The sequence below is a fragment of the Streptomyces sp. NPDC107471 genome (assembly GCF_055582845.1).
The window spans coordinates 1-115,343 of sequence record NZ_JBVJPC010000011.1; the positions used below are offsets into that span (position 1 = coordinate 1).

Genomic DNA, 115,343 nt, shown 5'->3' on the forward strand with positions numbered 1-115,343 from the left:
ACACCTCCCTCAACGGCGCGGGAGCCTTGGGCGTTGCGGTCCTCATCCCGACTCGGCCTGGGTCACTCGATCAGTGGCCACTCTGAAAGAGCTCATTGACTTAAATCTCACCGAATTGGATTGTCAGGAAATTCTGACCGGACCATGAATTACACTGACCGTCTGATCAAAGCCGCCAATACAAGCTCCATAGCCTCGTCCACGAGAACGATCGCACCTAGCTCGCCAGCTCTCACAGATAGCAAGCCTACCCGACCATCCGAGTCTTCGAGGACAGGAAAGAAAAGCTCCCACCCGATTCTAGAATCCCGGACTTCGTCGATCGAGTCATATCTGTGCCTATACACATCAAGCACCTCCTTGGCCGGCGGGAAGGTGACTTCGACGACACCGTCAGACTCGGAGGCCAGCGCGGCCACCAACCGATCGACGTGCTCCACGAGACCCGCAGGCCGGAATGCAGAGAGTAGCTCCGCAATGTTCCCAACTCTCACCTGCTTCACTGCATTCCTCTCCATGCCGGATATGCATCTCCTGTCATCGTTCCCTCGATTTGAACCTCGAACTCGCCTCTGAATTCTACCCAAGGCTCGTCATTGCTGTGTACATGCGGCCGTCCGGCAGGTATCTTCGATTTGATAACCACGCCGACGCCGGTCGGCCCCTTAGTTGCTGCCCGACGTGCCACTGTCTCACTTGTCGACCAACTGGTGAATGGACTATCGGTGTCACCATAGTGATGCGACTCCGCCGAAGCAGGTCCTCCACGGGGGACGGCCACGCCATCCACCGCCGCATCGAAGCCAGGGTGTCCCTCCGGGACACCGCGATAGACGGTCGTCCCACCCTCGCAGTTGTGAACGAGGATCGGAGTGGCCCCTGCCAACACGTAGTACGTGTGCAGGGTGCCGACCGTCAGGTCGTACGTGGTCTCCTGCTGGTGGAAATTGCGGACCCCCACCACCGTGACCGTGGCTCCGGACGCTGTGCGGAGCTTCGTGCCCGGCGTCAGCTTGTGCGCGTCGGTCCAGCGGTGGTGCGTTACGTCCCAGAAGGGGTGGTGCCAGGTGGTGGTGAGTCTCTGGTGGGGTGCAGCCTGAGGTTTCTGAGGCGGACCGCGGGTCGGGGCCGTGTCCAGGGTCAGGGTTGTGAAGTTCTTGTCGGTCTTCGTGACGATGACCTGCTGGACCTTCTCCGGGGCCGTCACGCCCGTCTGCGGGTCTGTCGCCAGGACCGTGTCACCGGTCTTGATCTTGTTGATCGCTCTCGACGTGCCGTCCGCCATCTCGACCCCTGTACCGGGGACGAAACTGTGCAGGCAACCCACTCCCTCGACCGCGTCGGCCCCGGCATGCTCGGCCTCTGCGAATGCCTTCTCCGCCCGCACCGCGTCCTCGGCGATTCGCGCGGCTTCCTCCGCGTCCTTCACCGCCGTATAGGCACGGTCCAGGGCCCGCCAGATCTTGAAGGCCTCGACGCCGACCTTGATGGCCTTGAAGACCTTGCCCCACGGGACCGCGGTCAGGGCTGTGTTGACGCAGCCCATCACGTCGCCCTTGGTGAAGCAGTTGTAGGCGTCGGTCAGACCGATGATGTCCGCGACCAGGCTCAACAACTGGTGTTTGAGGCCGGACACCTGCTTCTTCGCCGCTGCGGCGGCCGCGTTCGCGGTGGCCTTGGCCCGCTGCGCCGCCTTCACCTCGGCCTGACGGTCGTATGTCTTGTTGTTGATGTTCCCGCCGCCCGCGCCCGTTCCTTCGCCGAGCTTGTGGCCGTCGGTGCAGTTGCCGTGGTGGCAGTACGCGGTGTTGCTTCCGCCCGGATCGACCGGGCCGGTCGTGACGTACCGGGTCGGGTTGCTCTTGCTGCCGCCCGTACCGCCGATCGGGTAGCCGACGCCGCACTGGTCGGCCATGCACAGGCCGGAGGGGTCGGACTCGGTGACCGGGGAGTCGCCGGCGTAGTCGTAGGCGTTCCAGGTCTGGGGGGAGCCGGGGTCCAGGAGGGGGTCGGGGCTGAGGAAGCGGCCGATGGTGGGGTCGTACTCGCGGGCGCCGAGGTGGGTTAGGCCCGTGTCGGCATCCTGGGTGCCGCCGACGTATCCCTGTTGCCCGATCCAGGTGCCGGACTGGTCGCGGGTTTCGCCGAAGGGCTTGTACTGGCGGCGGACGACCTGCTGGGTCTGCGAGTCGATCTGGAGGGTACCGGTGCCCTGACGGTCCGGAATCAGGTAGGAGAACGTGCCGTCGGAGGAGTGGGTGGCCACCGTCTCGCCCGCCAGGGAGATATAGCGCACCCCGTCGGCGCCGGCGGCACCGGACTTGAGGGTGATCTCCTCGTCGCCCGTGTAGAGGGTGGTGGCGCCGGGGCTGCGGCGCAGCAGCAGGGTGCCGTCGGCGTCGTACAGGTACTTCGTGTCGCCCGCCGAGCCCGTCGAGGACAGCGCGGACAGGTCGCCCTCGTCGTCGTACGTCAGGGTGTCGGTGCCCGCTCGGGTGGTGCGGGTGAGGACGTTGCCGTCGTCGTCGTAGGTGTAGGCGTTGGTGGTGTTCGCCGTCGCGTCACCCGGCACGACCGTGTCCACCTGGGACACAGCGTGGGCCGGGCCCGCGCCCGCCGCGACGGGGGTGTAGGTGGCTGTTGCGTCCTTCGTGGTGGCGCCGGTCGTGTCGTGGTCGACCTGGGTGGCGCGGGCGCCGGTGGCGTCGTAGGTCCAGGACTGCCAGTACGGTGACGGGCCGCCCACCGTCGAGGAGTTGCCCGTCGCCGGGGTGGCCGCGCAGGCGTCGGTCGCCGTCCATGCGGACTTCAGGCGCTGTGCCCAGTCGTAGGCGAAGCACTGGGTGTCGGTCTGGCCGGTCTCGAGCTTGTCGCTGATCTTCGTGACGTTGCCGGACGGCTGGTAGGCGTATGTCGTCTTGTCAGCGATTGCCGCGCCCGACTGAGTGATCGTGGTGGAGTCGGTCAGGCGGTGGGTCTGGTCGTCGTAGTTCAGGGTCTGCTGGGCGAAGTTGCCCGAGGTGCCGTAGGTGAACTGGTACGGCTCGTCGAACTCCGTGTAGGAGAGCTTGTCGACGTAGGACCAACTGTTCGTGGTGCCGCCGACGGCCGTGGGCCGGTCAAAGGCGTCGTAGGAGTAGAAGACGGTTTCCGAAGGCAGCTTGACGGCTGAAGGGTCCTGGTCGGTGTAATTCCTCAGGGTGCCGGTGAGGTTGTACGTGTTCTGGTGGATGTAGTTGCCGGCCAGCGCGCCCTCGGCTGCCGGAACGACGAGCTCGGTGGCCTGTGCCCAGCCGTGGCTGTCGTAGCCGAGGACCTTCTCGGTGTACGCCGTCCCGCTCGTGCCGCCCACGTAGCGGGTGGACGCGGTGGGCCTGCCCTTCTTCAGGGTGTCGTACGTCCAGGCCGCGAGTTCGTTGCCGGTCGACTGGGCGGCACCGCCCGTGGTGTCGAACTCGGCTGTCTTGCGGCCTAGTTCGTCGTACTTGTAGCTGATGGTCTTGCCGCGGGCGTCGGTCGTGGTGAGTAGTTGGCCCGCGTTGTCGTAGGTGGAGGACGAGCTGCCGGTGTCGGGGTCGGTCTGTGAGGTGCGGCGGCCGAGGAGGTCGTAGTGGCTGCTCCAGGTGTGGCCCTGGCCGTCGTCCTGGCCGATCTGGTGGCCGGCGGCGTCGTAGGAGTAGGTGACGGTGTCGGCGGTGCCGGTGGGGGTGGTGCCGTGGTAGCGAAGGAGCTTGATGAGTTGGCCGCGGGCGTCGGTGTATGTCGTGGTGGGGGTCGCGCCCGCGGGCGGGGTGACGTCGACGCGGTCCGAGCCGGGGTAGGCGGTGGTGGTGCGCCAGGTCTCGGACGCGAAGTGGTAGGCGATCGAGGCGGTGGCGCGGCCGGCGCCGTCGTAGAGCGTGCCGGTCTGGGACGGCGTCTGGTTGTCGGGCGCGTCGACCAGGTCACCTGAGGGGGCGCCGGTGTTGTAGTACGCGTCGGAGGAGCTCACCGGCCAGCCGTGGCTGTCGTACACGGTGTCGGTGATGGTGCGACCGCCGTCGACCGTCGCCGTCTGCGTCTCGCGGGGGCGCAGCATCGCGTCGTAGATCGAGATGGAGGTGCGGTAGGCGTTGTTGTCGGTCAGGGTCTGGGTGGTGACCGTGGACGGCACCGAGGGCGAGAGGTTGTAACTGAACTTAGTGTTGGGGTTGTTGTCGGTGGGGAAGCCCGGATTCCATACGGCGGTCAGCCGGCCCAGCGCGTCGTAGGTGCTGGTGGTGGAGTAGCCCGCCGCGTCGGTGGTCTTCAGGTCCAGGCCGCGGGCCGGGTCCAGGGTGGTCGTGGTGGTGAAGGCCGTGGTCTGTCCGGTGACCTTCGGCTGGGTGACCGACACGGAGGTCGGGGCGCTGCCGGTGGTCGGGGTGTAGGTCGTGGTGGTGGTCCGGCCGTCGGCGTCGGTCTCGGTGAGCTCGCGGCCGTAGGTGTCGTAGGTGTTCTTCAGGGCCGTGACGTGGTGGATGGTGCCGTCTGCGGCGACCGAGTCAGCCTTCTGGACCATCGTCACGTCGCCCTTGGTGGGCACTGCGGTGTTGTCCGTGGAGTTGTCGAAGAACGTCAGGTCGTCGCTGACCAGGTCCTTCGTGTAGTCGGGGGTGGCGGAGCAGGAGACGGAGAGGTCCTGGACCCGGCGCGGGACCGGCAGGTTCGCGCCTGAGGAGTCCTGGACGTACCAGGTGCGGGTGCACTTGTCGTCGGTGGACGTCGAGGTGTCACCCTGGTCGTCCACGGCGGTGGGCAGACCCGTCGCGGGGTCGATCGTGTAGTCGACCTCGGTGGTCTGCTTGGTGCCGTCCGCCTTGGTGGTGACTGTGCGGGCTCGCTTGATGTTGGTGGTGTGCGCGACCAGCGGGTCCAGGCCGGCGATCGTACGGTTCTGGGTGGCGGTCGCCGCCGAGCTCCACGGGTCGGTGACGCCGTCGGACAGCAGGGCGCCGCCGTCGCCGTTGTACGACTGGGCCTCGAAGCCCTGGCCGGCCAGCCAGTCGGAGTCCTTCTGCGGATCGTCGTTCGCGGAGTCGTCGAGGGTGACGCTGCGGGTGCCGGAGGAGGTTTTGTCGCCGTCCATGCCGCGGAAGAAGGTCTCCCGGGAGAGGGTGATGGTAGCGGGCGACGTTCCGGTGCGGGTCTCGACGGTGCCGTAGCCGCGCCACTGGTTCCAGGTGCGGTACTTGGCCTGGGTCATCGGGTCGTCGTTGAAGTGCCAGGCCGGGTCGCCGATGTACTTGTACGAGGTCTGGACAGGAAGCCCGCCGCCGGTGGGGTCCTGCGCCGTGACGGAGTTGACGACGAACTTGTTGAACCAGTCGAGCTGCGGGGAAGTCTGGCCGGCCGGGGTCCAGTACTGCGGGTAGCAGCGGAGGTTGTTGCCGTCCTGGCTGGACGGCAGCACTGCGGTGCCCGTGCGGTGACACTGCGGCCCGGTGTAGTTGACGGTGATCACCTCCCCGGACTCGGTGGTGACCGTGGTGATCCGGTAGCGGGTGATCGGCTGGTAGCCGTCCAGGCCGTCGACCCGGTTGGCCAGCGCCTGCCCGGCGAACTTCACCGGCGGCAGGTCGAGGCTGCCGCCGTCCTTGCCGGTGTGCACGATCTGGCTCAGCCAGAGCGAGGGGGTGGTGGTGTCACCGGTGGCGGGGAGGGTGTGGCTGAGCGTCCAGGCGTCGACGTCCTTGTAGGCGGTACCGACCAGGACCTGGGTACGGATACCCGTCAGGCGCCGGTTGGTGAAGAAGGCCGGACCGTGGTTGTTGCAGGTGCCCGAGGACGGGCAGATCTGGTCGACGGGGACGTCCGGCCAGTGAGAGGCGTTGACCGTCGTCATCTTTGAGGACGCGCAGTCGAAACTGGAGTCGGCCAGGCAGCGTTCGGAGGTGTCGAAGAAGACCTGCGCGGCAGCCGGCGTGGTGCTGTCGTAGACCTTGTCGGCGAGCTGCCCGTACTGGATCTTGGAGAGGTAGCCGTCCCGGGTGTACGGCGTCGGGGTCGTGGAGTTGTCCCGGCCGTAGTAGCCGGTGGTCGGTGTGTACCAGTAGCTGACGGCGTTGCCGTGCGGGTCGACGGTGTAGTCGAGGTTCCACCGGTAGCCCTGCTGGCACCACGAGTCGGCGAAGGTGGACGCGTGGCACGGCTCGCCCGTGTCGTTGCCGTAGACCGGCGTCGTGAAGACCGAGTTGGTGGTCGCGGCCCCGGTCGTCCAGCCGGGCAGGCGGTTCAGGCCGAAGTAGTACTTGGTTCCGTCGGCTGTGGTGACGACGAAGTACTCGTTGTCGTTGTCGCCGTTGACCGTGTCGGTTTTGAACTCGATCTTCTCGCCGTTGTCGCCCTGCGGGTGCCAGGTGCCGGTCTTGCCGTCGTGGACGAGCGTGTTGGACGAGCCGTTCAGGGACAGGGTCAGTGTGTCGACTTCGTCCGACCAGCACTCGTCCGAGGTCTTCGGTGATCCGTTGGCGGTGTCGTCGGAGCAGGAGGCGTAGCCGCGCTCGACGAAGCCGGGCGAGTAGTCCCAGCCGTCGCCGATCCAGGAGGACTGGGCGTTGGTGGAGGAGGTGCGGCCGTCAACGCTCTGCGAGTTGTAGTCCAGGGAGACACTCGGGGTGAGGCTGCCGGGGACGTCGGGTACGGAAATCGGGTACGAGTACGTGAAGGCGCCGCTCGAACCGCCGGCCGACCACTGGCCGGACGGGGCCAGGGAAGTGGCCGCGTAGGTTCCGCCGCCGCCCGATGCGGTCGCCTCCGCCGCGAGGATCATGGGCTGCGAGGTGCTGACCTGGGCGGAGACCGTCTGAGCCTTGGTGTCGTTGGTGGAGGTCAGCGGGGTCTGCTTGCGGCACTCGACGGCTTGCGGGGTGGTCAGCGCGCAGGCGGGAAGCTGGACCAGGCGCAGGCGACCGGCCCAGTCACCGCCATATGCGTCCTTGAACCGTGCGTAGTCGAGGCCGACCTGGGCCGTGCCTTCGTTGGTGGCCCGGTCCGGGCGGACAGTGAGGACCACGCCGTCCAAACCGAGTTTCCGCGCCGCTGTCTGCCCGGGCAGCGACACCGTCAGGCGGGTGCCCGCGGCGGCCCGGTGCGCTCCCTTCGCCGGCGCGACGATGACCGGAACACCGTCGGGCCTCGCCAAAGCGGCACCCTGGGCCGGAACCGCCACCTCGGCCGTTCCCTGGGCGGGCCAGGACCGGCGCGCCTCGCCGGCGTTCCAGCGCGCCATGGACGGCACCTTGACCGCTTTTCCCTTGACCGGGGAAACCGGCACCGGATGTGCTTTCTCGGCCTTGACGAGGTAATCCGCGTGGTGCACGGAAGCGGCCGCGTCCGTCGGCGAGAGCATTCCGACGAGCAGACCGAGAGCCCCCACCGCGGCGACCCGTCTGTAAATCCGCAACCGAGTATTCCGACGCACGCGACCCCCCAATTCAGCACGGTTTCCAAGGAGTATTGGAACAGACCGAACCGACGTACTCACAGCCCGTGAAGATGTGCATCAGGTATAGAAATCACCATGGGTCACCCCTCGTTCGACCAAAGATGGCGGGCGAATACGTCAACTCCCCCACGAACACGGTCGATTGCTCAACAACATCCCCATCTAGGCCATGCAGCGGCAAACTTGCACACTGCATCCATACGGTTGTCTCCTTGCCCTCATTACGGGTAACCTCCCTCGCGCTCGTAGGCGCATTTCGCTCGGACTCGAATTGGGGGGCAGATGTCCGACCTTTTCCGTCGGCTTTCACTCGGCAGTTCACTCAGAAGGAACACGCGAATTCCCGGCAGATTTCTGGTGCTGGCCACAGTCGGCGCGGTCTGCCTGACCCCACTCGCCGTCCAGCCGGCGTCAGCCGACACCACAGCTGCTTCACCACCGGGCGCCATCACGGACGTGCACACAGAGCCGCCCACTCTGGCTCCGGCACCGACGCAGGACACAGACCCGCCGAAGCCGACCGGCTCACTGCGTCCACCCGGGGACGGTGACCTGACGGACGGCGAGGAGTCGGCCCTGGCTGCCGCCCAGAAGCAGGCCGTGGCGACTGGTGCGCAGGTCCGGGTCGACGCCCTGACGACCGAGACGACGACCACGACGGCCAATCCGTCCGGCACCCTCACCTACAACTCCAGCCTGCTGCCCGTTCGGGTCCGCAAAGCGCACCGGTGGATTCCGGTCGACGCGACGCTCCAGCACAACGCGGACGGCACCTGGAGTCCGAAGGCCGCGGCCGAGCCCCTCGCGTTCTCCGGCGGCGGCACCGCCCCACTCGCCACCATGACCAAGGGAGCGGCCTTCCTCGCTCTCTCCTGGCCGCACGCTCTCCCCGCCCCCCACGCCTCCGGCGCCAGCCTGACCTACCCCGACGTGCTACCCGACGTCGACCTCAGGGTCACCGCCGACACCCAGGGCGGCTGGTCCGAGGTCCTGGTCGTCAACAGCGCACAGGCCGCCGCCGACCCCTCACTCACCGAACTCACCCTCACCACCCACGCCAAGGGCGTCACCGTCACCGACGACGGCCACGGCAACCTCGCCGCAACCACCGCCGGCGGGCAGGTACTCTTCAGCGCCCCGCAGCCAGCGATGTGGGACTCCACCGGAACCGACGCGGAGACCGGCCCCTCGCCCACTGCTCATGTCGCCCGCGTACAGGGCCACTTGCACGGCGACACCCTCTCCCTGTCCCCTGACGCCCGGCTGCTCAAGAACGCACACACCAAGTTCCCGGTCTACATCGACCCCACCTGGAACCCCCACTACGCCAGCGGCGCCAAACAGCACTACGTCGAGACCCAGCAGGGCTGCCCCACGGCGAAGAACTACGACTCCACCCAGTACGGCGATCCCGGCGTCGGCTACAACAGCTGGTCAGGCTGCATCGGCGGCGAGCGCTCATACTTCCAACTCGCCGTGCCCTCCGCCGTCTACGACTCCCACATCGTCTCGGCGACGGTCGACGCCAAGGAGAACTACTCCGCGAGCTGCAGTCTGTCCTCTGACGTCTACCTCTACTGGTCCGGCGCGATCAGCTCCTCCACCACCTGGAACACCAAGCCCTCGCTGACCAGCAAGCTGGCCACCAAGAGCTTCGGCCCGGCCTGCACGAGCGAGCCCTCCGGCGGCTTCTCGGTGACCTCGACGATCGCCAAGGGTGCCGCCGCACACTGGAAGAGCTGGACCTTCGCCCTGGTCAACAGCCAGAGCGGCAGTGGTGACGGCAACTACTTCAAGCGGTTCGACAACAACCCGTCGATGTCCATCGAGTACAACCACGTCCCCAACAAGCCCGGCACGCTGGCCACCAAGATCGGCTCCACCTCACTCGGCTGCGGCACCGCCACCCCCTACCCGATCGTCGGCAAGACCCTCGCCACCACCCCACCCACACTCAACGCCACGGTCAGCGACACCGACAAGGACGCCCTGGCCGCCACCTACTCCTATTGGGTCGGCAGCGGCTCGGCCACCACGACCACCAGCGCCACCGTCGCCAGCGGTGCCAACGCGCCCAAACAGTTGCCCTCCACGTTCATGAGCGGGCTGGCCGACGGCAGCCTGGTGAGCTGGAAGGCCACCTCCAGCGACGGCAAGGACACCTCCGCCACCTCGGCGACCTGCCACTTCACCGTCGACCTGCACAGCCCCGCCCAGCCCACCGTGACCAGCGCGGACAGCCTCTACCCGGAGGACCAGCCCGGCATCACCGCGGCCGGCACCGCGGGCAGCTTCACCGTCTCGGTGAACCCGGGCACCAACGGCAACAACGCCGCCAAGTTCCTCTACGGCCTCGACGCCGCTCCGCCCACGTCCAACACCCCGGCCGCGCAGACCAAGACGGCGGTCAGCAACAAAGCCACCGTCACGGTGACCCCGGCGGCCCCCGGCACCCACACCCTCTACGTCTACGCGGTCGACTCCGCGGGCAACGTCTCCTCCCAGCAACAGTACGAGTTCACCGCGCTCGGCCACACCACCAAGAGCTACGCCAGCTTGCAGGCCGCCTACAACAACACGGCCACGACCGACGACAGCAACCGCACCACCGCCGACGCGGACGGGGTGGGTGACAGCCTGTCCCTCCAGACGCTCAAGGCGGCCGGGTGGCAACCCGGCGGGAAGATCACCGTCGACGGTGCCACCTTCACCCTGCCCAACTGGGGTTCCAGCGGCGGCGACAACGTGATGGCCGCCAACCAGACCATCCAGATGAACGGAGCCACCGGCCAGGCCCTGGTCTTCCTCGGCTTCTCCACCTACGGATCCGTCGGCTCCCAGCACCAAGACAGCGACACCACCAACCCCGTCGTACCCGACAGCACCAACACCTCCGCCACCAACTGCAGCCTGGGCAACGGAACCTACGAGGACTGCACCACGCCGAAGGGATCCATTACCTACGGCGACGGCACCTCACAGCCCTACTACCTGACCATGCCCGACTGGGTGGACGGCCCCAACACCCTGGCCGCCGTCACCCTCCCGTACCGCAACATCCCCAGCAACCCGGTGCCCCACAGCACCAACATCTACGCGTTCGCAGTCCCGCTGAAGACCGGCGCCACCGTCAGCTCGGTCAATCTGCCCGACGTGGCCGACGCCGCGCACAAGTACGTGCCTGGGATGCACATCATCGGCATGTCCGTCCGCGACACCACCACCGCGGACAACGGTGACACGTGGACCGGAAGTTGGAGCGCACCGACCGAGGAGCGCTTCCAGTTCTCCTCGATGGGCGCCTTCGGCAACCAGACCTTCCGCGAAGTCAGCCAGATAAGCGCCGGCGGCGACCACGTGCGGCTGCGCCTGTCCGATGCCCTGGGCAGCGACCCACTGACCCTCGACCACGTCACCGTCGCCCCGTACAGCAGCGGTGCCGCGGTGACGTCCACACCAGTGGACGTGACCTTCAGCGGAGCCAAGTCCGTCGTCATCCCAGAGGGCGGCGAACTCTACAGCGACCCGATCCCCATGACGGTCGCCCCGGGCGGAGTGATCACCACCAGCATCCACCTGGTGAACCAGGTGAGCTACCTCGTCATGCACCCCTGGGCAGCCACCGACTCCGTCGGCTACGTCAGCGCCGTCGGCAGCGGCGACCACACCACAGACACAGCCAACACGGCGTTCACCGGCACCGGCACGATCGCAGGCCGCTCCACCGACATTCTCACCGAAGTCGACGTCACCACCACCGACCACCAGTCCACAGTCTCCGTACTCGGCGACGGCCTCATCAACACCCGCACCACGGGAAATACGGCCGGCTACACCACACCCCGCTTCAATCAGTATCTGGCGAATCGTCTGATCACCAACACCGACGGCGTACCGATCTACGGCGTCACGGCCTCCGGCATCGAGAACAACTACCTCGGCACCGACCAGGGCGCAGGCGCAGGCGGACGCGCCGCACTGACACGCCTGGACCGTGACGTTCTGTCCGTCCCCAGCATCAAGACGGTCGTGGTCACCCAGGGCCTGGAGGACATCGTCGCCGGCCACGACGACGTCGACATCGACAGCGCCCTAGGTCTCCTGCGGGACCAACTCAAGGGCTGGGGCATCAAGGTCATCCTCACCACCCTCACCCCCTGCGACGGCTACAGCGCCTGCGCAGCGGCCGTTGACCAAAACCGCATCGATACCAACACCTGGATCACCGACCAGCTCGACTTCACCACGCCCACGGTGAGCTACGCCGACGCAGAAGCGGTCGTGGCGGTCACCGACACGGCCAGCACGGCCGACCCGCAGGCCCTGAAGCTGGGCAGCGATGCGGCACCCGCCGACTTCGACTCCGGTGATCACGTCAATCTGACGCCGGACGGTTACAGCGCCATCAGCCAAGCCTACGACCTCGCCTCACTCGGCCCGGACGCGTAGACCTCGCAACAAAGCCGAGGGCGGACACCCCGAGGGGTGACCGCCCTCCCGCGTCAGCCAGATCAGTCGTCCGCCAGACCGCCGACCCCGCCCGCCAGTCAGCCCAGCTCAGGTTCCAGCCGATGAGGCCGTGGTCCATGCCCACTCTCCTGTAGCCGGTGCTCTGCACGGCCACCCGCTGAAGAAACTGCAGGCGGCGAAGAAGCCCGACTCGTCGCGGTCGGTGATCGATTCCTCGCACCTCCGGGCAGCCCACACGGGCCCAAAAATGCCCTAGCGCGGTCGACCGCGCACGCTCAGGCAACCAGCACCACGCATCACCGACAACCAGAGCACCCCGCTTCCGGCGTCGCTGACCGGCGGCAACCGCAACGACGTCCGCGTTCGAGGCCGTGGTGGCCAGGCCGGACGGTGCCCGGTGGGATGCCACGTGCGGTGAGGGCGTCGTCGACGGCCTGGAGATAGAGCCAGCCAGTGCAGAATTGCCTGGGGTGCGCCGCGTAATCCTGGCGGGTCCAGCAGCACGACTACCTCCAGCGGGAGCAGGTCGGGGGTGGGTCATGAGGCGCGGCGGAAGACGGCGGCAGGCCCGATGACACCGGGGCCGAACTTGTCGCGGATGCGGTCGATGGCGGTCTCTGCGGCGAGGCGGTTTTCGCGGGCGTCATCAAGGGAGAGCTGCCAGGCGACCAGGTCGGCGTCGATGAGGTCCTCGCCCTTGAAGACCAGGACGGTCAGGCGGCCGCGTTGCAGACCTACTGCGTCCATCGACTGGTAGGCGAGCTGGCGTAGAACGTCCGCGTACGCGGAAAGGGCCGTCATGCGGCGGGTCTTGTCCCACGTCCCGCCGCCTGCGAACTGCAGGGTCAGGGCGTGGGCCGCTTGGTCGCAGCCCCGCAGCCGGGCCACCAGCTCGAGCAGGGCAGCGCGGACGACGGCGCCGTCCAGGGCGTGCTCATCGAAGCGGTAGCGCTCGCTCGCCGTGGCCGGAAGTGCTCGGGGGACGACCGGGCAGGCGTCGATGCCGCGGGCCCGGTCTGCGGCCAGGCGGCCGGCCCTTCCGCCCAGCAGGCGCCGCACGGTCGCGGGCGGCACTGCGGCGAGCAAGCCCCCGCAGTCCACGCCGTAGTCCCGTAGCGCCGCCGCCTGCCGCGGGCCGATCCCGTGTAGCGCGTCGACGGGCAGCGGCCCGAGCCAGCCCGCAACCTCCTCGGGGGTGATCGCGAGAACCCCGCCCGACCGGGGAATCCGACCGGAAGCGGTGGCGGCGACGGTGATGGTGGGGCCGATGCCGACGCGGACGTCGACGCCCAGGTGGGAGATCGTCCTGATCCGCAGCACCTCTCCCAGCCGGCCGGCGTCGACGCCGTAATACGGCAGGGCGCCGCGCAGGTCCACCAGGGCAGCGGTCGGCGGCAGCGCCTGCACCACCGGTGACAGACCGGCCAACTCCTCCAGGACCTGCCGGTAGGTCTCCTCCGGCAGCCGGTCCGGGCAGCGCACATGCATCACCACACCCCGCCTACCTGCCGTCACCTGCGTACTCATCGTGCTCACCTCCCCCATCACGTTATCGAGCATGCAATCGAACGCGCGGGGGACGTGACGTGATCATGGGCATAGAATCAAAAATGTGTTCGATGATCCGCCGCCCGACCTGGACCGACTGCACACCCTGCGGGTGTGGCACGCCCTGTGGCTGCACCGCATCGACGCGAAAATCGCCCGGCTGGAACGCCGCAAGGCCGAGGAGGAACACGGGCGGAAGAACCGGCCGAAGCCGGCCGAGTGGGTCGTCGAAATCGGCATCGGCACCCGCAAGCCGCCCGTCCAGGTCCACGCCGGCCACTGCCACATGATCGGCTCCCGGCGCCGCCCCATCAGCCGCGACGAAGCCCGCCGCCTCCTCGCCGACGGCCTGCGCGCCTGCACCCACTGCCAACCCGACACCCAACTCCACATCATCGACTTAGCCGCCGGCCCGCACCGCCCATGACCCGCGCCCTGAGCGCGGCTTCCCCTGCGGGCCGGCACCCCCTCGAAGGCACCCAGGCCGGCGGGCGCGGCTCGAACCTCAGCGCCAAGGCTCTGCATACTCTGAAACCTGGCCGGCTCTTATGCGCCGCCCGGAACAGGAACCACCATGACCACTCCCCACCGATCACCGAACCCGACCCCTCCGCACTGATCTGCCCCGGCGACAAGATCGGCCCCTGCGCCGCCTGCCAGCGCAAGACCCACAAGTACGGCAGCGGCGGCATCCCCCTGTGCAAGTGGTGCATGGAATCAGCGAAGGCCGACTGGGGGTCGACCGTGCGCTTCGTCAGCACACGCCCGTAGGAAAGACGGCGTGCGCTGCCGTGACTGGCCACCTCCGCAGGACCAGTGGAAACCGGGCCCAGGGGACTGCGCTGGAGACGGGACGGCAATGGCACCCCTGTCCGTGCGGGTATCCGCGAAGTGCCCGGCCGATTGGGCCGGGCACCTTCGTCGGCGTACGCGTCAGGCGGGTGCCTGCCTGGGGCCTGGGCGACATGAGGCCGGGGACGTCCGGATGTCCTGGTCAGACCAGTGAGGGCAGGTGATCCGGGAGGCCCGGGGGATTATTCCGCCGCCGGTCGTGCGTCCGGGCAGCGGGTCAGGTTTCCCGGAGCACAGGACCGAGACCACGTGTGCGGTGTCGAGTGCTTTTTCCCAGCGGGCGGCGACGAGGGTGGCGACCGCGGCGTTCTCTGGCGAGTCCGAACGGCCGATGGATACGGTCTCTTCATGTCCACCTCAGCCGACGCCATCAGCAAACGCAATGCCGAAGTCGTCCGCCGCTATCTTCGGGTTTTCGAGACGAAGGACGTCGCCGAGTTCGAAGAGCTGGTCGCCGAGGACGTCCTCGTTCACGGCGCGGGCTTTCACGGCCAGGGCCGGCACCATCCCGAGGGGGCAGTGCTGACGCCCGGGCTGTCCAACTGCCGCGTGCAGGTGGACGACCTCTTTGCCGCCGGCGACCGAGTGACCGTGGCTTTCATGCTCACCTACACACACGACCGCAGCGGCCGGGATCTCACAATGACGGGAATCAAGTCCTACCGGCTCCGCGAAGGACGGATCGTCGAGTTCTGGGGCGAGACCGACCTGTACGGCCTCCTCCGCCAGGCCGGACTCGTACCCGAACAGATGCCGCCCTTCTAGCCGACCAGAGCTGACCGCCCCCGACCACAACAGTCACGGAACAGGGCGAACCTTGCCTGATGCGCCACTAGCAAGCAGAGGCAGACTCGGCACGGGGGGAACCGAGCCTGCCCCTGCATGTCGGCGCCCGCGAGCCTCCCCCCGGAGTGCAGGCGCCCTGACCCCGCCCGGGGGTCATACTGTCCAGCGCTGCGTCAGCTCGAGATGTCACTGCTGATCACTGAAGGCTGCAAGATCAACACTCCCATGGACAGTCCCATGCGCTGGCGTTCGCCCGGCACGGATCACGACTGAACCACCCGCACACGACAGGCCACAGCCCGCGCCCCGTCTGCGCAGGCGGCAACTGTGACTAATGTTCGGGGGATCACTCGTTTGCCGGGCCTGTGGCCGCGATTTCAGGACAAACGGTGTAGGTCAGGTGAAGACACTCAGGGTGCAAGGCGGGTCGCATGGTGCAGGCTGAAGAGGACGAGGGACACGAGTCCCTGGTCAGCAGCCCAATATCCGTTTCGGCCGCGTACGAAGCCACGGCGGAGATCGCCGAGGCCCGGGACCTGGCCCGTTCGTTCCTGACCGAGGTGCAGGCAGTGCACGGGCTTCCCGTGTCGGCCCGGGCGATGGGCATGGTCCAGTTGGTAGTGAGCGAACTGGTCACCAACGCCCGCAAATACGCTCCCGGCCCCTGCCTGCTGACGCTGGAGATCAGCGACGGGGCCGTGGAAGTGACGGTGTGGGACAGCGACCCGGTCCTGCCGATCGCCAAAGCCGCCGATCCCGACCGGGTGGGCCAGCACGGCCTGGAAATCGTCATGGCCGTCTGCCGCAGCATCGAAGTACACCGGGAACCGGTGGGCAAGCGGATCAAAGCCGCAGTGGTGCTGGCCGACGACCCCGGCGGCGACGTCACCGGCCGCCTGGTCTAAGAAGCGCGGGCCGACCCGGACGACGGTGACCTCGGGGTGCATTGGCCCCCGGCCGGAGACGCCCCTCCCCCCACAGCTTGGGGCCGTCAGAGGCCAAGTGCAGGTGAAGGCACTGGTGTGCCAGGATCGCCGGCATGACTGGGGACAAGATGCCAGACACCGAACAAACTCCGCCGCCAGGCCGCCTGGAGATCGTGGACACGCGCAGCGAGGGCATCCGCATCCTCACGCTCTCCGGTGAGATCGACAACGACACCGGCGAAACGCTGCGCCAGAAGCTGGCGGATGCCCCCGTCTGCCCGCCACCACGTGTCGTGATCGACATGCGGCAGGTCACCTTCATGGACTCCACCGCCATCAACATCCTCATCCACGCCCACCACAACGCCACCAACGCCGGCGGCTGGCTACGTCTGGCCGCACCCACCAGCCCCGTAATGCGAACCATCCAGATCGTCGGCATCGACACCCTCATCAACTGCCACCCCACCCTCAGCGAAGCCCTCAACACCTAAGCCGGTTGCGGCCGTGAGTGATCAGCGCGAGAAGTGCCTCACAGCCAGCCCTGCCGGGCTGCCTGCAGTCCAAGCTGGAAGCGGGTCTGCGCGCCGAGTCGTTCCTGCAGTCTGCTGATGCGTCGGGCGATGGTGCGTTCGCTGACGCCGAGTTCGCGGGCGATGGCTTCATCGGTCAGGCCGGCGCTGAGGTAGGTCAGCAGTTGCTTGGTCTGATCCGGGGTGTCCTGCCCGGTTGCTGTGCCTGCGTTGATGGGTACGGCGGTGCGCCAGAGGGCGTCGAAGACGCCGACCAGTCCGGTGAGGAAGGGAGAGGAGTGCACGATGACGGCGGAAATGCTCGATTTGCCAGCCAGTGGTGCACGCGCCGCAACGAGGGCCCAGAGGTCATCGACGATGGTGATGTTCATCGGCACGTGCGCGTACACCCTGGCTTCTTCTCCGGCATCGACGCACTGCTGAACCATGCGCAGGGCGGCAGGGTCGTGGAGGACGTGTGCGCCGTAGATGACTCGGTACTCCACGCCACGGGCGAGCGCGTCGAAGAGCCCGTCGACGATCTTGTGTCCCTCGGTGGAGAGGTTGCCCAGGGTCATCGCCCGCACTCGCTCCCGTGCCAAGTGCTGGATGCTGTCGAGGACCTGGCGGCCGGCCCGGTGAGAGGGAAGCAGCTCGAAGTCGGTGCGGCGCCCGAAGCTGCGGTTCCACAACTGGGAGAGGGTATCGGCGCTGTCGCGGGCCAGCGCGGCCTCCCGTGAGCGGCGTTCGGCGAGGAGGTCCATGGCCAGCCGCGGTGGAACGGGGACGACGTTGTCGCCCTCCCCGTGCTCGATGAGCCCGAGTTGTTGCAACTCCTGCAAGGGGTCAGTGAGGTCCTGCTTGGTTGTCTGGGTGCGGGAGGCCAGTTCTCCGATGGCGCCTTCGCCGAACTCTATGAGGTCGAGGTAGATGCGCTCGGCGGCCGGCGAGAGGCCGAGAGCTTGCAGGGGCTCCATGGGGAAGGTTCTACCACCGCAGCTCTCGGCCATCTCGGTGCGGGCGGGCAGGAGCGACCCTTGATGCCGGCTGTTCCTGCTGCCCGTGAGCATGGTCAGGCGTCGGGTGCGACGAGCGCGGGGAGCTCCTGCTCGAACCGGCCTGCGAAGGTCAGCGACGGGAGGATGTGGCCTTGGTCGGAGGCGCTTTGCGCTACGCCGTAGCCCCATTGCACCGCGTGCAGTCGCTGGGCCGGGGTGCCGTGGTGGGTGCCGGAGGCGAACGAGCAGTCGCCGAGCTGGAAGAAGACCTGGGAGAACTGCTGTATCCGCTTCCACTGAAGCGAGGCGCCACGGGCGTGAGTGAGGTAGTACGAGCCGAAGGCGTCTGCCATCAGCTCTGTACGCCTGCTCGCCTCGGCGCCGGTCAGGGTGCTGGCGAAGAGGTTGCGCTGGTACTGCACGTGGTGGCCGTACTCGTGAGCCAGGATCGCCTTCGGGGCCACGTCGTCCAGGCCTATGGCGCCGAATCCTTCCAGGACGCCGTCACCGACAACGATCTCGGGCGGGACGGTCCCGATGCCTGGCAGGTCCAGGCCGTTGATCGCGAAGGCGTTGAAGGTGAAGAAGGGGTGGCGGCCGTGGTCGAAGGCATCCGTGTCGACGCGGGCAGCCGCCTCTGCGCCGAGCTGTGCGGAGGTGTTCGCGTCGAAACCGAAGCCGACCTCGAAGACTCTCGCTACGCGTGCCTGGTCGAGCAGCATGTCGGAGTGCATGGGAACGACACGGACCCGGCTGCCGTCGATGTCCCAGAAGGACCGCAGGTCGCGGGCTGTGTGCGTCACCTGCGTGGTGTCAGCTCCATCGGGCCCGAAGGCGGTGCCCGCGTCATCGGGGAAGAGAACGGTGTCGAGCAGGACGACCTGCTGGAAGAGGCTCGCGAGTCCGCGATCCGTCGGGGTCCAGTCAGCGGTGGCGGCGGCCATCCAGTCACGTACAGGGGTGTCGGTCGTGCACCGGTAGTCGGCCGGGTCGATCGCCGGGCCGGGCAGCAGGTCGTCGATGCCGAGTCGGCCCAGCAGTTGGTCGGCTCTCGCCGCGGCGGTCGGTGAAAGTGCGGCGAGCTGCGTGTCCAGCACGCTTTCCTGTGTCGTGTCAGGGGTGGCGGCCTGCGCCTGCGCCGGCAGGGCGACCAAGCTGACCGCGAGACTCACGGAGGCAGCCACCGACCGCCAAGTGATACGTGTGTTCATCGTTCTCCTCGAACCAGGGAAGCGGAGCGCGACAACTATCGGCAGACGACGATCGGGGAAGCGAGAGGCGTGGGTTGGCAGAAAACGGCATGACGGGAATACGACGCCGTCGAGAGGCGGACACCCTGGCACAACAAGCCGCAAAACTCTCCCTCCTGCACCAGGACAGCCGGGGCCGGGGCTCGGTGATGCCAAAGGCATGATCAAGGTGCTCGGCGCGGAGCCGGGTGGGTGCGCTCGACATGCGTCCGTTCTGGGGAGGGGCGTCCTGAAGTGCTGGTGGAAGGGCGCTGGCCCCGGCGCCGAGTGGTGCGCGGCAGGGCCAGCGCGGGAGCGGACCGTACGACGGACGCGAGCCGTTCGTGCGACCCGGTCAAGCCGTACGGCCCGCGGTCCGGGCGTGCGGGCTGCGGTCCGGGCGTGCGGCCGGCCGGGCGGCAGTTCGTGCGGAACTTGGGCCCGGCTGCGGTTCGCCTGCATGCCCGACACATGCGGGGCGCACCCGGGGGAACTGGGAACAAGAACATCCAGGCGAACGGCTGCCGTTCAGGGCAGGGTGGCGGTGACGTCCACATCCGCGATGGCGGCGTCGGGTTTCCGCATGCCCGTGAGTACCGGGTCCTGCCCGATGTCCCCCATGAGGTAGCGGCGGAAGAAGGCACCGACGTAGGTGACGGCGACGTGGCGCTGCTGCGATTCGGTCAGCCGCCTGGCCGACTCTGCACCGTCACGATCGGTGCATTGTGCGGGGCGTCCTTCCACCGGCGTGGCATCGTCATAGGCCGCGACCTGGCCGCTCTGAGGTGACCACTGCGTGTTGAAGTAGTTGTGGTTCGCGCCGGGGACGGCGAACCGGTAGAAGCCGCGCCGGTTTCCCTTTGCCGCGTCGGCCGCGAACGAGAACGCCTCACCGCCGACCTGTCCGTCGCATGTCCCCCGCAGGACGGCAAATGGAGTCCTGGTGATTGCGTAGTCGGACATGTTCTCCGTCATCACGTTGTAAGCAGGCGCCAGCGCCGTCACCGCCTTGACATCGACACCCTTGGGCCATTCCTGTCGATGGCTGTCAGCCGCCTGCCATGTAACCCCGGCCCCCGCCCTGGAGTGCCCCATGACACCGACGTTGCCCATGTCGACGTGGTGGGCGAAGCCGACACGATGTGGCGCTCCGGTCTCCGGGTCGACGAACTTCCCGGCGAGGTCGCCCTTGCCCCCGGCGCTGAGGTCCCGCCACATCCGCAAATGCCGGTTGATGAGATCCGCCCGCGCGGCAGCGTTGTCATCCCCTGACACGGAAGAGGCGTTGATGCCGTTGGCACCAACCGAAACCACGACAAAGCCCTGTCCGGCCAGCGTCTTGCCCAGGTAGTCATACCCGCGCTCGCTGGGCAGCGTGGGCGTTCCCGGCGCGCACGGCCAGGCGAACAGCTTGGCGCTGGCAGCTTCGTACGCGGCGTCGTCCCCGCTGCTTTCAGCGGCCGCGCGCGCGGCGTCGGCATCTCGGTCGGCGCAGGTCTCGTGCCACCCGTGCAGCATCACGATCAGCGGATGCCGTCCCTTGGTCAGGTCAGCGGGGTAGTACACCACCCCGGTCAACTCACCCGGTTCTCCCGTCTGCGGCAGATGCCAGGCCTCAGCACCGAGGTCGTAACGGACCGTCCCCGTGGTCCCGGACGAAGACCCCCGTGTCTGGTCCGCTGCGTCGTCCGCTCCCGCCGTAGCCGTATACGTGAATGTGGCCGCGGCAACGCACAGCACCGCAGCCGACAGGCCCAGCAGACGAACCGAAACCCTCGTGCGCTTGTGTCGCTTCAACATGTCTCCATTCGTGAGTACAGGGGCCCAGGCCCCCGTTGCCCGCTCATCGCCGTCGCCCCGGGGCGAACGTGGCTCTCTCCTTCAACGGGAGGCGGCGTAGGAATCCACCACGAACCTGATGACCCGGTCCTCCAACGCGACCCCTGAGGCACCGGTCCGCTTGATCATGTCTGTTCCGTGGAAGCCGCTCTTGTTGACGACGAGTTCCTTCTTGTGGGCAGCGGAGGCCGCGTAGACCTCACGGACCTGCTTCTCCACCGCGCCCTGCATGTCGCCGGGAGACACCACCAGAAGCGTCGGAACGCTCAGCTTCCGCTTCCTCACCGCAGACACGGCATCCACTCCGCCGCACCGCGCAGGCGAGGACATCATCAACAGACCCACCACGCGCAAAGGTGTGTCAACACCTGCGACAGCCGCGGTGGTGCCGCCGCACGACGCCCCTGCCAGGAACACCCTCTTCGCACCGGTACGGCGTAGTTCAGCGAGCCCGGCGCGGGCATCGCGGTCAACGTGCTCGTTGTCGGCCGATTCCTCGGACGCACCGTGATTGCGGTACTCCGGGATCACCACGTGATAGCCGCGCTCCGCCAGTTGTCGCCCAATATCGACGAAGGAGCAGATGTTGTACCCCTGCTCGTGATCCAGCAGGACACCGTCGGGCCCATCTCCCAGGACCAGCGCCGACAGATGCACCTTGTCGCTGGTTGTCAGCGTCGTCGCCTTGCTCCTCAGATTCTTGGGCACGCAGGCGTTGACGAGATGCCCCTGTGCCGTGCGCACGGTGCGGTCAGGCCAGCTCGGCTTGTACGAGACCGGTGCGTGATCCGGTGGGGCTGAGGGAACACGGCTTCGCGCTCCGGGGTGCACCGGCACGGTAGACACGGCAGCCCCCGCCTCCGCGTGACGTGCCGGCTTCTCAGCAGCGGGAGGTCCTCGTCCTCAGGTACTGGTCCAGCATGTCCGAAGCGGACATCGCCGCGACGTTGGGCCTGTCCCGCGGTGCGGTGAAATCCACAGCAAGCCGAGCACTCGCGGCCCTGGCCAGAAAACTCAAGGAGACGCCATGACAGCCGTCGAAGACCGCCTTCGCGCCGCGCTCCACGCCCGGGCCGCTCAAGTCACCCAGCTTCGACCGCCCCGCCCTCCATCGACCGGCGCGCGGATAGTCATCCGCCCCGGACTGCGCAGGGCCGCGGTAGTCCTCCTGGCCGCGGTAATAACGGCCGTCCTCCTCATACTGCCGCAGATGCTCTCCCGTAACGACCCGCAGGCACCAGCCGACACACCCCCACCAGCTAGTCCGAGCAGCAGCGCGCCGCCCTCGCCTGCCCCCTCCACTTCGAAGGAGGCGCCTATGCCGGTCGCGCCCTAGGGTCCGCCTTCAAAGATCATCGGTGGTGGCTCATGGTGGTGTGATATGCCGCCATGAACTCCGCGACCAGGAAAGGGAGTTACCCAGCTCCCCTCATACCGCGAGCTGCAACAGGCCGTCCGCGCACGTGGAGGACCCGCGCGCTGCTTGCCGACTGCTTCGCCACGACGCCGTCTGCCGGAAACCCGCCGAGCCCGCTGCCGCGATGCTTGAAGCGGCATGTACGGCGGCGGCAGGGTTCGCCCACCGGCGCCTGGTGCCCGCCCGGAGGAGGTGGTGGGGGCGAACGTGCGGTGGTTTCCGGCTACCAACGACGCGCAAGCAGCCCCCGATCCCCCGAGGCGCGCCACCCCGTCCCCACCCATGGCTTCTTCTCCTGTTCTTCTCGTCTAGGGAAATGTGGGGGTGCAGAGGGGATGTCAGCCTGGCGACCATACTCATAGGGTGACCTGCTGATATGTCGTCACCGGCAGTTCGGGCGGGGGCCGTTGTGGGAGGGGTTGTCAGCGGGGGTGTGGTCGGGGTTGCTGGCCAGGTGCCGGTCTCCCAGCGTTTCAGAACGACTCCGAGCGGCGTCGCGCGTCCTCAACGTCCTCGACCAACTCTCCAGCTACGGGCAATCGGGGGCAGACCCGAATGCCAGACGCACACGCAATGCGTGTTCCCGAGACCTTCCCTCCGCAGATCCGTCCTTCTATTACGCGCCCATGACCCGGTTCGGTTCCGGCACTGAAGATTGCCGAGCCACAGGAGCGGTCACATACATCGACGCTTACGACCTGCGGCCGTGGCGCCTGGACCCGCCCAGGAATTGGAAGCCTGCTGGGTTCTATCAACTTCCTGCAAGCAACCGAGCAGCCTTGCATTTGATCGGAAACCAAACGGGGGGGCAAATAACACGTAGCTGGATACCAGACTCCTGCAAATTCCCCCCACATGCGCTCCCTGGAAGACGAAATAACCCGAACTGTGAAGGCGGGGCAGCAAGTGGCCCTTGGTGCTCTGACTGTGCATGGCGGAAGCAATCAAGCTGTTCCCACCCGGATTGAGATGCATGCAGTAGGAGACGAGGGCTACTGCCTGAGCTGCACCACCTATAATCAGCCCTCTGGTGGTTACTCGTGCACTGAAAGGTCATCTGGTGGAAATCTATCGATTCCATGAACTCCTGGGACAGCCGTTGCTCAACGGTGACGTACAGCGGGACTGGCGGGCGCTGGAAGAGAACTTCACGGTCTCGTTGCCGGACGACTACAAGAAGTTCGTTACAGCCTATGGTCCCGGCTGCGTGAATGACCAACTCTACCTGTTTCATCCACGAGCGGCGGGCGGAGAGGAGGGACTGCGCCTCGAAACGTTGTGGGAGCAAGCCTCCCATGCCTTTTCAGAACTGCGCCGAAGCGCGCCAGATATGTATCCTTATCCAGTGCACCCGGAACCCGGAGGTCTCGTTCCAATCGCCCGTTCGACCTCTGGAAACCATGTGTTCATCGCACCCCCACAGCAGGGCGAAGGTGATTGGTTCGTTATCCTCGACATGGGCCAGTGGATTCCAATTCAGATGCCTTTCACGGAATTCATGTGGGCGGCACTCCGGGGAGAACTCGATATTCCGATAATTGAAGGTGAACCGACTTTCGAGCCGATCGGCACGGTCGAGCCATAGCTATTTCGGCATTCTCAGATTCTGACACCGGCCGTATCCGAAGTAGTCCACCCCGTCCACCGAGATGAACACATCGACCGTCAGTGTCTGCATCTGGATCATCCGTCCCTTCGACCAGCTTTCACAGGGACGTCAGAGCCGCGCGCGGATCCTCGACATGCGCGCCGAGACACCTGCGAAACGGTCAGGTGGACCACGTCACGGTCGTACCGTCCATGATGACCACCTTGCCATCCGTGCGCAGGATCAGCTTCGCACCCGGGTGGCCCCATACGTCCGCTCCCCAGATGGGCCGGTCGTCGCCGTTGTGGATGACGAGGTTGCCGTCCGTCTGGAAGCGGGCCGTGTGGTTCGCACCGAAGGTCATCGAGGCCCAGGTGGCCTTGCCCTTCTCGTTGTAGACGACGAGGTTGCCGTCGGCCTGCATGACCATCTTGATGCGGTTGGTGCTCCAGGACTCACCGACGGACAGCGTGCTCGGTGCCGTGACGGACGTGCTGGTCCACACCGGAGCCTTGGGCTTGGTCGTCTTCGCGGAGGGGGCGGCGCTCGGCGTCGGCTTGGTCTTGGGCTTGGTCTCCGCGGCGTTGTTCACCGCTGCCGTGGACTTGGTCGGGCTCGGCTTCGCGGACTTCGTGGCCGCCTTCTTGGTCGGGGTGGCGGAGGGGGTCTGGGTGGCGTAGTCGTCCGGGGCCTCCTGTGCCGCGTTCGCCCCCAGCAGCGTGTCGCTGTCCTCCTGCCCGACGGAGCTCGCCGTCTTCTGCTGCGAGTCGTCGTCCTGTCCGCCCATCAGCAGGAAGGGAACGGCGACCAGGACGGCACCGACGATGCCCGCCGCGGCCAGCATCGGCTTCTTGGGCCGACCGCCACGGGAGTCCCCCGCGTCGGGGTCACCGGAGGGGGCGTCGGCAGCCGTCGCGACCGGCACCGCCGCGGTCGTCGCCTCGTCCGCCTCGCTCCGCGCGTCAGGCTGCACGATGCCCTCCGCCTCGGTTCGGTCGGGCTCGCCGGCTACGGACGCCTCCTCGGCTTCCCGGGTGACCGCTTTGCCCGACAGCGTTGTCGTCTGGCCGACGCCTTCTTCCGAATCCTGCGCAGGGGCCGGTACGGCCGCACTCGTCCCGTGTTCCGCCGCTTCACCCGTCGTCATGTCGGGGGCGGCGGCCGCGGTCCGGGCCGGGGTGAGGACACCCTCGGGCGGCTCCGAGGACGCGGGCAAGGCGACCGCGACGCGTATCTGCGGGGCACCTTGGGCGGTGCCGGGGGATGTGCCTTCTCCCGCGTTTCGTGCGGCACTCATACGGGTGTTCTCCGGTGGGGTGTCGGTGTCCGTCGTGGGGTGTCGGTCAAGGATGGCGTCGGTGTTCTGCCGGTGACGGCCTGGGCGTGGGTCAGACGATCCAGCGGTCCGCGGAGCCGCATCCGCCGATCTCCAGGTGCGCGTCGTTGCGTGCGGACGCGCCCCCTTCGAGTCCCAGGCAGAGGTTGTCGCTCGAGTAGCTGCGGATCCAGTACGAGCCGTCCGAGCGGGGGTCGAGCCACCACATCTGGTTGTCTGAGGTCGCGCGGCAGTAGTACTCGGTGACGTTGGTGCCCCCGGCGGCCGCGCCGTAGTAGGGCAGGTCCATGCAGTAGCCGTCCTTGCTGTTCTTGATGAGGAACAGAGAAGCCCCCTGGGGTCCGCCCTTGGCCTGCGCGACCTCCAGGTTCCACAGTTGGTTGTCGGCGGTGGTGCCGTCGCAGGGGTACTGGTTGACCGGGCCGTCGACCTTGCCGTTCCCGTAGTTGGGGACGTCGGCGCACAGACCCGTCGTGGAGTTCCTGAGCAGGGTGTTGGTGGCGCTGGATGCCGCGTTGGCCTTCTGGCGGAGCTTCTCGGCGGAACTGACAGTGCCTCCCTTGTCCGTCTTGGGCTTCGCGGACCGGGTCGCCTTCGGAGTCTCCTTCTCCTGGTTGGCGACCGGTACGGCCTTCTCGTCCTCGGCCCGCTTCTCCTCGGGGGACTCGCTGGGCGAGGGGGACGTGGAGGGGGACGGCGAAGGCGATTGGGTCCCGTAGCTCTCCGAGGGGTGCGGCATCCGGTCGGTGTCCAGGACCGTGCCGGCCGCGTTGTCGGTCCGGTCCGAGGCCTTCTCGTCCTTGTCGCCCTGTCCCGCCACGAGGAACGGGACCCCTATCAGGATCGCCCCGACGATGGCCGCCGCGGCCAGCATCGGCTTCTTCGGCCTCGCATGGGCCTCGCCGGCGGCCGTGGGGCCCGCGCCACCGTTGCCGGATGCCACGACGACGGTGTCCGCATCCGGCTCGCTTACGGCGGTGTCGGGCGCGGTCTTCGCGGCGCCGGGCTCGGCGGGCGCAACGTCGGGCTCAGCGGGCACAGCACCGGCCTCGGCGGGGGCGGCGACGGGGTCGCCCGTGGTGGCCGTGGGCCTGGCTACGGCCTGCACTTCCGGCGCCCCCGAAGTCGCCTCGGCACCCTCGGCCTCCGCCTCGCCTTCACCCGCGTTCCCGGTCCGAACGGGCTCGCCTGACATGCCCTCCGACGCGACGGGCGCGGGCGCCACCTCAGAGGCGGCGGAGGCACCCGGCGCTACGGCGGGCACCGGGGCGGTCGACTCTGCGCTCGCCTTTCCTGAACGGCCCGCACCCGGTGCCAGCGCCGTACCGGGGTCCTGTGCCGTCCCCTGGAGGGGCACCGCCCGGCGGATCGTCACCGGGGACGAACGGGACGCTTCCGACTGCCCTACGGCCCGCGAGTTGCCCGGCGCTCCGGACGCGGCCGACGGCGTCTCACCGGCCGGATCGGTCCGACGAGTCATACGACTCCCCCTCGTGTCAGTGGTTCGCGGTGGTTTCCGACTTCGCGGCGCCGAAGGGCCCGGAGCAGCGCTTCGGCCACTGATCGGCGCTCGCCGGGGCGGAGCGTCCGCGCACGGCCTCGTCCAGCCGGGCGAGTGCGGCGCGGTCACCTTCGGGGTCGGGTCGGACCGGCCCGTGCGGGCCGGGCAGTTCACGCAGGAAGATCTGCCGGGCGGTGTCCTGTCCGGCTCGGCGGACGTCCAGAACCCTGAAAAGGGCCCCCGGGGGGAACACCACTTCCTCCGGCCCCTCGCCGGGGTCCGAGACCTGCCGTACCCGGCGTGCGCCGACGGACCAGACGACGTAACTGGCGCCCGTCGTCATCGACGGACGGACCGGGTCGAGCGGGGTGGCGCTCACCGGGGCGGCGTCGCGCAGCAGTGTCCCGGGGCGCGGTACGTCGCTCTCGGAGACGACTCCGGTGGAGCGCAGCACCACCCCTCGGTACGAGGGCAGTCGGTTCAGCGCCGATGCCAGACACGCCAAGTACGGGAGGAGACCTCCGTCGTGACCGTGCAGCGCGCCGGTCAATGCCTGGTGGCTCAACGGCCCCTCGGTGTCGTGCAGATACAGCCGCAGCGCTATCAGGTCGGCGCGCGCGGCCTCCTGCTCCTTGCCGCGCAGGGCGGGCATCCGGGCGAGGGCTCTGGCGACGGCGGTACCGTGCCGGTCCCACTCGGCGTCCGCCAGCGTACGGAAGACGGTGCGTTCGTCTTCGGTGCTGCGGTGACCTGGGCTGAAGGGGACCGGGGGGAGAGGAGCGCTCTGCGGCGGCGAGGCGTGAGGGACGCGGGGCGCTTCGGTGGCGGAGGCCTCCGGGCCTGTCTCGGCAGCCAGCAACGGAGACGGAGAGGGGGTCGGGGGCGGAGGCGATGCGTCGGAGCGCTCGCCACCGGCGACGGGTTCAGGTAAGGAACTGGTCGTGACGAGGCCACGCGGGGCGGCGGGCACAGGGCCGGGGTCGTCGGCTTCGGGGCCGGACGGCTCGGCAACGGCGGGCCGGGACTCTTCGGCGGCCGGAGCGTCGGGCTCGCTGCCGGCTTGGACGGGCGCGCTGCCGACGTCGGCGGTCTTCGGGGCCTTCGGCTCTTCCGAAGGGCTGTCCGATGCGGCCGCGGCTTCAGCCTCCGCCGCGGCTTCAGCCTCAACTTCGGCCTCCGCGCGTCGCACTGTCTCGATGATCGACACGCGCTCGGGCAGAGCCCTCTCAGTAGCGGCAGGCACATTCGACCTGGACGCACGTGTCATCGGCGCGTCCGGCCCCGGCACGTCCCGCTTCGGCGCATGTGAGTCGGGCGAGCCCGTGCCAACCGCGGCCCCGCTGGCCGCCCCCGCGACCGCGGCGCCCTCGGATGCCACCCCCTCCCCCGCTGAACCGATCGAGCGGGGCCGCTCGCCCGTCTGCGCCCCCGTGATCTTCCGGGGCGAGCGCGTCGGCGCGGCGCCTGCCGTGGCCGTAGCAGCCGCGCTCTGGCCCAGCTCCAGGGACGGCGCGGGCGCCGAGGCCGGAGTCGGGTGCTCGGTGCGGCCCGGCTCGGACGTCGTGCGCGGCCTGCTGCTCGCCTGCGACGGTTGCGTCTTCTCCCGTGGCGTGGGTGCCGGAGCACTGAACGAGGCGAATCGAATGGTCCGCAGGCCATGGTGTGCCGCGAGACGGCGCAGCTCGCGACCGCCGTCGTGGGGGTTTCCGTGCACATGCAGGGTCACGCTCGCGCGCAGCGCGGGTCGTAGGCCGGCGAGCAGGCGCGACAGCGCCGGCCACAGGGAGGTGTCGAGGCGCTCGCCCGGCAGACCGATCTCGATCGTCGGGCCGGACGGGCTCACCTGGCGGGCCGTGTGGGACAGGCCGGGGCCGTCGAGCGGGCCGACCCACAGACCGGCTCTGGTGACCGTGGCCTGCCAATGATCGGACAGTGCGACCACGCCGTCCGCGGGCTGGGGGGCGCCGGGCAACGGCGTCGTCCAGCGCAGCAGTCCGGGAGCGGGAGCCTGTGCGGCGCCCCGGGCCGGCCGGCACACAACGGCGTCGACGAAGGGCAGCCAGCGCGGAGCCTGGTCTGCCCCGACAAGGACCGACTGCGCGGAGTACGTCCCCAGCGGACTTCCGGCGGCGATGAGCGGCAGCCCGGTCATCAACTCCAGGTCCACGTCGAGTCGGTCGGCGACGGCCTGAGCCAGGGACAGCAGGTCGCGACGGCCACCGGGCGCGAGGCGTACGACGGCTCTGACCTGTTCCGGAAGGGCGGCGAGCACGTCGGCGACGTCGTCCGCCAGAACATCCTCGCCGTAGGGAACGCCCACCACAACCGCGAGTCGCCCGGGAGAGACCGGCACGGAGTGGTAGAGGTCGCCCGGCCTGGTCGGAGCCGCCTCGGCGGGCCGGATGAGCACTCCCGCCGGGATCTGTTCGACGACACAGCCGCCGGCCGTGCGCGCGGGTAATGCACGCAGGGCACTCTGCCAGGACGGGGCGGGGCAGCGCGGGCCCAGGGGCTTGGGGTGCGCCTGCGGGGCGAAGCGCCACCAGCCGCCGTCCGTCGCCGAGCCGAGCGGCATGGGCACGAACAGCGTCCCGCCCGGCACGAGCAGGGGCGGTCCGGCCGGGGCCTCGACCTTCAAGCCCCACGCGTCCGCGATCCGCCGTGCTGTGGCGGGCCGTTCCGCGCTGTCCTGGCCGGCCCCGGCCATGGCCAGCCGTACGGTCTCGGTGCCCGAGTCGCTGAGGGTGTCGAGCAGTTGACTCAGCCGGGGCCAGAAGGAATCGGCCGCCACGCTCTCGGTGCCCGCGATCAACGTCACTGTTCCGTCGTCCGAGCGTTGGCCCCGGGCCAGGTCACCGACGTCGGCCGGGCTCAGCGAGTCGTCCGAGGGGGAACGCAGGAGGAGCAGGCCGTCGTAGTCCTCCACCAGCACCTGATCCGCCGCGCCCGCCGCGCCGGGTCGGGGCTCGGAGCCCGCCGGCCCTGCGCCACCCGTCCCTGTCTGCCTGTCGCCACGGCGTTTGCCGAAGCCGCTCCAGCGCGTCATGCCGCACCACTGGCGATCAGCGCCATGGCCACTGAGTCGGGACCGTTGTCGTGCTCGGTCACCGGCACATCCTCCAGGACAAGACGCGATCCATCCCCTCGGCCTCTACAGCCTCTGCGAACACATTGGCTTCGATCGAACAGTCTGCGGTTGCTTCCACAACCATGCTGTTTTTGATGGTTACTTGACGGTGAACACCCGGTGCACTGTCGGCGCCAAGCGGCCATCCGCGTATCCGTCGGAGCGTCAAAATGGCGCCCCCATCAGCGAGTTGAGGCCACGGCGGGACGATAGACGCCCCCGACCCGGGCCAGGACGATAGCAGTGCCGCCTATGGGTCCGAACATGCGTACCCCACCTTCCGGTTCGATGATGATCAGTCGCACTCCCAGCTCCTCCGCGATCAGTTCGGCGACGGTCTCGGTGACAGGACCGCTGTGCGCGAGCTGCCTCAGCAGCCGGTAGCGCTGCGGCAGGGTGAGGTCGACCTCCGCCACGGGGAGTGTGGTGCCTCCGAGTTCGACGAAGACACTCTGCTCCGCGTTGAGGGTGACACCGGCTCGCGTGAGGTCCTCCGTGGACAACTCCCGGAGCTCACCGTGCCAGTCGGCTCGAGCGAGCAGCGGTGCCCTGTCCGCCGCGTCGGGGGCGGCGAGACGCTGCTCGGCCCACTGATGGAGTGCGTCGGGGCCGTCCTCGGCCGTGAGTGAGGCGATCAGCGCGCCGTCTCCCCGCGTCGGGTGCGGCAGGCCGGACCGCAGGGCGTGGATCAGCGCCTCGGTGAACCGGTCGCCGCTTCCGGCTACTTCGTGCATCTGGAGTTGTGTCCCGTCGAGGGTGAGCACGCCCTCGACGCCCCAGACGGGTGTCGGTGGCGCGGTGGCCCGGGTCTCGTCGGCGGCGCGAGTGTGTTCTGTCGTCTCCTCCGACACGGGCCGGACGTCGGACGTCCCGTCCAGTGCGCCGGTGTCCTGCGCGGCCGACCGCAGGCGCGCCAGGGTCGATGCCGTCAGTCCGCCCGTCAGGCGCCGCGCGTCTGCCTCGTCGGCGCCGTGTCGGCGCAGGAGGTCCGCGAGCCGGTCGCGTGTCGTGCGGTCCTCCGCGGACAGGGCGGGCGGCGGGGTGAGTTCGTCGTGCGGTCGCGGCCGTGGGTCCGGTGAACCGACCGAGGGGTCCGCGGGGACCGGGACGAGGGCCTCGTAGTGGTCACGGCCGTTGTAGTGGACGTACACGGTGGGGCCGGTGGCGTCCGGGGCGAGATCCATGACCGTATGGCCCCCGTTCCCGCCCGGCTGGACGAGGACGAGCCGCACCCCCAGCCAGCCGGCCAGCAGCACGGGCGCGTCGTCGTAGAACGGGGTGTGCCACAGCGCCGGGGACTCCAGGGCGCGGGTGACGAGATCGCCGTATCCGGTCGTGGTGAACGCATGCAGGGACGCCGGGATGTGGGCCCTGGCCTCCGCGGGCAGGGCCGCGCGGATCCGCTGCCAGACCGCGGCCGCCCGTGAGCCGCCCGCGGGTGCGCGCAGCAGGGTCAGCACCTCGGCGCGCAGGGTGTCGGCCTGGGCCCGCTCGGTCAGGTGGCGGGTGCGGGCCGGGTCCGCGTGCCAGGGGTCGGTGGTGGTGGGCGGCAGGAGCTGGTCGACGGCCCCGGCCGGGAAGCCGGAGAGCAGTTCGCGTTCCCGCTGGTCGGCTGCGAGGGCTTGCAGGTCGGCCTTGCGCTGGTCCTGGGCGAGTTGCCGGGTGATCCGGGTTCTCTGCTCGTCGGTGAGTTGGGGGGCCGCGCTGAGGCCCAGCAGGTCTTGAAGGTCGGCGAGGGTGGGGAACAGGTCCGCCAGCAGCGTTTCCAGGGGGTCCTGGGCTGCGTGCAGGGCTCGGACGGCAGCCGTGTCGGCGGAGTCGCCGTACCACTTGGCGAGGCCGCCGCGGAGCTCTGACAGCGCCTTGACCGGCCCCGGTGTCCGCCTGCCCGGGTGCTGGGCCGCCATGCTGTCCAGGACCGCGCGGAACAGACAGTCCCCGTCGCCCGGCACAGGTCGTACGGTGAAGGACCGGCCGTCTGCGCCGACCCGCCGCCCGGTGGGCCGTGGCGGGGCGGGCGGCGCGGGCGGAGAGACGGATGCCGGCTCGGGCTCGGTCTGTGGCTTGTTCTCCCCCTCGCCCTTCGGCGGCGCCGGGGTTCCGTCCGTCGTCTTCCCGTCCTTGACCGGTGCGGTCAGCCCTGTGGGCCGGGCCACCTGGTAGTGGCGGTCGGACAGGCTGAGGATCACCTGCGGGCGAGGGCGATCGGCGTCGTCGACCAAACCGCGGAGGCCGCGACGTGCCGTACCGGCCGTGTCGGCTCCGGATCGTGGAGTGCTGTCCGGGTCGAAGTCGTCGAAGCTGCCGTCGTCCCTGACGACGGTGATCCGGACGCCGAAGGTGCGCGCGGCGAGCATCGGCAGGAGGTCCGCGGCTGAGTGGTTCCAGCCCTTCTCCGACTCCGCGTCGCCGCGCCGCATGAGCTGGGCGACCGCGAGCCCCGCGCGGGCCTCGGGGCTCAGGTCGGCGGCGTGCGGGATCACGCCCAGGGCGTCGAACTCGCGGCGGGCCGGGGTGTCGCTGCCGAGCTCCAGGCCCGCGTCGCCTACTTCGGCCGCGGTGAACGTGTCGGCGTCGTCCGGGGTCACGAACGCCAGCAGGTCGATGTCGGCCGGGTCGGTCAGCCGGGCGGCCAGGCGCCGACGCAACTGGGGAATCGCGTCGGAGCTCGCGGAGTCGATGCCCGCCGCCGTGAGCAGCGTGGGGTCCGCGCCGTCCAGGCCCTGGAGGAGGGCGTGGAAGAAGCCCTCGCCCTCGCCCGGCACGTCGTTGAGGACGTAGGTCTGCCGGGTGGGTGAGGTGAGCACGGTGGCGGTGCCGTCGACGGTCCTGGTGTAGCGGGGGCGGTCCGGGCGCGGGGCCGGGGCCGGCTTCGGCGGCGCCTGGTAGGTCACGGCGGCCGGTTCCGGGTGGTCGCCGAGCTGCCGTCTGCCGTCCTCCGTGGCCGCCAGCCGGTGCCAGCGGGTGAGCTGGTCGGCCTCCGCACGTACCCGGTGGTACTCGGCCGCCGCGGTGTCCGCGAGGGCTCGTAGGTCGTCCAGTTCCCGGCGTCGGGTGTCGAACGCCTCGCGGGCCGCCCGCAGGCGTTCGGCTGCCGCGGCTTCGGCGCGAGCGGGTCCGTCGAGCCGGCGGGCCGCCGCCGTCTGCCGGGTCCGGGCGGCGTCGAGCCGTCGCTCTGCCGCTTCGCGCAGGGAGTCGGCGGTCCTGCGGGCCCGGGCGGGGTCGGCGGTCGGAGTGAGCGTCGTGGTCGGGTCCTGCTGCGCCTGTTCCAGCGCCGCGAGCAGACCGGCGGCCTCCGCGCGTTCGCGCCGGGCGGTCTCGACCGCGCGGTCGGCCGCCGCACGCAGTTCGTCCGCGCGGTGCCGTGCCTCGGCGAGGTCGACGGCCGCCTGCCGGAGCTGGTCGGGGTCCAGTTCGTCGCCGAGCAGCTCGACCCAGCCGGGCAGCGTGTCCAGCCTCTCCTGCGCGGCCGCGACGAGGGCCGTCCCCGTGGCGCGGTCGGCCGAGGCGGTCTCCCGCACCGTCTTCAGGCGGGCGTCGGCCTTGTCGAGCGCCTCTGCCGCCCCGGTCAGGCTCCGTGCGGTGGCACGGGCCGTGGCCGCGGTCTCCTCGGCCTCCTCCCGCGCGGTGTCGGCCGCTTCGGCGGCGTCCAGCAGTGGGTTGAGGCGGTTGCGGGCCTCCAGGGCGGCGGTCTCGGCCGTCCGCACCGCGTCCCGCAGGTGGACCGCGGTCCGGCGCTTCTTCCAGTACGCCTGGTCGGCGTCGACCCAGCCCTTGCTCGCCTTGCCGACCATGTCCCAGGACGTGCCGACGACTTCGGGGAAGTTCGTGTCCGTGATCAGCCTCAGTTGGCGGGCGATGTCCTCCCTCACCCAGGCGATGACATACGCCTCGGACTCCATCGCCTGCGGACCCGGCCGGGCGTGGCCGAACGTCCCTCGCAGGAAGTTCATGGCCTTGGCGTCCTTGAAGGTGCGGTGAACGTCACCGACACCGGTGAAGGTGGTGGGGATCGCGAACAGGAACGTCCGTCCGGTCTTCGGCTTGAGGTTTCTCGAGGTCAGGTGGTCGTCTCCGACGGGCATTCCGTCGCCGTCGAGGGCGTTGGGGCCGGGGCCGAGGAGACCGATCTGGTTGAGACCGACGCCGCTCGGCGAGTCGTACAGGAATCCGCCGCCGAAGCTGCCGCCCTGGGAATGCTCTCCGGCGGAGGAGGTGCCCGCGTTCTCGCCGTAGCGCCTGAGGACCTCCAGTTTCTTGCCGTCGGCGACGGTCAGCAGCAGTGCGCGGCTGAAGTCCGGTGCGGAGTGCAGTGCGAGTTCGCCGGTGTCGGTGCCCAGGAAGGACTTCTCGGTCAGGCCCGCGATCTGGTAGCCCCCGGGTTCGAGGGTGCGCGGGTAGAACGACGTGACCGCCATGTGGCTGGTGCCGTCCTCCAGTGCCTGCGCGGAACCGGTGCCGAGCCGGGTCAGGCCCGTGGTCCGGGTCCTGCGCAGCAGTTCCGTCAGGGTGGCGGCGTCGGGGCCGTCCGGGGACTTGAGGGCCTGGAGGGAGAAGCCGGGATCATAGGAGCGGGTGAGCAGCAGGTCGTTCGCCGTACGGACGTTGTCGACCCCGATGACGGCCCGGGGGTGGAAGCCGTTCTCCGGGAAGGTGAACGGCCGTCGGACGCCGTCGCCGTGCACGACGGTCAGTTCCCGTCCGACCGGCGGGATCGGGGTCGGCCTGGGAGCCCTGGCCAGGGCGGGGTCGTTCCTGGGATCGGGCGCGGGCAGCGTCCGGCGCGGGGCGGGCTCGGCGGCGTCGGGCTGGTCTGTGCCGGCCGCGGGCCGCTCCGGGGGTGTCGGCTCCATCAGGCTCAGCGGGACATGCTCGCGCAGGCCGCCGACGCTGTGTTCCGCGACGATGCGGTGCCTGCCGCGGAAGCGGTCCATGGCGCTGCTCGTGCCCTCGTCCGCCGTCCGGCCCGAGGGGGCACCCGAGTTGGGGGTGTCGTCCGCCTCCAGGGTGATGCGCATCGTGTACGGCGTGACGATCTCCGCGTGCGGTTCGGTGGAGGCCGCCCGGTAGATCGTGACGGTGGTGGTCGTATGACTCGACGCCACCGTCTGCTTGTGGGAGCCGCCTTCGGTGTACGAGGGTCCCGCGGCGGCGACCGACGCGTTTCCGGTGTGCGCCAACTGGCTTGTCTGGAGGGTGAGGTCGGCACCTGAGGAGGCCTCCGAGCTCTTCTGGACCGCCTCGATGGCCCGCCTGTTCTCCTCCATCTCCACGCTGTGGTCCAGTCCGTGGAACTCCGGTGTCCCGGCGATCAGTTCGACCCGTACCCGGACCCATCGGGTGCCGATGCGTACGCTGCCCCAGCCGGAGCCCTTGACCGAGACCATGGCCGACGGGCCGGTGGTCGTCATCTCCCCTCGCAGGGCGCGGGTGGCGCGAGCCGTCACGAGCTGGCGGATCTTCTCCCGGCTCGGCTCGTCCAGCCCGAGTCCGTCGATCCGCTGCTCGAAGGCGAGCAGCGCGTCGGTGGGGTCGAGCGCATTCACCACGTACGTCCCGAACGGCGCGCCGAGCAGCCACGGTTGAGGCGACCAGAGATGCTTGGTGTACCGGGGAATCTCACCGAGTCCGTCGTCGATGAGGCCCATCCGGTAGGCGCTCTTCTCCGGCAGATGGGCCAACAGACCGGCGGGGGTGGTCACTTCCGTACCCGCCGTTCCCGCCAGGCCCGACGGGACGAGCGCGCTGCCCGCGGCGGCCCGCCCGAGCCGGCCCGTGCCGAGCCGGCTGGTGGTCAGCGCGAACCAGTGCTCCACGTCGCCGGCGACCAGCATCTGGCGGGTGAACCCCTTGCGGTTCATGTCGGCGACGACGGTGCGCACCACGTTGAGGCCGCGGGTGCGGGAGCGTGAGACGGGGTTGGCGACGAGGCCGTAGACGCTCATGAGCCCGCGGCCGGGGTCGGACACGGAGTTGTAGCCCAACTGACCGCCGAAGACGAAGGTGGTGGTGTTGCTGACCTTGCCGGATGCCTGGCGGGTGCCGCCGAGGATCATCTCGGTGTCCATCGGCATCGATCCGGTGAGCAGGATCAAGCCGCTCACCGTGGTCGCGTACCGGAAGGTCCCCCACAGTTCGGCGGCGGGGCCCTTGCCGAGCAGGCCGCTGCCCGTCAGACCGAGCGGGCCGGAACTCTGGTCGAAGTGGGCCGTCAGGTACTGCGGTGTGAACGTCCGGGTGATCGCCTCCCGGGTGGGGGCGCCCTCCTTGACGAGTTGCCACGCACTGCCCGAGGCGCCGCGCAGGACCCTGTTCGCCTCCGCGACGAGCTGGGGTGACACCACCACGTTCACCGTCACGAACGGTTGCTCGCGCAGTTGGCGGAACTGATCCGTGCCACGCGCCGACAGCCGTGCCGTCCCCGGATCGCCGCCGTGGCCGTCGGACAGCATGAGGTCGCCCTTGGCCAGGGCGAGGGCGCGCCGGGTGGTCATGGTCACCGGGTCGGGTTCGTCGGTCAGATAGGGGTTGAGTGCCCCGTCCGCGTGCGGGTCGGCCTCGGGTGTGTGCTGGACGGGGACGCTGATGAGCACCTGTCCGGTCATCGGGCCGCCGCCGCGCAGCAGCCCACCGGCCGTCCGGCCGAAGAGGATGTCGGTCGGTTCGTCGAGGACCAGCAGGCCGGGCAGTCCGAAGCCGAGGCCGCGGATCAAACCGCGGGGCCGCCAGTAGCCGCCCAGGGTCGCGGTGAGTTCGAGGTCGTAGCGGTAGAGGTGCGTGGGCTGGTTGCTCACCGACATCGGTTCGTTGGTGACGGTCGATCCGAACCCGGTCTCCACCTCCCGCTGCCATCCCTGGCGTGCGCCGGCGGTCAGTCCGAGGGTGTTGCGCGGCAGCCCGGCATCGTCGACGTCGTTGTCGCGCCCCGACAGGGTGCCCTCGAATCCGAGGTCGGCACCGCGCTTGGCGCTGGTCTGGCCGTCCATCCGCTCCACGCCCTGGGCGCTGAAGCGCATGCCCTCGTTGAGGTCCTTGCCCTCGTAGCGGCGCCCGGTCAGTGTGCCGTGCACCCAGACGGTGTAGTACGTCTGCCCGACGGTCCCGGGGTCGGTGAGCCGGATGCTCAGGCCCACCGTGGTCAGTGCCTCCAGGCCGGCGGTGACGCTCTGCTGGGACAGGGCACCGAGGATCTGGAGCGTGTTCTGGAGGGCCGCGTGGTACTTCGCGGGGTCCGACCACTGCGGCGGCACGGGCAGGCTGTGGGCCGCGTCGAGCAGCCGGTCGGGGTCGCGCCGCAGCATGTCGTGGAACCGGGCGCGCCAGCCCTTGGGCAGGTTGAGCTGGTCGAGGGGGACGACCAGGCCCCGACGGCGGGCGGCGACGGCGTTCACCACGTTGTCGGCGAAGGTGTCCAGCAGGGTGCGGCCCACACCGTCGGCCGTGTCGGGCAGGACGCGGGTGCGCAGGCCGTCGTCGAAGGTGAACTCCTTCACCCGGTGCATGCCCAGGGTCCGGGGGCGGTCCACGGTCAGATAGGCCGGGGCGAACGGCACGGCCCCGTGGCGAAGGACGAGCGCGGTGCCGTCGTCCCAACCGGCCAGTCGTCGCGCCTCGGCGCTGGTCATCCGGTCCAGGCTCCAGGTCAGGAACTCGGTGGGCGGCCCGCTGTCGCCCGCCCGGCGCACCCGGACCGACTTCACGACCACGTACAGCGCCGTCCTGGGGCCCTTGACCTGGCCCGCCGACTTCAGCGCACCGGAGCCGCCGAGGCCGCCCTGACGGCTGCGTGCGAAGGAGTACTGGGCGCTCGGCCCGAACTGCAGCCGCAGGTCGAACGGCGCCAGACCCGGCTCGAAGAAATTGAAGGCGGGCCCGGCAGCGGCCTGGAGGAGCACGCTCCTGCCCTGGGCCCGGCTGCGTTCGCTGCGGACCGTGGAGGTGTTGATGTCCCGCATCTCGGCCTTGTCGGTCTCCCCGAAGAGCACGGCGGTGCGGGGGATGACCTCCTCGACTACGAAGACGCCCAGGGGGGACTTCTTCTTGTCGTCGGCGAAAAGCGGCGGAGTGGTGACCCGGCCGCGCGCCATCGTGGAGCTGTGCCGCTGGAAGCTGTCCACCGAGAAGAAGGTGTCCAGTTCGTCGTAGGCGGTGCTGCCGGGCAGGGCGCCGATCAGCCCGGCAGCCCAGTCCCGGATCACCGCGACCGGCCCGTAGCCCTCGACCCGGACGAAGCGGTACTGGGAGTTGCGGTCGAGCTGGATCGACCGCGGGATGCGGCCGGGCCTGGACACCTTGGTGACGCTGTCTGGGAGCCGCACCTGAAGACCGTTGCGGACAGCGAACTCGAAGCGGGCCGGGACGAGTTCGGCCACCTCGGCAACCGTGGCGGCGGCCTCGGCCTCATCACGGGAGGCGGGGTCCGTGTCGTGATCGCTGCCGCTCCGGGTGTCGATGTCGGTGATGACCCGGCCGGTGGCATCGGTGACCCATATCTCGTAATGGAGATCGTCCAGATAGGTCCGGGAGTCGTCGAGGGTGCGCGTCTCCATCTGGTTCTGGCGCTGATCCGTCAGCGTGTAGCCGACCTTGTTGATGAAGCCGAACCGGAAGGCCAGACGGCCGTAGCCACCGAAGGCCGCGGCACCGAGCGGGCCGAGCGGTCCACCCACCCCGTACTGGGAGTTGGCCTGCATGTTCTTGGTGAACCCGAAGACCGCGGCCGCCCGATGCATACTGTCGATCTTCGAGGCGTGACCGATGCCGTCGTCGTACGGCGACCAGTTGCCGTGATGGCGGGCCCTGATGTGCAGGATCCGCACCTTGCCGTCCTGGTTCCGGTAGGGAACAGGACGCCCGCGGTCCGTGAGGCTCTTCGGCTTCTCCGTCAGCAACTGCGTTATCTCGGACGACAGTTGGTCCTGGTCACTGGGTCGCGCGTCGGGTCGGCTCTCGAGTTCGGCTCGGATCCGGTCCACCACCTGGTCGATCCCGCGCAGGACGACCGTGCTCTGGCCGAACGTGGTCGGGTTGTCCAGGAGTTGGCGGCGCTCGGCGTCGGTCAGGTCCTCGGGGAGCAGCGCTTGGAGATCGTCGACGTACGCGGGCATGGTGCGGCCGTCGTCGAACCGGGCCGGAGTACGCCGACCGGCGGGCGGGGCCGTCATCGAGGGGTCCAGGACGGGGTCGTTGCCGATGCCGTCCGTCTTCGGCGCCGGCGGGTCGGGCGTCTCCTCGGTGGGCTGGTCCAGGGGCAGTTGGACGGCCTGCGTTGCCGTGCCGCCCTCCGGGGTGAGGTACACCCCGGAGGTCCGGTTCGCCACCAGGGTGTACGGCGCGGTGTCGGGGTCGAGTTCGCCCAGTACGGCGTGTAGGACGTCGATGTTCTCGACGCGGCCGATCCAGCCGCTGTCACCGCGCAGATAGGCGCCCGACGGCAGGTGGACGAAGTCGTCGCCGAAGCCGACCCAGCCCTCGGCGTCCAGTTCCTCTCCGTCGGGCAGCCGCACGCGGCCCGTGTCGCTGACCTCGTACCCAGGGGGCGCGGCTGCGGACGAGCCGGAGCGGACCGATGCGGAGTCGGTGGGGGCGGAGGGGTCGGAGGGTTCGCGCAGGGTGACCGGGAACCACGTCTCCTGCGGGGTGTTCTTGCCCTTGCCCTCGGGCAGGGGCACGTTCTCGACGGGTACGCGAGTCGGGCCGGGCTCGCCTTCCGCGGCGCGCCGGGGGGACATCAGGGTCACGGACCGTCCCACCGGCCAGCGTGACGCGAGCGGGTCGACTCCGTTGTCCCGGGATCCACCTCGCAGTCCGCCGCGCTGCCGGCCGCCCGATCCGGCGTTCGGGTCGAAGGCCATCGAGGGCAGGAGGAGTGGCGCCTCGGCGGCGGGGGCGCGGGGCGCGGGCGCGGTCCTGGTGGCGGGGGCGGGGGCGCTCGGGTTGAACACCGTCTGTGGCAGGAGGGGCGGGGCGGCGGAGGGGGAATCGGAGTCGTCGTCGGAGTCCGATTCATCGCCGGAGTCGGACTCGTTCTCTGACTCCTCCTCTGGTTCCTCCTCGGACTCGTCTTCGGACTCGTCGTCGGAGTCCGAGGTGTGACCGGGGTCCGCCGTGGCCTCAGCCGTCTCCGGCTGCGCCTGGTCGTCGTCGAGTTCGGGAAGGTTCTGGCGGACGACGTCCATGTCGAGCGGGTTCCCGTCGGCCGGGATGGTCGCCACGGACTCGACAGTCGCAAGGACGTGCGCGTCGAACAGGTCGTCCTCGGGGCCGAGTTCGTAGACCCGGGAGACGTACTCGGAGATCGCGTCGGGCCCGGGCAGCTCGGGGAATTGGATGCCGGCCGTGTCGCGCAGACGCTGGAACGCCCCCAGCCATCGGGCCTGTCCGGCCGGGTCGTCGCCCGGTATCCCGTCGCCGAACATCGCCCGGGCGGTCCGTACCGTGTCGACCACCCGGCGGCGCAGGTCACCCGGCGAGTCGCCCGTGAGGCCCATGTCCTGGGCCAGGCCGTCGAGCAGCCGGACGTCGCGCGGACCGCCGAACTGGTTGAAGCCGTCCCAGCGCGCCGCGCGCAGGTGCTGGTCGAACAGGGCCATGCCGTCCTTGAGATGGGCGACGATCTCCGGGACCGAGAACCCGCCGAGGAACAGCGAGTGCGAGTTCATCAGCACGGCGGGCCGGAAGCCCTGCTCCAGCAGGAACTTCTGCATCAGCGTGTGGACGTTGACGCGGCTGTTGGCGTCCGTGAAGGGCTGGAGGATCTGGAGGGCACGTGTCACCCGCGCGATGGCGCGCAGCTTGTCGTCGGGGCCGACCGCTACGGCCACCTCGTCGTAGTACCGGTCCAGCAGTTCCTGCACCGCGGCGCGGGCGTCCTCGACGGTGTAGTTGCTGGACACCCTGCCACCCAGCCAGAAGACCATCAACGGCCGGGGCCCGCCCGGCCGTTGTGCGTTGAAGTCGACGAGCAGGGGCCGGCCCAGGACGGTTTCCTCACCGACGTCGTCGGCGAGGCGTTCGACGCCCGTCCCTCGATGGGTGACCATCGCGGAGCGCGACCAGGTGGTCGACCTGTTCTGGCCGCCGTCCGTGAGGTGGCGGGTCGCGAGGTCGTGCATCTCTTCGTACGCGTGCACGTCGATGCGCGACCAGTCGCGGTCACCGCTGCCGCCGTCGAGGACCTCGGCGTACAGCTCCGTCATGCCCTTGCGGTAGCCCGGGTACTTGGTGCGGTCCAGGTGGCCGCCGATGTCCTCGGGCTTGGGCGCGAAGATCTCGTCGTGGACGTTCGGGTCGATGAACAGCCGCCACCAGGAGCCCTGGAGCAGCAGGTCCGACAGGCGCGGTACCACCGAGCGCGGCGGCCGTCCGGACGTACCGCCCTCGTAGAACTCACGGACACGCTCGCTGGGGAACCGGCCGCCGACGGCGACGTTGTCGCGCAACTCCTGCTCGCTGAGGGGTTCCAGGCTGTTGTAGCGCTCCCAGGAGTCGTCGTACGCGAAGAAGTCCAGGTCGTGGCGCTCCGGATGGGCCTCCTCCGAGGCCCACAGCTCGGTGGCCGTGAGGACTTCGTGCAGCGAGTGGTGACGGTTGGCGAGCAGGGTGCCGAGGAGCGCCAGCCGCATCAGTCCGAGGTCGAGGCCCGCGTCCCACTGCTTGTTGGCCGCCTCGACGGCGTTGAGCCAGAAGTAGGCGGTGCCGGACAGGCCGGTCATGAGCAGGGCGCCGGTGCCCTGGGCCGAGTAGTGCGGGGAGTCCTCCACGGTCAGCGGGCGCTCGTCCGTGGGCAGCGCGGCGGGCGGACGATGGGAGACGCCGGAGCGCTCCGCGCCGGTGATCCAGTCCGTGCCGTTCGCGGAGAAGTCGCGTTCGGCCTGGCTCAGCGGCGGCCGGGCGGTCTCCGGATCGCGCTCGGGCAGGCCGTCCGAGGGGGTGCCCCGCCAACGGCGGTCGGCGGCGATCACGGGCGGGTAGTTCTTCCGCGTGCCGTGGAGGGAGTCGAAGACGTGGTAGCGCAGCGCGTTCCACAGCAGCACGGTCTGCTCACGGAAGTTGCCGTTCTGCACGACCTCTTCGAGCGCGGTGAGCGACCGCCCAACCGAACCGGGAACCGAGCTGTCGAGGGAGCCGAGCATGGGCCGCATCAGCGGCGGTGTCTTCTCCCAGAGCAGGGCGACGAACCGCTTCACCTCGGCTGTGACGTGGGGATGCTCCGAGAGGAAGTCGGCGAGCCTGCTCTCGTACTGCTCCGCCTCGCTCTGGTAGCGCAGCCGCTCCAGGTCCTCGGGGCTGACCGGGGCGGGCCGGAAGTCCGACGGCGGCAAGGAGAACGCACGGTCGTCGGGCGGGATGCCGAGTGTCTCGGCGGGTATGGCGGCCACGTCGTCAGAGTCGTCAGAGTCGTCAGAGTCGTCAGAGTCGTCAGAGTCGTCGGACTGGTCGGACTCGTCGTCGGAATCCGCTTCCTCCGCCCCGGACTCCTCCTCCGACTCCGAGTCCGATTCCGATGCGTCAGCCTGCTGCACGGGCGCGGAGGACGTGGGTGGTCGCCGTGGCGGCGGGACCGCGGTCGGCTCGCCGTCGGAGTCGTTCTCGGAGTCGTCCTCCACGTCCGAATCCCCATCGGAGTCGGAGGAGTCGGACGACACGTCGTCGGAGTCCGAGCGGTCGCCACCGGGATCGGGCGGCCGCGGGCCCGGCCGGGAGGCCGAGTCCCCCGCCGTGGGCACGGCCGTCGGCGCCGCGGGCAGGCCGTCGCTCGCGCCTCCGCCCAGCCGGGCGGGCAGGTCGAGTCCGTGCCGCAGACGGTCGGCCAGGGTGGTCGCCGCGTCACGGCCACCCCCGGTCACCAGCACGTCGGCCACCTGCCGTACGGCGCTCTGGTACGACTCCAGGGCATGCCGTGAGTCGGCGAGCACCGGATGCAGCTCCAGCGGCAGCACGAGCGAGACGGCCGTGCTCCAGGCCTGTCCGGCGTTGTCCCTGACCTCGTCCGGCAGGGCGTCGGCGAAGTCGGCGTAGGCGTCCTGCCAGATGCGCCGGGTGGCGTTGGCCGCTGTCGAGTCGAGCACGGGAGACCACGGGCCCGGCTCCACCATCAGCGACTTGACCTGGTCGAGGACGGCGGGGTCGGACAGGTCGACGGAGTCACCGAGTTCGGTGGGCAGGTCGTCCACCGTGATCCGGTCGGCGATCCACTGGCGCTGCGTCTCGTCGCGCCGGACGACCGGCACGTGCTGGTTCTGCGGGTCCGGCGCGTAGGGGTCGATCCCCAACTCCCGCAGCCGTACCTCGGTTTCCGTGAGGTGGGCCTCGGCCTGCTGTACGTCGGAGGTGGCCCGCGTGAGTGCGTCGGCGTCGCGGCTGGAACCCACGCCCGTCTCGACGCGCTGCCGGATGGTGTCCGCCTTGGCGTTGGCCTCGGCGGCGGCGCGCATCGCGTCGGCGTGCTCGTCGCGGGCCTGGGTGACGACCTCCGGGGCCGGCTGGCGCGCAGGGCTGCTCGTGCCGATGCCGGGCGTGTGGGAGGGGGCCGTGGCCGTCGTCACGGGGCTCGCGGGGCTCGCGGGCGGGATGACGTCCGGGTCGGACGACGAGGTGTCCGACCACGAGGACTCCGAGTCACCGAAGCCGGTGGGCGTCCGCGTGCTGTCCTCCCCCGTCGAACCCGCGAGGTTGGGGACCGGCTTCGGCAAGGCGAGACCGGGGGCGTCACCGCTGGTCGAGGAGGTGGTGGGCAGCGGGGAGACGGGGTTGAGCACGGACTCGATGTCCGACGGAGCCGTTGACGACGTGACCGGGTGGTCCGTGAACGTGTCGGTCAGGTCCGCCCGGGACGTCGAAGTCGTCGCGCTCGACGGCGGGTCGTAGGTGCGCGAGGACGACGGGATGGACGACGTGGTGGACGTCATGGTGGACGTCGTGGGCGAGGAGGTGGGCACCGGCGTCGCGGTCGTGGGTGTCGGCGTGGGAGTGGTCGTCGAGTTCGACGTCGGGAGGTTCGACGTGAGGGACCTGGTCGACGACGGAAGCGGCCCCGGAAGCACCGCCGATGGGGGTGTCACCGTACCCGTGGAACCCGAACCACCGTATCCGCCGCTGGAGTTCACCGGACCGGACGCGGACGAGCCGCCCGCTCCCCCGCCGGACGATCCGGAGAGGTCGTTGACCTCGGTGAAGATGTGCTTGTTGTCGAAGTACTTGTTGAACGCCCACAGCCCCGCACCGCCGAGCGCGACGGAGGCGCCGAGTTCGAAGACGGCGCTGGAGCCGCTGCCGACGAACGTCTCCCACTTGAAGTCCCAGTTGCCCTCGAAGGCCCCGTTGATGACGTACTCGCCGAGTCCCTCGGCCGCGCCGGCGACGACGAAGGCGCCGACGATCTCGGGCGGGCCGTTCTTGAAGAGCTTGTAGTTCAGGTTGTTCGGGTTGAACTTGAACTTGTCGAGGACGTCGGCGTTGAAGTCCTTGAAGATCGACTTGAAGGGTTTGGCGACCCATTCGAAGACGCTGCCGAAGAGGCCGACGACCGCGCCGAACGCGGCGGCCTTGCCGACGTCGCCCCAGTCGATGCCGTCGGGCTTGCGCCGGCCGCTGTTGAGGGCGATCTGGGCCAGCCGGACCGCGAGGGTCTGAAGGGCCTCGGTGACCGCCTCGGTGAGGGTCGGCATGATGTGGGTCATCGTCAGCAGCCGGTCGATGATCATCAGGACCGCGAAACGGCTCCGGGCCCGTGCCAGGAAGATCTGCGACACGGACGCACCGCCCGTGAAGGCCATCAGCGCGGTGAGGATCGCCAGTTCGGCGATCAGCATGATGATCTCGGCGATGATCTCCCACTTGGCGCCCTGGACGTTCTGCGACAGGTCGATCTGCCGGTTCTCGAGGTCGGTGATCTGGTCGAGGACCCGCTGGACGGGGTCGTTGCCCCGGCCCTCGCCGATGAGCATGGTGAGGCCCTGGACGTACTGCTCCGCGACGGCCGGCGGCAGGGAGTCGCGGGACTTCTGGATGGTGTCGCGCGCGGTGTCCCTGAGCTTGGTCAGGTTCCTGCCGTAGTAGCTGTAGAGCTCGCGGCTGGCGTAGAGAAGGTTCTCCCTGGCCTGCAACGGCATCTCGCCGATGAGGACGAACAGCATCTTCCGGACGTCCGGCGGGAAGTTGATCTCCTCCATTCAGCAACTCCCGCCCGCTGCCAGGGCCATCGCGCTCATCCGTGTCCGCCCGCTCAGTGCTTTCCGGACCCGGAGCCGTCCCCGAGGGAGTCCAGCTTGCTGTTCTGGAGGTTGATCCCCTCCAGCGCGTCCTGCTGGGTGCCCTCGATGTTGCGCAGGTTGCCGAGCACGGCGGACCCCAGGTACGCGAAGGCGGTGCCGTACTCCCGGAACACCGACAGCAGGGTCTCGTTGGCCTCCATGTAGCCGGGGAAGTTCTGCTGGTAGAACTCGTCGTCGTAGCCGTACGCGCCCTGGTACTCAGCCTGTTGGGCGATGAAGTCGTCACCGGCCTTCTTCGCCAGGTCCGGCAGGACCCCGATCAGTTCGACGCCCTGCCGCAGACCGGCGGGGTTCGCCTCGTACCTGTCCGAGCTCATGGCTGCCGTCCTCGTCCTGGGGGCTGGTTGTCGTCCGTGTCCTCGTGGATCTCGTCGCGCAACCGGTCCCTGGCCGCTCGGCCGCGCCCGCCCGCCGTACCGTCGTCGGGTGCCGCGCCGAAGAGACGGTCCCAGTCGATGTCGATGCCGCGGATCCCCGTCGCGCCGCCGCCCTGCTGCTCGGCGAGGGGGGCGAACGTCTCCCTCACCCGGTGGGCCATCTTCGCGCGGGCCTCCTGCACGGCCTCCAGCACGGACGCGGCCAACTGCGGGCCTGGCAGGGAACGGAACCTGCCGTCGGGGAACTTGAGGCCGGTCAGCTCGCCCTGCGGGCCGACCGTGACCTCCACCGTGCGGTCACGGGAGCGAGCGGTCGCCGTGGCCTGGTGCAACTCGCTCTCGGCGCGCGCCACGGCATCCTGCACGGCCTCCAACTCGGCCATGGCCTGGGCCAGTTTCTGCTTCATGGACTCGCTCATCGGCCGATCACCGCGGGTGCGCCCCCTTCGTCCGCGCCCCAGACGTCGTCGTCCTCGGGCTCCCAGGTGTCGCGGGCCCGGTCCCCGCTCTGTGTCTCCGGGCGGTTCGGCGCTCCGGGCGTCCCGGGCACGTACGGGGTCGCGCCGGTGGTGGGACCGCCGGCGGCCACCCGCACCTCGTCCTCGGCGTAGCCGCCGTTGCCGCGGGTGTCGCCTGTGCCTGTACGGCCGCGGCGGTTGCTGATGATGTCGCTGTCGATGACGTTGCGGACCCGCTCGCCGTCGTTGTTGCCCGCGGAGCCTCCCCCGCCACCCATACCGCCCATGCCGCCCATCGGCATGCCGCCCATGGGGCTGCCGCTGCCGCCGGAGGACGCGGCGGAGGTGCCCGCCGAGCTGTCGAGGCCGCCGGTGGTGGCGAGCCCGGGGAACGCGCCGGCGTTCAGCAGTTGTCGGTTGCTCGGCGTCGCCACCTGGGGGTTCGCGCCGGAGCTGTAGTCCAGGGGCGACTGGTAGGGGGTGTCGTCGTACAGCTCCTCCTCGTAGGAGGGGTAGTCGTACGACGGCTGGTGGGTGGAGGACGAGCCGTACGTCGGCAGGTCGCCGCCGTTGAGGTAGCCGGAGGACGTCGAGCCGTCCGGGAGCGTGATGGTGGTGGAGCCGGTGTCCGGGTCGACGGTCTGGACGGTGCCGTCCGGGTACTCCGTGACCACGTGCCCGCCGGAGTCGAGGTGGGTGACGCTGCCGTCCGGATTTGTCAGCAGGTCACCGGTGTTGAGCGGGCCGGAGATGGTGGTGCCGTCGGGGCGGGTGACGGTGGAGCTGTGGGTGAGCGGGTCGATGGTCGTGGAGCTGCCGTCGGGGTAGTCGGTGACCACGCGCCCGGAGGAGTCGAGGTGGGTCTCGCCGCCGCCGGGAAGGTCCAGGGTGGCGTCGTTGACGGGGCCGCTGATGGTGGTCGGCGACAACTGTGACAGGTCGCCGTTGTTGAGGATCTCCTGGCGGGCGTCGCCGTACCGGGCGAACGCCTCCTGCTCCCGCTCGGCCGCCTCCTGCTCCAGCTTCCGCTGCTCGGCCTCGGCCTGGGCCTGCTTCTTCTCCTGTTCGGCCTGGACCTGCTCCTGCTTGGCCTCCTGCTCGGCCTGCTTCTGCTCGGCCTTCGCCTCCGCCTGGGCCTGCTTGGCTTCCTGTTCCTTCTCCTTCTGCTCCGCCTTCGCCTCGGCTTCCTTCTCCTTGGCGTCCTGCTCGGCCTTGGCCTCGGCTTCCTTCTGTTCGGCCTTCTTCTCCGCCTCGGCCTGCTTGGCCTCCTGCTCCTTCTCCTTCTGCTCCGCCTTCGCCTCGGCCTCCTTCTCCTTGGCCTCCTGCTCCGCCTCCTGCTCGGCCTGTTTGGCTTCGGCCTCCTTCTCCTTCTGTTCGGCCTTCGCCTCGGCTTCGGCCTCCTTCTGCTCCTGCTCCTTGCGCTGGCGCTCCTGTTCGGCCTTGGCCTGGGCCATCTGGGCGATCTGGAGCTGTTCCTGGCGTGCCTGCGCCTCGGCGGCCTTGGCTTCGGCCTCCTTCTCCTTCTGCTCCTGCTTCGCTTCGGCCTCGGCCTGTTTGGCTTCCTGCTCCTTCTCCTTCTGCTCGGCCTTGGCCTCGGCTTCCTTCTCCTTGGCGTCCTGCTCGGCCTTGGCCTCGGCCTCCTTCTGTTCGGCCTTCTTCTCCGCCTCGGCCTGCTTGGCCTCCTGCTCCTTCTCCTTCTGCTCCGCCTTCGCCTCGGCCTCCTTCTCCTTGGCCTCCTGTTCAGCCTTGGCGGCGGCTTCCTTGGCCTCCTGTTCGGCCTTCTCCTTGGCGGCCTTCTCCTCCGCCGCCTTCTCCTTGGCCTCCTGCTCGGCCTTGGCCTTCGCTGCCTCCGCCTCGGCCTTAGCCGCCTGGTCCTTCATCCACTGCATGTAGGCGGCCTGCTGCGCGGCGGCCTCCGCCGCCTTCTTCTCCGCTTCCTCTTCCTTGACCTCGGCCTCGTCCTTGGTGAGGCCCTCCTCCAGGGAGCTGCCGCCGCGGGATTTGATGTCGCCGAGGTCGAAGGTGGACTTGCTCCAGGCGTCCTTGACGTCCTTCAGGGCGGCGACGGCGGCCTTGTCGAGCTGGTCGACGACCGACTTCTGCCAGTCGAGGATCGCCTGGTTGCCGATCTTCGCCCAGGTGCCGAGATCCTTGAGGTCACCGAACTCACGGGCCGGCGTGTTCGCGTCGCCGGGATCCTTGGCGTTGTTGTCGAACCCGGCCTCGGCCACGTAGTTGACCGACGCGGGAGCCTCGGAGTAGCTGGGGACGATCTCGTAGGTGATCTTGGTGATGTTGTGGTCCCACACGTACTTCGTGATGCGGGACAACAGGGCGTGCAGCCAACTGAGGGGGTTGCCGTCCTTGTACTCCCAGGTCGCCCAGGTGGTGTGGAGGTCCCAGGCGGCTGCGCGCAGCGCCTTCTTGGCGTCGCGGATCTCGTTGCCCTGCCTGGAGAAGTAACTGCCGTTCGGACTCATGTCGTCGGCGTAGTCGCTGTACTGCTTGTTGAGCTTCTTGACGAGGTCCCAGAAGACACCGGCGGCCGTGCCGCGCCAGGCGTCGTTCTTCTCCAGGCCGACCCGGGTCTGCCACTCCTCGATCTTCTTCTGCTGGTCGACGAAGAACTTCGCGGCCCGGTCGAACGCCCCGGCCACCACGTCGAAGTTGTTGAGCGTGACGGACGCCGCCTCGTCGACGGACACCTCGTTCCAGGAGAACCCGTGGGTGCCTTCGGGTTTGTTCAGCAGCGCTTCCAGGGCGAGCCCGGTGCCGTAGCTGTACTGGGCCAGCGGCCGGGTGTCCCAGGTGGGTTTGCCCATGCCCAGGTGGTTGTCGTACTGGCTGCTGAAGGTGCCGCCCTCGACGTAGCCGCCGGACGGCGGGTCGTCCCCGCTCTTCTGCCCGAGCAGGGTGATGCGCGCCTTGTGCATCGTCACGTCGGAGCCCGCTCCGCCGCTGGTCCGGTAGAAGGGGATGACGAAGTCGGTGTTCTGGATGCGGTAACCGGCGTTCTCGTACAGCCAGTTGAGATCCTCGGTGTCGACGTAGTCCACCTGGGAGACGTCGGAGATCTCGACCTTCATCAGGGGGATGCCCTCGTTGCCGACCAGGGTGTCGAAGAGGGTGTCCCGCGCCGGTGCGACGTATCCGGTGAACAACTTGATGGCTTCGTGCCAGTGGTCGTTCGTCGCGGTGAGATCACCGGTGATCTTGGTGGGGTCGAGAGCCATGACGAAGGGCCTTTTCGATCAGGTGGGCCGCCGGTCGGACCGAGGGCGAAGAGGGTGAACGCAGGCGGCTGGGCGGTCAGTCGTCCTCGTCGTCTCCCGAACCCGACCCTTCGGACAGGATGCTGTCCACGTCCTCGAAGAAGTCGATGAAGTCCTCGCCCTTGATCTTGTCGAGGTTCACGTCACGGGCCTTGAAGAGCTTCTCGATGGTGTCCTCCAGGCCGTCCTGGATTTCCTCGAAGAGCTCGCCCTGCTGCTTGAGGATCGCGGTCACCTCGCCGATGAAGGCGTTCAGCGCCTTCACGACGTACTGCCCGTTGGTCCAACTGTTGTCGCCGGCCATCAGCCCGATCGCGATCGGGTTCTTGTCCTGGCCGGTGAGGAAGCCCGCGCGGCTGCCTCCCCCCTCCTCCAGATCGACGAGAGCCGGCACCGTCAGGGTGGTGTCCCCCGGCGCGGTGCCTTCCAGGCCCATCTTCCGCAGTTCGTCGGCGAACGGGATCACGTCGTTGTCGAGGAAGTTCTGCAGCCAGGCCTTGTTGAGATTGACCGTGGGGGCGCTCTCCGCCATGCCGTACTCCTTCTGCTGCTCGCCTGTCGGTCACCGCCCCTTGGCCGCTGGGGCCGAGGAGGGTGGGAGGTGGGGGGAGGTGAGGCGGTCAGCCGCCGATGCGGACGCTCTGCCAGAGCTGGGTCAGGGAGTTCTCGCTGTACTTGTAGGTCCCGGAGACATCGGTGAGCAGGGCCGAGTTCTCGGCGAGGATCCGCTTCATCGTTTCGACAGCGTTGTCCCAGGCGGCCTGCTTCTCGGTGTAGACCGCGCGGTCCTCACCTTCCCAGGTGTTGCGCAGCTCCTGGAGTTCGGCCTCCAGGTTGGTGAGGATGCTGTCGATCGCCTTGGTCTGCTGGACCATGTCGTCGGCGGCGTTCTCCATGTGGGAGTAGTCGACGTAGATGAGTCCGTCGGTGAAGTCGGGCATGGCTGTCCTCGTCTCTTGGCGGGCTTGTCGGGCAAAAGGGCGGGTCCAGGGGCGGCCCGGAGGGGCTCTCCGGGGCGACCGGAGGGGGTCAGCCCGCCAGCTCGTTGAAGATCGCTTCCGAGCGGTCGTAGGCCTCCTGGATCGACTGGACCGCCGAGCCCTGCTGCATGCCCTTGGCGCGCAGCGTCTCGTTGAGGGTGTCGATCATGCTGTTCAGGTTGACCGAAATGATCTCTGCCTGCTGGTCCCAGCGTTCCAGAAGCTGCTGGAACGCGCCGCCGTCGCTGCCGGCGTACCCCGAGGAGAGGGTGTTCTTCATGCTGTCAACGTCCTGACGGCAGCGCTGCACGCCGGAGAAGGCCTGCTCCAGCGCGGTGACGCCGTTCCGTGTCGCTTGTTCCTCTGACTGCTGCCTACCGGTGGGCGTTGTCATGGGGCCGCGCCTCCTGAGGTTCACGTTGAGTAAGTGAGCTTAGATGATGGTGAGTTGATTGATTTTTGGTCTACCTCACCCGGGTGCCGCTGTGCCAACCGAAGCGACGGGATGACGCCAAGAGTTCATCCCCGGTCCGCTTTCTCCCCGGTCGGTGCGGTGGCCGGCACCGGCACACCGGTTCCGGCCGCCGCTCGGCCGCCCGTGCCGCTCGCCGCGCCCGCCACGGTCCCGGATGCGTCTGTTCCGCAACGCGGTGCCGTCGTGGTGCTCGTCCCCAGCGCCGCCGCCTCGGGGGTGAGGTCGGGCCCGGTCGGCAGCATCGCGAGCAGTGGTGCGGGAAGCCCGCGCGCCTGACTTTCCGCGTAACCGAGCGCCGTCAGCGCCTGCGCCGACCCCACCCGGTACTTCATCCCGGTGTCGGTGACCAGGTAGACGGTGCCGCCGACCTCGCTGCCGCTCGCGCCGAGCGCCCGCACCAGGTCTCCGCCGCCCGGCGGCACCGTGATCCTGCCGACCGGCACGCAGGCCGGGGTCAGCCCTTCAGGCGGGGCCTGGGCCGCCGGACCGAGCTCACCGGACGTGACCAGGGCGACACTGATGCGCGGGCCCTTCTGCCCCGGTTGCACCCGTACACAGGCGGTCGTGCCCTCCTCGACGCCGATTACCTCCGGGGGCGAGGCGGGGCGGTCGGTCTCCTGGGCCGACGTGTCGGCGCCGGGGGCCAGATGGCCGCTCAGGGCGTCCGCGCCGAGCGTCGCGACCTGCGCCGCGTGCCCCTCGTAGACCTTCTTGCGGATGTCGGGGGCGCCGAGCAGCAGTGCCGCGCCGGTCGCCGTCAGCGGGACCAGGCCCTCGCGGCGCAGCAGGTAGTAGCGTTCCGCGGAGCCGGGCACGGTCACCCGGAACACCTCGCCGATCCGGGTGCTCCGGCCACCGAGCTCGGGCCCCGTGGCACCCAGCTCCGGTACGTCCGCCGGGGTCAGGTCGGGTCCGGAGGGCACGGAGTTCAAGAAGGCCGCCGAGACCGGCAGGCGTGGGGTGGTGCCGTAGCCCAGCGCCCCGCGGGCGTTGGTGTCCTTGTCGAGCCGCAGCTTGCTGCCCCGCCACACCAGGTAGTCGGCCTTGTCGGGCCCGGTCACCAGCAGCGCCTGCGCGGTGGGCAGGCCCGCGGCGTCGGCGTCGGCGCCGACGGCCAGGGTGGTGCCGGTGGTCCCGGTGGTGGTGCCCGAGCACACCTGCCAGGGGCCGTCGTCCAGTTCACCGCCGGCGGGCAGTGCGTCGGGGGCACCGGCGATGCCGACGGGGGTGCCGTGCGGGGTGCCGCCCAGCGAGGCCGCTCCGACGGTGGAGACCTTCATGTCGGCCCCGGCCAGCAGCCGTGCCGAGGCGTAGTTGCGCACCGGGCGCAGCCGGCCGTTCAGATAGAGGTAGCGGGAGCCGGTCGTCTTGCTGATCACGAGGGTGCCGGCCTCCTGCCAGGAGTCCTTGGCGCCCGGCTTGAGCAGGCCGAGCACGAACGCTCCGGCGGAGATCAGCACGGCGATCACCACACCGATGACCACTCCGCGGTTGGTCCGGCCCTGTGGGCTCTCGGGGGCGTCCGGGTCCGCGCGCAACATGCTGGAGGTGAGCCGCCCCATGACGAACATGTGCGCCTGGACCTGATCACGTCGGGACTGCATCGCGGTGTTCGGTGCCTTTCGGTTCGGCGTGGGTTCGGCTCGGTTCGGCCCCGGGTTCGCCCCCGACCTGGGGCGGTACGGCCTTCGGTGGCGCGCTCAGCCGTTGAGGGACCGCAGCGCGCCGTAGACGCCGAGCACCCACAGGGCGAGCGGCAGCAGGCTGATGGCCAGGGCGGAGTGCAGCAGCTCCGCCGCCCGCCCCCAGTACGGCACGAGCCGGCGTCCCGGGACGGTCCAGGACGCGATGGCCAGGGCCGCGGTCATCGCCAGCAGACCGGCGGCCACCCCCAGCCGGGAGCCCGGCGCCAGGTGCGGGGCGTCGGCGAGGACCAGCAGGAGCAGACCGGCCGCGCCCGGCAGGACCAGCGACAGCCGCTGCCATACGTTGCCCAGTCCGCGCGCGTGCAGCAGGAGCAGCAGGGACAGCACCGCCGTCGTGATCACCGCGGCGAGTCCGCCCTCCCGGGCGAGTACCGCGACACAGCCCGCGGCGACGACGCCGACCGCCGCGTACAGGGAGGTCATCCAGCCGTCGGCGAGGACGGCGCGGTCGGCGACCACCGATGCCGGATGCGGGTCGATGCCCTCCTGGAGCTGCTGGGCGTTGGTGGGCAGCGGCGGCATCCGCATGCCGGACATGCGGAAGGCCAGCGAGGGCACGAAGGCGCCGAGCGCGACCGCCACGACGGCGAGGATCCCCGCGACATGTGCGGGCGGGAGGTCGGCCGCCAGCATCAAGGCCGCGGCGACCGCCCCGAACACGGCGACCACGGCGAGCCCGAGGAACAGCGCGGCGAAGGCGGCCACGACCGCGAGAGCCAGGACGGCGCCGCCCGTCGCGGCCGCACTGGCCGACAGCAGCCGCGCGCCCAGCGCCTCGTGGGCGTGCTCTCCGCCGAGTTCACCGCCCGGCAGCAGCCAGCCCGCGAGGGCCAGATACGGCGCGACCATGAAGCCCAGCGCGGCGCCCGCCCCGGCGTCCCCGACCGCCCGGCTCGCCGCGCCCGCGCCGGCGAGCAGCAACAGCCCGGCCACGGAGGCGAACACTGCCCGGGGAAGGGCGGAGCCGCCGGGCAGCGCGACCAGCAGCAGCCCGCAGCCGAGCACCGCCACCGCGATCCCCAGCAGCAGCCGACGGCTGACCTGGGGGCTCCAGCCGTACGGGTGACGGCGCATGGTCGTGGCGATGCCGTCGACCAGGTCGTCGAGGTGCACCTCGGGCAGGGCATCGGTCCGGGGTCTGAGGAAGAGGGTCTCGCCGTCGCGCAACCCGTAGGAGTCCAGGGTGCGTTCCTCGTCCATCGGCTCGCCGCCGAGACGCTGGAGCACCCAGCCCCCGTGTTCGAGGCCGGCTTCCTCGAGGTCGTCCCCGCCGTAGCCGAGGACCGCGGGCAGCAGGTCGGCGACGGGGACGTCGGCGGGCACGGCGAGGTCCACGGTCCTGGCGGGGGCACGGACCGTCAGACGGCACAGTTCGGCGACCTGAGTGTCAGTCATGGGGCTGACTCATGCCTCTCCGGAGATGGTGCGGAACGGGAAGGTGAACGCCGGATGCACGTCGTTGAACATCGGGTCGACGCCCGCGGTGTACCCAATTCGCTTGACGGGGACGGTAGTTCACCACCGGCTCGACGATCGTAATATCAACCGACCAATGGTGGCGCCCCCGCCCCGCCCTCCTCCCCTGCCCCACAAGGAGACGGCTCTTGAGTGTGGTCCTGTTCCGCCGCCCGGCCCGGCGCCGAGGCCCGGAAATGCCCGACGGGGAGCTCAGCCTTCAGGAACCGCCGCCCCTGCCCGAAGTGGTGCCGGACTCCTCCGCCATCTGGACCTACCTCCCGATGGCCCTGATGTCCGTCTCGATGATGTTCATGTTCATGCGGCCGGGCGTGACCCGCGGCAGCGGCGGGTTCATCTATCTCGCCCTGGGCGTGATGGTCGTGGCCGCCGCCGCGATGATCGTCGGTCAGGCGATGCGCCGCAGCAGCGAACGCAAGCAGCGCCTGAAGGGCGAACGGCGGGACTACCTGCGCTATCTCGGCCAGATGCGGCGCAAGGTACGCGGCGCTGTCGCCGACCAGCAGCGCGCCCTGTCCTGGCGCCACCCGGAACCCGCGGCCCTGTCGTCGATGGTGGGCACCAGCCGGCTGTGGGAACGCAGGCCGCGGGACGAGGACTTCGGCGAGCTCCGGGTCGCGGTCGGCGACCAGAAACTTGGCCTGAGACTGACTCCGGTGTCCACGAGTCCCGTCGAGGACCTGGAACCGCTCAGCGCGCACGCGCTGCGCAGTTTCATCCGCGCCTACGGGACCGTGCCGGACCAGCCGATCGCCATCTATCTGCGGGCCTGGGCCCGGGTGCTGTTCCGCGGCGACGAGCAGCACATCCGGGCCGTCACCCGCGCCCTCCTGGCCCAACTGGCCATCTTCCACTCGCCGGACGACGTGTGGATCGCCTTCTGCGTCGCCGACGAGAGGCGCGCGGACTGGGAATGGAGCAAGTGGCTGCCGCACGCGCTGCACCCGCACGACACCGACGGCGCCGGCCCCATCCGCATGACCGTCTCCGCGCTGGGCGAGCTGGAGGACCTCCTCGGCGCCGAGTTCCAGGAGCGGCCCGCCTTCGACCCTGACGCCGTGCCCGGCCGCGAGGAACCCTTCACCGTCATCGTGGTCGACGGCGGCACCGTCCCCAGCGGCCACCGGCTCGACGGCCCCGGCTACCGCAACGCCGTCGTCCTCGACCTCTCCGGCGCACTGACCTGGCGGCCCGGACGCGTCACGCTCCGCTTCGAGGTGTCCGCGGACTCCTTCGCCCTGGTGCGCACCGACCGGGACCGCAAGGAACAGACCACCGTGCTCGGCCGCCCCGACACCTTCGGCACCACCGGCGCCGCGGCCCTGGCCCGGCGCCTCGCGCCGTACCGCATGGGCCTGGGCACCGGCCCCGACGCGGCCGAACCGCTGTCCACCAACGTCGAACTGACCACCCTGCTCGGCATCCCCGACCTGCACCGCCACGATCCGGCCGCCCTGTGGCAGCAGCACACCGGGACCGCTCGGCTGCGGGTGCCGATCGCCGTCGGCGCGGACGGCCAACCCGTCGAACTCGACATCAAGGAGTCCGCGCAGGGCGGCACCGGACCGCACGGCATGCTCATCGGCGCCACCGGCTCCGGCAAGAGCGAACTGCTGCGCACCCTCGTCCTCGCGCTCGCCCTCACCAACTCCTCCGAGACCCTCAACTTCGTCCTCGTCGACTTCAAGGGCGGCGCCACCTTCCTCGGTCTGGACGAACTCCCCCACACCTCCGCCGTGATCACCAACCTGGCCGGCGAGGCGGCTCTCGTCTCCCGCATGCAGGACGCACTGCACGGCGAGTTGATGAGGCGTCAGGAACTGCTGCGCGCCGCCGGCAACTACACCTCGGCACTGGACTACGAGAAGGCCCGCGCCTCCGGGGTCCCGCTGGAACCGCTGCCCAGCCTCTTCGTCGTCGTCGACGAGTTCAGCGAACTGCTCGCCGCGCACCGCGAGTTCATGGAGCTCTTCGTGATGATCGGCCGGCTCGGCCGCTCGCTCGGTGTGCATCTGCTGCTGGCCTCGCAGCGCCTCGACGAGGGCCGTATGCACCAACTGGAGAGCCACCTCTCCTACCGGATCGGCCTGCGCACCTTCTCCGCCATGGAGAGCCGCGGTGTCCTCGGTGTGCCGGACGCCTACCAGTTGCCGCCCGCACCGGGCAGCGGCTTCCTCAAGTCCGGTGTGGAGGCGCTGACCCGCTTCCGCGCCGCCTACGTCTCCGGCCCCTACCAGGAGCGGCGGGGTGTGGCCCACCAGGCCCGCGTGACCAGTCAGACCGTGCCGTGGACGACGGCGTACGTCATGCCCCGGCATCTGCCCGTCACGCCGGACCCCGACCCGGAGCCCGAGCTCGACGAGAACGGCGAGACGCTGCTGTCCGCCGCCGTGGCCCGGCTGCGCGACGCCGGTCCCGCGGCCCACCAGGTGTGGCTGCCGCCCCTGGACCGGCCCACCACGCTCGACCAGGTGCTGCCCCCGCTCACCCCTGATCCCGAACTGGGACTCACCGCGGTCGACTGGCCCGGCCGCGGCCGGCTCACCATCCCCATCGGCATCGTCGACCGCCCCTTCGACCAGCTCCGCGACCTGCTGACCCTCGACCTGTCCGGCGCGGGCGGGCACATCGCCGTCGCGGGCGGCCCGCAGAGCGGCAAGAGCACGATGGTCCGCACCGTCCTGACCGCACTCGCCCTCACCCACACCCCGCGCGAAGTGCAGTTCTACTGCCTGGACTTCGGCGGCGGCACCCTGTCGGGGCTGGCCGGGCTGCCCCACATGAGCGGCGTCGCGGCGCGTCTGGAGACCGAACGCGTCGGCCGTACGATCGCCGAGGTCACCTCCCTGCTCGCCGCGCGCGAACGGTTCTTCCTCGACCACGGCATCGACTCCATGGCGACCTTCCGCCGTCGCCGCAAGGCCGGGGAGTTCCCGGACGAGCGGCACGGCGACGTGTTCCTGGTCATCGACGGCTGGTCGACGGTCCGCCAGGACTTCGACCGGCACATCCAGACCTTCGGCGCGATCGCCGCCCGCGGTCTCAACTACGGCATCCACCTGATCGTCACCACCGCCCGCTGGGTGGAGCTGACCTCCTCGATCCGCGACCAGGCCGCCACCCACCTGGAGCTGCGGATGGGCGACCCCATGGACTCGGAGATCGACATGCGGCGGGCGGCGACCGTGCCCCGGTTGCCGGGCCGCGGCCTGACCCGCGACACCAAGCTGCACTACCTCACCGCGCTCCCCCGCATCGACGGCACGGAGGCGGCGGACGACCTCACCGACGGCGTCGCCGACCTCGTCGCGGCGGTCAGCGAGAGCTGGTCGGGCCCGCCCGCGCCGCCGGTGCGGATGCTGCCGACCAAGCTCCCCTACGCCGAACTCCCGGCCCCCGCACAGGCGTCGGGCCCCGAGGGCGGTTTCCGGATGCCGATCGGCCTGGAGGAGGAGGAACTCGCCCCCGTCTGGCACGACTTCACCGAGACCCCGCACATGATCGTCGTCGGCGACACCGAGAGCGGCAAGACCAACATGCTGCGGATGGCGGCCAAGGCCGTCATGGACCGGTACACGCCTGCCGAGGCCCGCATCCTGGTCGTCGACTACCGCCGTGAGCTGGTCGAGGCGATCCCCGACGAGTACCGCCTCGGTCACGCGGTTTCCATGGACGCGCTCAAGGACATGATCTCCGGCGCCGCCCGGGCGGTCACCACGCGGCTGCCCGGCCCCGAGATCACCCCGTCCCGGATGCGCAAGTGCGACTGGTGGAAGGGTCCGCGGCTGTTCATCCTGGTGGACGACTACGACCTGCTGGGCGCCGGCCCCATGAACGCACCCTTCGACCCCCTGCTCAACCACCTCGCCCTCGGCTGGGAGGTCGGCCTGCACCTCGTCGTCTCCCGGTCGGCGGCGGGCGCGGGGCGCGGCCTGAACGAGGCCCTGCTGCGCCGCCTCCAGGAGGTCAACTCCCCCACCCTGCTGCTGTCCTGCCCGCCCTCGGAAGGGTTCGTCATCGGCAGCCTCAAGGGCCGCAACCTCCCGCCGGGCCGCGCGACCCGCGTGACACGCCGCAAGTCGACACAGCTCCAGACGGCGCTGCTGGACGAGGCCATCACGCATGCGTGAGCCCGAGGGCCCTTCGGGGGGCGTCACTTGGCTTGCCGTGCGTCCGGGATGCGGTCGCCGTACCCCGGGGGCGCGGCGGGCCGGGGCGGCTCACACGGGGCCGCGACGTCTGGCGTCTCAGGCAGGGAGGGTGCGATACGGAGGCGCCGAACCGTCGGCGCCGCGGGTCTCGCGCGACACGGCAGCCCAGGTCGCACCCGACACGCCACCGCCAGCCTCAGCCAACTCCGCCCAGTGCGCCGTACGCCCATACGCGACGCGCCACCTCACCGCACCCGCGTCCCCCACACAGCCGCCCCACCCACGCTCAACTGTCCACCGCCCGCCACCCCCGCGCCCGTCCGCGCGGGATCACCACCGCCGCCGCGGCCACCAGGAGCACCACTCCGGCGCTTCCGGCGGCCACGATCAGGGCGCGGTTGCGGGGCTCGGGCGCGGCGTCCGCCGGGACCACGGCCGCCTCGGGGCGGGGCACGCCGCCGGGGGTCTCCGGCAGCACCGTGGTCAGCGCCGCGTAGGGGTCGAGGCGGGGCGGACTGGCCGGGTAGGCGGCCCGCGTCAACCGCTGGGAGACCTCCCCCGCGGACAGCTCTGGGTAGCGTGCCCGGACCTGGGCCGCCGCTCCCGCGACCAGGGCCGCGGCCAGGGACGCGCCGGAGCCGATGTAGTGCCCCTTGCCCGCCGGGCCGATGCCGACCACCGCGTCACCGGGCGCCGCGAGGTCCGCCCCGGCCACCACCGGCGCATTGGCCGGCCGGGTGCCGTCGGGTCCGAAGTCGGTCACCGCCAGCACACCGGTCGCAGCGGCGGGCCAGTACCAGGGCTCCGCCTTCGCCGGCTCGCCGGTCTGGTCCTTGGGCAGCGCGTCGGGCGCGAGCGGCGCCACCACCAGGGCGTCCTTCTTGGCCGCGTACGCGACCGCCGCCGACAGGACGGCCTTGCCCTCGGCAAGCGCACGACCGACGTAGATCACCGAGGCGCCTGCGTCTGCGGCCTCACGTATCGCGTCCGCGAGCCTCTGAGCCGTGACGCCACCGCGCTCGTCCGTGCCCCGTACGGCGAGGATGCGCGCGCGGGGCGCCAACCCGGACGGTCCCGCCGAACCCCCCGCGCCCGGTGCCGCCGCGATCAGTCCCGCCGCGAAGGTGCCGTGTCCGACGCAGTCCCTGTCCGCGCCGGCGAGCGCGGTCACCCTGCCGGACAGACCGGGCGCGCTGTCGCTCACACCGGTGTCCACGACGGCCACGGTCGTCCCGGCTCCCTCGGACAGGGTGAGCGCCCGGGACGCGCCGAGAGAGCTCAACGCCCAGGGCTCTGTGTCGACTTGCCGGGTGGAGGCCGTCGCACACGGCTCGTCCGCAGCCAACGCGGTGCGTACGGCGGGCAGTTCCACGGAGTCGGCCGCCGCGGGAGCGGCCCCGACGGCCACCAGCAGGGCGGCGACGACCGCAGACGCGGCCGAGGAGGCCTGCGGGCGGTGGGTTCGAGCAGCGCGCATGGCGCACATCCTAGGCATGGACCGGAGGGCACATCGCGCCGGTGCCCTTGCTCATCTGCCCTGCCTGTGCTGGAAGTTGGCCATCGGCGTCCCGTAGCGTTCACCGCGTGCGCACCACCGTACGACCGCGCCCCGACGAGGCCGCGCGATCACGGCGGGCGTACCACACCAAGGAGGATCACAGCGTGTCACGGCAGGTGCTCAGGGTCTGTCCAGGCCGATCGGACAGCTTCCAGAAGATCGGCGACGCCCTGGCCAAGGCACGCACGGGCGCGGTGATCCGTATCGCTCCCGGGCGCTACGACGAGAACCTCACCATCAGGACGCGCGTGACCCTCGTGGCCGACGGCGAGCCGGGCAGCGTCGAGATCTGCCCCCGCCGGGGCACGGCCCTCCTGCTCGTCGCCGACGCCGTCCTGCTCACCGACCTGACGCTGCGCGGCGGCAGCGAGGACCTGCCCGTGGTCGACGCGCCCCGCGGCCAGGTCGCCATGGACGGGTGCACCGTCATCGGCTCGGGCTGGACGGCGGTGCTGGCCCGGGAGTCCGGTTCGCTGGCCCTGCGCGGCTGCCGGATCAGCAACCCGGACGGCGCCGGCGTCGTCGACACGGCCTCCACCGGCAGCATCGTCGCCGACTCCCTCATCGAGAATCTCGGCACCTCCGGCGTCGTCATCAGCGAGGAGGCCGACACGACGGTACGCGACTGTCGTATCCGGGACGCCCGGGCCAACGGCATCCTCGCCAACGGCACGGCCCAGGGGCTGGTGGAGCGCTGCGACATCTCCGCGACCGACAAGCCTGCGATCGCCCTCGAAGGCCGCTGCGCCACCCGCGTGGTGCGCAGCGACGTCCATGACACCTCCATCGGCGTCTACGTCACCAGCGGCTCCCGGCCGGTCCTGGAGGAGGTCTCGGTCACCGACACATCGGGCCCCGGCATCCTGCTCGGCTCCGCCGCGGACCCGGAGCTGGTGGGTTGCCGTACCGCACGCACCAAGGGCAGTGGACTGGCCGTCACCGAGCGGTCGCGGGGCTCGTTCCGGGACTGCGTGTTCGACGCGGCCACCGCGCCCGCCATTCGGGTCGTCGGCTCCAGCTCGCCGTTCCTGACCGGCACCTCGGTGCGTGACTGCGCCGACAAGGACTGCGCGGTGCTGCTGGAGGACGAGTCGGCGGCGGAGTTCGACACCCTGCTGATAGCGGATCCGGCCGGCGCCGGCATCCGGATCCGCACGGCGGCCAATCCCCTGCTGCGCGGCGCCCGGATCACCTCGCCGGGCGGCCACGGCGTGGAGGTCGTCGAGGACGGGCGCGGGCGGCTGGAGCAGTGCGAGATCGACCGGGCGGGCGGCGCGGGCCTGCGGATCGCCTCGGGCGGGCGGCCCGAGATTCGCGACACGGTCGTACGCGACGCGGTCGCCGCCGGGGTGTCCGTCGCCGCGGCGGGCTTCGGGGCGCTGCGGGACTGCCGGGTCGAGTCCGGCACGGCCTCCGGTCTCGTGGTGGACAACGGCGGCGAACTCTCCGCGCTGCGCACCCATGTCACCGACTGCGGTGCCCACGGCGTCCTGGTGTCCAACGGCGGCCGGGCCGCCCTGACCGGCTGCCAGATCAGCGGCAACGTCGGCGACGGCATCCGCGTCGACAGCTCCGAGCCGGTGACCGCCACCGACTGCACCGTACGGGACAACCGCGGCGCGGGCCTGCGGCAGTCCCGGGTGAACGACCAGCTCGGCGTGCACGACTTGAACAGCACGGGCAACGGCGCTCAGGACGCCTGGGGCGACACCCTGCCCGCGAACGTCGCGGCGGCCGCACCCGGCGGCACCGAACAGGCCAAGGCGCCCCAAGGGCCCCTGGAGCAACTGGAGTCGCTCGTCGGACTGGCCGACGTCAAGCACCAGGTGCACACCCTGGTGAACCTCAACCAGCTCGCCCAGCGTCGCGTCCAACTCGGCATGCCCGTCCCGTCGATGAGCCGCCACCTGGTCTTCTCCGGACCACCCGGCACCGGCAAGACCACGGTCGCCCGCCTCTACGGCGGCATCCTCGCCGATCTGGGCGTGCTGCGGTCCGGACACCTGGTGGAGGTCTCACGCGCCGATCTCGTCGCCCAGGTCATCGGCGGTACGGCCATCAAGACCACGGAGGCGTTCAACGACGCCCTCGGCGGGGTGCTGTTCATCGACGAGGCGTACACCCTGTTGTCCGACAGCAAGGGATCCGGCGCCGACTTCGGCCGGGAGGCCGTGGACACCCTGCTGAAGCTGATGGAGGACCACCGCGACGACGTGGTCGTGATCGCGGCCGGATATACCTCCGACATGGACGCCTTCCTCTCCTCCAACGCGGGCCTGGCCTCGCGGTTCACGCGGACCATCGCGTTCGAGAACTACTCGGTGGACGAGCTGGTGACCATCACCGAGAACATGTGCGCGGCGCACCGCTACGAGCTGACCCCGGCGACGCTGGAGGCCCTCGGACGGCACTACGAACGGATGCCGCGCGACGCCGCGTTCGGCAACGGCCGTGCGGCCCGCAAGGTGTTCGAGGAGATGGTGGACCGGCAGGCCCACCGGCTCGGCGCCATGGCCAACCCGGCCGAGAGCGACCTGAGCCTGCTGCTGCCCGAGGACGTGGCCTCGGACGCCGGCGCCGCCGACACCGGACCGGGCGCCCCGGAACTCCTCGCGGAACTGCACGCGATGGTCGGTCTGGCCGCCGTCAAGAACGAGGTGACCTCGCTGGTCAACCTCCTGACCGCCACCGAGCAACGCCGGGCCGCCGGACTGCCCGTCCCCAAGATCAGCCACCATCTGGTCTTCTCGGGCCCGCCCGGCACCGGCAAGACCACGGTGGCCCGCCTCTACGCGGATCTGCTGCGCTCCCTCGGCGTCCTGCCCAAGGGCCAGCTCGTGGAGGTCGCACGCGCCGACCTGGTCGGCCGCTACGTCGGCCACACCGCGCAGCTCACCAAGGAGGCCTTCGAACGGGCCCTGGGAGGCGTGCTGTTCGTCGACGAGGCGTACACGCTCACCCCCGAGGGCGTCACCTCCGACTTCGGCCGTGAGGCGGTCGACACCCTGCTCAAGCTCATGGAGGACCACCGCGACGAGGTCGTCGTGATCGCGGCCGGCTACACCCGGGAAATGGACCGCTTCCTGGCCTCCAACCCGGGCCTGGCCTCGCGGTTCTCCCGGACCGTGGAGTTCGAGAACTACACCACCGGCGAACTCCTCGACATCCTCACCCGGGCCGCCTCGGGCTACGGCTACGACTGCTCCCCGGAGGCCCTCACCGCGCTCGGCACCTACATCGACGCCCTGCCCCGCGACCGCTCCTTCGGCAACGCGCGGACGGCCCGCCGCCTGTTGGAGACCATGATGACCCGCCAGGCGGGACGCATCGGGGCGCTGCCCGCTCCGGGTCTGGACGACCTGCGCATGCTGCTCCCGGAGGACCTGCCGCCCCAGCCCACGGGGACCAGCCCGCACTAGACCACCGACCTCACATCGGACAGCGGTCCCGGCCGGCCCCTGCGCGTCGTAGGAGCGCGGCCGACCGAAGCTCGCCCCCTAAACCGCTCGCGGACACGCTCGTAGAGGGCGGGCCCGGGCTCCTGCGTCGTCCGGCCCTGAGACCGACCGCCAACGTCAGCTCAAGGACCCGCTGCGGCGAGGCGAGGTCCGCAAACAGCTCCCGGAGTTGCGCCCTCCGGTACCGGACCGTCTGCGGACGGACGAACAACTCCGCCGCCACCTCGTCACGCCTACGTGATCGTCGGCGGCGGCGACATAGGCCCGACGGGCCGTGTGCTGATCATCCACACCGGCACAAGCTCCGGTGGGGCGAGAACGGGAGACCGCCGGGACCGGTGCGGGCCGGCCCGGCGGTCGCTGCTCCGTGGCGAAGGGGGCGCTACGGCCGGTTGAGGGTGATGGAGTTGATCGGCGTGAGGTTCTCGTACGCCCAGTCGTCCTGGAACAGGATCTCGACGCAGTTGGTGCCGCCGTAGTTCTTGCACAGGTTGGCGGTGGCGCCGCCGTACTGGTTGTTGAGGACCCAATGGTCCCCGTACTGGTTGCTCAGGTTGTGGTAGCCGTAGCTGGAGTACTGGACCGTCGGGTGCGGGTCGTTGAACGGTTCGACACCCTGGGGCCAGATGCACACGTTGCCGGACCTGCATCCGTACACCGTGGAGTCCCCGGCGGACGCGGCCTGGGCCGCGCCGCTCATCGCCACCACTGCCGTGGCCGCAGTCGCGAACGCGACGGCGGTGCTCATCACCTTGCGCATGTTTCCCCCAAGCGAGGCGGACATTTGTCTGTGCCTTGTGGTCATGCTCTACGGCCGCGGGTCAGGCGTCGTCCCAGCAGTAACCGTTCTCGACGGACAGGCCGGCGTACTTGTCACCCTTCAAGTACACAGCGCTCACCCAGTACGAGTAGCGGCTGCCCTTCTTGCCCGTGGCCACCCAGACGTCGTTCGAGTAGCCGTTGTCGGTGATGGTCTCGCCCCACTTCCAGCACAGTCCATAGACCGTGTAGTTGGCCGGGTACACGTCCTCCCAGGCGCTCTTCGAGGTCGGGTAGTCCCGTACGTTCACCCGCTCGTACGTCGTGATCATCGCGCCTTGAGCCGCTGACGCCGGGCCGGTAGCTATTGCGGAGCAGCCGGCGACCAACGCAGCGACCAGGGCCGCCTTGACGGCATGCCTCATACGTTCCCCCTGTTCATCCAACGGTCACAGCGACAGTCGCACGCACCAGCCAGGGGCGCCATGTATTCGATCCCCTTCGAAACGACTGCCTTCGCCCCTCGAACCGGCAGGTCACCACCGAGATTCCGCGCCGACTGCACGTGCGCTCCACCCGGATCACCCGTGGCGCTGCGGGTGGGCGGCCCCCTGACGCCCCTCCTGCTGCGTCACTCCAACAAGTGTTCTGCTTGGGTTGGTCCATGACTTCTGTCGGGGCATCGGACGAGACACGAGCGGGGTCCGAGCTTGCGGTCTGGTTCGGCGGGGCGTCCATTGCGTGCTGGCTCTGTTGCCCGTTCTGGATACTGGTCTGCTTCATCGCGCTGCCCCTGGCCCTTGTCGGACTCGTGCGGGCCGGTGTCGAGTACCGCGCATCGAAGTGGGGGCGAGCGAGCAGGCCGCGAGCCGTAGTGGGTGCCGTGTTGTCCCTCCTGGGGGCAACAGCGGCGATCACCTACATCATTTTTCTGGCCACCCATCCGGATCTTCCCATCCAGGGGTAGCGGTCCGCGCCACAAACTTCCCAACTGTGACGGGGCTGAATGACACCGTCTCGGCCGCGTTCACCGCCGCCTGCGGGCACCTCGGCACCATCAGCCACCCGTTCTGCCAGCACCTGCCCGGCTACTCCGGATCCGACGTCACCCGCCGCGGCGCCGACACCTGCAGGGTCTCAGAGCTCCAGGATCTCTTCGACGAATGGCTGGTGCACTTGCCACCGCCGGCCCCACGAAGGCCTGCGCCACCCTTTGATGCCGAGAACGGCCCTCCCCCCGAACCAGACGTGGGCCGCGCTCACCGCCGTCACCGCCCCCTGACCGGCAGCGACTCCCGTATGCAGAGCCAAGGCGGGGTCCAAAAGCGGTGCGGCCGGTTCAGAATCAGGCCCTCCCCCAGCTCCTCGACTTCGCGACCTCGATGAAGTCCGCGACGAGGGGGGTGCGCCGGTCGTCGTCCCAGGCCAGGGCCACCTGGCCGCCGGGGACGTCGGTGACGGGGACGTGGGCGATGTCCGCCCGGGGGAAGACGGCCGCGACCGGCCTCGGTACCAGTGCCACACCGCGCCCCGCGCTGACGTACATCATGAGTTCCTCCATGTCGTGGAAGAACGGGCCGGGCGGGGCCTTGGTGCCGTCCGGGCGAGGGTCGCCGTTCCAGACGGCCGACCAGCCCGGCTCCGCGTCGGCGTACTGCAGCAGGGGTTCGTCCAGGACCGCCGCGAGGTCCATCGCGTCCTGGACCGCCAGCGGATGACCGGCCGGCAGGACCACGCTGAGCTGTTCCCGGTAGAGCGGCAGCACGCTCAGCCGCTGCGAGCCGAGGGGCAGCCGCACGAAACCGATGTCGACGTCGCCGTCGAGGATCGCCCGCGTCTGGGTCCACCAGCGCATGCGGACCAGCTCGACGATCACGTCCGGGTGGCGTGCCGAGAACCCGTGCAGCGGGGTGGCGGCGTCGGTGCCGAGCATGAAGCCGACCGTCAGCGAGCGCACGCCGGACCCGATCCGGCGGACCCGGTCCTGGGCCGCTTCCGCGGCCGCCAGCAGGTCCTTGGCGTCGTGCAGCAACTGCCGGCCCGCGGGCGTCAGCACCACGTCCCGGCTGCTGCGGATGAGCAGGGCGGTGCCGAGGTCGTGCTCCAACTGCTGGATCTGGCGCGAGAGCGCGGGCTGGGTGACATGCAGTGCGAGCGCCGCCTGCCCGAAGTGCAGCCGTTCGGCGACCGCCACGAACGAGCGGAGCCTGCGCAAGTCCAGATCTGCCGGTCCGCCTCGCATCTCATCCGCCCGTCTCTCTGCGTCGATGCCGTGTGCTCATCGAAAGCCTCAGGAGAGGCATTGGACCCGTGCGCAGCCACGGCGGAGACTCGGAGCACGTACCGCAGAACGCCCAGGCCCCGCAGCGACACGCCCTTCCCAGCAGTCTAGGAGCCGCCACCCTCCAGGTCTCCCGGTACGGCGAAAGGTGCCGCTCGCTGCCCGGCCCCGCACCCTTGGAGTCCCTATGCGTGCTGCCGTAGCCACCGGGGTCGACGCCCCGCTCACGCTCACCGACCTCGACGTCCCCCAGCCCGGCACCGGCGAGGTCCTCGTCAAGGTGACCGCGTGCGGCGTCTGCTACTCGGACCTGAACCTGCTCCGCGGCCACTACCCCTTCGCCCGCTTCCCCGTCGTGCCCGGCCACGAGATCACCGGGGTGGTGACGGCCGTCGGCGAGGGCGTGACGTTCCCCGAGGTCGGCCACGCCGTGGGAGCCCAGTTCCTCTACGACTCCTGCGGCCACTGTGACTACTGCGTGCGCGGCGACCAGATCCTGTGTCCGCGCAAGCGGATCACCGGTGTCGTGGCCGACGGCGGCTACGCCGAGTACGCGCTGCTGAAGGCGGGCTACGTCACGCCGCTGCCGGCGGGCCTCGACCCCGTCGCCGCCGCCCCGCTGATGTGCGCGGGGATCACCGCGTTCAACGGGCTGCGGCAGGGCGGCGCCCGGCCCGGCTCCCGGATCGCCGTCATCGGCGCCGGTGGCATCGGTGCGCTCGCCATCCGCTACGCCGTCGCCATGGGCGCCCGCGTCGCCGTAATCGGCCGCTCGGCACGCGGCGAGGAGCAGGCGAAGACACTCGGTGCCGAGCGGTACGTCGCCACGTCCGAGACCGACCCGGCCGAGGCCCTGAAGGCCTGGGACGGCGGCGCGGACCTGATCCTGAACGCCGCACCGTCGACCGACGCGGCCGCGGCCACCCTCGGCGGCCTGGCCCCCGACGGCACCCTGATGCTGTGCGGCTACGGCCCGCAACCCCTGGTCCTGCCCACCCAGCCCATGGTCCTCAACCGGCTGCACGTGGCGGCCAACCCGTCCGGCTCGCCGCACGACCTGCGCGACACCCTCAGCTTCTCCGCCGCGCACGGCATCCTGCCCGACGTCACGCCGATCACCCTCGACCAGGCCCCGGCCACCCTCGACGCGATGGGCGCCGGCACCGCCCACGGCCGCAGCGTCGTCGCCTTCGCCTGACCGCCCCCGCCCCACCGCCTCAAGGAGCACGAGATGCCGTACGTCATCCTGGTCACCGGTGCCTCCAGCGGCTTCGGCGCGCTGACCGCCCGCGCCCTCGCCGACGCCGGACACACGGTCTACGCCGGCATACGCCAGACCACCGGACGCAACGCGCCGGCCGTAGCCGACGTCCGGGCATACGCCGACGAGCACGGGGTCCGGCTGCGCTCGGTAGAGCTCGACGTCTCCACTCAGGACTCCGTCGACGCCGCCGTCGCCGCCATCGGCTCCGAGGCGGGCGACATCGACGTCGTGATCCACAACGTCGGCCACATGGTCCTCGGCCCCGCCGAGTCCTTCACCCCGGAACAGATCGCCCAGATCTACGACACCAACGTCGTCTCGACCCAGCGGGTCAACCGCGCCGTACTGCCGCAGATGCGCAAGCGCCGCGACGGACTGCTGGTGTGGGTCGGCTCCTCCAGCACCTACGGCGGCACACCCCCGTACCTCGGGCCCTACTTCGCCGCCAAGGGCGCCATGGACCACCTCGCGAAGAGCTACGCCGTGGAGCTGTCCCGGTTCGGCATCGACAGCGCGATCGTCGTCCCCGGCTCGTTCACCTCGGGCACCAACCACTTCGCCCACGCCATGCACCCCGAGGACACCGCCACCGCGGAGGCGTACGAGACCTACTACGCCCACCTGATGGACGACGTCGGCAAGCGCCTCGCGGCCCTGGCGCCCCCGGACGCCGACGTGCGGGAGGTGGCCCGGGCCATCGTCACCATCGTCGACACCCCCAAGGGCAGCAGGCCCTTCCGGACCACCATCGACCCGGCCGACGACGGCTCCGAGACGGTAAGCGACATCGCCGACCGGATCCGCGCCCAGTTCTACGAACGGATCGGCTTCACCGACCTGCTCACCACACGTACGGCTGATTGACCGGCAGCCCCACCCGCGGAAACGGCCACCGCGTCCGGCCGACCGACCTGACCGTCGGCACGTACATGGCGTCCGCCGGATGAGTCCCAGGTCATCTGGCGTCGGCGCTAGCGTGGCCGGGCGCGGCAACCTCCGACGGGAGCGGGTCGGGGGTTGGGGGGGCAGGAGGCGCGGCGGATGACGGCTGCGGAGTCGATGACCTGCGGTCCGAACCTGTCGCAGGTCCGGTCGACGGCGGTCTCTGCGTCGAGGCGCTTCTCGCGGGCGTCGTCGAGGGAGAGCTGCCAGGCGACCTGGTCGGCGTCGATGAGGTCCTCGCCATTCAGGACCAGGGCGGGCAGGCGGCCGCGTTGCAGGCCTGCGGCGTCCATGACCTGGTAGGCGAGCTTGCGAACTGCAGGGTCGGCGGCGACTGGTCTTCGCCGGCCCCGACCCGCCGCACGGCTTGGTCGACAGAGCGGCGTGTCTCAACGGCCATCGGCCCCCGATGTCCGGCCGCTTTCAGACGGCGCTGATCGGCGCCGGGTTCTCGGGGAGCTGCCAGATGCCGCCGCGGTCCTCCTTCGAAAAGCGCGCGGCGAGATCGGGAACGTGCAGGAAGCAGGCCAGTGCGGTGGCGGCCTGGAAGGCGTCGATCGCACGCTGGGTCATCGGCATGCCCAGGCGCAGGAGACGCGGGTTCACCTCGCCCTGGATCTCGTCGACGAAGGGTCGCAGCACGCTGTCGTAGTTCGCCAGTGCGGTCGGCACGTCGCCCGGGTGCCGGTTGATCTCGCCGGCCAGGACGTGGGCGCCCACCAGGCCGCCGGAGATGCCCATGCCGCTGTACGGGGAAGCGCAGTGGGCGGCGTCGCCGACAAGGACCACGCGGCCCTTGGACCAGGTGTCGGTTCGGACCTGGACGATCTCCTGGGAGTAGAAGAAAGGGCTCGTCCGCATGCCGTCGATGAAGCGCGCGGTCTGCCAGCCCGCGTCGCGGAACCTGCTCGCCCAGACCTCCCGCTGGCGCTCGACGGGTTCCCGGTGGATCGCCGAGGCCTCCTCGGACTCCTCCCGCATCACGAAGTACACCTGGGTCTCGGTCGGGTTGTGGCTGCGGCGCATGATCTGGCGGCCGCCCGGGACCATGTAGGTGTCGCGGACGTTGGTGTCGGACGCGATGCGCGGGATGAACCAGTAGGCCATGTGAATGCCGACCCGCCAGTACGGATCGAAACCCTCCGGGAGGATCGCCTGCCGGATGCGTGATCCCTGCCCGTCCGCGCCGACCAGGAGGTCGTACTCGCCGGAGGACCCGTCGGAGAAGTGCGCGACGACCTTCTGTTCGTCCTGCTCGAAGCCGTCCACGCTCACGCCGAAGACGTACTCGGTGTCGTCCTTCGACGCGTCGTGCAGGATGCGTACCAGGTCACCGCGCATGATTTCGTACTCGGACGTGAGGGTCTGCCGGCCCCGGCCGGAGGTGTTGGCCATGATCGTCGCCCTGGCCCTGCCGCGCGCGTCGACGAAGGCGACACCCGCTTCGTCCACCAGCTTGCCGCGCACGGCGTCAAGAAGCCCCATCCGCTCGACGGCCTCGATGCCCTGCCCCCGGAGGTCGACCTGCGCCCCGGCGGCCCGCAGCGCCGGAAAGCGTTCGACGACCGTCACCCTGTGTCCGCCGCGCGTGAGCCAGAAAGCCAGCGCCTGGCCTGCTATCCCGCCGCCGGCAACAAGGACCCGCAGGGAGCGCGCTCCCGATCCGTTGGCCATGCCCATCACTCCAAAAAATCTATCAGTGAATGATTGCTCTTCAGAGTCATCTATCAGTGATAGATTTGTCAACGTGACCAAGGTGAACCGCGAGATCGTCGTCTCCGAAGCGCTCGACCTGCTCGACGAGGTCGGGCTGGACACGGTCAGTACCCGGCGGCTGGCGAAGCGACTGGGCGTCGAACAGCCCTCGCTCTACTGGTACTTCCGCACCAAGAAGGACCTCCTCGCCGCCATGGCTGAGGCAGCCATGGCACCGCATGCGGCCATGCCCCTGCCGACGCCCGACGACGACTGGCGCGACTGGTTCCTGGACAACACGCGAAGCTTCCGGCGCACCCTGCTGATGCGCCGGGACGGCGCACGTCTCCACGCAGGCAGCACCCCCGCCGGCGACCTCGACCGGATCCGCCGCAAGATGGACTTCCTGATCGCCTCCGGAGTGCCAGAGCGGGATGCGCAGATGGCAATGCTCGCCGCAGGCCGTTACACGGTCGGCAGTGTCCTGGAAGAACAGGCGGACGGCGGTCCCGGCGACGGCTCGGATCCACCGGCGGACATGCCTGCGATCGACCACGAATCGGCATTCGAGGCCGGCCTGACCCTCATCCTGGACGGCCTGGTGCACCGCACCGCGGCGCAAGTCGCCTCCCTGCCGGCAGACGACCGTTTGACGACAGGCGGCCGACGTGTCCAATGAGCCCGTGCATTCCGGGGGTTCGCGGCGGCGTGAACTCCATTCGGCGCGCAGCATATCCAGGACGTAGTTCGGTACCTGTCACCGCGAAGGCACCCGGCGGGCAGGGGCGTGTGGAGGACACGCCACTCACCGACCTCACCGGCATCGTGCTGCGGATCGCACCCGTCGGCTCCCGCACGACGAGGGTCGAACGCACCCGTTCCTGACCGCGCGCCACCCGGGCTCGCCCGAGGAAACCCTCGCCACCTAGGCACGGCAGCGCCCCGTGGCTTTCACGCTCTACAACTGCGGGAGCACCTCACCGGCGATGAGTTCCAGATGGTCGAGGTCATGGAAGTCGATCAACCGCAGATGGATACGGGTCGTGCCGATCGCGGCGAACTCACCGAGCCGTTCGACGAGTTGGGCCGGGGACCCGACCACCGCATCCTCCGGCGGCAACGCGCTCTTGGCGTGGAGCGGGGCGGCCCGCCGTCGCACATCCGCGTCCGTACGACCGATGGCCGCCACGACACCGGCCGACAGCACCAGTGGTGGCCGGCCGGCGTAGGCCCGCCCGGTCCGATCGCACGCCTCGGCCACCCGTCGGTACGCGCGGGCGGTCTCGGCCACCGACTTGAAAGGCATGTTGAACTCATCGGCGTACCGGGCCGCCAACTCCGGGGTGCGCTTGGGGCCGCGGCCCCCCACGATGATGGGCGGCCCCGGCACCTGCACGGGCCTCGGGAGGGCGGGCGCGTCGACGAGCTGGTAGTGGTCGCCGCGATAGCTGAAGCTCTCGCCGACCGGTGTGCGCCACAGGCCGGTGATCACCGCCAGTTGCTCCTCCAGCCGATCGAAGCGCTCCGGCGCGGGCGGGAACGGGATGCCGTACGAGGTGTGTTCCCGTTCGTACCATCCCGCACCGAGGCCCAGTTCGACCCGCCCTGCGCTCATGCGGTCCACCTGCGCCACCATCACGGCAAGCGGCCCCGGCAGCCGGAAGGTGGCCGAGGTGACCAGGGTGCCCAGCCGGATCCTGGAGGTCTCCCGGGCGAGCGCGCCGAGCGTGAGCCAGGCGTCGGTGGGGCCGGGCAGGCCGGGATCTGCACCCATCGTCTGATAGTGATCGGCCCTGAAGAAGCCTTCGAAACCGCCGGCCTCGACGAGTTGTGCGAAGCGCCGCTGATCCTCGTAGTCGGCGCCGCGGTGCGGCTCGGTGAAGACGCAGATCCGCAGGCTCATCGCTGCTCCGTTTCGTCCGTCCCGGACAGGTCGCGTTCCATCAGCAGTTCGTGCAGATCGGCGCTGCACCGGGCCACTTCGCTCAGGTGCGCGGTTCGGCCCAGCGTCCTCGGCCGAGGTATGGCGATCTCGACGATCTTGCGGATCCGGCCCGGGCGCGGGGTGAGCACCACCACCCGGTCGGCGAGCAGGACGGCCTCGTCTATCGAATGGGTGACGAAGACGACGGTGGAGGAGTTCTCGAGGTGGATGCGTTGCAGCTCCACGGCGAGGTCCGCACGGGTCAGTGCGTCGAGTGCGGAGAAGGGCTCGTCCATGAGCAGCACCCGTGGCTCGCCCATGAGTGACCGGCACAGCGCCACACGCTGCTGCATACCGCCGGACAGTTCGTGCGGCCGGTGTTTCTCGAAGCCGTTCAGTCCGGCCGTCTCCAGCAGCCGGTATGCCCGCTCGCGGTGCTTCGCCTTGTTCCAGCCGAAGATCTCCACGGGCAGCAGGACATTGTCGAGAACGGACCGCCAGGGCAGCAGGGCCGGCCGCTGGAACAGCATGGCGACATCGCGCCGGGCTCCCGTGACCCGCTCGCCGCCGACGGTGATTTCGCCCTCGGTGACCGGCAGGAGACCGGCGATCAGCCGGAGCAACGTGGACTTGCCGCACCCGGACCGGCCCACCACCGCCACGAACTCGCTCTCGGCGATGTGAAGGCCGATGTCCTGGAGCGCCGCGGTCGAGCCGGACCGGCTGGTGAAGCTCCGGGACACACCGGTGAGTCTGATCATCCGGCGGTCTCCCCATCCACGGGCAATCGTCGTGCCGGCCGGGTCATGTCGCCCGATCAGGCTACCCGCAGCAGGCTGATCGGCGGTACCTGTCGTCCGGCCGATGCAGGCACCGATGACATACATCTGGCCCACAACTACCCATCCCCCGTACGCTGTTGCCTGCACCACGTGTCATGCCCTCGGCAGCTCCGTGCCGCCGTTCCGTCTCGTCTGTCTCGACGCCCCTCCGCCATCGCGTTCGGCAGCCGGAAAGGACAACACTGTGCGCATGATCCGGTTCGCCCGTACGGTCACCGCGGCAGCCCTGACCACCGCGCTGGCGCTGACGGCGGGCTGCGGCGGCTCGGATTCCGACGCGGACACCGGTGACGACGGCAGGGCGCTGAAGAAGGTGACCTACCTGACCTCCTTCGGCAACTTCGGCCGGGACGCGTACGCCTGGGTCGCGAAGGACAAGGGGTTCTTCGAAGAGGCCGGCTTCGACGTGAGGATCAGGCCGGGGCAGGGCACCGGCGGCGTGATCCCGGCCGTCGTCAGCGACCAGGCGCAGTTCGGCCCGATCGACCTGACGGGAGGTCTGCTGCACATGGGCAACGGCCAGTCGAAGGGCTTCGTCGCGGTGGCCGCCATCCAGCAGCACACCATGGCCGCGATCGCCACCACCGAGGGCAACGGCATCGCCACACCGAAGGACCTCGAGGGCAAACGGCTAGCCGACACGCCCGGCTCCGTCGTACGCAACCTCTTCCCGACGTACGCCCGGCTGGCCGGCGTGGACGCCGGCAAGGTGACCTGGGTCAATGGCGAGGCCCAGACCCTGATGGGTACCCTCGCCGGCGGCTCGGTGGACGGTATCGGCCAGTTCGTGGTGGGCAAGCCGACCATCGAGGCGGTGACGAAGAAGAAGGCCGTGCTGCTGCCGTACAGCGACGTGATTCCCGACCTGTACGGGAACGTACTGATCACGTCCAAGAAGATCGCCGAGCAGGATCCGCAGATGGTGCGGCGGTTCACCGCCGCGCTGCTCAAGGGCCTGGAGTTCAGCCTCGCCCACTCGAAGGAAGCCTCCGAAATCCTGAGGCGGAACGTGGACACCACGAAACCGGCCGCTGCGGCAGCCGAGTTGGAATTGATGGCCGCGTACGTCACTCCGAAAGACGGTTCCGGCACGACGATCGGAACGCTGGACTCCGGGCGGGTGGCGAGGGGCATCAAGATGCTGGAGGACGCGGGCGCGCTGCCGAAGGGGATGACCCCTGAGCAGATCATCGACTTCGGCCTGGTGCCGAAGGCCTGAGTCCGTGCCAGGAGTCGGTCCACGTCGTGGGACGGGTGTCGGCGTCGGGCTGCTGCCGGTGGCCGGGCTGCTGGTCGCGCTCGGCGTGTGGTGGCTTCTCACGTCGGCACTGGAGGTGATCCACCCGGCGGTACTGCCTCCGCCGGGTGCTGTGCTCTCGGCGTTCACCGCAACCCCGGCCCGGTTCCTGGAACACACCGGCGACACCACGGTGGAGACGGTGGTCGGGTTCGTTCTGTCCAGCGCCTGCGGAGTTCTGATCGGACTGTCGCTGGCCGCCTCACGGGGGCTGGAACGCATGTTCACGCCGCTGCTGGTAGCCGTCAACGCGGTTCCGAAGATCGCGCTCGGCCCCCTGTTGGTGGGGGCGCTCGGATGGGGGCAGAAACCGGTCCTGACCATGGTCTTCCTGCTCTGCTTCTTCCCGATCGTGCTGTCCACGGCGACCGGCCTGACCTCGACCCCGGCGGACCTGGCCGAGTTGGCGCGCTCGCTGGATGCCTCTCGCTGGCAGGCATTCCGGAAGGTACGGTTTCCCGCCGCGCTGCCGCAGATCTTCGTCGGGCTGAAGGTGGCCATGCCGCTCGCCGCGATCGGCGCGGTCATCGGCGAGTTCCAGGCCGGTGAGGCTGGGCTGGGCTATCTGATCGTGCAAGCCGGCGGGGTGGGCGACACCGCCACCGCCTGGGCCGCGATCATCCTGATCGGGTTGATGAGCATCCTTCTCTACTTTGCCTTGGTGTTGTTGGAACGGTTCGCACTGCCCTGGGTCAGGGACACCACCTGGCACGACTGACGTACGAGGCCTTGACGCGGTCGAGGGCGTGGAGCTCCGCCTCGTCCGTGATGGCATCGGGCTGCTTGGCGGCAGCGTCGGAGAACGGTACTCGGGCACGGCGGCCGCACGGGTGAGGAGGCTTCAGGCGACGGCCGACCTCTGCTGGACAAGGCGTGCCAGATGCTGCTCGCACAGGTCTTCCCAGAGTGTGCTGTTCGGGGTCAGGCAGTCCGTTGGCGGCGATGTCCTCGAGGACGGCCGCGAACTGGTCGGTACCAGCCCAGGCTTGAGCCGCGACCGCGCGTACGGCATCACCCAGACCATGCAGCCGTTCTCCGAGACGTTCTCCTCAGCATCGAAGTACCGTCTGCTGGACAAGGACGAATACCGGGTGACCTTCCCCGAGTTCGCGCACTGCGACGCGTCCGCGGTGACCGTGTCGTGCACCGATCCGAAGCCGTGACCTGCCGCTAGGCCACGGCGCAGACTAAGGCGGGAGGCTGAGGCCCTCCCGCCTTGGTCGCACCCCCTAAAGCCAGGAGTAGACATTGAACGACGGGATCACCTGGCTGGCCGACGCATGGCGCGGAGACGCCCCCATCTTGTTCGTCACCTGCGCACGTGGCATCAGCCCAAGTGACCTCGTGGTCCGGCTCGGCGCCCGGCCCGGAGAAGTGCTCGACCCGATTACCTTCGCCGAGGCCGAGCGGCTGACATTCAACGACCGCGAATCAGCCCGCGTAGCCCGCTTCGGTGAATGTGCGGGCTGGTCCTACGCCGTGGAGCAAGGCTGGCACTCCAAGGCGTGGTGGGCTCACCCCGACGTGTCCGCAGGCGAGGTCGAGATCCTGCACCTGACCCCGAAGCCGGACGACCCTCCCAGAGAGTGCTGGTACTACCGCGACGGCCAGACGATCGGTCGCTTCGACATCGGTGACATCCCAGACGGGGACATGGAGTTCATGCTCCCCGCATTCGAAGAAGCCGGACTCCTCAATGATGACGTGAGCGAGGAGTTCGACTCGCTGCATGCGACCCTGACCGCCGTGCAGCAGCACTTCGGGTTGTCCCTGCCACGCGAGCAAATCCTCAATGGCCGGCTGCCCGCAGCGGTAACAGCGGCCGTACCTCCGGAAAACCTGGGTGACTAACGAGCAGGGCAACGCCTAGATGAGGCTCACCGGCCGGTGCCGCTACCGCTGCGCGCCCGATGCGGTACGCAGCGCGCGAGTCAGCATCGGGCGCTGGGCGGAACGAAGGTCTTCGACGCACGCTGGACGTCGACGAAGCCGACGACCCTCGCCATCGGCCTAGCTCTGACCGGCGCCGACTCTCGTGCAGCCGAGCCAACTTCGGCCTGCGGACGGCCCGGCAGATTACAAACGAACGATTGCAGGGTTGCGGCGCCTCGTCGTTCGCCCGGTTCGGGCGCATCACCGGCTCGGAGACTCGCCCACCCAACGTCTGTGCAGTCCTCTCGAGAAGCGAGTGCGACGTGTTCACGGAACCGGTAGATCTTCGTGTCGGTCGCGGCCCTGCGCAGAGCGGCGAGCGCCTCGATCCATTCCACGGCGTCTTCGGGCAGGGTGTAGGGCTGCCCGTTGAGCCGTTGTGCCGCGCGGGGCGCCGACGGAACCTTGTCCGGGGCTCGGAGCCGACGGTGCGCACGACCGTCTGGCTGAGGTGTCACGGAAGAGGCCGAGGAGCATGCTCTCGCCCCCTTGCTCCCCCATGTCACACCCCCCAACCCCCGCCCCGACCCGCACCAGCCCCCCATCCCTGCGGAACGTCAGCTTGGGAGATCAAACTGATCAAGGGGCTGAACCATGGACTGCGCACGAAACGGCGGAGCCTGGAAGTGCCCAGCACGCCCTTCGTCCCCGTGACGGTGGGCGACCCGCCGCCACCCTCCCTCACGCCTCCATCCGCACCGTCCGCAGATTTCGGGCCCTGCTTTCCCCGATACGGGCCAGGGCCATGCCCACCGCTAGGAGTCGGGGGAAGCGGTGTTGCGTCGGGTCTCCGCGAGGTGGATGTCGATGTACCGAGTGAGGATCAGTGCGTCCTGCGGCTCGTCCGCCTGGAAGGTGACGCGGCGCAGCAGGCTGACTCCGTCGAGCGCGACGCCCTCGCGGGCGAGGACGAAGACGAGAGCGAGGAAGGCACACCGGGCGTTGCCGTCGTCGAACGGGTGGAAGAAGCAGACGTCGAGATAGGCGCGTGCGGCCCGGACGGTAAGGGGAAGAGTCTGCTCAGCAGAGCGCGCGCTCTCGGCCAGACAGGCATCAAGGCGGGCTTGTGTATCCGAGCCGATGCCGTAGCGCTCCCTGCCCCCCTTGGCGAAGGCCGGCAGGCTACGGAATGGCGGCGGCTGCGGTGTGCCCAGGACGTGCTGCTGCCAGCGCTGGAGCAGCCCGACGTCGAGCACGGCTCCGTGCGCCGCATCGGCCCGCAGCAACTCCAGTGCGGCAAGCATGCCCCGCGCGCGGGCGGGATCCAAGGCACCATCGAAGGCGCGTATGTCGTCCGCCGCCCCGTCGCGCGACGGGACTACCGGTTCGTCCCCGCCGCTGTCCGGAGCGTCCTGCCACGGCACGCTCTTGCGCACCGTGAGCCAGCGTTCAAGGTGGTCCAGCGCGGGTGGGACGGACATGTCGCCGTCGTCCGGCCCCAGCGACAACGCGAGCCGCTCCGCGACATCATCGACCAGCACAATGTCGGGGCCGGTCCAGCTCGCGAACCGCCCGCCGATCGCCTCGTCGACCAGCTCTTGCGCGCGCTCGGGCGCGACGCTCCAGCGGCTGAGGAACCAGGTGAGCACTTGACGGCAGTGCCCGTGCCAACCGCTGCCGCAGCCGGTGCGGTCACTCACCTGCAGGATCAGGTTCCGGGCGGCGCGCTCCCACAGAATTCGCTGGTCCTCGATACCGGCCAGGTCCAGCGGGTATGCGTCGAACCATCCGGCGAGACTCTCCAGCCACTCGCGCCATTCGCACAGCGCCGCGACCACACGGGTGAGCGTCTCCTCAGGGGTGGTGATCGAGTGCCGGGGGCAGCACCAGTTCCCGACGGGTCCTCCGTCGAAGTCGCCTTCGTCGTGCGCCCAGCGCCAGCCCACCGTCCAGCGGCCGTAGTGCTCGGCGAGAGCCTGCGACATGGCGTCGGCCCAGGGCCGTCCATGGCTCCTCGGCCAGTCACTCACATCCGGGTCACCGAAGGGGACTTCCGCGCGGCTGAGCAACCCCCGAGCCGGTCCAAGCGAGCGCACCACCTGCGGCGCTGACGCACCATCGAAGAAGTGCTGGGCGGGACTCACATCGTCCCAGGTCAGGAAGCGGGGGGCCAGCTCGACAATCACCGCGCAAGCCTGCCCGTCCAACCCATTGCACTTCAAGCGGATTACCCCAGAGTCCGGCGGAATGGCATGACAGGAGCGGCCACCACTCGAGACGACCACGACCGGGCCTTCGCGGTGCGCGGCGAGGGCGTAGGCGAGCCAGGCGTCGACATCGGCCTACACGTATCCGCCCGCACGGCAGGTGAGTTCGTCGCGGACGGTTTCGTCGCCGTCGCGGGACTCGGTCTGCTCCCCCATGCCCAGCTCGCGCAGCGCCTGGAGCTCATCGGCACGGGCCGCGATCCGCGCGGCTCCGCGATGTTCGGCTTCTCGGGCAGCAGCGACCGCGGCGGCGTCGGCGGCGAACTCGGCCTGGACGACTTCGTACGCGTCCGGGTCGTAGACACTGGCCGACCTCGCGTTGGCCAACATCCGGGCGATGCACCCCACCCAGCGAGTTCCGCAGGACCGCGGACGTCGTGGGCCAGGTCTTTGTGCCTGGAAACCTGCCGCGCGTCGAACTGTGCGTCCTCTAGGCCCGCTGCGACCGCGCCGGTGTCCATCCCTCTCCCCCGACGCCGGACGACGCGGCGGCCAATGCGGACGGAATCGACCGGCTACCGGGGTACGGCGACACGTACGGCGAGCGGACTGCGCGCAGTGGGCGGCCAAGGCGTGGTCATCATCGGCCTCGCATGCGTGTGGGGATTCCGAGCGGGCCGCCGCCGCAGCGCTGGGCGGCGGCCCGCCGAATATGTGTGACTGAGCGCGCCAGTTGGCGGATGAGCGCTCTATTTGGCGGACTGAGCATGATGGTTGGCGGGGCCGGCGTTCTGCCCGTCGGGACCGGAGGTGGTCCGTCCCAGGCCCCGGCGGATCGCGATCTCCACGGGTGAGTACGCGCCGTCGGCCCGCTCCAGTTCGTACGGCGTGGCCGGCATCAGCGGCGGCTGGGCCATGAAGCGCGGCCTCACCCCGTGGTGCGGCTGTGCCGCGTGTACCAGGAACGGATGGCACAGGAAGACGTCACCCGGGGAACCGGTGGCGAGGGCGAGCGGTCGGTGAGCGGATGCCGCTACGAGATCTGGCGCGATGGCCAGGCCGCTCGCGCCCTCTTCCCCGTACGGTTCCAGCACCTTCGGCACGTCGAGGTGGGACCCGATCCGGATCCGCGTCGGGGCGTCGTCTTCCCCGACCTCGCTGAACAGGAAAAGCATCAGCAGGGCCCGGCCGCGTGAGCGGAGATTGGTGAAAGGCCAGGTCTCTCCCTCCACCGCATAGCTGCCCTCGATGTGCCAGCCCGCGTCGTCGGGCTCCTCCTCGTGCGGGAAGCGCAGCGGGAACGTGCCGAGCGAGTAGCGCGGCTCCCAGCGCCCGGCGCCGACCAACAGGTCGTACGCGCGGTGCAGGGCCGGGGAATTGGGTGCGGCGGCGAAGGGTCCCTGTGCCATCCCGCCGACCCAGTGCACGGGCTGCGTCCACGTCTCCGGGGCGTCCGGGTCGCAGCCCGTCTCCCGCCACAGCAGCCGCGCGCAGCTCTCGGCCACGCGGGGCGCGACGGCGCCCTCCAGCTTGACGAAGCCGTCGCGGAGGAAGCGGGTCACCAAGGTCGTGTCGTCCATGCCTCCATCGTGCGGCGCCGCCCGTCCCGGTCACCCGACACTTGCCGCACCGCTTTTCTCGGGTGCGGCGTGCAGGACCACGCCTGATTGAATCGATGCTCGGGATCTTGGAGGCAAGCGTGCTGGAGCGGCTCAATCAGGCCATGGAGCACATCGAGCGGCAGCTCGACAGCTCCGTCGACGTAGGCGAACTGGCGCGGGTTGCGGCCACCTCGGAGTACCACCTGCGGCGGATGTTCTCGGCGCTCGCCGGGATGCCGCTGTCGGAGTACATCAGGCGCCGACGGCTGACTGTGGCGGGCGCGGAGGTACTGGCCGGTGAGCGGACGCTGCTGGAGATCGCGGTGCGTTACGGATACGGCTCGGGCGAGGCATTCGCGCGGGCGTTCCGCGCGGTGCACGGCGTAGGGCCCGGCGAGGCGAGGCGCACCGGCGCGGCGCTCAGCTCCCAGCCTCGGATGGCCTTCCGCCTCATCGTCGACGGGGGCAGCAGCATGCGCTACCGCGTCGTGCACAAGCCGGAGTTCAGCATTGTCGGGGCGAAGGCTCGGGTGCCGCTCGTGCACTCGGGGCCGAACCAGGCGATCATCGATTTCGTCCGCGGGATCGACAACCAGGCAAAGGAGCGGTTGGAGAAGCTGTCCGATCAGGAGCCGCGCGGCATCCTCGCGGTCTGTGACGATCTCGATCCCAGCCGGGCGGAGGGCACCGACCTCGACTACTACCACGGGGTCGTCACCTCGGCGCCCCCGCCGGAGGGCATGGCCACGCTGACCGTGCCGGCCGGGATTTGGGCGGTCTTCACCGCCTCGGGGCCGGCGCCGGAAGCGATCCAGGCGCTGTGGCGGGATGTGTTCACCGAGTGGTTCCCATCGAACCCGTACCAAAGCCGCCCCGGGCCGGAAATCCTTCGTATACGGATGTCGGCGGACGGCAGCGAGGCGGATGCCGAGCTGTGGCTGCCGGTGGAACAGGAAGCCGATTGATTGGCCGATGCGGCGCAGTGGGGTCGCACCCGGACTGGACGGCGCCCCGGACCGGAACGTACTGAGCTGCAGCGGCACTAGGCCTTCGGAAGTTGGTGGCCGACGCCGAGGACCAGGAGTGCGATGGCCAGGGCCCGGACCGCCCGGTGCTGTGCGCACTGGATCGCGAGCTAGTGCCGATGGGCGCGCCGCTGCTCGATGTGAGCCGTCGGCCTCTCCGCAGGACGGCAGGGTGCGGGAGGCGTGCGGTATGCCGCGGCCGACTCGGGGATGGCCGCGGCGCCCGCGCCTGGCACGTGGCGTTGTCAATCGCAGGGGTGGTGTGCGGGGCAGTGCCTGGGCTGCCGAAGTCCCGGGCGTGTGTCGGACGTTGTGGTCAATCCCCGCTGAGCCAACCAGGGTGGTGGAGTCGGGCAGTTCAGTGTTGCTTACGAGCACGTCGGCGAGCGCTCAGCAGCACTTGTAGTGAGCCCATGACCGACGGGGATGCGGACCCGTGGAGCAGTTGAGGGCCACGCGCCAACGCCGCATCCGCGGTGAGCAGTTCAATGTCGACGACTGCCGCCATCAACACCCCGTTGGGGTTCGCGGTCAAGGCGGGCAGTGACTTGGCGGTCAGGAGCGAGGCGCGGGCCGTTTCGATCTCATGCTTCACAAGCTCCCGTACGCCCGGCGACTGGTGTCTGTCCGCGAGGTCCTTCTCGGTCACGCAGAAGCGTTCCAGTGTCTGTGTCGGGATGCCCATACGCCCCTCCGCCAGGTCCTCGGCGAGGTCGTTGACGAAGTCCAGCCGCTGGCTGCCGTCGATGAACACCCGGCATCCGGCCCGGTAGTCCCCGGCGTCGTGCTCGGGCCCCAGCAGTGAGGCGACCAGCATGAAGGCGGGCAGTGAGTAAGCGTCCACGTAGGCCTGGTAGTCGGCCTCGGTGGCGAAGCCGGCGAACTCCAACTCGGCGGTGGCCGTGGACAAGTACTCGTCCACGACCTCGCGCAGGCGCGGATAGACCGCCGTGGTGTTCAGCAGCGTACGGATCAGCGGATCGTTACTCACCCCGCTGTCCAACGCCTTACGCACCTCCTGCTCCCACGACCCCCATGCCGCGACTCGCTGGGGCTTCGGGCCGGTGTCCAACAGGTTGTCCCCGTGATGCATCACTGCCGTCGCCGCCACCACATGGGGCAGCACGGCCCTCGGCAACAGCAGGCGAGCCGCGAGGTATGAGGCACGCTTGAAGCGCGCGACGGAATCGCGCTGGGCGCCGTAGTCCCGCCGAAGGTCCGGCTCCCGAATCCCTGCGGCGTCCAAACTCTGATTCCACACGTTCATGGGCCGATCGTAGGCAGGACTGGCCGGCCGGTCAGCCGGCCTAGCCGATGTCAGGGACCTCGATCCGGCCGACGCATGGCCTGTAAGGGCCTCGAGCAACAGCGTCCGTGCCTTCCTGGCCCCCTCGCCCTCCTTCTCCCGCGGCGCCCCTGGCGTGCCGTCCACGGTTGCTCTCCGGCACGAAATTGCGCGAGAGCGAGCGAGGCGGTGTTGGTCCAAAAGACCCCCACCGAAACGCTTTTGAGGTCGTCGCCTCACTCCGGATCTGGCGAACCGGGGGTGGCTCGGGCGAAGCCGTGAGAGGTTCACGACACGAAGTGGGCAGTGATCGAACCGCTGTTGCGGAGGGTCGAGCGTTGGTCCAAAAGCCTTGTGCCAGCAGCCCGTTCGGTTCAGCCGACCTCGATCACCACCTTGCCCTGCGCGGTGCCGTTCTCGACGGCAGCGTGGGCTGCGGCGACCTCGTCGAGGGTGAAGTGCCTAGGGTCGAGCTGGGGCTTGAGCGCCCCAGCGTCGGCGAGCGCGGCCGCCTCGCGCATGATCTCGCCGTGGTGCTCCCGCCCGCGCCCGGTCAGCAGAGGCAGGAGGGTGAAGACGCCGGAGTAGGTCGCCCCTCGGAAGGACAGGGGTGCGAGGCTGTGGGTTCCCCAGCCCAGCGCGCTCACGACGTGCCCGGTGTAGGTGCGTACCGCTGTGAAGGAGTCGTCGAGGACGGGTCCGCCGACGGTATCGAAGACGATGTCGAAGCCCTCGCCGCCGGTGTGATTGGCGACGTACTCCTCCACGGTCGTATTCGTGTAGTCGATCGGGTGGGCTCCCAGATCTTCGACGGCCTTCAGGCGTGCGGGTGAGGCGGTGGCGAAGACGTCGGCGCCGCGGGCCCGGGCGATCTGTACGGCCACGTGGCCGATACCGCCGGCCCCGCCGTGGATGAGGACCTTCTGCCCCGCGTGGATTCCGGCCCGGTCGACCAGGCCCTCCCAGGCCGTGATGGTGACCAGGGGCAGGGCCGCGGCCTCCCGCATGGTGAGTGCGGCCGGCTTTCGGGCGATCAGTCGGGCGTCGACGGCCGCGTACTCGGCGAGTGAGCCCTGCACATCGCCGACGCCACCGGTCATGCCGAAGACCTCGTCGCCGGGCGCGAAGTCCTGAACGCCGGGGCCCACCTGCTCGACCACGCCGGCGAGGTCCAGGCCGAGGACGGCCGGCAGGGTGCGCTGGGCGTGGGCGGCCTTGCCGGCCCGAATCTTGGTGTCCAGCGGGTTGACGCCACTGGCCTTGATCTTCACCAGCACCTGGCCTGGACCGGCGGTGGGCTTGTCGATCTCGCCCAACACCAGCGGGGTGTCGAATTCATGGAGCACCACTGCGCGCATGACTGCGCCTCTTTCCTGACGTACTGAATCGATGTGGGGACGGCGTGGGGGCTGCACCGGAACGGAGTCAGGTGCGGGCGGACACGAGCAGGCGCGCCGCGGACTTCGCCTCCTCGACGACAACGGGGTCCTGGAGTAGGCGTCCGGAGGCCAGGGCGCCGTCGATGAGCAGGCCGATGTGCCGGGCGAGCGCGCCGGGGACGTCCGCGCCTGCCTGTTCGCACAGCTCGGTCAGCCATGCCTGACGGCGCTGTGTGTGCTGCACGGTGATGGCCCGCGCCGGCGAGTCGAGGTCGGCCTCGACTGCGGCGCTGACGAACGGGCAGCCGAAGAAGCCGTGCCGGTCGAAGGCGTCCGTGAGGGCGTCGAACAGGGCGACGAGCTGCTCTCGGGGGTCGTCCCCGCTCCGGGCGGCGGCGTCCTGCATCTGTGCCATCCAGGAGTCGTCCGTCCTGCGCAGGTATGCCGCGACGAGCTCCTCCTTGGTCCGGAAGTGCGCATAGAGCGTTGCCTTGGCGATGCCCGCCGTCGCGATGACCTGATCGACGCCTACGCCGCGCAGCCCGTTGGCGTGGAACAGCTCCGCCGCCGCGTTGAGGATCCTCTCCTCGGATTTCGTCTTCCTGGTCTGCGTCACCATCGCCGTACCTCCTTAATCAGACAGACTAGTCTGTCTGATTAAGGACTGCAAGTGAAGGCTGCGGGATGGACTGAGGGCTGCGCACAGGCCGGTCGGGCATGGCCGCCGGGCCGCGTTGCACCCTCCTGCCGGAAGACCGGGGGCCGGCTTGAGCCGGTTGACGCATCCGCCCTGCTCGGCGCCGAATCAGCGAGGGTGAGCAGAGCCGTGGCGGGTACACGCCACCAGACTTTGTCCATGTCCGCGTCCAGCTCGCGGCGCAGCACCGGGAGATCACACATGAAGGTGCGCCGATCAGCCTCCTCCACGGCGGCGGGCACGTCCCCCGAAGTCGTGGTCGGCCGATACCAGTTGGGAGCCAGGCTCGGCTCCGGCGGCGCCGCCGACGTGTACGAGGGGACCGACCTGCGCCTCAAGCGTCCGGTGGCCGTCAAGATCTTCCGGCCCGACGGCGAGCCGGCGCTGGAGCAGCGCTTCGGAGACGAGGCCGTGCTGCTGGCGAAGCTGCAACACCCGGGGCTGGTCACTGTCTACGACGCGGGCCGGCACCAGGACCGCCCCTTCCTCGTGATGGAGCTGGTGAAGGGCCTCACCCTGTCTCAGCGCATCTCGACGGGGACCATGGAGCCGGCCCGTGCGGTCATGCTCGGCAGCGCGCTCGCAGGAGCTCTCGCGCATGTGCACGCGGCCGGCATCGTGCACCGAGACGTCAAACCGTCGAATGTCCTGCTGGACACCACAGGCGTCCCGCACCTCACCGACTTCGGCATCTCACGGATGATGGACGCCACCCGGCACACGGCCTCGGGAGCGCTCCTGGGTACCGCCGCCTACCTGGCACCGGAACAAGTGCTGGGCAAGAAAGTGGGCCCGTCCGCCGACATCTACGCGCTCGGCCTGGTCCTGCTGGAATGCCTGAAGGGCGAACTCGAATACAACGGCACACCCCTGGAAGCCGCTGTGGCTCGTCTGCACCGCCCGCCCGCGCTCCCGCCCTCGGTGCCCCCGCGGCTGGCCGAGCTGCTGCGCGCTATGACAGCCCTCGAGGACACGGCACGACCGGACGCCGAGCAGTGCGCTGAGACGCTCTCCGCCCTGTCTGCTGAGCCCTTCATGCCCCCTGCGGCGAACGCTGCCGACAGCGACAAGGCAATGCACGCCAGGACAGGGGCGCGAGGTGCGACAGATCTCGCTCTCACTGCCGCCGGGCCGCGCATCCGGCCACAGGCAGCGAAGCCGCTCCGCACCCGTCGCCCGCTGCTGGCCACCGGGGCGGCCGTCCTCACCGCGCTCCTCGGCGCCACGCTAGCCATCTCAGCCGACGGAGACGCAAACAGCGACGGCCGATCCGCCGCAGGCCCGCTCGGATCCACGCCCGCACAACAGCCCTCCCCCACCGCCTCTCCATCAAGCCCGCAGACAGGGTCCGGGCAGCCGGCCGGAGCGACCCCGCCCTCACCGAAGACTCACCGCCCCACGACGTCGACTGCCTCCGGCCCGCTGGCCCGCACGTCGTCAGTCGACCCGACGAGCAACCCCGCCCCGGGAACGCCGGCGGACCGCAAACAAGCGCAGAACAACCGCCCCCGCCCGGACACCGCCCAAACCAACGACAAGAACCCGCCCGGGAAGTCAGTGAAACCGAAAGGCCCGACCGCGAAGAACGAACACCACTGACTTCCATACGACGGTGTCCGTCATTCGAGGTTTCCGCGCACGGTCTCCTCGCCGCCGCCTGATGGCCATTCGTAGCGGCGTTGGAGTCGGCGGCGTCGCCTAGCCAGCAGTCGCCGCGTTCCACCACCTTGCGGTACTGACACCCCGGGCGTTGCGCGTTGCGATGACTCGATACCCTTGCGTACACAGACGGCTCAGGATGTGTTCGCAGGACAGCCGTCGTCGGGGGTGCCGACGGTCGTTTTCTGCCGCGAGGCAGGTCGGACCTTGCTCCCCCCATCGCCAGCCCTGTGGACGAGACGAGACGTCGCAGGACATTCGTTGCATTGGAGGAGTAGGTGTCGTCGCTGCATCGATTGAGGAGTTTGCTGGGCGTCCCCGCCGTGAGCAGCGGGAGAAGTTTCGATACGGCAGAGCGCACTCTCGGCATCACATTGCCACAAGAAGTGAAGGACTTCTGTTCAATTTACGGAGATCTGTTGATTTCCGACTATTTCTTCATCTTCGGTCCGAATTTTATGGCAGAAAAGTCTGAATGGATGAGCGAGTTCGTTCGGGAAGGTCACCCAGCCATTCCCAGGCCAGTACTCCCCGATGCCGGGGGAATGCTCCATTGGGCGCATACAATCGAAGGCGACAAACTCTTCCTCGAAGACCGCGGGAATGGAAGGTGGACAGTGTCGGCCTTTCGAAGGAATTGGCACGACTGGTACGAGACGAATGAGACTCTTACCAACTGGCTACTGGATGTATTTAGCGGACGTCGCGACATGGATTGGATGCCAGAATGGCCCAAGACTCACTGGTTTGAGTAGCAGCCGCTCGTAAGCGATGTCCCATAATTGACCACGGTCGTCCTTCTGACCTGCCTGCTCTCGGTTCAGCCGGTGAGGTGAGGTGTGGCGGCGGGCGATGCCGAGCACGGCGTGGACGATGATCCACCTCCAGTGGCGGACCCCAGGGCCCAGTCTCCGCTCACCCGGGTGGGCGCCCTCCCCCGCCGCAACGCGGCCATGGGCTTCGTGAACTGTCGTGGGCTCAACCCGGTGAACGGGGCTATCCAGGGGGTTCTGGCGCAACCGGTACAGGGCCGCGACCGTCGACGACGACGGCCCAGCACGCGACCCCCAGTTCCACCGAAAAACCCGCGCATCCTCATCGGTGACCTCGGGCGTTCGCTTCGCTCGGCCGGTGCCATCGGCCCGATCCTGACACCGCATGCCCCTCAGCGTCATGAGGGAAGGGCAGCTTGCAGGCGGCGGGACGAACCCGGAGGAGGTCTTCGGTGGTCGAGGTTACGTCCGCGACCCAGCGTCGAAGAAGGCGACCCCCAGCATGATCAAGGCCGCCTCCCGTCGGACCTAGACTTCCCCTTCTGTGTCCCCCCTAGGTGGCGCTTCGTCTCGGCGTGACAGGGCGCGAGAAAGCTGCTGTCAGCGCGGTTGAACGCTGCGCGCTATGCGATCAGGCGGCTGGGACCGAGCTCATGTTGCCGTCAGCCGGTGGCGAGCATGCCTTCACGCAGTCGGGCGAGGGTGCGGGACAGGAGTCGGGAGACGTGCATCTGGGAGACGCCGAGACGTTCGCCGATCTGTGCCTGGGTGAGTTCTTCCACGAAGCGCATGTGGATGATCTGCCGGTCGCGTTCGTCGAGTGCGGCGATCATCGGAGCGAGGGCGTGGAAGTCCTCGACGAGCTCAAGCGCCCGGTCGTCGGTACCGATGAAATCGGCCAGGACGCTCTCGCCGTCCTCGCTGCCGCTGATCGTCGCGTCCAGGGAAGAGGAGTTGTACCCGTTGGAGGCAAGGCGGGCCTCCCGCACCTCTTCCTCGGGCAGGCTCATCAGCTCCGACAGCTCCTTCACCGTCGGCGTGCGCCCAAGGCGGCTGCGGAGCTCTTCGGTGGCGCGGGCGAGCTGGACGCGCGCCTCCTGAAGCCGGCGCGGCACGTGCACGGCCCAGGTGGTGTCGCGGAAGAACCGCTTGATCTCACCGACGATGTAGGGGATGGCGAAGGAGGTGAACTCCACCTCCCGAGTGAGCTCGAACCGGTCGATGGCCTTGATCAGTCCGATCATGCCGACCTGGACGATGTCCTCCATCTCCTCCGGCCCGCGGCTGCGGAAGCGGCCCGCCGCGAAGCGGACCAGGGACATGTTCATCTCGATCAGCGTGTTGCGCGCGTAGCTGTATTCGGGCGTGCCCTCCTCCAGCACCGCGATCTGGTCGAAGAACAGACGCGTCATCTGCCGGGCGTCCTTGGGCGCCACCTGAGAGGGGTCGGCGACCTCCGGCAGCTTGGCCACGTTCGTGCCCGTCCTCGCCGCAGTCACTGTCGTCATGATGCTTCCCTCCCCTAATTCTGCACGCCGCCGACCTGCCTCGGGCCGACGACCCTGCGCTTACCCCGGAGTCTGCGGGCCATGCACCCCCTTCAAAGAAGTAGCGCACGGCCTGTCGGGCACCTGCTGCCTCTGCCGCGCGGCCATCAACCCGGCACAGGCGGTGTTCCTGGGGAGCGGGCAAGGCCGCAGTTGCCACGCAGGCCGGTCCAGGGCCGGTGATACGGAGCTCTCGCCACTCAATGCGAATGCTGTGCGGCCCACAGGCGGCCGCTGCAACCACGTCGGCCCTGTCCTGGCGCTGACGTTTGCCACCCCAGCCTGGTCGCCGCTGCATCCCAATTCACCGGGTGCGCCCTACTCCGGGTCCAATGGCCAAAGACTGATTCCCGCGTCGACTCCACCACGTTGCTCGACCCGGTGAAGCTGGTATTCGGCGCGGTCGTCGAGGCTGGCGTCGCTCTGGTGGTCGCTACCGGCGGACAGTACCTCGAAGCGGACAACGCCCGCCGCGAGGTCACCCACCTGCTCACCGAGCGTCTCAACACGCCGGCTCCGCAACCGTCCACGCGGGCACGGCAGTGCGGCATAGCCATCCGGTCCCGGGACGGCACCCTCCGAGAGCGCGGCGACGGTCCCACATAATGTGGGCATGGATTTTCGCATCGAGTGGCCTGCTCCCATGGACGAGCATGATTGGCAGATGCAGGAAATGAAGGGCTGGATCGGGGAGGTCACCGTCGTATGGGACGGTGGCTCCCGGGTCTTCGAGGTCTATGACCCAGTTCGCCTTGCGCAGACCGTAGAGCTGGAAATCGAGCAGATCGGGCGCTTCACGGCTCGGAGTCTGCTGGTGATCCCAAGCGTGACACGCGAGAACATCGAAGCAGCCATATCGGAGATCGCGGACAGCGGCTTTCGCGCTTAGGTACGGCTCTGCTGTCGCGTTCGCGGAGATCGTCGTCGGCGCCGGGCAGCTTCCCGGCGCCACCGCGTTCGACGCCGTCATGTGAGCTGCGCAGGTACCTCAGGTGCTCGGTGTCTCAACCTCGCTGTCTACGGTGTCTCTCAGCCGGAGCGAGCGGACGGGGTCGTGGGACTCGGATGCGGATGCGTCTCATTGAATGCGCCGGGCGATCCCGGTCGCCCTGCCCATCAGCCCTTCGAGCGGCCCTCGCGGGAACGGACGGCACGGGCCTGGCCAGGCGGCGCAGCAGGGGGAAAGCGTCCATGGCGACCAGGCACGCGGTGATCAGCAGGGTTGCCACACCGGTGTTGCCCACTATGGACAGGGTCGCCTCGCTGTCTGGGGCGGCAGCCAGCATCCCGGCCGGGCTGTCGTCGATTCTCCAGCCCTTCCCAGTTGACTTCCGCATGCGGCCCGGCGATTCCCTCCAGGACGACGACCGGACGCTTGGCGGTCTTCCGCTGACGCTCCTTCATCCGCTTGAGGACGACGGCACGCATGGCATGGAACTCGACGGTGGTGAAGTCGTCGTCAGTAAGCCACAGTTGCTTGAGCTCATCCAACTTCGCCCGGTCCTCTCGTCAGCGAGAACGTCGACGCTCTCGCCGATGAACAGTGCGGGCGCCGCGACGAACGGCCCGGCGCGGGCTGATGGTCTCGGCACAGCCAGGTGACCGTGCCGCAGCACCCGGCGTGGCTCAGCGGGCGATCGAGATGGCGAACGGCGTGAATCCGGTGGTCCGTATCACGTGCGGGACGAACAAGATGGCGGCCTCGGTGGCGCGCGCGGTTCGGATCCCGCCGAGATCGGTGATCCACTCCGTCCGCCAGCCCAGGCTGACGAGCAGTTCACGTACGGTCTGTTTCGCCTGGGTGTCCTCGCCCGAGAGGAAGGCGTCGGGGGCGTGCGTGAGGGTGTCCGGTGCGGTCATCACCGGGAAGAGCATGGTGTTGAGGGTCTTCACGACGTGCGTTTCGGGGAGCGCGTCCTGAAGCTGCTCGGCAAGGCTCGAGCCGGGGTAGATCAGGTCGGCGGGCAGTCCGTCAGGTCCATCGGTGGTGGCGTTGGAGACATCGACGAGGATCTTGCCGCGCAGTTCCTCCCGCAGGGCGACGAGCCGGTCCAGTGAACCGGCGCCAGGCGTCGCGTTGATGACGACCCGCGCCGTGCGGGCGGCGTCCGCGGCGGCGCCCGGCGCGCGGTCGGCCACCGTCACCTCATGACCTGCCCGGGTGAGGGCGGCGGCCAGGTTGCCGCCGACGCGGCCGTTTCCGAGTACTGCGATCGTGGTCATGGTGTTCTGGTCCTCCGTGGTGCGGGCAGGCGGTGCGGGCGGGTGGTGCGCGGTCAACGGGAGAGGGTGGCGACGGCCTGGGCGTGGACGCCGGGCGCGGCGGCCAGGAAGCTTCCGCTCTGCGGGGTCCAGGGGCGGCCTTCGGCGTCCGAGATACGTCCGCCGGCCTCGGTGACGAGCAGCGCCCCGGGCAGCAGGTCGGCGCGGGCGCCGGCGAACTGCCAGAAGGCGTCGATCCGGCCGGCGGCGACGTTCACGAGGTGCAGGGTCGCGGGCACGGCGGTGCGCACGACGAGCGCGTCGAAGAGCATCGCGGTGATCGAGGAGCCGACGCGCCGCATGACGTGGTCGTCCTCGTCCGGCCTGGCCTGGCTCGTGGCCACGATGCCCAGGCCGAGGTCCGTGGTCGCGGAGACGTGCAGCGGTCGGCCGTCCAGGTGGGCGCCGCCGCCGGTGAGCGCGGTGTAGGTCTCGCCGGTCAACGGCGTGTGGACCACGGTGAGGACCGGCTGGTTCTCCCGCACGAGGGTGGCGGTCACCCCCCACTCCGGCAGGCCGTGCAGATGGTTGACGTTGCCTTCGGCCGGATCCACGACCCACCATTCGCCGGGCGGCAGCGCCCCGCCGTCCAGTTCGTCCTCCACCCAGCCGGCTTGGGGACGCAGGTGCGTGAGGCGGGGGCGCAGGATGTCGAGGGCCGTGTCGTCGTTGGTGGCGAGAGCACGCATCAACTCGTCGCGGCTCTGGTAGCGGACCACTTCGCCGAAGCGCTCGCGCAGCGCCGAGCCGGCCGCGCGCACGGCTATCGCCGTCTGGTCGAGCAGGTCGGCGTCAGCCGCGGTGACGTCCGTCGTCCGCAGTGTTTCGGGCATGGTGAACTCCCGCTCGTATAGGGATGGTTGCGTCCTCGGCGGCTGGTCCGCGTGCTCCGTCCAGCGCCCTGCATACGACGGTAGAGAGCCCAGTCATTAACTACAAATGCATGTAAAGCACGGCTAGGATTACTCTCGTGCAACTGGATCTGAACCTGCTCACCGCGCTCGACGCCCTGCTGGAAGAGGGCAGCGTCGCCGGGGCGGCCGCGCGCCTGCACGTCACCTCCCCCGCCATGAGTCGCAGTCTGGGCCGGATCCGGCGCACCACCGGGGACCAGATCCTGGTGCGCACCGGCCGCACGATGACCCCGACGCCGTACGCGATCGCCATCAGGGAACAGGTGCACGAGCTGCTGCACCAGGTCCAGGGAGTGCTGGCACCGAGCCGCGAACTCGACCTGGCGACGCTGGAGCGCACGTTCACCCTCCGCTGGCACGATTCCCTGGTCGCCTTGAGCGGCCCCGCGTTGCTCGCCGCCGTACGCGATGAGGCGCCGGGCGTACGACTGCGCTTCGTCGCGGAGTCGAGCGTCGACACCCCGGGGCTGCAACGCGGCGAGGTGGACCTGGAGGCGAACGCCAACCACCCGGGCGCACCGGACATCCGTGCCGAGAAGGTAGGCGAGTCCTCTCTCGTCATCGTCGTGCGGCAGGGGCATCCCCTCACCCGCGGCGGGACCGTCACCGCGGAGCAATACGCCGCCGCTGAACACATCACCGTCTCACGACGGGGAAACCTCGGCAATCGACTCGATGACGCCCTCGCCCAACTCGGTCTCACCCGCCGCGTGGTGGCAACCGCACCCACGCAAGCGACCGCGCTGGAGTTCGTGCGCGGCTCCGACCTCCTGATCAGCGTCCCCGAAGCAACCACGCCCTCCGGGATCGCGGACCTGGGACTGGCCGTACTCCCCCTACCGCTCGAACTACCCCTCGCAGCAATCCACTTGTCGTGGCACCAGCGCTACGACACCGACCAGGCGCACATCTGGCTGCGGGGACTGGCGCGAACGGCGCTCACCACGCGGGAGCACCGTAGCGGGCGTCGCGCACACCGCTTCGCTTCCCTGTCTACGCCCTCTGCCTCCCGGCCCGCACCGCCTGGGAGTGCCCGCGTTGACCGGTGCGTTGGACTCCCAGGCTCGTCGACCGCACGTAGCCCTGCGGCATGCGGCATGAGTGACGGCTACAAAGGGCGCGATCAGCTCAAGCAGGGCGATGCAGAGCCGCCCCGTGATCGATCTGGCCCGCGGCGGGCTGATGGGCTGGCTACGGCTGCCAGCCGCAACGGGCTTGCAAGATCCTGCTGACCGTCTCCCAGCACGCCAACACCGCACTGCGGGCGATCGCCCAGGCCGTCACCGACGCCCCGGCCGGAAAGCCCCAACCGGCGCCCCTCCAGCAGTACCTCGCCGCAGCCGTGCACACACGGCACACCGAGGGACATGAGAACGGATCATGTGGGTAGACGCACCGAGTTGTGATCGTGGGAGAGGCCGTGACACCTGGGGAGGTCGGCACGGTCCCTCCCACGCATCACTACCGCTTCCGCGCCCCGGACACGGTGCGCTGCCAGCGAAGCTGGGGCCCGGTCACCGCCCGCTGAAGTCCTCGAACAGTGCGATGCGGGCAGTGATGCGTTTGCCGACCGGCTCCCGCTGCACCGCAAACCCCTGGGCGACGGCCATCACGATCTCTAGGCCGTGCTGGCCCACCCGCCCTACGTCGGCGGCCCGGGCAACCGGCAGCACCGGATCACAGTCCCACACCACCACTTCCACTACGTCGCCGGCGATCCGCAGGTCGAGCAGGACCGGGCCCGGCGCGTACTTGAGGGAGTTGGTGACCAGCTCACTGACCACCAGCCGAGTTACGTCCATGGCACGCTGCGAAACCGGCAGACCGTACACGGCCTGCACGCGGGCCAGGAAGTCCACGGCATGACGGCGGGCATCGGCGATGGACGCGCTGTCCCCTTCCAACGCCACCGTGCTCGCTATGCCCTGATCCCCCGGCACCGGGATGTTCTCACTCACGGGAACTGACTGCATCGCGCTCCGCCTCTCCCCCGTTCACCCTCACGCGTATACCCCCAGCACCCGCTTTACGCCTTCGACGCCAAGGCATTACGCGGCCTGTCCAAGGCAGCACTGTGAGTAAGGGCGCTGGTGTGCCAGGATCACCGGCATGACTGGGGACGACATGCCGGACACCGAACAGGCTCCGCAGCCAGGCCAACTGTCGATCGTGGAGACCTCCAGCGAGGGAGTGCGCATCCTCGCTCTCGCCGGTGAGATCGACAACGACACCGGCGGCCCGCTGCGTCAGGCCCTGGACCTCTCCGCCGTCCCGCGCCCGCGCGTCGTGGTCGACATGCGGCAGGTCACCTTCATGGACTCCACCGGCATCAACATCCTCGTCGCCGCCCACCAGAGCGCCACCGACGCCGGCGGCTGGCTACGCCTGGCCACACCCACCAGCCCCGTGATGCGAACCATCCAGATCGTCGGCATCGACAGCATCATCGACTGCTATCCCACCCTCCAGGCGGCGCTCAGCCACTGAGCCGTAGCCCAGTGGCCGCGAGACGCATGGGCGGGTCGACTTCCTGGCCCGGAGGCGCCCGTCCTCGGCGCGCATCGGCCCGACATCTGCTCGCGGACGGCTGCGGCGTTGCCCATGGGGGACGGGCTCAACTTGTTCCGCCACATCGAGACCTGCTGGCCTTATCAGTGCCTGGCCCTAGCCTCCGCTGAACGTGACGGATGGACTGGGAGTCAGAACAGTCTGGCCAGGCCCGGCCGGATGACGTTGTCGCCGATCCGGGCCGACACCGAGATGCCGGCCCGGACGCGCGGGTCGAGATATGCGTCAGGGCGACGCCAGAGGATGGCGAGGGCTTCGTCGGCGCCTACGTTGATCACGGTGGTGGCTCCGCCGAGTGTCTGACGGATCCGGAGAGCGATGCGGGGGTCCGGTCGCCGGGTGTCGGGCTAGGTCACACCGATGCGGTTGCAAGGTCGCCACACCCGCAGACTGTGCCTCTCTCCGGCTCTGGTGAGAGAGGTCGGAGGTCGCGGGAATCCCCCGGGTCACCAGGGGCCGTGGTAGGCCAGACCCAGGAGCAGCGCTGCTACGGCGGTGGCGAGGAACACGATTCCGCCCACGATGTTGCGGGAGCCGACCCTCAGGTGGGCGAAGATCGCACCCACGAAGTACAGCACGAGACCGCAAGCCGCGAGGGTTCCGAGGACCGGCACGACGAGCCCCGCCAGCAGGCCCACGGTGCCCGCCGCGAGCAACAGGCCAAGCACGGGGACCCATTTGCGTGGCACGCCCTTCATGTCCGCCTGGGTCTTGGGGTATTCGTGGCCGATCAGATAGGTGACGGCCGCGGCGCCGTTGAAGACCACGCCGAGAAGGGTCACTGTGAGGTAGGCGGCGAACAAGTTGTCTCCACTTCCGTGTCCGGGCAAACGGTGCTGCTGGGCAGCCCGTTGGGGGTGCCCAGCTACCAGACGGAGGGGCCCATCGCTTTTGTGACATCGGGGAGGGACGAGTGTGCCGGTGGTCGTGAGTGCGGTAGATGGGCGTGGTTGCCGGTGGCTGCGGGCGTCGGTGCGTGGTCCTGCGGCGCTATCAGCTCTCTCGGTTCACGCTCACCCGCGCGGTTAGAGCCCCGGGGTGACCTCGGAGCACCGCGAACGGCCGTGTTGTTCATGCCCAGCCGCAGCGAACCGACCCGCGAACATTCGGCCGGTCTCCGCGTCGAATCCGGCCGCCACGGGATGGACATGTTCCGGTGGTCGGCTCTCCGCTGCCTCGCGGCGTAGAGCACTGTCACCTGGCCCTCCGCCCGGAGGGTCACGCCGCTCACACCGGCCGCCAACCGGTGCCGAGCTGGTGGGGACGACGTCCGCGAACGAGCTCGGCGAGCTTGACTGGACGACTTGGGTCTCGGTCGTCGTCTCGGGAGCGCGGGCGAACGGCGGCCGCCCGGCGAGGAACAGCCCCGCGACGACTCCGGCGCCCAGCACCCCCGTACCGGCAACCGGCAACCACCACCCTCGCCGGCCCGCCGAGGAGGCTCGCGCCGTGCCGGGGGGGGGAGGGACGTGGTGCTGCCACGCGGTCGCTGTTGAAGGGAATCGCAGTCCGGCTTCGAAAAGAAGTTCCGGAAACCCGAGCGACCGGATGTCGAGAGCCCCCGATCGGCTCCGTCCCCGGGGTGCCATCACGACGACGACCCTTGAGGACATGGCCATGCGAGCGAATGAGATCACCGAGGTCCTGAACCGGCCGACCAGCCAGGAGCTGCTGGCGCGAGACGTACTGCGGCTGGCGTACGTGGCCAAGGACGGCACGCCCCGCAACGTCCCGATCGCGTTCACCTGGAACGGCTCCGAGATCGTCCTGTGCACCACGAAGAACGCCCCCAAACTCCCCGCGCTGCGCAACAACCCGACGGTCGCCCTGACCATCGACACCGAGGTGCACCCGCCCAAGATCCTGCTCATCCGCGGCCGGGTGGAGCTCGACACCGTCGACGGGATCCCGGAGGAGTACCTCCAGATGAACGGCTCGTACAAGATGACCCCCGAGCAGCGCACCGCCTGGGAGGCCGAGGTGCGCTCCCTCTACGACGGCATGGTCCGCATCGTGGTGACGCCCACCTGGGCCAAGCTGATCGACTTCGAGACGACCCTGCCGAGCGCGGTCGAGGAGCTCGTCCGCCGACGCGCCGAACGGCAGCAGGCCGGCTGACGGAGGGAACCTGCTCTGTGCGCACCGGACGGCGATGAGGGGCCCTCAGTGAGCCACGGTCATCCTGCACCCTCTCGGCGCGGACGACCCCCGTGCGCGTGCATGCGAGGTACCGCCTGGAGTGCGATGTCGACGGTGGCGTGGAGGGCCGTCCGGGATGCTCCGGCTGCCGCGTGTACGGCGTTGCCCTCGCTGACGACCATGACGTACCGGGCCAGGACGTACGGGTCTGTCCCCGCGGGGAGGTCGCCCTCCTCGACGGCACGGGCCAGTCGCCGCGCCAGGGCGTGCTCGCCGGCCAGGCGGCTGTCGGCCAGGAACCTGGCGACGCGGCCGCTGTCGCCACCCTCGGCGAGGCCGCCCTGCACGGACAGGCATCCGGAGGGTCGGTCGGCGCGGGTGAGCGCGTCGGCGTTGGCCCGGAGGAAGGACTCGATGACCTCGTACGCGGTCGCCTCCGCCAGGGCCTCGCGGGCGTAGGCCATGTCGGCCTCGGCGTAGCGGGCGACGGCCCGGTGGAACAGCTCCTCCTTGTTGCCGAACGCGGCGTACATGCTCGTGCGGTTGATCCCCATGGCCTCGGTGAGGTCGGTGAGCGACGCGCCCTCGTACCCCTGGCGCCAGAAGACCTCCACCGCACGGTCCAGCGCGGCCTCCGTGTCGAAGCCCCGGGGTCTGCCGCGTACCGCCATGACGTCCTCCTGTGTCAGCCGTCGAAATTTTAACCGAGCGGTACGGAATAGGTCCGCCGATGCCGTGGTTCTCCACTGCTGAACGACTTGAGTACCGAACGGTACAGAAATGGAGAACCCATCATGGGACACCTGGACGGCAAGACCGCCCTCGTCACCGGCGCCACCTCCGGCATCGGTCTGGCCGCCGCCCGACGGCTCGCCGCGGAAGGCGCCCACGTCTTCCTCACCGGCCGCCGCCAGGAGACGATCGACAAGGCGGTGGCCTCCATCGGCGACCGCGCCACGGGAGTCCGCGCCGATGTCGCGAGCCTCGACGACCTCGACCGTCTCTTCGCCCAGATCGAGCAGGAGCGCGGCAGCCTCGACATCGTCTTCGCCAACGCCGGCGGCGGTGAGTTCGCGGCCCTGCCCGACATCACCTGGGACCACTACGCCGACACCTTCAACACCAACGTCGGCGGCACCCTGTTCACCGTGCAGAAGGCGCTTCCGCTGCTCTCCCCCGGCGCCTCGATCATCGTGACCAGCTCCAACATCGACACCAAGGGCGCCGCTTCCTTCAGCGTCTACGCCGCGACCAAAGCCGCGCTGCGCTCCCTGACCCGCAGTTGGGCGGCGGAACTCGTCACCCGTGGCATCCGCGTCAACAGCATCGCGCCCGGACCGATCGAGACGCCCGGCCTCAGCGGCTTGGCCGGCGGTCCCGAGGCCGCCGAGCAACTGCTCCAGGGCCTGGCCGCCGGAGTTCCCATGCAGCGCCTCGGCAGCCCGGCGGAGATCGCCGAGACCGTCCTCTTCCTCGCCGGCGAGGCCAGCAGCTACATGACCGGCGCCGAGATATACGTCGACGGCGGCGCCAGCCAGATCTGACCAGTTCACCCCTCGGGGCGTCCGGCCGAGCCCACCGAACCGGCCGGTCGCCCCGGCCTCTCCGTCCGCTCAGGAAGGAACCACCATGCACTCCGTGACCGACCTGCTCGCAGCCAACCTCAACGAGGTCTTCGGCAACCGCGACCCCGTATCCCGCCGCGCGGCCATCGACCGCATCTACACCGAGGACGTCGTCTTCACCGACCCGGAAGGCGTCACCACGGGTCGCGACGCCATCGAGGACAAGGCAGGCTCCCTTCTCGCCAACGCCCCCGACAACTTCGCCTTCGCCGAGGACGGCCGGCGCTACGCGGGTCCCGACACCGGGGCACTCCCGTGGTCCTTCGGTCCGCCCGGCGAACCCGCCGTCCGCGGAATCGACGTCATCACCGTCCGGGATGGAAGGATCGCCACGGTTCTGACCATGTTCACCTCCTGAGACGGCGCGGCGGCCCCGACCTGACGGTCTCGGGGCCCCGCGCGGAGGGCTCGCATGTCGAGCACGCGATCGTGTCCCGGTTGGCGAAGTCGCACGGAGGGATGCCCGGGTGGCGTCCGAGGCGGTTGGTCGGTGACATGGTGCACGCCGTCGTCCCGTAGCTCCGCCGCCTGCCGCGGGCCAACCCCCTGCAGCGCGTCGACAGGCAGCACCCCGAGCCAGCCGGCGGCCTCCCAGGGGTGATCGCGTTGATCTCGAGGACACCGTCGGCCGGGCGGTCCACCTCCGTCGGCGCTAGCCCGCGTGTGTTCCGGGGGTGGAGCAGAGGGCCGGCCGCCCAACTGCGCACGGTTCTCGGCAGCCGCCCCTTCAGCGCCGTACCCCCTCCGGGCGGAGACGGTGCTGCTCCTCTCGCGACACGTTGTGAAACATGTCCGTGGCGTAGCGTCCCGCGCCGGTGAGCCCGTCCAGCCATCAGGGAAGACCCGCTCCGACGGTGAGGTGCACGCCGTTGAGAAACTGAGTCCAATGCCCGCAGGATCAGTGGAGAAACCAGGGAAATCGACTGTGTGTTCTTGCTTTCGCCGGGCACGAGGAGCCGCGGAGGTTGATAACTATGGTTCCCCTGCTCATCGTTCTTCTGCTGGCCCTGATCCTCTTCGGCGCGGGATTCGCACTGAAGGCACTGTGGTGGCTCGCCGTCATCGTGCTGGTCGTCTGGCTGCTGGGCTTCGTCATGCGCTCCGCCGACTCAGGCGGCCGCAAGGGACGTTGGTATCGCTGGTAAGCCGACACGCACCAACATGGCTGTGGCTCCGGATGAATCCGGAGCCACAGCCATGTCCCGTATCAGGACAACTCTGCCGTGAAACGGTGTGACACACGCCTTCTCGGGAACCGGGCTTCATAGCTGGGGCCCGGTGAGCAGTGGAACCTGCGCCTCCAGACCACTGGGCCCCAGCTACCCCGACACGCCCCGCTTCCCGCCCCTCCCCTGTGCCGTCAGAAACCCCGCTCGCACCTTGCCCGGTGAAGGGCAGCGCATGCAGGCCCTTCCAACGGGCGGCCACCAGACGGTCGGCGATCCGGCGGCCCAGGATCTGAGGCCCGCACAGTAAAGGTGGCTCCGCCGGTGTCAGAGCGCGTCCGGCCGCGGCGCCGCTGTCAGCACCGTCCCACTGATCGCGGCACAGGCGTCGATGATCGATTGCCCGTACTCAGGGTCGCGTGCCACCGGGTGCATTGCACACGGCCGTCGGTGATAGAAGTGTTCGCCGCTGGTCAAAGCGTCTGGATCATCGCTGGTGGCCAGCCACACCTGAGTGACCGGAGCCATCTCGAGACTGTCGGGTGCTCCCGCTCCGCCCATGCGGGTGGCGACCCAGCCGGGCTCCATCGACGTGCACAGCGTGTCCGGCCAGAGGTGCGCCAACTGCATTGCCATGGCTGTCACTTGTAGCTTGCTGTCGCTGTATGCCTGCATGCCGTTCCACGAACGGTGTTCCCACTGCAGATCAGTGAGGCCTGGTTGACCCGACCTGTGCAATCCCGAGCTGACGAACACGAGCCGGGCGGGACGCATGATCAGTGCGGAGAGGACGTAGGGGGCCAGCACATTCACAGCGAAGTGCTGTTCCAAGCCATCTTCGGTCTCCACGCGCTGCGGCTTCATATATCCGACCCCTGCGTTGTGGATGACGGCGTCGAAACGGCCGTAGGCATTGGCTTGCTGGGCGACGGCGCGCATCCCGGCCAAGGTGGACAGGTCGCCCGCGAGTGCGGCCTCAGCCTCCGGGACCGCGCGCAGCGCAGCTTCCGCCCGCTGTTCGTTCCGGGCGTGGAGGACCACCGAGTGGCCTGCGCCGACCAGCAGCTCCGCGGCCATACGTCCAAGACCGTCCGCGGATCCGGTGATGAGAACACGTGACATGTCATGCGCCCTTCTTCGACAGGGTGAACAACGAGAGGGAGCCGGCCAGCACCGCGATGGACAGGCCGGTTGCACACACGCCCGGCCAGCCCGCCTGAGCCCAGGCCATCGAGGCCGCTGTGGAACCGACGGAGCCTCCGATGAAGTAGAAGGTCATGTAGATGCTGTTGACGCGGTTGCGCGCCGCGGGATGCACGTCGTAGATGACGCGCTGGTTCAGCACGTGCAGCGCCTGCACCCCGATGTCAAGGAGAAGTACCCCGGCGACGACTCCGACGAGTGAATCACCTCCTGCCCACAGCGCCCCGTAACTGCCGGCGATCCCAGCCAGTGCGAGGGCGGTCGGCACGGGGTGGGTGTGACGTGCGACCCGCCCTGCGAGGTTGGCCGCCAAGGCTCCGGCGGCTCCGAGCAGACCGAACAGGCCTGTCGTAGCGGGTCCGTAGCCGAAAGGCGCGCGGCTGAGGTGGAGCGCGGCCGTCAACCAGAACACGCTGAAGGCCGCGAATCCCGAAGCCCCGAGCAGGGCTCGTACACGCAGGGTGGCGCTGGCCCGGTACAGCGAGACCATGGAGCGCAGGACTTCGCGGTAGCGCAGGGACCGGGTTGCTGTCGCGTCCAGGTCTCGGAGCGCGGCCCGCAGAACAGCGTTCAGGACGAGCATCAGTGCGGCAGCACCGTAGAAGAGTGGCCGCCAGCCGACGAGCGATGCGACCAGGCCCGCGACCGTCCGGGCCAGCAGCACTCCCGTGAGCAGGCCGCTGATGACCGTCGCCACGGCCCGGCCGCGCTGATCGGCACGGGCGAGTTGTGCTGCCGCCGGCACGAGCACCTGAGCGGCGGTGTTGGCGATCCCCAGGAGGGCGAAGGCAGCCAGGGCAGGGCCTGGAGCGGAGGCCGCGGCGGCCGCGACGAGCGCCGCACTGTCCACCAGCAACAGGCAGCCCAGCAGGACGCGTTGCTTCACCACGTTGGCCAGCGGGAGCACAAGGACCAGTCCCGCTGCGAAGCCGAGCTGTGTGACGGTGACGATGCTGCCTGCCGCACCGGAGGACATGTGCAGTGAACGCGCGATCATGTCCAGGAGTGGCTGCGCGTAGTAGAGGTTGCCGGCGATGGCGCCAGTGGCCGCGGCGAGGAGCAGGACCAGCGAACGGGACAGGCCGCCGCCTTCCGCATCCCGCACCGCACTGTCCTGCGGTGAGGTGGCAGCATGCGACATCGGAACTCCTACGTGATCATGCGGGCGGCGGCGCTGAAGGCGAGAACCCTGTGAGAGGGGCGCCGCGTCGACTCGCAAGCGTCCTGCTCGGGTCCGTACTGCTGTGCGTGCGGGTCCAGGAGTCGTCACGCACTCTCGCGGACCGCCGCGCCTCTGAGGGAGGCATCAACAGCATCGGCCTCGCGGGCGGATGGCGTCCAAGACCTGTACGGCGCTCTGTGATGCCGAGCGGGTATCAGGTGAGTTGACAGGGCGGCGTCGGCCTCTCCGTGTTGCAGATGCGAATTCCCACGGGCAAGGGGCAGCGCGGCTGGCTGAGAGCCCGACGCGTGCGGCGACCGCCCGGGCCCGTGGGCGCCCTCTCGTAGTACTTCCGTCCTACATGGCATCCCCGACTTCGCTGCGTGATGAGGCGAGGTACCAGATCACAGCACATGGATGCCCCGCGGGAACAGAACCGGGGTAAAGTCCGTTTACAGATTCACGGCCCGCTCCACCATGCCCGGGCTGTGCAGTTCGCCTGCGCTCGTGTCTGCGGGCGCCCTTCAGAGGAGTTGTCTGCCATGAATATCTTCCGTTTGGATGCCAGCATCCTTCCTGCCGCTTCCAGCAGCGCAGAGCTGGCTGATCTTGTGACGGACGGCTGGAAGTCCGCGCGTCCGGAAGCGCAGGTGGTCAACCGCCACCTGGGAACCAACCCTCTGCCCGCAGACGCCTGGGCGCTGGCCACGACTGCGGGCTTCACCCCCGAGTCCGAGTGGACCGAAGCCCAGCGCAACGCGATGACCCTGGCCAAGGAGCTGGTCAGCGAGGTGCGCGATGCCGACGCCCTGGTACTCGCGGTTCCGTTCTACAACTACGGCGTGTCCCAGCACTTCAAGGCCTGGGTGGACCTGATCATCGCCGGAGCCGGACCGGCCGACCCTCTCCTGAAGGACAAGCGCACCGTCCTGATCACCACCATCGGCGGAGGTTACGGTCCGGGCACACCGCGTGAGGGCTGGGATCACTCCACCGGCTACCTGGAGCGCATCCTCGGTGATCTCTGGCAGGGCGAGCTCACCGTCATCAGGCGAGAGCTCACCATGGCTGCCGTCGCCCCCGGTATGGAGGCGCTCAAGAGTCTCGCGGCAGAGCAGCACGCCGAAGCCAAGGAGGCCGCCCGAGAAGCGGCCCAGGCGCTCAACTCATAGTGACAGCGGACCGTTCCAAGTTCGCGAGCCGGCAGGCCGGATGAGGCCGGGCTCATGCCCATGCGCTTCACGGTCTTCGGCCGCGTTCACAGCGCTCTTCACATCGTTGGGGCCCTGCGCGCCATCGGCACCACGGATGGCGCGGCCGGTGACCGGGAGCACACCGGAGGGGTTATGGTGGTCCGTCGTTCACGGCGGCACAGCCACATCGCCCGGATGTTCTGCGCGTGCGGGGACATCTGACAGCGTCGCGTTGCACCACCCAGGCCTTCGCCGCGCTGCGTCGTCAGTCGGCGCGGTGCGGTTGGTCATGAACCGACGTGTCCTGGCCCCTGGAAGAGACGCTCAATGAGCGTCTGCCATGCGTCGATCAATGGGTGATCTCCGCAAGGCACCACGCTCTCGGCATCGCCGGCCAGCATCAGAAACAACAGCGGTGGCCCCTCGAGAGCACCCGTGAGCTGTATGGCAAGGCTGTCCAGATCAGCAACACCGACCTGGGCAGCCGCCAACAGCATGCGGATATGCGTTCGCGTCATGGTCTCGCCCATGGGAATCGGGCGTTTGCGGTCGAAGGCGGCCCGAGCGATGACGTGGTGCTCAAGGGCCCAGGCAATACGGGCACGGCCGAAAGCGATCAGGCGTTCCACCGGGTCAGCACCCGGCCCCAGAGGTGGTGGACCGCTGAGCACCTGCTCCTGGAAACGGCGTTCGTCCTCGTCGAGCAGCGCTTGGAAGATTCCTGCACGGCTGCCGAAACGACGGAACACGGTTCCCTTGCCGAGCCCGGCCCGTTCGGCCAGCGCATCCATGGTCACCCCGGTCGCACCTTGCTCCACCAGCATGGACCGAGCCGTCTCCAGCAGACGCTCTCGGTTGCGTGCCGCGTCGGCGCGCTCGGCGGGCGGCTTTCCGAAGGGAACTACAGACCTGTCCACAGGATCAATCTACAAGTCGATCGACGAGCGGCGGAAAGTCCGTCAGTCCCCGCCCACCGTGCGCGAGCGAGCCGCCCCACATGCACAGCCTCGCCCTCGCATCATGACCAGAAGCCGGCCCGGAGTCCGGCCCGAAGTCCGGAGCTGAGATCGCACCACAGCCCCACCCGAGGACAGCATGTCGCCGACGGCCACCGGGGTGTGGGGGCGGGGTCAATGCGGCCGCCCTGTTCGGCGCTCAGTGCGGGCAGCACGGCCGGCACCAGGTCGGCGGCGTACGCCAACGCGCGGTAGATGTCACCGAGCTCCCGGTGGAATCCGACCCCCAGCGCTCCGGAATGAGTCACTTTTCAGCCATGCCTCCGTGACATCCCTGCACGGAAAGATACTTTCGCGCATCGGCATGCACCTGACATCTTGCATTCACCATTCGTTTCGTACGATCCGGCCGATGCCCTCGGCGCGGCCGGACCGTCTCCGGAGGACGCATTGACACCCCACATATTCAGCCGCCCCAGACGCACGCTGGTGATGGCGGCCACGCTCGGCGCCGCCCTCGCGTTCGGCGCCCCGGGCGCCCTCGCCGGCACGCTGCCCGTCGTCCCCTCCGGCGCGCCGGCCGCCAAGGCCCACGCTCCGGCCGCCGCGCCGGCTTCCGAGAGTGCGAGCTGGGTGGCCGGCACGCGTGCCTACCTCGTGATCACCGCCCCCGGTGACAGTTCGGCGGTCCGCTCGGCGATCACGGCCAACGGCGGCACCGTCTTCTCCAACTTCGACGCCATCGGCGTCATCGTCGCCCACTCGGCGTCCAGCTCGTTCGCCGCCACCATGCGCGGTGTCGCCGGCGTGCAGCAGGTCGGCGCCACACGTACCTCGGACGTCCCCGCCGCCGCCTACAACCCGGCCCTCCCGCCCAGTCCGTCCCAGGCCTCGACCCCGGCCGGAGAGCCGGTCCGGGCCGACATGAGCCAGATCAAGGCCGACCAGGCCTGGGCCGTGAACCCGGGCTCCGCGGCCGTCAAGGTCGGCATCCTGGACACCGGCGTGGACGACCAGCACCAGGACCTGGCGCCCAACTTCGACGCGGCCGACTCGGTCTCCTGCGCCTACGGCAAGCCCGACACCCGCGCCGGCGCCTGGCGGGACGTCGACACGCACGGCACCCACGTAGCGGGCACCGTCGCCGCGGCCAAGAACGGCAAGGGCGTCGTCGGCGTGGCACCCGGGGTGAAGATCGCCGCGGTGCGGGTCGCCGAGCCGGGCAACTCCTTCTTCTTCGCCGAGAACACCATCTGCGGCTTCGTGTGGGCCGGTGACCACGGCTTCAAGGTCACCAACAACAGCTATTACACGGACCCGTGGCAGTTCAACTGCCCGGACAACATCGACCAGGCCGCCATCATCGAGGGCGTCAAGCGCGCCCAGGAGTACGCCGAGAGCAAGGGCTCCCTCCAGATCGCCGCCGCGGGCAACGAGAACTACGATCTCGCCCACAAGACGACCGACTCCGCGAGCCCGAACGACTCGACGCCGGTCACCCGCACCATCACCAACGCCTGCCTCGACATCCCCACCGAGCTGCCCGGCGTGGTCACCGTCGCGGCCAACGGCACGGGCGTCACGAAGGCCTCGTTCTCCAACTACGGTCAGGGCGTCATCGACGTCGCGGCGCCGGGCAGCAACGTGTACTCCACCGTCCCCGGCGGCGGCTACGGCAGCAAGAGCGGCACCTCGATGGCCACCCCGCACGTGGTCGGCGTGGCGGCACTGATCGCCAGCGCCAACCCGGGCATCACCCCGGCCCAGATCCGCGCCAAGCTGGCCGAGCAGGCCAACGACATCGCCTGCCCCTCGGACAGCCGCTGCACGGGTACGACGGCCAACAACGCGTTCTTCGGCGAAGGGCAGGTCGACGCCCTCAAGGCCGTCGGGACCACCCCGCCGCCCGGCAAGTACTTCGAGAACCTCGCGGACTTCGCCGTCAACGACAACGCGACCGTGGAGAGCCCGATCGCCGTCACCGGTGTGACCGGCAACGCCCCGGCCACCCTCAAGGCCGGTGTGGACATCAAGCACACCTACATCGGTGACCTGAAGGTCGACCTGGTGGCACCGGACGGCACCGTCTACACGCTGCACAACCGCGCCGGCGGCAGCGCCGACAACATCGCCCAGACCTACACCGTGAACGCCTCCTCGGAGGTTGCGAACGGCACCTGGAAGCTGCGCGTCAACGACAACGCTTCCTCCGACACGGGCAAGATCGACGCCTGGAACCTGACCTTCTAGCGCAAGGCCCGGCACCACCCGCGTACAGCATGCACAGCGCCGACGCCGGCTCCGCGTCCGCCGCCGCGGACAAGGCGAGCTGCGAGCTGTTCGGCCGGCGTGCGAACTGCTGGGCGGCAGAGGGCATTTGGGCCCCGGCAGTGGTGCAGGCCGCGCTGGGGCCACCAGGCCGGAGGCCTCCGGAAGGGCCACGGACGGCTGGGAGCCGGTGTCCGACTCCCCGCCTGCCTTCCAAGCCAGATACGGGGTGGTGTCCGCGCTGACAGTCCGGTCAGCGCGGACACCACCGCGAGGAGTGACAGCCAGCTCGAAGCGGCCCGTTCACCAGCACGCCCTCACCGACTCATGACGAGTCGCGTACGACCAACTCCGTGGGCAGCGTGACGCGCCGACGCGGCTTCTCGGGATCGCTGATCTCCTCCAGGAGGATCTGGGCGATCATGGCGCCGATCTCCTCGACGGGCTGGCGCACGGTGGTGAGGGGCGGGTTGGTGTGCCGGGCGATGATGGAGTCGTCGAATCCGACCACGGCCACGTCGTCGGGGACCCCCCTCCCCTGCCTGCGCAGCTCTGCCAGAGCCCCCGCCGCCATGACGTCCGAGGCGACGAACAGGGCGTCGACCTCGGGGACCCGTTCAAGGAGTGAACGCATCGCCGCCGCGCCGCCCTCCTCGGTGAAGTCGGCCGAGGTCACGAGCCGGTCCGTGGCATCGTGGCCCGCCTTTTCGAGGGCCTCGCGCCAGCCCTGGAGCCGGCTGCGCGCCACGTCCATGTCGAGCGGTCCGCTGATGGTGGCGACGGTGCGACGCCCGCGCGCGAGGAGGTGGTTGACGGCCGCCGCGGCCCCGCCCGCGTTGTCGGAGTGCACATGGCTGAGCGACTCGTCGGCGGAACGGCGTCCGGCGAGCACCGTGGGCAGCCCCATGTCCTCCAGCAGCCCCGGCAAGGGGTCGTGTTCGTGCACCGAGACCAGGAGCACGCCGTCGACACGCCGTTCCGCGACCGACTGGGTGAGCTGGTCCCGTTCGGCCTGGTCGCGTACGAGCACCAGTTGGAGTTGCGTGCGGGTCTCCGCGAGGGTGGTGCTGACACCGCGGATGACCGCCGAGAAGTAGGGTTCCGAGCCCAGTCTGCTCTCCGACTCGGGGATCACCAGCGCCACGGAGTTCGTCCGGCTCGTCACCAGACCCCGGGCAACCGAGTTCGGGACGTAGTTCAGCTCGGCGATGGCGGCGAGCACGGCGGCCCTCGCCTTCTCGCTGACGAGCTCGGAGCCGTTGATGACTCGTGAAACCGTGGTGCGTCCGACGCCGGCGCGCGCGGCCACGGTGATGATGGTCGGCCGTTGCCTCTCCCCCATGACGCCTCCCTCGCTCGGCGATGCCCCGACGGCTTTCACCTGCGCATTGTGCCAGACCTGAGGAGGGTGCCCTCAGGGTCCCGGGGCGGGCCCGCGACATCTTTCGGCAACGAAGTGGATTCAACTTCTTGACAGAGACCTTACGTGGCGGACAGGCTGCGGACTCCTGGGTGGGCACGTTCCCACCATCGATTGGGAACGTGCCCACTGGACAAATCATCCCTTCGGGGCGAGCTGTGGGCTCGAACTCCGGTGCGTCAGCGCCGCCGCTAGGAGGACGAAATGGACAAGTTCCGAAGGAAGTTCCGTACGAGGCTCGTGGCCGCCGTGTCGGTCGCGTCGGCACTGGGCCTGGTCGTGGGCTGTGGAGGCAGTGACGGCGGGACCGGTGGCGGCAAGAAGGACGGCAAGGTCACCATCACCATGGGGCTCTTCGGCGTCATGGGCTTCAAGGAGACCGGTCTGCTCGACAAGTACATGAAGGAACACCCGAACGTCGTCATCAAGGCGGACGTCGCGGGCGACGAACAGACCTACTACACCGCCTTGCAGACCCACCTGGCCGCGGGCAGCGGACTCAAGGACATCCAGGGCATAGAAATTGGTAGGGCCAAGGAACTGTCCGACACCCAGAAGGACAAGTTCGTCGATCTGGCGGGCGTGGCCGGGACGGACCACTTCCTTCCGTGGAAGCAGAGCCAGGTCACCACCGCCGACAAGAAGGTCATCGGTCTCGGCACCGACATCGGCCCCATGGCGGTCTGCTACCGCAAGGACCTCTTCCAGCAGGCCGGCCTGCCCACCGACCGCGACGAGGTCGCCAAGCTGTGGGAGGGCGACTGGTCGAAGTACGTCGACGCCGGTAAGCGGTTCAAGCAGAACTCGAAGGACGACAAGGTCGCCTTCATGGACAGCTCCAGCGGCCTGTTCAACGCCATGATCTACGGCAACTCCCAGCAGTTCTACGACAAGCAGGGCAAGCTGATCTACGCCACCAACCCCGTCGTGAAGGACGCGTGGAAGCTGGCCTCCGAGGCGGCCACCTCCGATCTGACCGCCAAGCTCCGCCAGTTCCAGCCCGGTTGGGACCCCGGTCTGGCCAACAGCACCTTCGCCAGCACCGTCTGCCCGGCGTGGATGCTCGCGCACATCAGCGAGAAGGCGGGCCCCAAGAACAAGGGCAAGTGGGACGTCGCCAAGGCACCCAAGGGCGCCAACTGGGGCGGATCGTTCCTCGGGGTGATGGAGAAGAGCCCGGTCAAGAAGGAGGCGCAGGACCTCGTCGCCTGGCTCACCGCGCCGGAGCAGCAGGCCTACCTCTTCGAGAAGATCGGCAACTTCCCCTCGTCCAAGACCGCGTTGGAGATGCCCGCAGTCGTCGACGCCAAGTCGGACTACTTCAGTGGCGCCCCCATCGGGAAGATCTTCGGCGCCGCGGCCCAGGAGATCCCCGACGAGCAGGTGCTCGGCCGCAAGGACGGCACCATCAAGGACATCTTCTCGCAGGGCCTGACCCTGATCGAGGCGCAGAACAAGAGCCCGAACGAGGCGTGGAAGACCACTGACGAGCGCATCGAGAAGGCCGCCGGCTGACCTGGGGCCCTTGCCCGCCTCCGCCCGGCGACCCGCGCACCGCCCTCCCCTGGGTCGCCGGGCCCCTGCCCGCCTCTCCCTCCCTCCAGGAAGGACCCCTTCCGGTGGCCATCTCCACCTCGACACCCCCAGACGCTGCGCCCGACATAGGCGCCGAGCGTCAGCGGCGCCGTACGCTGCTGCACCGCCTCGACGTCCGGGGAGCGCCGTACGCCTTCGTCGCCCCGTTCTTCGTCGTGTTCGCCGCGTTCAGCTTCTACCCGCTCATCTACACCTCGTGGATCTCGCTGCACCGCGTCGAACTGTCGACCCTGAACCTCATGGAGTGGGTCGGCTTCGACAACTACACGGCGCTGTGGAACGACGACCGGTTCTGGAACGCGCTGTTCAACACCTTCACCATCGGCGTGCTGTCGACCGTGCCCCAGCTCCTGATGGCGCTCGGGCTGGCGCACCTGCTGAACTACCAGTTGCGCGGCTCGACGTTCTTCCGCGTCGCCGCCCTGACGCCGTACGCCACGTCTGTCGGTGCCGCGGCCCTCGTGTTCACGATGCTCTTCGAACGCGACTTCGGCATGATCAACTGGATGCTGAGCCTCGTCGGTGTCGACAACATCGACTGGGAGAACAACAAGTGGGCCGCGCAGACCGCGATTTCCTCCATCGTGATCTGGCGCTGGACCGGCTACAACGCGCTGCTCTACCTCGCGGCGATGCAGGCGATCCCACGCGACCGCTACGAGGCCGCGGCCATCGACGGGGCCTCGCGGTGGCAACAGTTCCTGAAGGTCACCGTTCCCGGCATCCGTTCCACCATCGTGTTCACCATCGTCCTGTCCACGATCGGCGCCACGCAGCTCTTCGGTGAGCCCCTGATCTTCGGCCAGGGCCCGAACGGCATCACGGGCGGAGCCGACAACCAGTACCAGACGCTGGGTCTGCTGCTGTACGAGGAGGGCTGGAAGAACTACCAGATGGGCCGGGCCGCCACCGTCGCCTGGGCGATGTTCCTGCTGCTCATTCTCGTGTTCGTCGTCCAACGAATCGTCAAGCGCGTCATCACGCGCAGGACCTGACCGGGAGATCTCCATGACCACAGACAGCATCCCGGTCCAGGCGGCGGACGCAGGCCCCAAGCCCGTGCGGAAGACCCGCCAGACCACCCCGCCCGGTATACGGCGTCACCGTCTGTTCCGACACCCGGGTGCCGGACGCCAGCACCACGCGGGCCCCGTCGCCTACATCCTGCTGGGCTTCGCGGCGCTGGTCTCGCTGTTCCCGCTGTACTGGACGATGGTGGCGGCGTCGACCGACAACACACGCGTCACCCAGACGCCCCCGCCCTTCCTGCCGGGACCCCATCTCCTGGACAACCTCGGCAAGGCCTGGCAGGACGCCGCGCTGGGCAAGGCCATGCTCAACAGCCTGATCGTGGCCGGCGTGATCGCCCTGTCCACGGTGCTGTTCGCCACCCTCGCCGGGTTCGCGTTCGCCAAACTCCGCTTCAAGGGCCGCAACATCCTGCTGATGCTCGTGATCGGCACGATGATGGTGCCGCCGCAACTGGGCGTCGTACCGCTGTTCATGATGATGACGGAACTGGGCTGGGGCCAGAAGCTGCCCGCCGTCATCTTCCCCACGCTCGTCAGTGCCGTCGGCGTGTTCTTCATGCGGCAGTACCTCGCCGAAGCCCTGCCCGACGAACTCGTCGAGGCCGGCCGGGTGGACGGTGCGCACTCCCTGCGCATCTTCTGGAGCATCGTGCTGCCGATCGCCCGGCCGCCCATGGCCGTACTGTTCATGATCACGTTCGTGCACGCCTGGAACGACTTCTTCTGGCCCTTCATCGTGCTCGACATGACCAACCCGACGGTCCCCGTCGCCCTCACCCAGCTCAGCGCGGGATACGTGCGCGACCAATCGCTGATCATGGCGGGCGCCCTGCTCGGCACGCTGCCCCTGCTCGCCCTCTTCATCGTCTTCGGCCGTCAGATCGTCGGCGGAATCATGCAAGGAGCGGTCAAGGGGTGAACGCCGTACCCCCTCCCCCGCCGCCGCACCCCCTCGACGGCGCCCCACCGCTGCACCACTCCCGCCCCGCACGCCACCTGGAAGGACCCACGTGAGCACCGTAGCCCGACGCGTCGCCCCCGCCCCCGCCCCCGTCCTCAAGAACACGACCGTCCGCACCTTTCCGCAGGGATTCACCTGGGGCACCGCGACCGCCGCCTACCAGATCGAGGGGGCCGCCTCCGCCGACGGACGCACCCCTTCCATCTGGGACACCTACTCGCACACACCCGGCCGGGTGCGCAACGGTGACACCGGTGACGTCGCCACCGACCACTACCACCGCTGGCGCGAGGACGTCGAGATCATGGCCGACCTCGGCGTGAGCGCCTACCGGTTCTCCCTGTCGTGGTCGCGCGTGCAGCCGACCGGCCGCGGCCCGGCCGTCGAGAAGGGACTCGACTTCTACCGCGCCCTGACCGACGCACTGCTGGAAAAGGGCATCGAACCGGTCGTCACGCTGTACCACTGGGACCTCCCGCAGGAGTTGGAGGACGCCGGCGGCTGGCCCGAGCGCGCCACCTCCGACCGGTTCGCCGACTACGCGGCCCTTGCGGCACATGCTCTGGGAGACCGGGTGAAGACCTGGATCACCCTCAACGAGCCCTGGTGCAGCGCCTTCCTCGGCTACGGCTCGGGTGTCCACGCACCCGGTCGCACCGACCCGGTCGCCGCCCTGCGGGCCGCGCACCATCTCAACCTCGCCCACGGCAAGGCCGTTCAGGCCTTGCGCGCCGAACTGCCCGCCCGCGCCCAGACGTCCATCACCCTCAACATCCACCACGTCCGCGCCTTGACCGAGACAGCCGAGGACCTGAACGCGGCCCGACAGATCGACGCACTGGCCAACCGCGTCTTCACCGGCCCGCTGCTGGAAGGCGAATACCCCCAGGACCTCCTGCAGGACACGGCCAGCCTGACCGACTGGGCCTTCGTGCAGGACGGCGACACCGCCACCATCCACCAGCCGCTGGACTTCCTCGGCGTCAACTACTACACGCCTACGCTCGTCTCCGCCGCCACCGGCGAGGCCAGCCACGGCTCCGACGGCCACGGCGCGAGCGAGCACAGCCCCTGGCCGGGCGCCGACGACGTCGCCTTCCACCGGCCGCCGGGCAACACCACCGCGATGGGCTGGGCGGTCGACCCCAGCGGCCTGTACGACCTCCTGACACGCCTCAAGGCGGACTTCCCCACCACGCCCCTGGTCATCACCGAGAACGGAGCCGCGTTCGACGACTACGTGAACCCCGAGGGCGAGGTGTCCGACCCCGAACGCATCGACTACCTCCACGGCCACCTGTCGGCCGTGCACCAGGCCATCAGAGCCGGCGTGGACGTCCGCGGCTACTTCCTGTGGTCCCTCCTCGACAACTTCGAGTGGGGCTACGGCTACAGCAAGCGCTTCGGCGCCGTCTACGTCGACTACCCGACCGGCAAGCGCATCCCCAAGGCGAGTGCGCGCTGGTATGCCGATGTGGCCCGGACGGGCGCGCTGCCGGAGGGGGGCGGCGGGGGCCGGTGACCCTGGGCTGGGCGGCCGTCGGGGCGTGCCCGGAGTCCTGACCGGGATGGCTGACGGTGAGGTGTTCGAGGGTTGCCCCGGCCTGTCCGTCCGCTCCGTTCGCAAGCCGGACCGGACCTGGATCCGGTTTCCGAGCCTGCTGCCGCTGCGGTCACGGTGAGGGACGTCGCGGAGGCAGACGACGCTGCACTGGCCGGCTCAAGCACCGGGCCCTGACTCCTATGCTCCGCTCCGAGCGGGTGCCAGCCCTCCCACCGTCGCCTCGGCAAAACGAACCGGTCAGTAATGAGCGTTCACTGCCACCAGTCGTTGCCGGTGCGCCAGTGCTGCACCCACTCTGTGAAGCTCCAAGCTTGATCGCCGGGCGTCGGGACGGCACCGACATCGGCGATCATCCACACCTCGCCACGGCGGGGGCCAGTGGTCAGCAGGAGCCAGAACGACTGCCCGTCCTCGGACCCGAGAACGATGGACCCCTTGTTGAACGCGGCGTCGATACGCTGGTCCTGGAGCTCGCCACTCTCCTCGTCCTCCCAGGACCAGGCCGCCTCCAGAGGGAACGGCTCTCCTGGCTGCCTCGGGCCCAGGTCCGGCCACGCGCCGGGCAGCCAACCGAGCGGCTGGAGACCACCGTCACCGGCGGGGCCGAGGCTGGACCCGTTGCTGATCTCCGCGATGAACGTCCTGTACGGCTCCGGCAGCGCCACGCCGTTCTCCCGCTCCCAGTCCGCTACGCCTTCGTGCCCGAGCGCAGGCTCGCGCCATTCCGGCGGAAACACGGCACGCAGGAGGTCAAGAGTGGCTTCGGATGGACGCTGATCACGTCTGTCTGTCACTCGAGCATGCTGACAGAAGGGGCTGACACTCCTTAGCGGCTGCCTTACTCCGCAGGCGCCCCTCAGCGGCCGCGACACCGCTCACCGTCTGCCCTCCGCGTGGGAGCGCAAGCACGCGGAGAGTCGCTCAACGCAGGTGCGGCACCTGTGCGTTCACGCGCTGCATGGTCGCCGCGTTGCTGCCGTCTTCCGCGTTTCCAGAGCAGGCGGCGGCACTTGTCGGCGCCGTAGCCTCTATTGACGTATACGCGCCGCAGCTTGTTCCGGAGACGTCTTCGCCGTCCGCGGATCGTAGGGAGACCGCGGAATGTGACTCGCGTACCCACCGAGACGACGTTCCAGGTGTTAGCGCTGGAGTCTGAACTTCGTGCCGCTGGCTTGCGTTTCGCGTGCGGCCGGCCGATGCGCCCGGTGGCGTCAACCGACCGAGAAGCCGTCCCCAACAGGGCTGTCAGTGCCCGTTCGTAGGATCCTGGCATGTCTGATGCCTTCACCGTCCTGTGGACCCACGACACGTGCCGTGCCCTGCGCAAGGCAGGTCGCGTGGGCGAGCGGCCACCAGTCGCCTTCAGCGGCGCCCACTCCTCTCTACCCGCTTGGTCGGGAGCGCGCGCCGGGGACGAGGTCTACGCGCTGCACGTGAACCGGGGTGAGGTCCTGATAGTGAGCTGCATGCGAGTGGCCGGCATGGGAAGAAGCGATTGCTGCGGCGCCGCTCCCACGACGTGGCAGGACCCTGGATTTCCTGGGCACGACGACTGGTCGGCGCTCGGTGCCAACGGCTGCGGGGCCGAGGCAGTGCACGTGGAAGCCACCCCCGTGCGCTTCGACGTGCCGATACCCGGCGACCTCTTGGGCAGACTCACCTGGCGCAACCGTCGAGGCCAGACCCGTGGCCTGAAGTACGTGGTGGACGGCCGCCTGGAGCGTGCGGTCAGCCTCCAGGGGTTCTATCGTCTGACGCCCGAGTCGGCCAGCGATCTGGCAGCGGTCCTCGACAAGGCGGTCCCTGAGTACAGCGAATAGGACCGCTCTCCTGATCTGCCCCGTGACCTGCGCCTTCTCGCGCCTGGGGTGCCTTTAGACCTTTCGGCCGGCGAACCTCTCTCTCAAGGCACCACATGGTGTCCTTGGTGGACGTGCCCTCGACGGTCCGTCTGGCCTCGTAGTCCAGGGTCCGTTGTTCCCCCCCCTCGCCCGCCGCCCGGGATCTGCCCTCCCACCCCTTCTCCCTCCATGCGGCGCAACTTGGGGGGCGCAGGTTGGATGTCGGCCTACCGGCTACCGCCTGACCAACGTGAGGACTGCGCGTGCACAGGGCGCCGCCGGTAAAGACGGGGAAGGCCGGCCACCGCCAGCCAGTCGGGTTTCCGGAGGGAGAGGGAGACGTGCGGCGGTGGTTGTGGCCTGATTTCGTCACCGGTGGGTCACAGGGTGGAGTGCGGGAGAACTGCCGGCTCCACGGCTCTGTCTGGTTCGACGGGGGCGGCGAGAAGCCGTGCTCCGGACACCTGGGAGTCGGGGGACAGCATGCGATACGTGAACGGGATGCGCGGTTCGGCGGTGGCGGTCGTCGTGGCCTCGGCGGCACTGGCGGTGGCGGGATGTCAGCCGGGCGGGGGCGGTGCGAGCGCCGGTAGCGGAGACGGCGGTGTAACCCCGTCCGGGGCCGTCAATTCCGCCGCCGCCTCCATACCGGGCGCCGAGAAGCCTGGCAACTCCGCCCCCGGTTCCTCCACGTCCTCCGGCCCTTCGACGCCCGCCACCTCAGCACCTGCATCGTCCGCACCGGCTTCAGGCGGTTCGGCGGCGACTTGTTCCGCGGGCAGTCTGCAGGCGACCGCCCGTCAGGCGGCCGTGCGGCCGGCCGGTACGGGTACCGGGGCAGTCGTAGTCGAGTTCACCAACGTGTCCGAACGGACGTGCGTCCTCAAGGGGCACCCCACGGTTGCCGGCGCCGGTAACGGCTCCCCCGAGATGAACGTGCCCCTCACCGTCAAGCCGACCGGAGCCGCAGCCTCAGTGAAGGTGGCTCCCGGCGGCAAGGCATGGGTGAAGCTGACCTTCGTGCAGGTGCAGGGAGAGGGCGACGGATACTGCGTCTCCGGTTCAGCGCCCGTGATCTATCCCACGATGGTCGTCCGACTTCCGGGGTCCGGCGCATACCAAGTGGCACTGGACGACGGGCAGTTCGCCGAGTGCGACGACACCCTCACCGTCACCGCCGTATCAGCACTCAGGCCTGCCTGACCGGTCCCAGGCGCGGGTGCCAAGGGCCCGGCCGCCGTACGGGCCGCCACCGGCTCAACGGGTTCACTTGTGGCGTGAGTTCTTGCGCCCGGCCGTGCAGTGTGCTCCCCCTTGCCCGGCCGCGCCGGGGGAAGCGCGGCTCAAGCCAGTCGGGCGAGAGCGGTCGGCAACCAGGAGACACCGCCTGGTCCAAGTGAGGATGGACCCTCTGGGCGCCGTACTTCCGAGATCCTCTCGCCACGTGGTCCCGTGCCCTGCGGACGGAGCCGTCGGCAAGCGCCGCCGCGGTCGCAGTCGAACGGCCGGATACTGGAGGCGAGGTGACAGGATGACGCAATGTCCGACTCTCTGCACGAACGTTGGCTGCGCGGCATCGCCTTCAACCCGGCAGCACCCACCGACGTGCTGGTACGCCTGCTGGATCCAGCGGCCGGTGACGCCG

At 69.4% G+C, this 115,343-nt stretch carries 80 protein-coding genes and 4 pseudogenes (1 of these 84 running past the window's edge); 37 read left to right on the plus strand and 47 right to left on the minus strand.

The window, feature by feature from the left end:
• Nucleotides 1–149 precede the first annotated feature (149 nt).
• Together ACZ66S_RS31950 and ACZ66S_RS31955 are read right to left on the minus strand one after the other, a co-directional pair.
• Complete coding sequence (locus ACZ66S_RS31950) at nt 150–518, minus strand: hypothetical protein (RefSeq protein WP_469905038.1); 369 nt, start codon at nt 516–518, stop codon at nt 150–152.
• Entirely contained in the window at nt 500–7,423 is a 6,924-nt protein-coding gene (locus ACZ66S_RS31955; protein WP_469905039.1) for an RHS repeat-associated core domain-containing protein, read from the minus strand. The genes ACZ66S_RS31950 and ACZ66S_RS31955 overlap by 19 nt, the downstream gene beginning before the upstream one ends.
• Before the next feature lie 642 nt (nt 7,424–8,065).
• Here ACZ66S_RS31955 and ACZ66S_RS31960 point away from each other — a divergent pair.
• Entirely contained in the window at nt 8,066–11,914 is a 3,849-nt protein-coding gene (locus ACZ66S_RS31960; protein WP_469905040.1) for a hypothetical protein, read from the plus strand.
• Between the two features lie 558 nt (nt 11,915–12,472).
• Here ACZ66S_RS31960 and ACZ66S_RS31965 read toward each other — a convergent pair.
• Nucleotides 12,473–13,462 (minus strand): DNA polymerase Y family protein, encoded by a 990-nt coding sequence (locus ACZ66S_RS31965; RefSeq protein ID WP_469905041.1) that lies wholly within the window; start codon nt 13,460–13,462, stop codon nt 12,473–12,475.
• An 85-nt stretch (nt 13,463–13,547) separates the two neighbouring features.
• Between ACZ66S_RS31965 and ACZ66S_RS31970 the strand changes: the two genes are divergently transcribed.
• The 4 genes from ACZ66S_RS31970 to ACZ66S_RS31985 all read left to right on the plus strand — a co-directional run bounded on the left by ACZ66S_RS31970 (nt 13,548) and on the right by ACZ66S_RS31985 (nt 16,541).
• Nucleotides 13,548–13,910 (plus strand): DUF6233 domain-containing protein, encoded by a 363-nt coding sequence (locus ACZ66S_RS31970; protein WP_469905042.1) that lies wholly within the window; start codon nt 13,548–13,550, stop codon nt 13,908–13,910.
• Nucleotides 13,911–14,683: 773 nt separating this feature from the next.
• A complete protein-coding gene (locus ACZ66S_RS31975) occupies nt 14,684–15,100 on the plus strand; it encodes an ester cyclase (RefSeq protein ID WP_469905043.1) in 417 nt (138 codons plus the stop codon).
• 452 nt (nt 15,101–15,552) lie between these two features.
• Entirely contained in the window at nt 15,553–16,026 is a 474-nt protein-coding gene (locus ACZ66S_RS31980) for an ATP-binding protein (protein WP_469905044.1), read from the plus strand.
• Nucleotides 16,027–16,160: 134 nt separating this feature from the next.
• Nucleotides 16,161–16,541 (plus strand): STAS domain-containing protein, encoded by a 381-nt coding sequence (locus tag ACZ66S_RS31985; protein ID WP_469905045.1) that lies wholly within the window; start codon nt 16,161–16,163, stop codon nt 16,539–16,541.
• 38 nt (nt 16,542–16,579) lie between these two features.
• Here the strand turns inward: ACZ66S_RS31985 and ACZ66S_RS31990 are convergent, their stop codons facing one another.
• From ACZ66S_RS31990 to ACZ66S_RS32005, 4 genes are all read right to left on the minus strand, one after another.
• The gene (locus ACZ66S_RS31990) at nt 16,580–17,536 is read right to left on the minus strand and encodes a helix-turn-helix transcriptional regulator (RefSeq protein ID WP_469905046.1); all 957 of its coding nucleotides are present in this window, start codon (nt 17,534–17,536) and stop codon (nt 16,580–16,582) included.
• A gap of 95 nt (nt 17,537–17,631) precedes the next feature.
• Entirely contained in the window at nt 17,632–18,768 is a 1,137-nt protein-coding gene (locus ACZ66S_RS31995) for a hypothetical protein (protein ID WP_469905047.1), read from the minus strand.
• A 546-nt stretch (nt 18,769–19,314) separates the two neighbouring features.
• Entirely contained in the window at nt 19,315–20,586 is a 1,272-nt protein-coding gene (locus tag ACZ66S_RS32000; protein ID WP_469905048.1) for an alpha/beta hydrolase, read from the minus strand.
• 81 nt (nt 20,587–20,667) lie between these two features.
• A complete protein-coding gene (locus tag ACZ66S_RS32005; RefSeq protein ID WP_469905049.1) occupies nt 20,668–21,369 on the minus strand; it encodes an alpha/beta hydrolase in 702 nt (233 codons plus the stop codon).
• Nucleotides 21,370–21,506: 137 nt separating this feature from the next.
• Between ACZ66S_RS32005 and ACZ66S_RS32010 the strand changes: the two are divergent.
• A pseudogene (locus tag ACZ66S_RS32010) lies at nt 21,507–21,656 on the plus strand (sigma factor-like helix-turn-helix DNA-binding protein); the annotation flags it as partial.
• A 1,416-nt stretch (nt 21,657–23,072) separates the two neighbouring features.
• Nucleotides 23,073–23,627, plus strand: coding sequence for an SMI1/KNR4 family protein (locus ACZ66S_RS32015; RefSeq protein ID WP_469905050.1), 555 nt, complete (start codon nt 23,073–23,075; stop codon nt 23,625–23,627).
• A gap of 184 nt (nt 23,628–23,811) precedes the next feature.
• On the opposite strand, the gene ACZ66S_RS32020 is transcribed toward ACZ66S_RS32015, so the two are convergent.
• From ACZ66S_RS32020 to eccD, 12 genes are all read right to left on the minus strand, one after another.
• Nucleotides 23,812–24,927, minus strand: a complete 1,116-nt coding sequence (locus ACZ66S_RS32020) for a mannose-binding protein (RefSeq protein ID WP_469905051.1) — start codon at nt 24,925–24,927, stop codon at nt 23,812–23,814.
• Between the two features lie 91 nt (nt 24,928–25,018).
• Nucleotides 25,019–26,161, minus strand: coding sequence for an RICIN domain-containing protein (locus ACZ66S_RS32025; RefSeq protein WP_469905052.1), 1,143 nt, complete (start codon nt 26,159–26,161; stop codon nt 25,019–25,021).
• 301 nt (nt 26,162–26,462) lie between these two features.
• On the minus strand, nt 26,463–29,513 hold the full coding sequence (locus ACZ66S_RS32030) for a hypothetical protein (RefSeq protein WP_469905053.1): 3,051 nt from the start codon (nt 29,511–29,513) through the stop codon (nt 26,463–26,465).
• Nucleotides 29,514–29,776: 263 nt separating this feature from the next.
• On the minus strand, nt 29,777–44,767 hold the full coding sequence (locus tag ACZ66S_RS32035) for a hypothetical protein (protein ID WP_469905054.1): 14,991 nt from the start codon (nt 44,765–44,767) through the stop codon (nt 29,777–29,779).
• A 53-nt stretch (nt 44,768–44,820) separates the two neighbouring features.
• Complete coding sequence (locus ACZ66S_RS32040) at nt 44,821–45,186, minus strand: hypothetical protein (protein WP_469905055.1); 366 nt, start codon at nt 45,184–45,186, stop codon at nt 44,821–44,823.
• A complete protein-coding gene (locus tag ACZ66S_RS32045) occupies nt 45,183–45,653 on the minus strand; it encodes a YbaB/EbfC family nucleoid-associated protein (protein ID WP_469905056.1) in 471 nt (156 codons plus the stop codon). The genes ACZ66S_RS32040 and ACZ66S_RS32045 overlap by 4 nt, the downstream gene beginning before the upstream one ends.
• An 8-nt stretch (nt 45,654–45,661) precedes the next feature.
• Nucleotides 45,662–48,937, minus strand: a complete 3,276-nt coding sequence (locus tag ACZ66S_RS32050) for an AAWKG family protein (protein WP_469905057.1) — start codon at nt 48,935–48,937, stop codon at nt 45,662–45,664.
• Between the two features lie 76 nt (nt 48,938–49,013).
• Nucleotides 49,014–49,508 carry a type VII secretion system-associated protein gene (locus ACZ66S_RS32055; protein ID WP_469905058.1) on the minus strand — a complete coding sequence of 165 codons (495 nt, stop codon included), beginning with the start codon at nt 49,506–49,508 and terminating at the stop codon, nt 49,014–49,016.
• Nucleotides 49,509–49,596: 88 nt separating this feature from the next.
• Nucleotides 49,597–49,917: a WXG100 family type VII secretion target gene (locus ACZ66S_RS32060; RefSeq protein ID WP_031049872.1), complete on the minus strand. Its 321-nt coding sequence runs from the start codon at nt 49,915–49,917 to the stop codon at nt 49,597–49,599.
• An 88-nt stretch (nt 49,918–50,005) separates the two neighbouring features.
• Nucleotides 50,006–50,350, minus strand: a complete 345-nt coding sequence (locus ACZ66S_RS32065; protein ID WP_469905059.1) for a WXG100 family type VII secretion target — start codon at nt 50,348–50,350, stop codon at nt 50,006–50,008.
• A 125-nt stretch (nt 50,351–50,475) separates the two neighbouring features.
• Nucleotides 50,476–52,035, minus strand: coding sequence for a type VII secretion protein EccB (gene eccB, locus ACZ66S_RS32070; protein WP_469905060.1), 1,560 nt, complete (start codon nt 52,033–52,035; stop codon nt 50,476–50,478).
• Nucleotides 52,036–52,131: 96 nt separating this feature from the next.
• Nucleotides 52,132–53,532: a type VII secretion integral membrane protein EccD gene (eccD, locus tag ACZ66S_RS32075; RefSeq protein WP_469905061.1), complete on the minus strand. Its 1,401-nt coding sequence runs from the start codon at nt 53,530–53,532 to the stop codon at nt 52,132–52,134.
• A 215-nt stretch (nt 53,533–53,747) separates the two neighbouring features.
• Between eccD and eccCa the strand changes: the two genes are divergently transcribed.
• Nucleotides 53,748–57,743: a type VII secretion protein EccCa gene (gene eccCa / locus ACZ66S_RS32080; protein ID WP_469905252.1), complete on the plus strand. Its 3,996-nt coding sequence runs from the start codon at nt 53,748–53,750 to the stop codon at nt 57,741–57,743.
• Between the two features lie 307 nt (nt 57,744–58,050).
• On the opposite strand, the gene ACZ66S_RS32085 is transcribed toward eccCa, so the two are convergent.
• Nucleotides 58,051–59,241 carry a S8 family serine peptidase gene (locus tag ACZ66S_RS32085; protein WP_469905062.1) on the minus strand — a complete coding sequence of 397 codons (1,191 nt, stop codon included), beginning with the start codon at nt 59,239–59,241 and terminating at the stop codon, nt 58,051–58,053.
• 185 nt (nt 59,242–59,426) lie between these two features.
• Here ACZ66S_RS32085 and ACZ66S_RS32090 point away from each other — a divergent pair, with 185 nt between their 5' ends.
• Nucleotides 59,427–62,741, plus strand: a complete 3,315-nt coding sequence (locus ACZ66S_RS32090) for a right-handed parallel beta-helix repeat-containing protein (RefSeq protein WP_469905063.1) — start codon at nt 59,427–59,429, stop codon at nt 62,739–62,741.
• A gap of 133 nt (nt 62,742–62,874) precedes the next feature.
• Here ACZ66S_RS32090 and ACZ66S_RS32095 read toward each other — a convergent pair.
• From ACZ66S_RS32095 to ACZ66S_RS32110, 4 genes and pseudogenes are all read right to left on the minus strand, one after another.
• A pseudogene (locus tag ACZ66S_RS32095) lies at nt 62,875–63,015 on the minus strand (helix-turn-helix domain-containing protein); the annotation flags it as partial.
• A gap of 147 nt (nt 63,016–63,162) precedes the next feature.
• Nucleotides 63,163–63,528 (minus strand): hypothetical protein, encoded by a 366-nt coding sequence (locus ACZ66S_RS32100; RefSeq protein ID WP_469905064.1) that lies wholly within the window; start codon nt 63,526–63,528, stop codon nt 63,163–63,165.
• Between the two features lie 73 nt (nt 63,529–63,601).
• Nucleotides 63,602–63,871, minus strand: a complete 270-nt coding sequence (locus ACZ66S_RS32105; RefSeq protein WP_469905065.1) for a hypothetical protein — start codon at nt 63,869–63,871, stop codon at nt 63,602–63,604.
• Between the two features lie 1,013 nt (nt 63,872–64,884).
• Nucleotides 64,885–65,754 carry a LysR family transcriptional regulator gene (locus ACZ66S_RS32110; protein ID WP_469905066.1) on the minus strand — a complete coding sequence of 290 codons (870 nt, stop codon included), beginning with the start codon at nt 65,752–65,754 and terminating at the stop codon, nt 64,885–64,887.
• A gap of 253 nt (nt 65,755–66,007) precedes the next feature.
• Here ACZ66S_RS32110 and ACZ66S_RS32115 point away from each other — a divergent pair, with 253 nt between their 5' ends.
• The gene (locus tag ACZ66S_RS32115; protein WP_469905067.1) at nt 66,008–67,018 is read left to right on the plus strand and encodes an alcohol dehydrogenase catalytic domain-containing protein; all 1,011 of its coding nucleotides are present in this window, start codon (nt 66,008–66,010) and stop codon (nt 67,016–67,018) included.
• Between the two features lie 33 nt (nt 67,019–67,051).
• A complete protein-coding gene (locus tag ACZ66S_RS32120; protein WP_469905068.1) occupies nt 67,052–67,948 on the plus strand; it encodes an SDR family oxidoreductase in 897 nt (298 codons plus the stop codon).
• 107 nt (nt 67,949–68,055) lie between these two features.
• On the opposite strand, the gene ACZ66S_RS32125 is transcribed toward ACZ66S_RS32120, so the two are convergent.
• Together ACZ66S_RS32125 and ACZ66S_RS32130 are read right to left on the minus strand one after the other, a co-directional pair.
• Nucleotides 68,056–68,319 carry a hypothetical protein gene (locus ACZ66S_RS32125; protein ID WP_469905069.1) on the minus strand — a complete coding sequence of 88 codons (264 nt, stop codon included), beginning with the start codon at nt 68,317–68,319 and terminating at the stop codon, nt 68,056–68,058.
• Nucleotides 68,320–68,449: 130 nt separating this feature from the next.
• Entirely contained in the window at nt 68,450–69,700 is a 1,251-nt protein-coding gene (locus tag ACZ66S_RS32130; RefSeq protein ID WP_469905070.1) for an FAD-dependent monooxygenase, read from the minus strand.
• 73 nt (nt 69,701–69,773) lie between these two features.
• Here ACZ66S_RS32130 and ACZ66S_RS32135 point away from each other — a divergent pair, with 73 nt between their 5' ends.
• Complete coding sequence (locus tag ACZ66S_RS32135) at nt 69,774–70,400, plus strand: TetR/AcrR family transcriptional regulator C-terminal domain-containing protein (RefSeq protein WP_469905071.1); 627 nt, start codon at nt 69,774–69,776, stop codon at nt 70,398–70,400.
• Nucleotides 70,401–70,679: 279 nt separating this feature from the next.
• Here the strand turns inward: ACZ66S_RS32135 and ACZ66S_RS32140 are convergent, their stop codons facing one another.
• Both ACZ66S_RS32140 and ACZ66S_RS32145 read right to left on the minus strand, forming a co-directional pair.
• Nucleotides 70,680–71,624 (minus strand): LLM class F420-dependent oxidoreductase, encoded by a 945-nt coding sequence (locus ACZ66S_RS32140; protein ID WP_469905072.1) that lies wholly within the window; start codon nt 71,622–71,624, stop codon nt 70,680–70,682.
• Nucleotides 71,621–72,532 (minus strand): ABC transporter ATP-binding protein, encoded by a 912-nt coding sequence (locus ACZ66S_RS32145; protein WP_469905253.1) that lies wholly within the window; start codon nt 72,530–72,532, stop codon nt 71,621–71,623. Before ACZ66S_RS32145 ends, ACZ66S_RS32140 begins: the two co-directional genes overlap by 4 nt.
• A 145-nt stretch (nt 72,533–72,677) precedes the next feature.
• On the opposite strand from ACZ66S_RS32145, the gene ACZ66S_RS32150 reads away from it, so the two are divergent.
• Both ACZ66S_RS32150 and ACZ66S_RS32155 read left to right on the plus strand, forming a co-directional pair.
• A complete protein-coding gene (locus tag ACZ66S_RS32150) occupies nt 72,678–73,706 on the plus strand; it encodes an ABC transporter substrate-binding protein (RefSeq protein WP_469905073.1) in 1,029 nt (342 codons plus the stop codon).
• A gap of 58 nt (nt 73,707–73,764) precedes the next feature.
• Nucleotides 73,765–74,502 (plus strand): ABC transporter permease, encoded by a 738-nt coding sequence (locus ACZ66S_RS32155; protein WP_469905074.1) that lies wholly within the window; start codon nt 73,765–73,767, stop codon nt 74,500–74,502.
• A gap of 123 nt (nt 74,503–74,625) precedes the next feature.
• Here the strand turns inward: ACZ66S_RS32155 and ACZ66S_RS32160 are convergent.
• Nucleotides 74,626–74,812, minus strand: a pseudogene (locus tag ACZ66S_RS32160) (hypothetical protein).
• Here ACZ66S_RS32160 and ACZ66S_RS32165 point away from each other — a divergent pair.
• Nucleotides 74,771–74,947, plus strand: a complete 177-nt coding sequence (locus ACZ66S_RS32165; RefSeq protein WP_469905263.1) for a hypothetical protein — start codon at nt 74,771–74,773, stop codon at nt 74,945–74,947. The pseudogene ACZ66S_RS32160 and the gene ACZ66S_RS32165 overlap by 42 nt on opposite strands.
• An 85-nt stretch (nt 74,948–75,032) precedes the next feature.
• Nucleotides 75,033–75,635 (plus strand): hypothetical protein, encoded by a 603-nt coding sequence (locus ACZ66S_RS32170; RefSeq protein WP_469905075.1) that lies wholly within the window; start codon nt 75,033–75,035, stop codon nt 75,633–75,635.
• Between the two features lie 836 nt (nt 75,636–76,471).
• On the opposite strand, the gene ACZ66S_RS32175 is transcribed toward ACZ66S_RS32170, so the two are convergent.
• The 3 genes from ACZ66S_RS32175 to ACZ66S_RS32185 form a co-directional block, all read right to left on the minus strand.
• The gene (locus ACZ66S_RS32175) at nt 76,472–77,842 is read right to left on the minus strand and encodes a Fic family protein (protein WP_469905076.1); all 1,371 of its coding nucleotides are present in this window, start codon (nt 77,840–77,842) and stop codon (nt 76,472–76,474) included.
• A gap of 156 nt (nt 77,843–77,998) precedes the next feature.
• Nucleotides 77,999–78,253 carry a hypothetical protein gene (locus ACZ66S_RS32180; protein ID WP_469905077.1) on the minus strand — a complete coding sequence of 85 codons (255 nt, stop codon included), beginning with the start codon at nt 78,251–78,253 and terminating at the stop codon, nt 77,999–78,001.
• Between the two features lie 359 nt (nt 78,254–78,612).
• Complete coding sequence (locus ACZ66S_RS32185) at nt 78,613–79,443, minus strand: phytanoyl-CoA dioxygenase family protein (RefSeq protein WP_469905078.1); 831 nt, start codon at nt 79,441–79,443, stop codon at nt 78,613–78,615.
• A gap of 119 nt (nt 79,444–79,562) precedes the next feature.
• Here ACZ66S_RS32185 and ACZ66S_RS32190 point away from each other — a divergent pair, with 119 nt between their 5' ends.
• Entirely contained in the window at nt 79,563–80,429 is an 867-nt protein-coding gene (locus ACZ66S_RS32190; RefSeq protein WP_469905079.1) for an AraC family transcriptional regulator, read from the plus strand.
• A gap of 418 nt (nt 80,430–80,847) precedes the next feature.
• On the opposite strand, the gene ACZ66S_RS32195 is transcribed toward ACZ66S_RS32190, so the two are convergent.
• The 3 genes from ACZ66S_RS32195 to ACZ66S_RS32205 form a co-directional block, all read right to left on the minus strand.
• Nucleotides 80,848–81,756: a squalene/phytoene synthase family protein gene (locus ACZ66S_RS32195; RefSeq protein ID WP_469905080.1), complete on the minus strand. Its 909-nt coding sequence runs from the start codon at nt 81,754–81,756 to the stop codon at nt 80,848–80,850.
• Between the two features lie 392 nt (nt 81,757–82,148).
• Complete coding sequence (locus ACZ66S_RS32200; RefSeq protein ID WP_469905081.1) at nt 82,149–83,132, minus strand: zinc-dependent alcohol dehydrogenase family protein; 984 nt, start codon at nt 83,130–83,132, stop codon at nt 82,149–82,151.
• Between the two features lie 67 nt (nt 83,133–83,199).
• Complete coding sequence (locus ACZ66S_RS32205) at nt 83,200–83,772, minus strand: TetR/AcrR family transcriptional regulator (protein ID WP_469905082.1); 573 nt, start codon at nt 83,770–83,772, stop codon at nt 83,200–83,202.
• 279 nt (nt 83,773–84,051) lie between these two features.
• Between ACZ66S_RS32205 and ACZ66S_RS32210 the strand changes: the two genes are divergently transcribed.
• Nucleotides 84,052–85,449 carry a serine/threonine-protein kinase gene (locus ACZ66S_RS32210; RefSeq protein WP_469905083.1) on the plus strand — a complete coding sequence of 466 codons (1,398 nt, stop codon included), beginning with the start codon at nt 84,052–84,054 and terminating at the stop codon, nt 85,447–85,449.
• Nucleotides 85,450–85,787: 338 nt separating this feature from the next.
• Nucleotides 85,788–86,264: an SMI1/KNR4 family protein gene (locus ACZ66S_RS32215; protein WP_469905084.1), complete on the plus strand. Its 477-nt coding sequence runs from the start codon at nt 85,788–85,790 to the stop codon at nt 86,262–86,264.
• Nucleotides 86,265–86,944: 680 nt separating this feature from the next.
• On the opposite strand, the gene ACZ66S_RS32220 is transcribed toward ACZ66S_RS32215, so the two are convergent.
• The gene (locus tag ACZ66S_RS32220; protein WP_469905085.1) at nt 86,945–87,790 is read right to left on the minus strand and encodes an RNA polymerase sigma factor SigF; all 846 of its coding nucleotides are present in this window, start codon (nt 87,788–87,790) and stop codon (nt 86,945–86,947) included.
• 420 nt (nt 87,791–88,210) lie between these two features.
• Here ACZ66S_RS32220 and ACZ66S_RS32225 point away from each other — a divergent pair, with 420 nt between their 5' ends.
• From ACZ66S_RS32225 to ACZ66S_RS32235, 3 genes are all read left to right on the plus strand, one after another.
• Entirely contained in the window at nt 88,211–88,435 is a 225-nt protein-coding gene (locus ACZ66S_RS32225) for a hypothetical protein (RefSeq protein ID WP_469905086.1), read from the plus strand.
• A 7-nt stretch (nt 88,436–88,442) separates the two neighbouring features.
• Nucleotides 88,443–88,718 carry a hypothetical protein gene (locus ACZ66S_RS32230; RefSeq protein WP_469905087.1) on the plus strand — a complete coding sequence of 92 codons (276 nt, stop codon included), beginning with the start codon at nt 88,443–88,445 and terminating at the stop codon, nt 88,716–88,718.
• Nucleotides 88,719–89,020: 302 nt separating this feature from the next.
• Entirely contained in the window at nt 89,021–89,431 is a 411-nt protein-coding gene (locus tag ACZ66S_RS32235) for a hypothetical protein (RefSeq protein WP_469905088.1), read from the plus strand.
• A 24-nt stretch (nt 89,432–89,455) separates the two neighbouring features.
• Here the strand turns inward: ACZ66S_RS32235 and ACZ66S_RS32240 are convergent, their stop codons facing one another.
• On the minus strand, nt 89,456–90,052 hold the full coding sequence (locus ACZ66S_RS32240) for an NADPH-dependent F420 reductase (protein ID WP_469905089.1): 597 nt from the start codon (nt 90,050–90,052) through the stop codon (nt 89,456–89,458).
• Between the two features lie 53 nt (nt 90,053–90,105).
• Nucleotides 90,106–90,924: an inositol monophosphatase family protein gene (locus tag ACZ66S_RS32245; RefSeq protein WP_469905090.1), complete on the minus strand. Its 819-nt coding sequence runs from the start codon at nt 90,922–90,924 to the stop codon at nt 90,106–90,108.
• Nucleotides 90,925–91,061: 137 nt separating this feature from the next.
• Between ACZ66S_RS32245 and ACZ66S_RS32250 the strand changes: the two are divergent.
• Nucleotides 91,062–91,946: pseudogene (locus ACZ66S_RS32250) on the plus strand (LysR family transcriptional regulator); the annotation flags it as partial.
• Between the two features lie 573 nt (nt 91,947–92,519).
• On the opposite strand, the gene ACZ66S_RS32255 reads toward ACZ66S_RS32250, so the two are convergent.
• Nucleotides 92,520–92,978 (minus strand): ATP-binding protein, encoded by a 459-nt coding sequence (locus tag ACZ66S_RS32255; protein WP_469905091.1) that lies wholly within the window; start codon nt 92,976–92,978, stop codon nt 92,520–92,522.
• Between the two features lie 136 nt (nt 92,979–93,114).
• On the opposite strand from ACZ66S_RS32255, the gene ACZ66S_RS32260 reads away from it, so the two are divergent.
• Nucleotides 93,115–93,492 carry an STAS domain-containing protein gene (locus ACZ66S_RS32260; protein WP_469905092.1) on the plus strand — a complete coding sequence of 126 codons (378 nt, stop codon included), beginning with the start codon at nt 93,115–93,117 and terminating at the stop codon, nt 93,490–93,492.
• Between the two features lie 212 nt (nt 93,493–93,704).
• On the opposite strand, the gene ACZ66S_RS32265 is transcribed toward ACZ66S_RS32260, so the two are convergent.
• Both ACZ66S_RS32265 and ACZ66S_RS32270 read right to left on the minus strand, forming a co-directional pair.
• Nucleotides 93,705–93,851 carry a hypothetical protein gene (locus ACZ66S_RS32265; RefSeq protein WP_469905093.1) on the minus strand — a complete coding sequence of 49 codons (147 nt, stop codon included), beginning with the start codon at nt 93,849–93,851 and terminating at the stop codon, nt 93,705–93,707.
• A 168-nt stretch (nt 93,852–94,019) separates the two neighbouring features.
• The gene (locus ACZ66S_RS32270; RefSeq protein WP_469905094.1) at nt 94,020–94,376 is read right to left on the minus strand and encodes a DoxX family protein; all 357 of its coding nucleotides are present in this window, start codon (nt 94,374–94,376) and stop codon (nt 94,020–94,022) included.
• A gap of 814 nt (nt 94,377–95,190) precedes the next feature.
• Between ACZ66S_RS32270 and ACZ66S_RS32275 the strand changes: the two genes are divergently transcribed.
• Complete coding sequence (locus ACZ66S_RS32275) at nt 95,191–95,691, plus strand: pyridoxamine 5'-phosphate oxidase family protein (RefSeq protein ID WP_469905095.1); 501 nt, start codon at nt 95,191–95,193, stop codon at nt 95,689–95,691.
• A gap of 59 nt (nt 95,692–95,750) precedes the next feature.
• On the opposite strand, the gene ACZ66S_RS32280 is transcribed toward ACZ66S_RS32275, so the two are convergent.
• Nucleotides 95,751–96,383 carry a TetR/AcrR family transcriptional regulator gene (locus ACZ66S_RS32280; RefSeq protein WP_469905096.1) on the minus strand — a complete coding sequence of 211 codons (633 nt, stop codon included), beginning with the start codon at nt 96,381–96,383 and terminating at the stop codon, nt 95,751–95,753.
• A gap of 123 nt (nt 96,384–96,506) precedes the next feature.
• Between ACZ66S_RS32280 and ACZ66S_RS32285 the strand changes: the two genes are divergently transcribed.
• The 3 genes from ACZ66S_RS32285 (at nt 96,507) to ACZ66S_RS32295 (ending at nt 98,482) form a co-directional block, all read left to right on the plus strand.
• Nucleotides 96,507–97,256 (plus strand): SDR family NAD(P)-dependent oxidoreductase, encoded by a 750-nt coding sequence (locus tag ACZ66S_RS32285; protein ID WP_469905097.1) that lies wholly within the window; start codon nt 96,507–96,509, stop codon nt 97,254–97,256.
• Nucleotides 97,257–97,341: 85 nt separating this feature from the next.
• Complete coding sequence (locus tag ACZ66S_RS32290) at nt 97,342–97,695, plus strand: nuclear transport factor 2 family protein (RefSeq protein ID WP_469905098.1); 354 nt, start codon at nt 97,342–97,344, stop codon at nt 97,693–97,695.
• A gap of 616 nt (nt 97,696–98,311) precedes the next feature.
• The gene (locus ACZ66S_RS32295; RefSeq protein ID WP_469905099.1) at nt 98,312–98,482 is read left to right on the plus strand and encodes a hydrophobic protein; all 171 of its coding nucleotides are present in this window, start codon (nt 98,312–98,314) and stop codon (nt 98,480–98,482) included.
• A 348-nt stretch (nt 98,483–98,830) separates the two neighbouring features.
• On the opposite strand, the gene ACZ66S_RS32300 is transcribed toward ACZ66S_RS32295, so the two are convergent.
• Nucleotides 98,831–99,625 carry an SDR family NAD(P)-dependent oxidoreductase gene (locus ACZ66S_RS32300; RefSeq protein WP_469905100.1) on the minus strand — a complete coding sequence of 265 codons (795 nt, stop codon included), beginning with the start codon at nt 99,623–99,625 and terminating at the stop codon, nt 98,831–98,833.
• 1 nt (nt 99,626) lies between these two features.
• Nucleotides 99,627–100,847 carry an MFS transporter gene (locus tag ACZ66S_RS32305; protein WP_469905101.1) on the minus strand — a complete coding sequence of 407 codons (1,221 nt, stop codon included), beginning with the start codon at nt 100,845–100,847 and terminating at the stop codon, nt 99,627–99,629.
• Nucleotides 100,848–101,410: 563 nt separating this feature from the next.
• Here ACZ66S_RS32305 and ACZ66S_RS32310 point away from each other — a divergent pair.
• Nucleotides 101,411–102,040, plus strand: coding sequence for an FMN-dependent NADH-azoreductase (locus ACZ66S_RS32310; protein ID WP_469905102.1), 630 nt, complete (start codon nt 101,411–101,413; stop codon nt 102,038–102,040).
• 308 nt (nt 102,041–102,348) lie between these two features.
• Here the strand turns inward: ACZ66S_RS32310 and ACZ66S_RS32315 are convergent, their stop codons facing one another.
• Entirely contained in the window at nt 102,349–102,978 is a 630-nt protein-coding gene (locus ACZ66S_RS32315) for a TetR/AcrR family transcriptional regulator (protein ID WP_469905103.1), read from the minus strand.
• 528 nt (nt 102,979–103,506) lie between these two features.
• Here ACZ66S_RS32315 and ACZ66S_RS32320 point away from each other — a divergent pair.
• Nucleotides 103,507–105,267, plus strand: a complete 1,761-nt coding sequence (locus ACZ66S_RS32320) for a S8 family peptidase (RefSeq protein ID WP_469905254.1) — start codon at nt 103,507–103,509, stop codon at nt 105,265–105,267.
• A 343-nt stretch (nt 105,268–105,610) separates the two neighbouring features.
• Here the strand turns inward: ACZ66S_RS32320 and ACZ66S_RS32325 are convergent, their stop codons facing one another.
• A complete protein-coding gene (locus ACZ66S_RS32325; protein ID WP_469905104.1) occupies nt 105,611–106,627 on the minus strand; it encodes a LacI family DNA-binding transcriptional regulator in 1,017 nt (338 codons plus the stop codon).
• Nucleotides 106,628–106,909: 282 nt separating this feature from the next.
• Between ACZ66S_RS32325 and ACZ66S_RS32330 the strand changes: the two genes are divergently transcribed.
• From ACZ66S_RS32330 to ACZ66S_RS32345, 4 genes are all read left to right on the plus strand, one after another.
• Complete coding sequence (locus ACZ66S_RS32330; RefSeq protein ID WP_469905105.1) at nt 106,910–108,220, plus strand: ABC transporter substrate-binding protein; 1,311 nt, start codon at nt 106,910–106,912, stop codon at nt 108,218–108,220.
• Between the two features lie 104 nt (nt 108,221–108,324).
• Nucleotides 108,325–109,296, plus strand: coding sequence for a carbohydrate ABC transporter permease (locus ACZ66S_RS32335; protein WP_469905106.1), 972 nt, complete (start codon nt 108,325–108,327; stop codon nt 109,294–109,296).
• A 13-nt stretch (nt 109,297–109,309) separates the two neighbouring features.
• Complete coding sequence (locus tag ACZ66S_RS32340) at nt 109,310–110,251, plus strand: carbohydrate ABC transporter permease (protein WP_469905107.1); 942 nt, start codon at nt 109,310–109,312, stop codon at nt 110,249–110,251.
• A gap of 91 nt (nt 110,252–110,342) precedes the next feature.
• Complete coding sequence (locus tag ACZ66S_RS32345; protein ID WP_469905108.1) at nt 110,343–111,815, plus strand: GH1 family beta-glucosidase; 1,473 nt, start codon at nt 110,343–110,345, stop codon at nt 111,813–111,815.
• 293 nt (nt 111,816–112,108) lie between these two features.
• On the opposite strand, the gene ACZ66S_RS32350 is transcribed toward ACZ66S_RS32345, so the two are convergent.
• The gene (locus ACZ66S_RS32350) at nt 112,109–112,651 is read right to left on the minus strand and encodes an SMI1/KNR4 family protein (protein ID WP_469905109.1); all 543 of its coding nucleotides are present in this window, start codon (nt 112,649–112,651) and stop codon (nt 112,109–112,111) included.
• A 477-nt stretch (nt 112,652–113,128) separates the two neighbouring features.
• Between ACZ66S_RS32350 and ACZ66S_RS32355 the strand changes: the two genes are divergently transcribed.
• From ACZ66S_RS32355 to ACZ66S_RS32365, 3 genes are all read left to right on the plus strand, one after another.
• On the plus strand, nt 113,129–113,677 hold the full coding sequence (locus ACZ66S_RS32355) for a hypothetical protein (protein ID WP_469905110.1): 549 nt from the start codon (nt 113,129–113,131) through the stop codon (nt 113,675–113,677).
• A 522-nt stretch (nt 113,678–114,199) separates the two neighbouring features.
• Complete coding sequence (locus tag ACZ66S_RS32360; RefSeq protein WP_469905255.1) at nt 114,200–114,901, plus strand: DUF4232 domain-containing protein; 702 nt, start codon at nt 114,200–114,202, stop codon at nt 114,899–114,901.
• A 336-nt stretch (nt 114,902–115,237) separates the two neighbouring features.
• Nucleotides 115,238–115,343, plus strand: the 5' portion of a protein-coding gene (locus ACZ66S_RS32365) for a hypothetical protein (RefSeq protein WP_469905111.1). It continues 1,415 nt past the right edge of the window; the window shows 106 of its 1,521 coding nt (coding positions 1–106); the start codon lies at nt 115,238–115,240; its stop codon lies off the right edge, out of view.

Bases quoted from the DNA above. Each gene is read 5' to 3' on its own strand.
- eccB (WP_469905060.1), bottom strand. From the start codon at position 52,035: ATGCAGTCCCGACGTGATCAGGTCCAGGCGCACATGTTCGTCATGGGG.
- ACZ66S_RS32085 (WP_469905062.1), bottom strand. From the start codon at position 59,241: ATGCGCGCTGCTCGAACCCACCGCCCGCAGGCCTCCTCGGCCGCGTCT.
- ACZ66S_RS32290 (WP_469905098.1), top strand. From the start codon at position 97,342: ATGCACTCCGTGACCGACCTGCTCGCAGCCAACCTCAACGAGGTCTTC.
- ACZ66S_RS32210 (WP_469905083.1), top strand. From the start codon at position 84,052: ATGAAGGTGCGCCGATCAGCCTCCTCCACGGCGGCGGGCACGTCCCCC.
- ACZ66S_RS32180 (WP_469905077.1), bottom strand. From the start codon at position 78,253: ATGTTGGCCAACGCGAGGTCGGCCAGTGTCTACGACCCGGACGCGTAC.
- ACZ66S_RS32185 (WP_469905078.1), bottom strand. From the start codon at position 79,443: ATGGACGACACGACCTTGGTGACCCGCTTCCTCCGCGACGGCTTCGTC.
- ACZ66S_RS31950 (WP_469905038.1), bottom strand. From the start codon at position 518: ATGGAGAGGAATGCAGTGAAGCAGGTGAGAGTTGGGAACATTGCGGAG.
- ACZ66S_RS32260 (WP_469905092.1), top strand. From the start codon at position 93,115: ATGACTGGGGACGACATGCCGGACACCGAACAGGCTCCGCAGCCAGGC.
- ACZ66S_RS31990 (WP_469905046.1), bottom strand. From the start codon at position 17,536: ATGGAGCCCCTGCAAGCTCTCGGCCTCTCGCCGGCCGCCGAGCGCATC.
- ACZ66S_RS32055 (WP_469905058.1), bottom strand. From the start codon at position 49,508: ATGGCGGAGAGCGCCCCCACGGTCAATCTCAACAAGGCCTGGCTGCAG.
- ACZ66S_RS32310 (WP_469905102.1), top strand. From the start codon at position 101,411: ATGAATATCTTCCGTTTGGATGCCAGCATCCTTCCTGCCGCTTCCAGC.
- ACZ66S_RS32030 (WP_469905053.1), bottom strand. From the start codon at position 29,513: ATGACGCGCTGGAGCGGCTTCGGCAAACGCCGTGGCGACAGGCAGACA.
- ACZ66S_RS32325 (WP_469905104.1), bottom strand. From the start codon at position 106,627: ATGGGGGAGAGGCAACGGCCGACCATCATCACCGTGGCCGCGCGCGCC.
- ACZ66S_RS32235 (WP_469905088.1), top strand. From the start codon at position 89,021: ATGGCGACCAGGCACGCGGTGATCAGCAGGGTTGCCACACCGGTGTTG.
- ACZ66S_RS32060 (WP_031049872.1), bottom strand. From the start codon at position 49,917: ATGCCCGACTTCACCGACGGACTCATCTACGTCGACTACTCCCACATG.
- ACZ66S_RS32040 (WP_469905055.1), bottom strand. From the start codon at position 45,186: ATGAGCTCGGACAGGTACGAGGCGAACCCCGCCGGTCTGCGGCAGGGC.
- ACZ66S_RS32300 (WP_469905100.1), bottom strand. From the start codon at position 99,625: ATGTCACGTGTTCTCATCACCGGATCCGCGGACGGTCTTGGACGTATG.
- ACZ66S_RS32145 (WP_469905253.1), bottom strand. From the start codon at position 72,532: ATGTATGTCATCGGTGCCTGCATCGGCCGGACGACAGGTACCGCCGAT.
- ACZ66S_RS31980 (WP_469905044.1), top strand. From the start codon at position 15,553: ATGGTGCAGGCTGAAGAGGACGAGGGACACGAGTCCCTGGTCAGCAGC.
- ACZ66S_RS32230 (WP_469905087.1), top strand. From the start codon at position 88,443: ATGGATTTTCGCATCGAGTGGCCTGCTCCCATGGACGAGCATGATTGG.
- ACZ66S_RS32140 (WP_469905072.1), bottom strand. From the start codon at position 71,624: ATGAGCCTGCGGATCTGCGTCTTCACCGAGCCGCACCGCGGCGCCGAC.
- ACZ66S_RS32355 (WP_469905110.1), top strand. From the start codon at position 113,129: ATGTCTGATGCCTTCACCGTCCTGTGGACCCACGACACGTGCCGTGCC.
- ACZ66S_RS32255 (WP_469905091.1), bottom strand. From the start codon at position 92,978: ATGCAGTCAGTTCCCGTGAGTGAGAACATCCCGGTGCCGGGGGATCAG.
- ACZ66S_RS32295 (WP_469905099.1), top strand. From the start codon at position 98,312: ATGGTTCCCCTGCTCATCGTTCTTCTGCTGGCCCTGATCCTCTTCGGC.
- ACZ66S_RS32045 (WP_469905056.1), bottom strand. From the start codon at position 45,653: ATGAAGCAGAAACTGGCCCAGGCCATGGCCGAGTTGGAGGCCGTGCAG.
- ACZ66S_RS32240 (WP_469905089.1), bottom strand. From the start codon at position 90,052: ATGACCACGATCGCAGTACTCGGAAACGGCCGCGTCGGCGGCAACCTG.
- ACZ66S_RS32035 (WP_469905054.1), bottom strand. From the start codon at position 44,767: ATGGAGGAGATCAACTTCCCGCCGGACGTCCGGAAGATGCTGTTCGTC.
- ACZ66S_RS32285 (WP_469905097.1), top strand. From the start codon at position 96,507: ATGGGACACCTGGACGGCAAGACCGCCCTCGTCACCGGCGCCACCTCC.
- ACZ66S_RS32000 (WP_469905048.1), bottom strand. From the start codon at position 20,586: ATGTTGAAGCGACACAAGCGCACGAGGGTTTCGGTTCGTCTGCTGGGC.
- ACZ66S_RS32105 (WP_469905065.1), bottom strand. From the start codon at position 63,871: ATGATCACGACGTACGAGCGGGTGAACGTACGGGACTACCCGACCTCG.
- ACZ66S_RS32305 (WP_469905101.1), bottom strand. From the start codon at position 100,847: ATGTCGCATGCTGCCACCTCACCGCAGGACAGTGCGGTGCGGGATGCG.
- ACZ66S_RS32220 (WP_469905085.1), bottom strand. From the start codon at position 87,790: ATGACGACAGTGACTGCGGCGAGGACGGGCACGAACGTGGCCAAGCTG.
- ACZ66S_RS32125 (WP_469905069.1), bottom strand. From the start codon at position 68,319: ATGGACGCCGCAGGCCTGCAACGCGGCCGCCTGCCCGCCCTGGTCCTG.
- ACZ66S_RS32050 (WP_469905057.1), bottom strand. From the start codon at position 48,937: ATGGCTCTCGACCCCACCAAGATCACCGGTGATCTCACCGCGACGAAC.
- eccD (WP_469905061.1), bottom strand. From the start codon at position 53,532: ATGACTGACACTCAGGTCGCCGAACTGTGCCGTCTGACGGTCCGTGCC.
- ACZ66S_RS31985 (WP_469905045.1), top strand. From the start codon at position 16,161: ATGACTGGGGACAAGATGCCAGACACCGAACAAACTCCGCCGCCAGGC.
- ACZ66S_RS31965 (WP_469905041.1), bottom strand. From the start codon at position 13,462: ATGAGTACGCAGGTGACGGCAGGTAGGCGGGGTGTGGTGATGCATGTG.
- ACZ66S_RS32115 (WP_469905067.1), top strand. From the start codon at position 66,008: ATGCGTGCTGCCGTAGCCACCGGGGTCGACGCCCCGCTCACGCTCACC.
- ACZ66S_RS32275 (WP_469905095.1), top strand. From the start codon at position 95,191: ATGCGAGCGAATGAGATCACCGAGGTCCTGAACCGGCCGACCAGCCAG.
- ACZ66S_RS32245 (WP_469905090.1), bottom strand. From the start codon at position 90,924: ATGCCCGAAACACTGCGGACGACGGACGTCACCGCGGCTGACGCCGAC.
- ACZ66S_RS32360 (WP_469905255.1), top strand. From the start codon at position 114,200: ATGCGCGGTTCGGCGGTGGCGGTCGTCGTGGCCTCGGCGGCACTGGCG.
- ACZ66S_RS31995 (WP_469905047.1), bottom strand. From the start codon at position 18,768: ATGAACACACGTATCACTTGGCGGTCGGTGGCTGCCTCCGTGAGTCTC.
- ACZ66S_RS32025 (WP_469905052.1), bottom strand. From the start codon at position 26,161: ATGTCAGGCGAGCCCGTTCGGACCGGGAACGCGGGTGAAGGCGAGGCG.
- ACZ66S_RS32065 (WP_469905059.1), bottom strand. From the start codon at position 50,350: ATGACAACGCCCACCGGTAGGCAGCAGTCAGAGGAACAAGCGACACGG.
- ACZ66S_RS32120 (WP_469905068.1), top strand. From the start codon at position 67,052: ATGCCGTACGTCATCCTGGTCACCGGTGCCTCCAGCGGCTTCGGCGCG.
- ACZ66S_RS32340 (WP_469905107.1), top strand. From the start codon at position 109,310: ATGACCACAGACAGCATCCCGGTCCAGGCGGCGGACGCAGGCCCCAAG.
- ACZ66S_RS31975 (WP_469905043.1), top strand. From the start codon at position 14,684: ATGTCCACCTCAGCCGACGCCATCAGCAAACGCAATGCCGAAGTCGTC.
- ACZ66S_RS32330 (WP_469905105.1), top strand. From the start codon at position 106,910: ATGGACAAGTTCCGAAGGAAGTTCCGTACGAGGCTCGTGGCCGCCGTG.
- ACZ66S_RS32020 (WP_469905051.1), bottom strand. From the start codon at position 24,927: ATGAGTGCCGCACGAAACGCGGGAGAAGGCACATCCCCCGGCACCGCC.
- ACZ66S_RS32200 (WP_469905081.1), bottom strand. From the start codon at position 83,132: ATGCGCGCAGTGGTGCTCCATGAATTCGACACCCCGCTGGTGTTGGGC.
- ACZ66S_RS32130 (WP_469905070.1), bottom strand. From the start codon at position 69,700: ATGGCCAACGGATCGGGAGCGCGCTCCCTGCGGGTCCTTGTTGCCGGC.
- ACZ66S_RS32205 (WP_469905082.1), bottom strand. From the start codon at position 83,772: ATGGTGACGCAGACCAGGAAGACGAAATCCGAGGAGAGGATCCTCAAC.
- ACZ66S_RS32150 (WP_469905073.1), top strand. From the start codon at position 72,678: ATGATCCGGTTCGCCCGTACGGTCACCGCGGCAGCCCTGACCACCGCG.
- ACZ66S_RS32195 (WP_469905080.1), bottom strand. From the start codon at position 81,756: ATGAACGTGTGGAATCAGAGTTTGGACGCCGCAGGGATTCGGGAGCCG.
- ACZ66S_RS32100 (WP_469905064.1), bottom strand. From the start codon at position 63,528: ATGAGCACCGCCGTCGCGTTCGCGACTGCGGCCACGGCAGTGGTGGCG.
- ACZ66S_RS32280 (WP_469905096.1), bottom strand. From the start codon at position 96,383: ATGGCGGTACGCGGCAGACCCCGGGGCTTCGACACGGAGGCCGCGCTG.